A 92,584-nucleotide genomic window follows, 5' to 3' on the forward strand; every position below is an offset into this window, starting at 1 on the left:
CCAACGACAACTAGTTGAACATCGTGCTTCAAAAAATCGGCCAAAGCAGGCAACAAGTAATGCACACCTTTTTGCTGGGTCAACCGACAAACCATACCGAACATGGCTACATCTTTTTCAGGCAAATTTAGCCGCAGTTGTAATGCTTGTTTACACGCTTTCTTGCCTTGCGTCATACTTTGTTGGTCAGCGCAGTAATTAACTGGCAAGTAAGTATCCGTTTCCGGGTTCCAAGCACTGTAATCACAACCGTTCAAAATACCAACTAAGTCCTGCGCGCGTTGCTGAAACTCCCAAGCCATTCCATGACTGCCAAGCTCTGTTTTGAGTTCCTCTGCGTACGTAGGGCTGACCGCGTTTATCTTATCGGCATTCATTACACCAGCTTTAAGCATAGTAATATGCGTTGCACTCACCGCAGCATCGGGAACGTTTCGACAATGAAACTCTGGCAAGCACTGCACGTCTTCATAACTAAATACGCCTTTAAAAACCGCATTATGTATAGAAATGACACTTTTAGTATGAGCAAAAAACGGATCATTGCCATACCTGTGCTTGAGCAAAAATGGAACAAGACCAGTGTGCCAATCGTTCGCGTGTATGATATCTGGCTGAAAAGCAAGCTTCGGCAACATGTCTAAACACGCTGCACTAAAAAACGCAAAGCGCTCACCGTTATCGGTATACGCTTGGTTGTTCTCCGCATACATCGATGGTCGATTGAAATACGGCTGACAATCAATCAGATAAACAGGATTTTGACCTAGCATGAGCCGCAGAACTCGATACTCCGTATGCGGCCATGATGTTAGTTCTGTTTCTAATACAACTTCTGCGTCAACGAGTTTATCAATACTGCTGTACGCAGGGATGGTAATTCTTACGTCTTGCTGTAGGTTTTGAAGGGCTTCCGGTAGTGCCTTGGCAACGTCTGCCAAGCCACCACTTTTAATGAGACCTTCGACCTCAGAAGCTACAAACAGAATAGATAAGTTGTTAGTAGCCAACTCGAGCTCCTTTCGGAATAACAACAATGCCCTCCTCAGACACGTGGAAGTGTTTTTTATCTTCTTGAAGATTCACACCAATCTGAGTACCAGGGGCAATATCGGCATCCTTATCGACAATCACACGACGTAAAACACAGCCTTCGCCAATTTTCACGTCACCAAGAAGGATACATTCGCTGATATCGCAAGCAGATGCAATATTACTGCGGAACCCAAGCACCGACTTTTCTATTCTTGAGCCTCTGACGTAACTGCCATTACATACCAAACTGTCGATGATCTGAACACGGCCATTATCAGAGTCTGTAAATGTCGCTGGCGGCAATGGAGGATAATAAGTATGCAGCGGCCATTTACGGTTATATAGTGAAAACGGTGCGTCTTTTTCTAGCAGATCCATGTGCGCTTCCCAGTACGCATCAATGGTTCCCACGTCACGCCAGTACACCTCTTCTCTTTCACCGCTGATTTTGTTAGTACTGAAGTCATACACGAACACGTCACCTCGAGGGAACATCTTAGGAATAATGTCCTTCCCAAAATCATGTGATGAAGCTTCATTATCCGCATCTTCAACCAACTCAGAGAATAACACCTGAGCCTCAAAAACGTAGTTACCCATTGAAACTAAAGCGTAATCAGGATCGCCAGGAATTGACTTCGGGTTTGCTGGTTTCTCTTCAAAGCCTATCATGCGACCTTCACTGTCCACTTCGATAACCCCAAATTGCGACGCCTCTTTTAGTGGCATACGCAATGCAGATACCGTCAGAGAAGCCTGCTTTTCTGAATGGAAGTTCAGCATTTGTTTGATATCCATCTTATAGATATGGTCAGAGCCAAAAATACAAACTTGCTCTGGTTCCTCTAATTCCATAAAACGGAGATTTTGATAGATCGCGTCTGCCGTTCCTTCGTACCAACGCTTACCAGTGCGCATTTGAGCAGGAATAGGATCGATAAAGCGGTCAGTGATGCCATTAATGTTCCAGCCCTTTTTTAAATGATGGAACAAAGATTGAGATTTAAATTGGGTGAGGACGTAAATGCGCATTAAATCCGCATTTACAAAATTGTTTAGAGCAAAATCGATCAATCGATAGCTACCACCAAACGGTACCGAAGGTTTACTACGAGATTCTGTTAAAGGTCTCAAACGAGAGCCTTCACCGCCAGCAAGAATCATTCCCAAAACACCAGCCATTTGTTGTTCTCCATATCGTTATAGCTTGGATTTGGTACTCGCTTGAATGAGTCATACTCGGGGAGTCAAGCGAATACATTTAGTAACCGTATCAGGAGTTTCTTTGAACTCTTACAACACGATAAAAAAGCTACGGCACTTCCAGTATGCAACGTCCACTCTTTTCTTATTTTTCGACGCAAAATGCACACAGTTGCACTAATTCTTGTAATAAATTATCTAAGCAGGTTCTAAATTACAATTTTTAATACGCCATTCTGTGTTCCATACAGTTCTTGCTTACTCAAGACGATATCTAGATCACACACGCAAAAGCAAACGATTACATTATGAAAACAATTTACGAACGGATTCACTACACGACCGACTTTTTGAGCTTAATATATAACAAATATATGAACGCAAAATGAAAGTTACGACGAATGTTTTTTACATAAAAAATACGTTCGCTACTAATAAATCGTGACTCTGGTGTTTTCTAGCGACAATGGTGCTTGTTAAAGTGAGGAAAGGTCGATTATAGGAAGAATGCGCAGGGGAAAACTGTCGGCCCCTACGCAAAAAAGGCAGCGATATCGCTGCCTTTTTACATTACCTTAATGGTGCATTTTTATGCTTTCGCTTTTTTACGCTTATCTGTGACTTCCCACTTACCTTCAACAAAGAGCGCTGTCCAACCAGATGGTTTGCCGTTCTCTTCCGAACGAACGTAGTTCTCTTTTGTTTTGCGACTAAAGCGTACAACTGCAGGACGACCATCAGGATCTTCTTGCGGTGCGGTCGCTAGGTATTTGAACTTCTCAGGTAAACGCTCTTCAAAACGTGCCAGTTCAGCAACCAAAGGAGCACGTGTCTCGCGCGATTTCGGGAAGTTGCTTGCCGCCATAAATAGACCTGAAGCACCATCACGAAGTACGAAATACGCATCTGAGTTTTCACATGGTAACTCGGGGAAATGAACAGGATCTTCTTTCGGTGGCGCGACTTCGCCATTCTTCAGAATCTTACGAGTGTTCTTACACGTTTCACTCGTACAGTCCATGTATTTACCAAAGCGACCGTTCTTAAGCACCATATCTGAGCCACATTTGTCACATTCAACAACTGGACCATCATAGCCTTTGACTTTGAACTCACCGTATTCAACAAGGTAGCCTTCACAATTCGGGTTATTACCACAAACATGCATCTTACGCTTGTCATCAATCAGGTATGCATCCATCGCCGTTTCACAGATCGGACAACGCTTTTTAGCACGAAGCGCGGCCGTTTCAACGTCTTCTTCTAGAACGTTAATAATACCTTCTTCGTCACCCAAGTTGATGGTTGTCTTACAACGCTCTTTTGGTGGTAACGCGTAACCAGAACAGCCTAAGAACACACCTGTCGAAGCAGTACGGATACCCATTGGACGGCTACACGTCGGACACTCGATATCCGTCATGACGATGTGGTTTAACTTCATACCGCCTTCTGACTCATCCAGCTCCGCTTTTTCAAGATCGCCAGTAAAATCAGCAAAGAAGCTGTCTAACACAGCTTTCCAGTTCACTTCACCTTCAGCGATTTGGTCCAATTTCTGTTCCATACGCGCAGTAAAGTCGTAGTTCATCAAATCGTTAAAGCTGTCATCAAGGCGGTCAGTAACAATTTCACCCATTTTTTCAGCGTAGAAACGGCGCTGATCAACTTTCACGTAACCACGATCTTGAATCGTAGAAATGATCGATGCGTAAGTCGACGGACGACCAATGCCTCGTTTCTCCAGCTCTTTAACCAGTGCTGCTTCAGTGTAGCGCGCAGGTGGCTTTGTAAAGTGCTGTTTAGGGTCAAGTGACTCTAAGCTTAGCTTATCGCCAAGTTGTACCGCAGGAAGGATTGTATCCTCGTTTTTGCCCATTGGACGTTGTACACGAGTCCAGCCGTCAAATTTAAGGATACGGCCTTTCGCTTTAAGCGTGTATTCTGCCGCTTTTACACTGATGGTTGTTGAATCGTATTCTGCTGGCGTCATTTGACACGCGACAAACTGATTCCAAATCAAAGCGTAAAGTTTGTGCGCATCAGCATCGACACCTTGCAGGTCTTTCGCTTTAACACCCACATTTGAAGGACGGATCGCTTCGTGCGCTTCCTGTGCCCCTTCTTTACTGCCATACGTCAGCGGTTTCGCTGGTAAGTACTTATCACCAAACTCAGAACCAATAAAGTCACGTACAGCGTCCACAGCCTCGGCACTTAGGTTAGTCGAGTCCGTACGCATATAAGTGATGTAACCGGCCTCATAGAGGCGCTGAGCTAGCATCATGGTCTTTTTCACGCCGTAGCCAAGACGTGTACTCGCTGCCTGTTGAAGCGTAGAGGTGATGTAAGGTGCTGAAGGCTTGCTCTTCGTCGGGCGATCTTCACGCTTACATACTTCGTAACTTGCATTCTCAAGCACAGACATCGCTGCTTTGGTTTCTGCCTCATTAACTGGCTTAAACGCAGAACCATCTTTCTGAGCAACAAGTAGTTTAAAGTCCGCTTTGTCTTTCGTTTTCGTATTCGCATGAATATCCCAGAACTCTTCTGGTACAAACGCGTTAATCTCACGCTCACGCTCAACTAATAGTTTCACCGCAACAGACTGCACGCGACCAGCAGATAAACCACGAGCCACTTTCTTCCAAAGTAAAGGTGAAACCATAAAACCAACGACACGGTCCATGAAGCGACGCGCTTGTTGGGCATTAACACCATCCATGTTCAGCTCACCAGGTGTCTGGAAAGCTTGTTGGATCGCGTTTTTCGTAATTTCGTTAAAAACTACACGTTTGTATCGCTCTTCATCGCCACCGATGATCTCACGAAGGTGCCATGCGATTGCTTCCCCTTCGCGGTCCAAGTCGGTTGCGAGATAAACGCAATCTGCGTCTTTGGCGAGTTTTTGTAGTTCGTTGACAACTTTTTCTTTGCCTGGAAGGATTTGGTAATTCGCTTCCCAGTCATGATATGGGTTAATCCCCATTTTTTTGATCAACGCTTTGCGGTCTTTCTCTTTTTTAACGCGCGCTTTCTCTTCCGGACTCATCCCTTTTGTTGAGATGGCTGCGGCTTTTTTCTCACCAGTGCTTTGACCGGCCGTAGGCAGATCACGCACATGACCAACACTAGACTTAACAATAAAGTCTTTACCAAGATACTTATTTATCGTCTTTGCCTTGGCTGGTGACTCCACTATAACGAGTGATTTACCCATAACTGACTCTAACGTCCTTCATAATAATGCGGGTAGAAACCCTCTTTAAAGGCCACCCGCATAATGTTCTATTTCATTGCTTCTTTTTTTACTATTGTGCGAGATGAAAAGAAGATCAACTGCTTTTTTGAAATTCAGATCCGATTGGTTGACAATTCATCGTCTTTATACTTCAAAGAGACAGGGTTCTGAAAGGTATTGAGCGGCATATCTAAACAGGCAAACTTAGCATCCGCTAATCCAATGCAATAAATTTTGTTACGCATCACAAAATAGTTTCGTTCAGTGGCTCTGTCATATCCTCCAACTAATCATACTTACACTCTAAAAATTGATCTGTTTAGGCTAAGTGAACGATTGACTGAATTAATCATGCAAACCCATTTTAGTTGTAGGTATACTCAGCGTTCTCAACTGAAATGAATGGTAGAAAAAGTATGTCTGATAGAACGTTTATCGAAGAGTTCGACCTTCTTTTGATCGCTAACCAAATCATCCAAGAACACGATGATTACATCGAAGGGATGCGAGCAACAAGCGTAGAAGAAAAAGAAGGTGTTTTAGTTTTTAAAGGTGAATACTTCCTTGATGACAAAGGTTTACCAACTTCAAATACGACTGCAGTATTCAATATGTTCAAATACTTAGCGCATCACCTTTCCAAGGAATTTACGCTGGTTAAATAGTAGCGGAAAACAAAAAAGCCAGAGTGTTATTCGCTCTGGCTTTCCTGTTTCAGGTCAGAATATTTAGCAGCTTAAAGCCTTAAGTTTGTCGAAGTAGTCAGGGAATGTTTTCGACGTACACTTTGGATCGTTAATCGTCACAGGCGTATCACTAAGTGCCACCAGAGAAAAACACATCGCCATTCGATGATCATCGTAAGTATCAATTGCAGCATGCTTTAACTGAGAGACAGGTTTGACAATGATGTAGTCTTCCCCTTCTTCCACTTCCGCACCAACTTTACGTAATTCCGTCGCCATAGCTGACAAACGGTCTGTTTCTTTTACACGCCAGTTATAAACGTTACGAATAGCAGTAGTGCCTTCGGCAAATAGCGCTGTTGTCGCGATGGTCATTGCAGCATCAGGGATATGGTTGTAATCCATATCGATGCCTTTCAATTGACCAACACGTGAAATTACGTAGTCATCACCCCATTCAATTTCTGCACCCATTTTTTCAAGCGCATCAGCAAATTGAATATCACCTTGAATGCTGTTTTTACCGATACCCGTCACTTTAACTTCTCCGCCTTTGATGGCTGCCGCCGCCAAGAAGTAAGAAGCAGAAGACGCGTCACCTTCAACCAAGAAATCACCTGGAGCGATGTATTGCTGACCGGCAGGAATCACAAACTCTTGATAGTCGTTGTTGATCACATCGACCCCAAACTGCTTCATGATATGCAGGGTGATATCGATATAAGGCTTAGAAACCAACTCGCCTTCGATGTTGATGCGAATTTCACCTTCAGCCAATGGCGCAGACATTAAGAAAGCGGTCAAGAACTGACTCGAAATAGATCCATCGATAGAAACTGTACCTGCTTTTAGGCCAGTACCGACTATTTTGAGAGGCGGAAAGTTCTCGTTTTCCATGTACTCAACGTTCGCACCAGCATCTTTCAGTGCCGTGACAAGGTGACCAATTGGACGCTCTTTCATACGAGGTTCGCCCGTCAGTACATACTCCCCTTCTCCAAGACAAAGAGCCGCAGCTAATGGTCGCATCGCAGTGCCAGCATTACCGAGAAATAATTCTACCGGCTCTGAGACAGAAAACGGACGCCCAAGGCCTTCAACGAGACATTCTGTTTTATCTTCGGAAAGTTGGTATTGAACGCCGAGTTTAGTCAGCGCATTCAGCATATGACGGATATCATCACTGTCGAGGAGATTAGTAAGGCGAGTTCTGCCTTTAGCAAGAGCAGCAAGTAAAAGAGCTCGATTAGAAACGCTTTTAGAGCCAGGAAGATTCACTTCCCCTTGAATTTTATTGATAGGTTGTAACGTTAGGCTTTCCATTAAAAGTTGATAATCCTTTGTGCCCTCAACATACGATTTTTTATGAGAGCTAAACAATTCTTCGTGAATTCAGACTACCCAAAAAAACACGACAAAACCAGAGCAAATCGGCGCTAATTTATGAATATACTCAAGTAGCCTAAAGATGCAGAATTAAAGGCATTGCCAGCGATGTAAATAAGAGCGAAAGAGGCGCGACGAAACAGCAAGCTATTTCGATTTTATTTGACGATAAGCCTGCCCTACTGTGCATGCCTGGTTAGGCTACCTTAGGTTAAAATAACGTAGGATTAATAAGCGATATCAACCCTGACTCCATCATCAAAATATAAGATACGAACTTCATCCCCTCGACTAAATAGCATATTTTTATCAACATCTTGGATAACATTAATCAGCTTGTCGCCCTTCACTTTAATGAGTAGCTCAACTAACTTATATTCAACCGTGTATTGGTAATTACTTTGATTTTGTGCAACCGCTGCACCTGCAAGTGCACCCACTGCCGTCGCAACTTCTCTTCCCGTACCGCCACCAAATTGATTGCCGACTAAACCGCCTATTGTGGCACCAAGTAGCGTTTTCCAACCATTATTTTTCGATTGAACGACCTCTTGCTGAGTAATATAACGGACAGAGTCAATCTTCCCATACACCACTTCATTTACCGGCTTGGCAACATTTCTTTCATATGCTGCGTTGGCGGCAAGTGGGAAAAACAGTATGATCCAAAGCCATACTTTCACAATATTTCTTGACCAGGTCATCATAAACTCCTCTGACTCTAATGTTGGTAACGACTTCTTATGGCTATTTATTTAACTGAACTCGATGATACGTTCAACTTTCCCTCACCGTATAAAGCACTCAGCGATCCCAATGGTTTGCTTGCTTTTGGCGGTGACTTAGATCCCATGAGAATCCTCAATGGTTACTATCAAGGCATTTTCCCTTGGTATGGTCCTGGAGAACCTATTCTATGGTGGAGCCCTTCCCCACGCGCTGTTTTTGATCCCTTAGCGTTTAAACCGTCTAAAAGTCTCAAAAAATTTCAGCGTAAACATAACTATAAAGTAACGCTCAATTTCGCGACAGAAGAAGTGATTAGACTATGTTCATCAACACGTCCTGCAGAGGAAACTTGGCTCAACGAGGACATGCAAGCGTCTTATATTGAGTTAGCTAAACTTGGTCACTGTCACTCTGTAGAAGTATGGCATGACAACGAGCTCATTGGGGGACTATATGGCATCTGCGTTGGTCAACTTTTTTGCGGAGAGTCGATGTTTAGCCTAAAAGATAACGCATCTAAAATTGCATTGTGGTACTTATGCAACCATTTGGCGTCAAAGCAAGGTCAATTAATCGATTGTCAGGTTATGAACTCGCACTTGGCATCACTTGGCGCATTTGAACTAGAGCGTAACGAGTTTATGCAAAAACTACTATCTTTAAGAGAAAAACAAACACTATTTGATACCTATAAGCCCCAAGTTTTGCAGGATTCAGTATGAGTACGGATATACAACATATTCGAATTGGATTAACGAATAATCACCCTTGCAGTTACTTGCCTGAACGGCAAGAGCGTGTGGCGGTGGCACTTGATGCAGGGCTGCATACTAAAGAAAACTATCAACTGCTGATGGCCAACGGCTTTCGTCGTAGCGGAGATACCATATATAAACCGCACTGTGAGCATTGTAATGCTTGTCAGCCAATTCGAGTCTCGATTCCGGACGTGACGCTATCAAAAAGCCAGAAGAGGCTGCTCAGTAAAGCACAGTTTTTACGCTGGGAAATGAAACCTGAAATGGATGAGGAATGGTTTGAGCTTTACAGTCGGTACATCTGCAAACGGCATAAAAACGGCACTATGTACCCACCAAAGCGTGATGAGTTTTCTCGGTTTGCCCAAACCAGCTGGTTGACCACTTCATTTTTACATATTTACGATGAGTCAAATCAATTACTCGCCATTGCGGTAACGGATGTAATGACTCAATGTTCGAGTGCGTTTTATACTTTTTTTGACCCTGACTACCCGTTATCTCTTGGCACTTTGGCAGTGCTCTATCAAATAAAATACTGCCAAGAAAACAAACAACAGTGGCTTTATTTGGGTTATCAGATTGATGAGTGTCCAGCAATGAACTACAAAACACGCTTTCAACGCCACCAAAGGCTAGTAAATCAGCGTTGGCGAGGGTAGAATACGCCTCAACTTTACATAATTACTATTTAGCGGCAGAATATAGCCCGCTAATATTGCCTAATTTCTAAAGAGGATTAAATGGCTAAAGAAGACGTAATCGAGATGCAAGGCACGGTCCTTGACACTCTACCAAACACTATGTTCCGTGTTGAACTTGAAAACGGTCACGTTGTGACTGCTCACATCTCTGGCAAGATGCGTAAGAACTACATCCGTATCCTAACGGGTGACAAAGTAACTGTAGAGATGACTCCATACGACCTGTCAAAAGGCCGCATCGTCTTCCGCGCTCGTTAATCTCTGATTTTCGGATGCAATAAAAAACGGAGCAGTTTGCTCCGTTTTTTATTGCATGATTTTTATTTCCGAGTAGGTTCAGACAAACAAAAAGCGCACGATAAAATCGTGCGCTTTTACTTCCCTACGGAGCAATTAATGCATCGCAGCCTCTTTCTCACTCAAATATTCAAATTTAAGTGTGTCGTTTACTAGCGTTACTTTCACAGTGCCGCCGTCGACTAGAGAGCCAAACAACAATTCATTAGCCAAAGGTTTCTTAAGTTGCTCTTGGATAACACGTCCCATTGGGCGAGCACCCATCGCCTTATCATAACCTTTATTCGCTAACCAATGGCGTGCATCTTGCGATACCTCCATTGATACGCCACGAGCATCAAGTTGCACCTGCAGTTCAACAATAAACTTATCAACAACTTGATGGATAACGCTTTCATCAAGGCTGTTAAACCAGATGATGTTATCAAGACGGTTACGGAACTCAGGAGTGAACACCTTCTTAATTTCCGCCATCACATCGTGACTGTTGTCTTGCTGAATCAAACCAATTGATTTCTTCTCAGTTTCAGCCACACCCGCGTTGGTTGTCATAACGAGGATGACATTACGGAAGTCTGCTTTACGACCGTTGTTGTCCGTTAGCGTACCATTATCCATCACTTGCAATAGCAAATTAAAGATATCTGGATGCGCTTTCTCAATCTCATCAAGCAATACTACTGAATGTGGGTGCTTGATAACAGCGTCTGTCAGCAAACCACCTTGGTCGTAACCGACATAACCAGGAGGCGCACCAATTAAGCGACTCACGGAGTGACGCTCACCATATTCCGACATATCAAAACGAAGTAGCTCGATCCCTAGAAGCTTAGATAGCTGCACCGTCACCTCTGTTTTACCCACCCCAGTAGGGCCAGCAAACAAGAATGAACCAACTGGTTTGTTATCCACGCCCAAACCTGCACGTGTCAGCTTGATCGCTTCGGATAATGCATCAATCGCATTATCTTGACCAAATACCAACATCTTCATCTTGCTATCTAGGTTCTTCAAGATGTCTTTATCTGAAGAAGAAACCGACTTCTCTGGGATTCGTGCCATCTTGGCAACCATCGCTTCGATATCGGCAACACCAACCGTTTTCTTACGGCGGCTTGCAGGAGCAAGACGACTGCGAGCGCCAGCTTCATCAATGACATCAATGGCTTTATCTGGTAAATGACGTTCATTGATGTATTTCGCCGAAAGTTCTACCGCGGCACGCAGTGCTTTATTGGTGTAACGTACTTCATGATGTGCTTCGTACTTCGGCTTCAAGCCCATCAAGATTTTAGTTGTGTCATCCAGAGAAGGTTCTACAACGTCAATCTTTTGGAAGCGACGGGACAACGCACGCTCTTTCTCGAAAATGTTGCTGTATTCTTGGTATGTAGTCGAGCCGATACAACGCAACTTACCGCTACTTAGTAGAGGTTTGATAAGGTTTGCGGCATCAACTTGACCACCAGAAGCCGCACCCGCACCGATGATTGTGTGTATCTCATCGATGAACAAAATTGCATCTTCTTCTTTTTCAAGCTGTTTCAAAATCGCCTTGAAGCGTTTTTCAAAATCACCACGGTACTTAGTACCAGCCAATAGAGAACCAATATCCAATGAGTAAATCACGCTGTTTTGAATAACTTCCGGGACCTGCCCTTCTACAATTCGCCAAGCAAGACCTTCTGCGATGGCTGTTTTACCTACCCCGGCTTCACCCACTAATAATGGGTTATTCTTGCGGCGGCGGCAAAGTACTTGAATAGTGCGCTCTAGCTCTTTATCGCGACCAATCAGTGGATCGATATTGCCATCTTTAGCGACCTGATTAAGGTTAGTCGCAAAGCTTTCCAAACGTTCTTCAGAATTCGGCTCTTCGACACTCTCTGAACTGAACGAATCTGATGATGGGTCTTCGCTTGCACCTGACGCTTTAGTAATACCATGGGAGATAAAGTTAACAATATCTAATCGGGAGATGTCGTTTTTCTTCAGTAGGTAGGCGGCATGCGACTCTTGCTCACTGAAGATCGCCACAAGCACGTTTGCACCTGTTACTTCGTTGCGGCCAGACGACTGTACATGAAAGACGGCGCGTTGTAGCACACGTTGAAAACTCAAAGTCGGCTGGGTTTCACGCGTCTCATCACTGTCTGGGATAAGAGGCGTAGTTTGATCGATGAATATATCGAGTTCGTTACGTAAAGCGTCAAGATCCGCTTTACAAGCTAAAAGGGCTTCCTTAGCTGCATCATTTTCCAATAATGCAAGTAGGAGGTGTTCGACAGTCATAAACTCGTGGCGTTTATCTCGCGCCCGAGCAAATGCACCGTTAAGGCTTGACTCTAGTTCTTTATTTAGCATAAGTACCTCCCGAAAAAACAACTTGGGTTGTTCGAGCAAGTCTTCTTTGTTTACGCTTGCTCCATAGTGCAAAGTAGCGGATGTTCATTTTCCCTTGCGTACATCGTAACTTGCGCTACTTTTGTTTCGGCAATTTCTGCACTGTATGTGCCACAGATTGCCTTTCCTTCATAGTGAATCTTGAGCATGATCTGAGTCGCTTTATCAATGTCATGTGAAAAGAATCGCTCAAGTACCTCTATGACGAAATCCATAGGTGTATAGTCATCATTATTTAGTACAACATTGTACAGCTTAGGTGGCTGAACTTTCGTACTTTCTCGCTCCAGAAGATCAGAGTCCGGAGTGACCCATTCAAAATTTTTACTCATGGCAATTCAAAGATATCGTATCAAAGGGTTGATGTTTTCGACCTATAAAAACAATCTACCACAAGCGTGCAGCGCGGTGTAGTGAGATATGGCACCGAATTCGATCTTTGATCGATAAAAGTTGCTACCTAATATAGAGACTAATGCAGGTCTTGAGGGGGCGCAAATAAAAGATGCTTGTCGATAAGTTACACATTTTTACTTATAAAATAACTTTCTTTTTACCCCCTCCGAGCTATTGCAAAACATCTCTCAGTCTTCTACCGAGATCACACTTCCTAACTGAGAATGGGGTAATTATCACGAAAACTTCATTTTTTATTCAGTTAGAGGATTCGTCTATCATAAGCAACACGAACAGTATGGTTTTTCCAGTGAATGCTACTTTGCAGGCTAATTGACCAAACTTCCGCGTATATACGAAAAACTGTTTGCAAATTTGTTAATCTCAAAAGTGATTTGTTTTCAATTATGTTTCTGTTTGTTGCTTAATGCTATTGACTGTCGGGATTCATTGACTACAGTGGAAAGTGTTGATGCATAAATCGTCATTTTGAATCCATTTGTTTTTAAGCAGCTTGGTGAATGTGATGTCTCATTGACTAGATGTTTGTTAGCGTTCGCTGACAATAGTAGTACCAGGTTAAAGGTATAACTTGGTTGTTGTAACAACTCAGTAAAAAATGCATGAGGGATGTAAAAGCATGGCTACAGGTACAGTAAAGTGGTTTAACAATGCCAAAGGATTTGGGTTTATTTGTTCAGATGAAGAAGAGGGAGATATCTTTGCCCACTACTCAACTATCCAGATGGACGGTTATCGTACACTGAAAGCAGGCCAACAAGTCTCATACGAGATTGAAAAAGGTCCCAAAGGCTGTCACGCGAGTAGCGTCGTGCCTCTTGAAGGTCAAGCCAAATAATTAGAGCGCTGTCGAAAAATAAAAATATTGCTCTCGAAACATCATTTTGATGTTCCGAAGAGAAAAATAAACCCGCCAAGATAGCGGGTTTCTTACTATTTGTAGCTTATGAAATGCAGATAGACCACATACAAAGTATTGATAAAATAAGAAACACGTCGAAAACGACGTGCTCTTTTCATCTATTTTACTTGTTAATGATCGCGTTAAAAGTTTCGCTTGGGCGCATCAACTTAGAAACCAATGCATCGTCTAGCAGGTAGTAACCGCCCAGCTCTCCTTTCACACCCTGTGCGTTGTTTAGCTCAGCGACGATTTTTTCTTCATGCTCTGACAACGCTTTCGCAATCGGTGCAAACTCAGCAGCGAGATCAGCATCGTCTGTTTGCTCGGCAAGTGCTTTCGCCCAGTAAAGTGCGAGGTAGAAATGACTACCGCGATTATCTAATTCGCCCACTTTACGTGATGGAGACTTGTTGGTATCTAAAAACTCACCAGTCGCTTTGTCTAGCGTATCCGCCAAAACTTGTGCTTTCGGGTTGTTTGCCACCACACTTAGATGTTCCAGGGATGCAGCTAGTGCTAAGAACTCACCTAAAGAATCCCAACGAAGGTGATTCTCTTTTTCTACTTGTTGAACATGCTTAGGAGCAGAACCACCAGCACCTGTTTCAAATAGACCACCGCCATTCATCAATGGAACGATAGATAGCATCTTAGCTGACGTGCCTAACTCTAGAATTGGGAACAGGTCTGTTAGGTAGTCACGAAGAACGTTACCCGTTACAGAGATAGTATCCAAACCCGCTTTCATACGCTCTAGCGAGTACTTACAAGCATCAACAGGAGATAGGATCTTAATCTCTAGACCGTCAGTATCGTGCTCTGGTAAGTAGGTATTTACTTTCTTAATGAGTTCAGCATCGTGCGCACGGTTTTCGTCTAGCCAGAATACGGCTGGAACACCTGTTGCACGTGCGCGAGTCACTGCTAGTTTAACCCAATCTTGGATTGGTGCGTCCTTCACCTGACACATACGGAAGATATCGCCTTCTTCAACCGCTTGCTCTAACAATACGTTACCCGCAGTATCAACAACGCGAACGGTACCCGCTGCATCTAGAATGAACGTCTTGTCGTGAGAACCATATTCTTCTGCCTTTTGAGCCATTAAGCCAACGTTAGGCACGCTACCCATAGTGGTCGGGTCAAATGCGCCGTGCTCTTTACAGAAATCAATCACCGCTTGGTAAATACCTGCGTAGCTACGATCTGGTATCATCGCTTTGGTGTCTTTTTGTTTACCATCTGGTCCCCACATTTGACCAGAAGAGCGAAGCATTGCTGGCATAGAAGCATCTACAATAATGTCGCTTGGTACATGTAAGTTTGTGATACCACGATCAGAGTCAACCATCGCAAGTTCTGGTTGAGTTTGGTAAACCGCTTGAATGGCCGCTTCAATTTCTGCTTTTTGCGCTTCAGGTAAAGACTCAATTTTTGAGTAAACATCACCGATGCCATTGTTTACATCAACGCCTAGCTCTTCAAACAGCTTGCCGTACTTATCGAAAACGTCTTTGTAGTAAACTTTTACTGCATGGCCGAAAATGACAGGGTCAGAAACTTTCATCATTGTCGCTTTCATATGAAGAGACAGCAGCACGTCTTGTGCTTTCGCTTCAGCAATCTCTTTCTCGAAAAATTCAACCAGCGCCTTCTTCTTCATCACTGAAGTGTCAATGACTTCTTTATCTAGTAATGGGAAAGCCGGCTTAAGCTCTTTAACTGTACCGTCATTACCGACGAACTCGATTTTGACCTCTGTTGCGCCAGAGATGGTTGTCGACTTTTCGCTCCCAAAGAAGTCGTTATCTGACATGCTCGCGACATGAGACTTAGACTCTGATGACCACGCACCCATTGAATGTGGATTTTTCTTCGCGTAGTTCTTAACCGAAGTTGGAGCACGACGGTCTGAGTTACCTTCACGAAGTACTGGGTTAACCGCACTACCTTTGATTTTGTCGTAAGCCGCTTTAATCGCTTTCTCTTCGTACGTGCTCGGTTCTTCTGGGTAGTTTGGTAAATCGTAACCTTTCGCCTGAAGCTCTTTAATCGCCGCTTTAAGCTGAGGAACTGAAGCTGAAATGTTAGGTAGCTTGATGATATTTGCTTCTGGAGTTTGAGCTAGTTCACCAAGCTCTGTCAACGCATCGCCAATGCGCTGTTCTTCTTTTAGATGCTCTGGGAAGTTAGCGATAATTCGACCTGCTAGTGAAATATCACGAGTATCTACATTGATGCCAGACGATGCTGTGAATGATTGAATGATTGGTAGTAATGAATAAGTTGCTAGCGCCGGCGCTTCATCAGTGATGGTGTAGATAATTGTAGGTTTTTCTGTAGGCATGAAATTTCCCTATTTTTTAATCAACTTGTTGGCTGATCAACTCAGCGTCTGAGTTGGTTTAATTGACGCATTGCTGCACGTTAGCAGTACATGTCTCCTCACTAACGCCACATGCGGTTCGCACTCTTTGTTGTAGTTTGAAGCTCTGGGCTCTGAATCCATGAGTGCACTGATATAATTAAACAAATAACACGAATTAGTCTATCATTCTGTGCGCGTTTGTTAGTTTTAGGCGCGCAAATCATATCCGATCATGAGAAAACTTAAAACTTTCAAACACAGTTCATTTACATTTTTGCAGGGTAGTTAACATGTCATCTCGTACAGGTCATGAAAAAGGTCGCGGTCGCAATCAATCCCAAACGGGCCGATTTAAACACTCAGGAGCTCGCAATAGCTCAAAGACTCGTACCCAAACAAACCGTCGCCCTGTTCGCTCAGCAAGAAACCAAAAGCCAAAAGTGGATCCAAAAGACCGTAAAGTCATTATATTCAACAAGCCTTACGATACGCTCAGTCAATTTACCGATGGCGATGGTCGCAAAACGTTAGCGGACTATATCCCAATCAAAGATGTCTATGCGGCTGGCCGATTGGACCGAGACAGCGAAGGTTTGATGGTACTCACTAACGATGGCATCTTGCAGGCGAAGCTAACGCAGCCAAAGTCAAAATCGCCGAAGACTTATTGGGTTCAAGTCGATGGCGCTCCTCAAGAGCAAGATCTTGAAAAATTGAGAAAGGGAGTAGAGCTAAAAGATGGCATGACCCTACCAGCCGAAGTTGAAGTGATTCCAGAACCACAAGTCTGGGATAGAACCCCTCCTGTTCGTTTTCGGGCAAATATCCCAACAACTTGGTTAGCCATTACCATTATTGAAGGAAGAAATCGCCAGGTGCGTCGCATGACTGCGCACATTGGCTTCCCAACGCTGCGTTTAGTTCGTTACTCGATGGGCGGCATTGTTCTTGACGATTTAAAGCCAGGGGAGTGGCGAGAAATAAAGCTCTAGGCTTAAACCTCAAAAAACATAATAGCAGGCAATCGCCTGCTTTTTTAGTTTTTGTCGTTACCAATAACGATTATTGTTGAGCAACCCACTTCTTGAATGCCTGACGTTCTTCGTCTGTCATTTCTAGGTAGGCAATCTTCGCTTTTGTTACGGGTGATTTTACTCTTTGCGCGCTTTTGCTGGTTACAATTTCAGCCGTCGCTGCTTGTAGCTCAGACAATTCGACTCTCTTGCCGTTTGCAAAGAAAACGCCATGAGCTTCATTGTACTCCGCTAGTTGCTCATCAAGGTTTGAATATGGGAACGCGCCTTTCTCACCTGGCATTTTATATTGCGAGTAATCAATAGACTTATCGTTGAAACTTACTTTCCAGTCCATTTTATCTTGCTCAAACAGCTTGTCTGCCTGACGTTTTTCTCTAAAAGGTGGCGCATCAATATAAAGCTCACCCGTGCCAGAACTAAAGCCAAGAATGTATGGTGCAGAGTAAACTTGAGTACGTTTATCACCACGCCCAATCGCTTTGTTTACTTTTACAACTACTTGGTTATAGCCATCAACAAGACCAAACGGTTCACTCAAATCATCCGCACTAACGCCATTTACAAATAACACTTGAACGCCTTGAGCGGTAGTTAGGGTTGCTGAAGTATCAGCTTTATTTGTTGTGTCTGCGTTCGCTGTTGTACCAAACAACCCAAGCACAAATGCTACTGTCCAAGCTTTTAGTCTCATATCCTAATAACCTTAAAATTCAATTAATTACATCAAAAGAGTTAAATATCGCTTACGATTCATCACAGTTTGAGGAAATCATTGCTGAAAAGCCAATCATTTCTACATCATTGACTGTAGATAACTGGTAAGCGCATTCAATTCTCAAAAATCTTCATGTACTCACTTGGTCAATGCTTTCAGGTGCCTAAGGAGATACAAGCTATTAATATAAAAAAGGCCGCAATAAATGCGACCTTTACTATATCTACTTAAGTTCTGCGATTAGAACGTGTAGTAAACACCAGCAACTACGATATCGCCTTCAGTTTTCATAGAAGCATCTTTGTTATCGTTTTCGCTTGCAGTGTATTCGATGAACGTTAGAACGTTACCAGTTACAGCGTAGTCAGCACCAAACGTGTAGTAAGATTGGTCGTGGTCGCCTTCGTACTCAGTGAAACCGAATGAAGTGTAAACGCGAGCTTCGTTCATTTGGTAAGCTGCTACTGCAGACCATGTATCTTGGTCAGCTTTGTTTAGCTCTTCAGCAACGTAGTTAACTGCAGCAGAGAAGTTGTCCATGTTGAAACGAACAGCTGCGCCCATTACTTGGTAGTCATCACCAGCAAGGTTACGGTTTTCTTGATCTTGGTAAGAAGCACCAACAGTGAACATTTCGTTGATTGCGTATTGTGCAGATAGACCGAATGCAGTATCGATTTTCTCGTCTTGATCTAAGTATGCATCAGCGATAACAGTTAGCTTATCGAAACTACCTTTAACAGAAACAGCGTGACCAGCACTTTCTTTTGATTTTACGAAGTCATCAACGTAGCCAAGACCTTCGTTAGTGTTGTCGATAGTGATTGCGTCCAGAGAATCACCAAAGTCACCAACTTCGCCAACAGCTACACCCCAGTTGTCACCGAAGTAAGCACCGAAGTAAAGATCATCTGTGCGTACACGTGCGTGTTCTCCGTCAATTTCACCAGTAAGTTTGTTGTCGTTATCGAAGAATTCACCGTTTTCTAGTTCAAATGAACCGAATACCTTAACGTCTTGGTTTAGTTTGTGTTCAGCATCGACTTGGACTTTAGCCCAAAGGTCAACGTCTACATCACGCTTAGTAGAAGTTTTACCGTTTTCTTTACGTTCAACAGTACTTACGTAAGTATCGATCTCACCTTTAAGGTTGAAAGAAGTTGTACCGTTGTCGTAGATGTTGCCTGCTGCTAGAGCAGACGTAGAGATGCCAGCTACTGCAAGAGCTACTAGAGTTTTTTTCATAATTAATCCACTGCCTTTTCTTAGTTCGGGATATCCTTGTCCGGTTCCCTTTTTTTATATGTTTGAGGTAGAGCGTTAACAAAACGTTATACAGCACCTCCTCAAAATCTGGAGCTAAGAGTGCAAAAGATTATTCTGGCTGTCAAATTTTCTAAATACCAATGTAAAAAAAACAAAATACCATTATAAAACAATAACTTGATAAGTTTACCTTTATTTATTCGACGAACATCTAACCAATCTCCATTATTATTTGTAATTTACAAAATTATTAACAAATGGTTTTTTAATCCAATAAGTAAATTTAAAAAAACAAAAAAAAGAATAAAAACCCACAAATCAGACCAAGTTGGAGTTTTATATTTTTCATATAATGAAATTAATTTCATTAAGATAAGGTTCAATATTTTTTTGTGAAGGAGATCTACATTCCTTATAAAAGCATTCCGTTTTGTGAACTACTGTACAACTAGTGATGTGTGCTACTATTCGCCTCCAACGCATTTGAGGCCCGTATGCTGACCAGTAACATTCAAAAATCGATTCGTAATAGCTATCAAAACCTTCAAGATCAACTTGATAACTTTGTGCCTAGAAGAGCACAAAACTACCTTGTTGCAGAGATTGCAAAAACGCTGTGCGGTCAGTATCACAAATCTAACCGAATACTCGTTGCAGAAGCAGGGACTGGAATTGGTAAATCGCTCTCCTATCTAATGGCGACCATTCCCGTGGCTGTACATAACAATAGAAAAGTGGTTATCTCAACGGCGACCGTCGCTCTGCAAGAGCAGCTCATAAACAAAGACCTCCCTCTTTTTCGTCGGATTACCGACCGAGAGTTTTCTTTTATTTTGGCAAAAGGCCGTCAACGCTATTGTTGTGCAGAAAAGCTCGCTACTGCTAGCGGTGCTGATGGTGGCCAGTTAGCCATGTTTGAAACCAAACCTAAGCAAAAAGATATAGAGCTGTTAGAAACAATGCATCGCTCTCTTGCGCAAGGTAAATGGGACGGTGACCGTGATTCTTGGCCTAAACCCATCGACGATAAGCTTTGGCAACTGATTGTCAGTGATAAACACAGTTGCAATAACAGTTTACCAGGCCACCGCGGCTGCCCATTCCAAAAAGCGCGCTCAGAGTTGGATAAAAACGATGTCATCATTGCTAACCACTCTCTCGTCATGGCAGACGCAGATTTAGGTGGCGGCGTGATTTTACCTGAGCCAGAAAATACGATATACGTCTTCGACGAGGCACATCACTTACCTCACGTCGCTCGTGACCATGCTTCAGCATCTGCGAGTTTAAAAGGTGCGGCAGCATGGCTTGAGAAGTTAAATCAGTCGATTAGTAAGTTTTCATCACTCGCAGACGAGAAACGCGTAGCTCGATTTCGCAACGACCTTCAAGACGCGGTTCAGAACTTGATACCGGCACTGACTCAATTGCCCAAACAGTTCGACCCAGCTCAATTTGAAGAGGGTATCTACCGCTTCGAACACGGTGAACTACCTGAGTGGCTAGAGAACCAATCCAAAGAACTAAAACAGTTCAGTAAAAAAGCAAATCAGAGCGTGGCAAAAATTGCCGACCTTATTGCGGAAAGAGTAAAAGACGGGGAGCTTGCGACAAGGTTGGCTGAACCAGCGCTTGCAGAGCTCGGTTTCTACATTCAAAGGTTAGAAAACCTAGCGCAAGTATGGCATTTAATGGCTGAACCAACTCGTGAAAAAGGTGCGCCTTTAGCTCGCTGGTTAGAAGCCCACCCCGATCGCGAGGGTGATTTCATTGTGAGTGTTTCGCCACTTGAAATTGGATGGCAACTCGACCAACAGATTTGGAGCAGATGTATTGGCGCCATTTTGGTTTCCGCAACGATGCGTGCATTAAACTCTTTCCATTACTTTTGCCATCAGGTTGGTATTGATGGAAAACCAGAATCAGGCACTCAGTTTTTAGCGCTTGCGTCACCATTCGATTACCAAAACCAGGCAGAATTGCTCATCCCTGCGATGAAATATGAACCACCAGCGCCTCAATTTACTGAATATCTTATCGAGATATTGCCTAAGTACTTGGAAGACAAGAAAGCCAACTTAGTATTATTCTCATCCTATTGGCAGATGAACCAAGTCGCGAAGGCACTCTCTTCGGAGTTCATAAAAAAAGGCTGGGCGTTGCAAGTTCAAGGTGAAAGCTCACGTCAAGAAATTCTAAAAAAACATAAAAAGTTAATAGCATCAAATAAAACCAGCGTCTTATTTGGTACTGGCAGTTTCTCTGAGGGGCTAGACTTACCTGGCGAATTACTTGAAAACTTGGTGATTACAAAAATTCCATTTGGCGTTCCAACCTCCCCTGTTGAGCAGGCTCATTCCGAATACATTGAGAAAAAAGGAGGAAACCCGTTTATGCAAATAACTGTACCAGACGCAAGCAAAAAGCTGATCCAGAGCGTAGGTCGCTTACTGCGTAAAGAGAGAGATTCTGGTAGAGTAACGATTCTTGATCGACGCCTAGTCACTAAGCGATACGGACAAGCCTTAATCGACTCACTACCTCCATTTAAACGTAAAATAGAATATTAGAAGAATCACCATTTATGGAAATGATTGAGCCAACCATGCTGTTGGTGTTGGCGCTTGTCGCTTTTGTCGCAGGATTTATTGATGCAGTTGCCGGTGGTGGTGGCATGCTTACCGTACCTGCTCTACTTTCGCTAGGCTTGCCGCCTCATATTGCACTAGGCACCAATAAACTTGCCGCTACCTTTGCTTCTTCTACTGCAGCATTTACGTACTACAAAAAACGTCTATTCAAACCTCAATGCTGGAGGCGTGCATTCGTGGCAACACTCGTCGGAGCGACATTAGGTACGCTATTTGTAGATGCGATTAGTACGGATTGGCTGGAAAAAGGATTGCCGCTTGTTATTTTGGCGGCAGCGTTGTATACCGTTTTTCATAAAACACCCCACTCTGCTCATCAAAGTCCAATACCCGAGCCTTGTCCAAAACTTCATAAAAAACAGTACATGCAAGGCTTATCCATAGGATTCTACGACGGACTCGCAGGGCCTGGAACTGGGGCTTTTTGGACAGTAAGTTCAATGGCGCTGTACCGGCTGAATATCTTGCTCGCTTCTGGCTTAGCAAAAGCAATGAACTTTACCAGTAACTTTACCTCTTTGATCACTTTTGCATTCCTCGGACATATCAACTGGGTGCTAGGCTTAACAATGGGAGTATGTTTAATGGCTGGTGCTTTTGTTGGCGCGCACTCCGCTATTAGATTTGGTTCTAAATTCATTCGTCCTGTATTTGTTACTGTCGTCAGCATACTAGCCATTAAATTGGCTTATGACGCATGGTTTGTAGGTTTGTCATGAACATTTCTCAACTCCAGGAAAATCTAGAACAAATGGCGAAGCAAGCCGCTGTTCTTGACCGTCAAAGAGGCGAACATCATGTTCCGCTTTTTGATGAGCGTTTATTTGGTTGCCGCTCTCGCTTACTTACTCCTTGCGTAAAAGAAGCAAAAGCCACGCTGGATGCGATTGTGCGTGAGCAAAATGAAGGTAAGCTCACCGCTTTGCGCGCTGAGTACCTCACTGAACGGTTAGTGGCGCAAATCGGTGCGATTCAACGCGAGATTTCTACCACTAAAATTCGTAAGAATGAAATCAAACATAGCAGCCATTTCCGTAAGCCTATCAACGTGCTTTATCAGGAGCTCGCTCAACACCAAGAGTGGGCAAGACGCTTGCGCGAGATGGTGTTAGAAAAAGAACGTGCTGTCGAAAGCGCTCCGAGTTTTATGCGTGCCGACGCTCAAAAAGTATTACTAGCAACCGAGCAACGTTTAGCGCGTTGTGAAGCAGCACTTCTTAAGCTAGAGAACCAAATTACACATAGGGAAAAACATCAATAATGGCTGACCAACCAACCTCGCCTTTAGATGACGCACCTGAAGAGATCAAACTGGCTGTCGATTTAATCTATTTGCTTGAGAGCAATGAGATAGATCCAGAAGTTGCGCTTAACGCTTTAAAGATCGTGCAAAACGACTTAGAAAACAAATTAAAAGCAAAGTAGCTCAGAGCGTTTCACTCCTTTCACCGAGACTCATTTTCAGTGCTCTTACACAATGATACTATTCATAAAAAGTACGCCCCAAAAGGATAAATAATGAAAGTAATCAGCTTTAACATCAATGGACTACGTGCGCGACTGCACCAACTCCAAGCGCTAATCGACAAACACCAACCTGATGTAATTGGTCTTCAGGAAATTAAAGTTCACGATGAAGCATTCCCGATTGAAGCTGTCGAAGCCATGGGCTACAAAGTGTATTTTCATGGTCAAAAAGCACATTACGGCGTAGCAATGCTTTGTAAGCAAGAGCCTCTACACGTACAAAAAGGGTTCCCGACGGATAACGAAGAACATCAAAAGCGCATGATCATGGCAACGTTTTTAAATGAAAACGGCGAAAAGGTCACTGTGCTAAACGGCTACTTCCCTCAAGGGGATAACATCAGCCACGAAACCAAATTCCCATACAAGCGCCAATTCTATAAAGATCTGATGACCTACCTAAACGATCATCACAATAACGACGAGCAATTGATTGTTATGGGTGACATCAACATCAGCCCTATTGATGCAGATATCGGTATCGGCGAGCCAAACCGTAAACGTTGGCTAAAAACAGGTAAATGTTCATTCCAACCTGAAGAGCGCGAATGGTTGAAAACCTTACTAGACTGGGGCTTTGTGGACACCTTCCGTAAGCTATACCCAGAGGTGAACGATCAATTTTCGTGGTTTGACTACCGTTCTCGCGGTTTTGATGATAACCGTGGCCTACGAATTGATGTCATTTTGGCAACCCCTTCTCTAGCGGAAAAGTGTATTGAATCTGGTATCGACTATGAGCTTCGTGGTATCGAGAAGCCTTCAGATCACGCACCAATCTGGTCGACATTTAAGTAATTTATTGCAAAGCTATAAGCGAGACTCAACGCTAAGCTTAGTCCAATAAGAAGGGAGACTCAGTCTCCCTTTTTCATACAAATTACTATTTAATCACTGATTCAGCGGCCAAACCGTTTGACCATCAATAGTTATCGGTGTTTGAGCAAATTCGTTCAGACAGTAGCCTGTATTACTACTTGCAAAGTAAGTGAGCGGCATCGGTGGTAGATTCAGCGCCACAACCTGCTGTTTCGCTTTTTCTGTGAACGAGAACCCCCACATATCGAGATAGTTAGTCATATCTCGCTGAGAGATGTAGCTCAGAGCAATAAGCAACCAGTCGTTGTTCGAGATGCTATTTGCTTCTTCCCGAGAGTAGTTGGCGAAACCAATGCTCAATCGTCTCTCATCCCAAAGCGCATCGTCCGATTTTAAGCGGTTAAACTCACGTTCAATCAGGTGCAAGCGCGCCAATAAATGCCAACCATTTTTAAGCACACCTTCATGCTGCGCCGCCATCATCATTTGAATGTAAACACGAGCGCCCCAACTCCAACTGGTTTGATTTTGCGCAGCCATGTATGCGTTTGGATCCGCTTGAGTTCGGCTAACTTGCAATAATTCAAACTGGCCTTTGAAATCCAAGCTTTGGCAAGTTGAAAATTTTCCCGTATTCTGGAAGAAACGAGACTTACTGTAATACGAGTAGTAATTGGTCGTTGAATGCCCTTCCCAGCCTGAAAATCGGAATCGACCTTTTTCTAAACCATGACCAAGCTCATGTAAATCACCGTGACCGAGTGGGCTGAATGACCAGTAAGCATCGTAAGGGTTACCCGAACAACCATAACCACACGTCGCTTGGTCAGCGTTCATGTGCTTCACCATATCAATATTGGCGATTTCCCAACCTTGGTTTTGGGCGTATTGAATAATTTCAGGCACTTCATCTATGCCCGGCCCTTGGAAACCTGCCAGCACATGCGGGTAGTTGTGAACATATTCTTCTGTTGCAAGCGCCATTTCCGAAGGGGTAGACCACATTTCATCGTTGACCGACTCCAACATTTTGTCGCGCTTTGAGTGTACTTCAAACCCAGGAGTGATCAGCTCAGCCCAATCGAATAAATTGGCTTCTAACTGTTGAATAAAAGCGTCGTTGTCCTTCTCACTTCTCCAAACTGGATGCTGTGCCACATGATTAAATTTCAGTTCAACCGGAACATCATTTTTGTCAAAGTGAACCTGTACTGGACCACCATAAGGAGAAGTCAGCGTGATGGTTTCACCCGGCTTCACTTCATAGCCGAATGAAGTCAGCAGTTTTGGTCGTGTGTATCCATCTTTGCTGAACTCATGAGTTGCACCACTTCTTAAAGTGTTGATGACAATCTTAGTCGCCACATCATTGCTGTCATTACGTTTAACCGTAAAGGTTTCCCCAGGAAGCGCATACACACCAGCCGAACGGAAGTTACGCTTTGATTCCATATTAATCGTTGCACTGATTCTCTTTATGTCAGGGCTAAACTCACTACGGCTGAAGTTCCCCATATTTGGTTGTTTTGGGTTTACGCTTCGGCTGTTGTATTGCACGTAATCGGCAAAGTACGACTTTAGGAATTCGGTCATTTGGGTTGATTGTTTGTCCATCGGGAAGACAACCGTTTGACGATAATGATCAGCCAGCAATACCATGAGTTTTTCGTATTGGTAGCCGTTTTGATTAAACAAATCTACTTTTTGTTCATCAAGCTTTTGCAACCAATGGCGAATGCTGTTTGCCCCTGCATAAAATTGACTGTCCATATTCGCAGTGTCAGGGCAGGATTTGTCATCACACTTTGACAAGTCAACGTTGAAATTTTGAGATTCAAAACGAGACAACAGCGCTTGTTGTGTGATGACAGAGTCCGGCACAACGTTCATCAACGATGAAGGTTCCCAGTCGACCAAGCCTAACTTACGCCAATAGTTATCTCCCACATAATCAACATGGAATTTTTCCAAAATGTCTTGGCCAAGATCAGTTAGTCCTCCATCCCAATGCAGGTATAGAACAGGAATTTGGGCTTGCTCAGCGTATTCCAAAGCTTCGAGTACTGGTTTGTTGGTATCTCCAGATTGCAGATGCTGTGACAAGATCAATAAGTTTGGAGTATTGGTTTGCAAGCAGCTAAGTAGCTTCGAACCATCGCATAGGTTGGCCTCGTTAAACGCCAGCTCTTGTGAAACATTGTCTTTCAGCCAATTCCGAGTCGCTTGCTCATCCGGAAAGTAATAAGACTGATCCATTTGCGCGATGACGACGTTTGAAGTAACTCCACCTGACAACCAAGTGACCAGGTTACTTAACCATTGCGTCATCGCCGCGTTGGAAGAGTCGGGAAAACGTTGTGCCGTTCTAAATGGGTTACTACCTAATAGTGCGTAACGTTGACCATTAGACTTATCCCCGGCAACGCCAATTGACAGAGCTTGATCTTTGTAACCGCTTGCCATGGCCTTATTGGTCATCAAGATGGTGTCGTTGAAGCCATACTGAGGTGCCAAGATCGCGGCATCATGGGTTGGATCCCAATAAAGACCTGAAAGGCTTTTCGCAATTGCAGATTTGATCGTATTCGACTGCATCTTGTGGGCTTCTACAACCTGACGACTTTCTCGAATGAAATCGCTCGGGTCAGAAACGAGCAGTGCATTACCAGTTTCCAGAGCTTGTTGAACTGGAGCTTGCGTTGGTTTTACTTGAGCATTAGGTTGTGATTCTCCCTCTCCCCCACCACATCCTGTGGCTAAGGCGGCAATGCCCAACGATAGAATTGTTTTTTTCATTTTTACTTACTAAACAATGAGTTTATCGAATGTTAATGTAAGTTAATGAATAATAAGAAAGAGTCTTTTACATCGGCTGGAAAAATAGGAATGAAGATAACAAAATTATCAAAAGCAATAGCACCCACTCCGGTGCTATTGCCTCTATTGATAATTAGCTTAAAGGACGCAGATAAGCTAAGAAACGCTTCTCTGCCACTTTGAAACACCACAAAATCATAAACGTCAGTGCCATGTAGAACAGCCCCGCCGTCAGGAAAGACTCAAATGGTGCATAGTAGCGCGAGTTAACTAGACGCGCAGCACCAGTTAAATCCATGATGGTAACGATGCCCGCGACTGCACTTCCGTGCAGCATAAATATGACCTCGTTGGAATAAGCTGGTAATGCTCGACGCAATGCACTCGGCAAGATAATACGTCTGTATGTCATAAACTTACTCATGCCATAGGCTTTCGCAGCTTCCACCTCACCTTTCGGCAAACCATTAATCGCACCACGAATAATTTCTGCGGTGTAAGCCGATGTATTAAGAATAAAAGCGACCAAAGCACAGAACCAAGCGTTCTCCCACAAGGTGTCTTTAACAGGGAAAAACTGATCCATACCGTAGTAAATCAAATACAGCTGAACCAATAGCGGCGTTCCACGGAAAAAGTAAATGAATCCCCAAGAAGGTAAGCTTAGAGCGTAATTGGTACTATTGCGTGCCACGGCTAATGGGATAGAGACACACAAGCCAATAACCAACGCTAATCCCACTAACCAAACTGTTGTCCAAAGCCCCTGAAGATAAGTTGGAAAGCTTTCAATAATCAAAGAAAAGTCCATAACTTACCTCGCATGAATACTGAACTTACGCTCAACAAGCTTGAGTAGCCCGGTCGAAACGCTGGTAAAAAATAGAAAGATGAGCGCGACAGCCATGTAAAAGGTGAACGGCATTTTGGTCGTACCTGCTGCCAATGAGCTCATTCTCACCATGTCATCCAGACCAATAATGGAAACTAACGCAGTGGTCTTAAGTAACACTAACCAGTTATTACCAAATCCAGGTAATGCATGACGAATCATCTGAGGAAGCAAGATTCTTCTAAACGATAAAGCAGAGCTCATCCCATAAGCTTTCGCCGCTTCTAATTCACCCTTGTCCACCGCCATGATCGCTCCACGAAAAGTCTCCGCCATGTAGGCGCCAAAGATAAAACCAATCGTGAGTACACCAGCTATAAATGGGCTGACATCAATATAATCAGGTAAGTAAGACGTCCATTCATGGTTTGGATCACTCGAGGCAAACCACTCGTTGAGCGTTTCGTTGATGGAGTAAAGGCTGTTATTTAAAAGTATTTGTCCACCAAAGAAAATTAGCATCATCAGAACCAAATCTGGAATGCCGCGAATGACGGTGGTGTAAAGAGTGGCAATCGCCCTTGCCCATTTGTAAGGCGCTAACTTAGCTAATGCGCCAAGCATGCCTAAGACCATGGCGAGAATGAGTGAAAGCACTGCAACTTCTATTGTTACTAAAGCTCCTTTCAAAATCGAAGCTTCGTACCCTTGTAAATCTAGCATAGGTGAGTTCCTAATCCCTAAACTCAAAAAATCGACCGTTGACTACTTCTAGGAACAAGCCAACGGTCGCTTAATTACGGTTTATTCACCGTACACATCGTAGTTAAAGTATTTACCAGCAATTTCTTGGTAAACACCTTTCTCACGTAGTGAAATAATTGCTGCGTCGAGTTTCTTCGTTAGATCTTTGTCTTGTTTACGAACAGCGATCCCCATACCTTCGCCAAACCATTTTGGATCGGTTAACGATGGTCCAACAAACTCATAAGCTTCGCCACCTGCTTTGTTGATCACACCCTCTTCTAGAGCAGAAGCATCACCTAAAACAGCAGCAATTCGACCATTTTCTAGATCAAGATACGCTTCATCAAAAGAGCCATAACGCACAATTTCAACATCATCGCCGTAGTTGTCAGTTAAGTACTTGTCATGTGTCGTCGCACGTTGCACGCCAATTTTGACATCTTTAAGATTATCAAAATCTAGACCCGCACCTTTCTTAGCGATAAATTTATTTGGAATTTGTGCGTACTTGCCAGTGAAATCGACTTTTTTCTTGCGCTCTTCAGTGATAGACATTGCTGCGATGATGGCATCGTACTTACGTGCAAGCAGAGAAGGAATAATACCATCCCAATCTTGAGCGACGATTTTGCACTTCACTTGCATCTCTTCACAGAGTGCATTTGCCATGTCTACGTCAAAGCCTTTTATTGAGCCATCAGTTTCTGTCCAGCTAAACGGAGGGTAAGCACCTTCGATACCAAAGCGAACTGTTTTCCATTCTTTCGCTTGGGCAACACCTGATACAGCCGTTGCAGCAATCGTTGCTGCTAATAACCACTTTTTCATTTCCATACTCCTGTGATTGCTATTTTATTTCGTTTTGTTTGTTGTGTTGGCTTAGGAGGCAATAGTCTGCCGCCTAACAAATATTAGTAAATGGATGAGATAAACTGCTGTAATCGTTCTGAATCCGGGTTTGTAAATAGCTTAGCTGGATTTCCCTGTTCTTCCACTAAGCCTTGATGTAAAAACATCACATGGTTTGATACGTCACGCGCAAACGCCATTTCGTGCGTGACCACCAGCATAGTTCGCCCTTCATCTGCCAAATCTCTCATTACCCCCAGAACTTCTCCTACAAGTTCTGGGTCAAGCGCAGAAGTTGGCTCGTCAAACAACATCACCTCTGGGTCAACTGCTAGCGCACGGGCAATAGCTGCACGTTGCTGCTGGCCGCCAGATAAGTGCCCAGGGTAATAATCTTTACGCTCATACAAGCCTACTTTCTTAAGCAAGACTTCTGCATTTTCAATCGCTTGAGCTTTTGGCACGCCTAAGACATGAACAGGCGCCTCAATCACGTTTTCTAGTACGGTTAGGTGAGACCAGAGGTTGAAACCTTGGAAAACCATTGCCAGGCGTGAGCGAATACGTTGGACTTGCTTTTCATTAGCAGGAACAGATTCACCTGCTCTGTTGTTCTTCATTTGGATTAATTCACCATTTACCCAAATTTCGCCCGCGGTAGGCGTTTCTAGCAAGTTGATACATCTGAGAAAGGTACTCTTACCTGAGCCGGAAGAGCCAATGATGGAGATAACATCTCCTTTGTGCGCGGCAAGTGAAATGCCTTTTAAAACTTCATTTTGTCCAAATGTTTTGTGCAGGTCTTTTATATCTAGCGCTGGTACATCATTCATGCGCCCTACTCCCTGTGTTTTTGTCACTGCAATTAAGGGACTCCGCCCTCTCTAATTCGGAACAAATTAGCACCGCCCTTTGAAACTTGCAACAAATTATTAACCTAAATAATTCGAATAGAAAGATACGATAGACAAATTAATATGCAATATATAGCAACATATTCTTCAAAAGTTGAATATTAAATATAAAAAAGCCCCTTTCAAAGGGGCTTAATAAATTTACAAAAGTGTTAATTGAAACCTATTCGAGGTCGCAATGAATTAATTAAAACGACTGACTACCAACGAGTTTGAAGTACGTAATGTCACTTCATTTTCTAAGCCTTCTTTTTCAGAAGTAATGATGCCATCTAGGTCTTCATCTAGTTCAGGCTCTGACGCTTCACCATTGGAGAAGAAGCTCATGAAAACTTTAGAATCAATATTACTATCTTCATTCACTACTAAAGCAGTGCGATTAAAATCGTCCGAAGCTGAAACCTTCAAACCGTTAACGGCCGATGTTGGGAAGTTGTAGTAATGCAATTCAGGAACAACAACAGAATCACTATCACTTGTTGTGAAAATGCGATGTGTGACTCTGTAGTCGCCTGAAGTTGCAAAGTAAGCGACACGAGTAAAGCCTTCAGTAGACGATGTTAAGCCCATGTCCAGATCAATCACGGACTCTGCACTTCCTTGCGTTGATACACTTGGTTTTGTGTTCGGCAGGTTATCAATATTTAAGTAAGCACTCGGATCAACGTCAATATCCCATCCGTCAGAGATCGTTTCGTTAAGTAGAGACTCCCAACCATTAACTTGATTCTCTGAGAACGCCATGTATACCCAAGTTTCTTTATTCGTTGCACTAGGGCGATTATATTCAACGGCCGTTTTATCCAGCTTCAACGCATCATATGCAAAGCCGTTAGTAACAAAGCCAATGTTAAGCGAGTCGTAAGTATAGTCAGAAGACGAATAAATGTTTGACGTATTATCCGCTCTAACTAAGGCTATCTCACCAGTTCCCCACGAACCAATACCATATTGGTAAAGCGCTTTGTCGCTTGAACCTGATTCATACTGAAACAATGCCGTTGGTTCACCTTTAAGCCCCATCAGTTCATCAGTAGGCAACATATCAGGGTTCGGAGACGTGAAAATATCGGTTTGCGAGACAAAGTTGTAATCTCCGCCACCTGATTCAGCGTTTCGGTAATCTAAGTTAGTAAACTTATTGCTTGCTAAGTTACCGCCAGTAAAGCATTTGTTCAAAGAGTCTCGGTTTAGTGCAAAAGTAGCATTACGTAGTTTCTTATCTTGCAAGAACTCTTTTGAAAACGTGTTTACGCGAGCTTCTTTGCCGTTAAATTCTATTGCTTGAAACGTTACAAAGCCGCCGTCAGGGATATCTTCAAGATAAAACTTAAAGTTATCAGTGGTAGGTTTGATAATGTCTCCGGATCTTTTGCCATCGGCATCAGAGTAGTAACCGATAACATAGTTGGTCACTTGCTCTTTTGACGCTGCACTATAGGTTAAAACCGTTTTATCGCCGTTCAGCTCAGTTTTGTGGTCATATACAGTACAACCTTTCGTAGTTGCTTCACTTTCAGTCATTGTTGCTGGTATAGCAAAATCAAAAGTAAACGCAGTTTTCGGCGCTGCACCACCGCCACCGCCGCCACCGCCGCCGCAACCGACCATTAACCCTGAGATGATTGCCACTAGTGGCAGTACTTTAAGCTGTTTCATGTCTTTTTCCTAAACTGAGCGGCAATGATTAGCCAAAAAATTGTCTTTGCTCTGTCCAAAGCAAGAATAAAGCCAGCTTTATATAATCATCGTGAATATTGACATTTAATCTGCATCTCGTGCAAAAGGACAAAAAGTTCTAATTTTATGCAACTTGTGTAATGAAATTACACAAGATCTCCGCATCTCATTCGCATGCCAGAAACTTTCTGTAGTTTTATTTCACAACCATTCTTAAAGTGATCTAAATCAATCACCCTAAATGGCTATCTTGCTAGACTCCTGCCAAAAGATGAGGCTTTTTTTGTGCCTCAACACAATAAGTTATTAGCTATGCTTAGGCACAGTGTCGACGTGTAACAAATCTAACAATAGCTAGCATAAGCGTGCCGCAGGATGCGGATTAACACAATTGAATGAAGAATTCATAACTTTTAAATATATGAGGAATCTATGTCAGACGCAGTTAACAAAACGCACTCTGATTCAGATATCGAGACCAAGAGCTACCGTGAGCTTCATCGTCCAGCATCTGAGTTCGCAAGCCGTTCAGACTACCTAGACCACGAACTACAAATTATGAAGCCACGTCGTTTTGGCTTGAACTTGCCAGGTCGTGACTTCCGCTTTGAGCTTGAAGACCTTGTTCCAGCGCTTGCTGGTACTATCGGTATTATCGCAATGTACTCTGCGGTAATGATGTCTTGGGCTGAAGGTCTTACTGCAGCATGGGACCACGTAAACTTAGGCAAGGACTTTGCTATCGAAGTTGCGCGTGTAGAAATGCTCATCCCTGCACTTCTTTTCTGTGTACTTGCCTCTGGTTTTATTAACCCTAAAGCCAACCTAGCAGGCAACCACGGCCCAATGATCCCTCTTATTGGTACCATCGCTCTTGCTGGTGCTCATCCTCTTGCATTAGCAATTCTCATTGGTGTGTTTGGTTTGATTTTGAGCCTCTTAAAAGGTGGGTCAAAACTGGTTAACCTCACCTCTGAAGGTACGGCTGGTGGCCTTCTTATTTTCCTAGGTTTAACCGGAACCATGAGCCAAATTAACTCTATTCAAGCTTGGGCTGTTGGTTTGCAATCCGATACGGTTGCCGCTGGTAGCATGGGTTACATCGGTCTAATTGTTCTTGCGGTTACCATTGGCTTATACGCGTTCCTTGCTAAAGTGAACAAACGCTGGCTAGCGATCCCTGTTTGTGCCTTCACTGGGCTTGCAATCGCACTTGCTCTTGGCGCAGGCTTCGATATTAAATTCGTAACCGAGACAGGCCTTCCAAACCTAAATCCAATCTACTGGTGGGGTTCAACAGAAGAAGGTTGGATGCTTGGTCTTCCTAATATGGAACACTTCATCGCTTCACTACCATTCGCCATTCTTGCGGTAGCAATGTGGTCACCTGACTTCTTGGGTCACCGTATCTTCCAAGAGATGAACTACCCACGTAAGAGTGAGAAAGTGCTGATGGACGTTGATGACACAATGACAATGTGTTCCGTTCGCCAAATGGTCGGTACTGCAGTGGGTGGCGGTAACATCACATCATCTTGGGGGACTTACATGATCCCTGCTGCAATCGCGAAACGCCCTATTCCTGCTGGCGCCATCTTACTAGGCTCTCTATGTATTATTGTTGCAATCCTTGGTTTTCCTATGGACGTTGCAGTATGGCCTCCAGTTATGCGCGTTGCTCTTCTCGTTGGTGTATCTCTACCACTGCTTGAAGCTGGCATGCAGATGGTGAAGGACTCGAAAGACTCACAAGCAGCAGGTATCTGTATCTTTGGTTCTGCCGTTGTTAACCCAGTTCTAGCTTGGGCACTAACTATGCTTTTAGATAACAACGGTTTAATTGGAGATAAAGAGCGCGCGTCTCGCCTATCATTTGTAGACAAGATTGTGATCCCAGTAAGCGTACTTGTTATCTGTTTAGTTGCTATGCTTGCAGTTGGTATGCTTGAAGGCCAGTATGGCATCCAAGCTTGGCTATAAGCTAGCAGTCCAGAAATTTGTGGGTAGCGCTCGTCGCTACCCCATTTTTATCGAGATTTTTGAGGATTTATTGATTTAGTTTAAGGTTTGCAAAAAAATTTTAGTTTAACCTCTAACTGTTGCTTAAAAAGAGAAACGTTAAAACTAGTGACAATATTTATAGTTTTGTAAATCGAATACGTAAATTTAAGACTATAAATATTGTTATTCATAAGAGTGTACTGTTCCCCTCTTTTATCTGGGGATAGCTGGCTCAACGGCGAAGCAGTACGTATTTTTTTCTACTAAAAAGGTAGGTATGTCATGGCAGAGCAATTTGCTAAAGCTTGGGAAGGTTTTGCTGCAGGCGACTGGCAAAACGAAGTAAACGTTCGTGATTTCATTCAGAAGAACTACACTCCGTACGAAGGCGACGAATCTTTCCTAGTTTCTGAAGGTACTGAAGCGACTAACAAGCTTTGGGCTAAGGTAATGGAAGGCATCAAACAAGAGAACGCGACTCACGCTCCTGTTGATTTTGATACTTCAGTTATCTCTACCATCACTGCTCACGATGCAGGCTACATCGAAAAAGACCTAGAAACTATCGTAGGTCTTCAAACTGACGCTCCTCTAAAACGTGCGATCATCCCTAACGGTGGTATCCGCATGGTTGAAGGTTCATGCAAAGCCTACGACCGCGAGCTAGACCCACAAGTTAAAAAAATCTACACAGAATACCGTAAAACTCACAACCAAGGCGTTTTCGATATCTACACTCCTCAAATCATGGCGTGTCGTAAATCTGGCGTACTGACTGGTCTTCCAGATGCATACGGTCGTGGTCGTATCATCGGTGACTACCGTCGTGTTGCTCTATACGGTATTGACTTCCTAATGAAGGATAAATTCGCGCAGTTCTCTTCTCTACAAGAGCGTTTTGAGAACGGCGAAGACCTACAAATGACAATGCAGCTTCGTGAAGAGATCGCAGAGCAACACCGTGCTCTAGGTCAAATCAAAGAAATGGCTGCAAAATACGGTTGTGATATTTCTCGTCCTGCTGAAACTGCGCAAGAAGCTATTCAGTGGACTTACTTCGGTTACCTAGCTGCTGTTAAATCTCAAAACGGTGCGGCTATGTCTCTAGGTCGTACTTCTACGTTCCTAGACATCTTCATCGAACGTGATATCGCGGCTGGTAAGCTAACTGAAGAACAAGCTCAGGAAATGATCGACCACTTCGTAATGAAACTACGTATGGTTCGTTTCCTACGTACTCCTGAGTACGATGACCTATTCTCTGGCGACCCTATCTGGGCAACTGAGTCTATGGGTGGTATGGGTCTTGACGGTCGTACGCTAGTTACTCGTACAAACTTCCGTTTCCTAAACTCACTATACACTATGGGTCCTTCTCCAGAGCCAAACATCACTGTTCTTTGGTCTGAGCAACTACCTGAAGGCTTCAAGAAGTTCTGTGCGAAAGTATCTATCGATACTTCTTCTATTCAGTACGAAAATGACGACTTAATGCGTCCAGACATGAACTCTGACGACTACGCGATCGCATGTTGTGTATCTCCAATGGTTGTTGGTAAGCAAATGCAGTTCTTCGGTGCTCGTGCGAACCTTGCGAAAACAATGCTTTACACCATCAACGGTGGTGTGGATGAGAAGCTAAAAATCCAAGTTGGCCCGCAAATGCCTAAGATCGAAGGCGATGTTCTTAACTACGATGAACTGTGGGAGAAAATGGACCACTTCATGGATTGGCTAGCGAAACAATATGTGACTGCACTAAACGCTATCCACTTCATGCACGATAAGTACAGCTACGAAGCGGCACTAATGGCTCTACACGACCGTGACGTTAAACGTACTATGGCTTGTGGTATTGCTGGTCTATCTGTTGCAGCTGACTCACTATCTGCAATTAAATACGCAAAAGTTAAGCCAATTCGTGACGAAGACGGTCTAGCAATCGACTTCGAAATCGAAGGCGATTACCCTAAATTCGGTAACAACGATCCACGCGTTGATGATATTGCATGTGAACTTGTTTCTGTATTTATGGGCAAAATCCGTAAGCTTAAGACTTACCGTGATGCAATCCCTACTCAGTCAATTCTTACTATCACTTCAAACGTGGTTTACGGTAAGAAAACTGGTAACACGCCTGACGGTCGTCGTGCTGGTGCTCCATTTGCTCCAGGTGCAAACCCAATGCACGGTCGTGACGAGAAAGGTGCTGTAGCATCACTAACTTCAGTTGCTAAACTGCCGTTTGCTGACGCACAAGATGGTATCTCTTACACATTCTCTATCGTACCTAACGCACTAGGTAAAGATGAGGGCTCACAACGCGCTAACCTTGCTGGTCTGATGGATGGTTACTTCCACCACGAAGCGGGTATCGAAGGTGGTCAACACCTCAACGTGAACGTTCTTAACCGTGAAACTCTAGAAGACGCAGTTAAGCACCCAGAGAAATACCCTCAGCTAACAATCCGTGTATCTGGTTACGCTGTTCGCTTCAACTCTCTAACTGCAGAGCAACAAGCTGACGTAATCGCGCGTACATTCACTGAGTCTCTATAAGACTATAGCGAAATAACGTTCTATTAATACAACAAAGGCTGATGCTAAGTAGCATCAGCCTTTTTTTATTTCTTGAATGAAAGTTGTGATATCGCGAAAGACTTTTGCCCGCATTCTTACGTATGATGCGAAAAAAGTTAGCAAATAAAGTCTATGAGATTTAGTAAATTAATTATTCTTACCCTTCTTTCTCCAGTTGCAATAGCATCCACTAAGTCTACGGTTTCTTTTACCATCGACAACGATGGTATTTTTGGCGTCGATCAAGACTATACGAATGGTGTTTTCCTTTCTTACGCGACAGACCAACTGACACAAGAAAGCCAATGGAAATGGCTGAGTCTAGCTAACTCAGAGCACGCCAATATCGATAAAATAGAGTTGGTTCTTGGCCACAAAATGTGGACTCCAAGCGACATTGAAGCCGATTATCCACTAATCAATGATCGCCCATATGCCGGTTACCTACACACCGAAATCAACTACCTTTCCCTAACGAGTGACAAAGCTGTACGGTACAATTTCACCATAGGAGCTACGGGTGAAAGTTCGCTATCAGAAAAGGCGCAAGAAATCGTTCACGGCATAACAGGATCGACGGACCCTCAAGGTTGGGATTACCAGATTGAAGATAAAGTTGCGTTCAGCCTTGGTTACCGCGTATTTAACAAATTGATGCGCAGCGAAGAACAAAAAACACAATGGGAGATCACCAACATTAACGACATCAATGCGGGTAACTTCCGTAGTGATGTCTCTCAAGGCGTCATGTTTCGTTGGGGTACAAACCTAGCGAATAGCATCGGAGCAGCCAATATCAGTGTCGAAAGCCCTTTCTCAGCAAGTATGATCGCTCAGAACACGTCGAGTTGGTTCTTGTTCACCGGGTTTGAAGGTCGTTACCGCTTTAATGACATGACTATCGAAGGAGATCGTCCTGGCATTCCTGAACCGTCAGCGCCATACGACGTCACACTGCAAAATTGGCAAGCAAGTGCCGTCGCGGGGGTATCTTGGTACAACCAAAATTACGGTGCAAGCATCACCTTTACGATTAAAACACCGGATTATGAAGAAGCCCAAACCGATGTTTATGGGACAGGCTCGTTCTCCGTGTTTGCCTTTTTCTAAAAACTGGATTATCCCAGTATCGAAGCCAATCTAGATACACGGCAAGTTCTCGGGGTAGGTATTAACCACCTCGTGTTCAAGCGTTTATGTAGATTGGCTCCATCTATTTTCTTTCTTCAAATAACCTTGCCTTTAGTACCGACAAAGCTGTTTTAACCCTGCTTTTTGTAATAAAATAACAGCTAGAATTTACTAGTAATGAGAGCAAAAGATGTCAACAGCTGGTCGTATTCACTCATTTGAGTCATGTGGTACCGTAGACGGACCTGGTATTCGATTTATCGTCTTCTTGCAAGGTTGTTTAATGCGCTGTAAGTATTGCCATAACCGCGATACTTGGGACACGCATGATGGCAAAGAAGTCACGGTTGAAGAAATCATTTCCGAAGCGAAAAGTTACCGCCACTTCATGAATGCATCAGGTGGTGGCGTTACTTGTTCTGGCGGCGAAGCGATGCTTCAACCGGAATTCGTACGTGATTTTTTCCGCGCTGCTAAAGCCGAAGGCATTCATACATGTCTAGATACTAACGGTTATGTTCGTAAGCACACTGATGTTATCGATGAAGTACTGGATGCAACAGACTTAGTCATGCTTGACATCAAACACATGAAAGACGAAGTGCACCAAGATCTCATCGGTGTATCCAACCGACGCACATTGGACTTTGCTCGTTACTTGCAAAAAATCGGAAAGAAAACATGGATTCGCTATGTCGTCGTGCCTGGTTACACAGATGACCCAGAAGCAGCACACATGCTTGGTGAATTTATTAAAGACATGGATAACATCGAAAAGGTCGAGTTACTTCCTTACCACAAATTAGGGGCTCATAAGTGGGAAGCGTTAGGCTTAGAATACCCACTCGAAGGCGTAAACCCGCCACCGAAAGAAACCATGGATGAAATTCAATCCATTCTTACTCAATACAACGATAACGTAAAATACTAAGTGAACCGCAAGACTAACCTCTTTAAAATACCAGCTTATTGCTGGTATTTTTTTGATTATATCTAAGCCTTATCAGTGAGTTTCTCTGCGGTCATTTAGGTATAAAAAGAACGATAGAAATGATTGCGTCATGTTCGCATAGGAAGGAAGTAACATGGATTTGTTTAACTTAGGCTCTCTTGTTGTCTCAATTTGGATAGTAGTAGTCTACTGCCTACCAGATTGGAAAAAAGTCGTTTGGCCCAAACTGGAAAAAGAAAAAGGATTTCAGCACCTCGTTTTTGCAACGCTCTTCTTTTTCAGTATTTTATGGGCCGCTCAAGCAGGTGTAAAAGAAGGATTACAGATTCATTTTCTTGCACTAACAACGCTGACGATGATGTATGGTTGGCGCATGGCATTTATACTCAGCATTCCCGCTATGTTGGTCAACCACCTACTACATGATGTGTCCTTGCTACTCTTACCCACGTCGTTAGTTCTATCTGCCCTAATTCCGATTTTCATTAGTTACTTAGTGTTTCTTCTGAGTTACCACTACTTGCCACGAAACATTTTTGTTTTCATCTTCGTTGCTGGATTTTTCAATGGCGCGATAACAGGAAGTCTGCACCTCATCATTAACTCTTTTTATCACCTATCAGTTGGTCACTACGATTGGGAAACCATTCAACATAACTACTTTGTTTTTGTGCCGTTGCTCGCCTTTCCAGAAGGTCTATTAAATGGTATGGCACTGGCGGTTTTAACCGTATTCAAGCCAGAGTGGCTGAGAGTATTTTCAGACCGAGACTACATATACAATCATTACCATAAATAAGTGTTTTCAAACTGGTCAAAAGTGACAGTTCTTGCCATTTTTTAGTATTAAATATGTGTTGAGATCATGTTTCACTCATGTCTTAAGCGTTAACCTAAGCACATTAAAAATGTATTAGATATCTAGTGAGGTCACCATGGAAATGTCAAACGCTCAACGTTTGATTCTATCAAACCAATACAACCTTATGTCTCAACTTGATCCAAGTAATGCGGCCAAATACAAACGCTTACAAACGATCGTTGAACGTGGTTATGAACTACAAATGCGAGAGTTGAACAAAGATTTCGGCTGCCTCTCAGAAGCAGAATGTCGTGAGATCATCGACGTTATGGAGATGTATCATGCGATGCAAGAATCTTACAACATGCTAGACGATGAAGACCGCAGCAACGTAGATCAGCGCCGCTTGAAGTTCTTGGGATTTGATATCGCTTCAGAAGCGCAACAAGTACATTACGTACGTTTTCTCATCGATTCTGAAGGTTTGTACCCTCAGTTTGACAAGGCAGATCATCACTTTAACAGCCAAATGCCGATGCTAGATAAATACCGCCGTATGCTGCAAACTTGGCGTAACTGCCCTCGTCAGTATCATTTATGTGAAAACGAACTAGCGCAAATCTTCAGCGCATAAAATGGTCGTCTAAGAATGAGGAGAGCGCCCACTCTCCTTGTTATTTACCCTGTCACAAACTTATCTAAGATTTTGCTCTCTTCCTACCTCTTTCACTTACCTTGCTCAATGTAGAACAACGAATCACTGAGACTCTTCTGTCTTTGCCAAATATTTGATTTCTATTGCACCTATTCACGACATAAATTCGTCCTTAATAAAAGAGTGATTCAAATGTCACTTTTACAATAAATTCATAATTGTTAAGCAAAATTGCAAATCCCCGACTAGGCTTAAGTAGAGAAAGGCTGTGATTGAAAAATTCATATCCACCGCTCACCGTTGTAACGAAAAAACCGTCCATAAAGCAAAGTCTTTGGTGTCGCCAATCTTACATTCTGTACGAACCAAATGTGATAACAGGACGTATATTCAAACAACAACGAGCATAACTGTTGGTGGAAAGCCTGAATCAACGTTCGTCGGTAGACTGACTATTAAAGGGGAAAGCGACATGAGTATTTTCGACCACTATCAATCAAGATATGAAGCTGCAAAAGATGAAGAGATGTCGTTACAGGAGTTTTTAGCCCTGTGTAAAGATGACAAAAGCGCTTATGCTAATGCAGCAGAACGCCTACTGATGGCGATTGGTGAACCAGAGATAATCGATACGGCAAAGGATCCGAGACTAAGCCGAATCTTCTCGAATCGTGTTATCTCTCGTTATGAAACCTTTAAAGACTTTTATGGCATGGAAGATGCCATAGAACAAATTGTGTCTTACCTAAAACATGCGGCGCAAGGCCTAGAAGAGCGTAAGCAGATTCTTTACTTACTCGGCCCTGTAGGTGGCGGTAAGTCTTCGCTTGCAGAAAAGCTTAAGGCTCTGATGGAACAGATGCCTATTTATGTTCTTACTGCTAACGGCGAACGCAGCCCAGTGAATGACCATCCATTCTGCCTATTCAAAGCCACAGAAGATGGCGATATTTTGAAAAAAGAATATGGCATCGAGCACCGTTATCTTCGCTCGATCATGTCTCCTTGGGCCGCTAAACGTCTTCACGAGTTTGGTGGTGATATCACCAAATTTAAAGTAGTGAAAGTACGCCCTTCTATCCTTGACCAAATCGGTATTGCCAAAACTGAACCAGGCGATGAAAACAACCAAGATATCTCATCATTGGTTGGTAAAGTCGATATTCGTAAGCTTGAACACTATTCGCAAGACGATCCAGACGCTTACAGCTACTCCGGTGCGCTGTGTAAAGCAAACCAAGGTTTAATGGAATTCGTTGAGATGTTCAAAGCACCAATCAAAGTGCTTCACCCGCTGTTAACAGCAACGCAAGAAGGCAACTTCAACGGTACAGAAGGCCTTTCTGCGATTCCATTCGACGGTATGATTCTGGCTCACTCAAACGAATCTGAGTGGCAGACCTTCCGTAACAACAAGAACAATGAAGCGTTCTTGGACCGTGTTTATATTGTGAAAGTACCTTACTGTCTACGTGTTTCAGAAGAAGTCAAAATCTACCAAAAACTTCTCGAAAACAGTGAGTTGTCTCAAGCCCCTTGTTCACCAAGCACGCTCGAGACTCTGGCACAATTCAGTATTCTTTCTCGACTTAAAGAGCCTGAAAACTCGTCCATCTTCTCTAAGATGCGCGTATACGACGGTGAAACGCTGAAAGATACGGATCCAAAGGCAAAAAGCTATCAAGAGTATCGTGATTATGCTGGTGTCGATGAAGGCATGAACGGTCTCTCAACACGTTTTGCCTTTAAGATTTTGTCACGCGTATTTAACTTCGACCAAACCGAAGTGGCAGCCAACCCTGTACATCTATTCTATGTGATTGAACAACAGGTTGAGCGCGAACAGTTCCCTGCTGAAACAGCAGAGAAATATCTCGAGTTCTTGAAAGGCTACCTAGTACCTCGATACGTTGAATTTATCGGTAAAGAGATTCAGACCGCTTATCTTGAGTCTTACTCTGAATACGGCCAAAACATCTTCGACCGATATGTCACCTATGCAGACTTCTGGATTCAAGACCAAGAGTACCGAGATCCAGAAACTGGTCAGCTATTTGATCGCTCTTCACTGAATGCTGAGCTAGAGAAGATCGAAAAAACAGCTGGTATTTCTAACCCGAAAGATTTCCGAAACGAAATCGTTAACTTTGTGCTTCGTGCGAAAGCGAATAACAATGGTCAAAACCCGGTTTGGACCAGCTACGAAAAACTGCGCACAGTAATCGAGAAGAAAATGTTCTCCAATACCGAAGAGCTACTTCCGGTTATCTCATTTAATGCGAAAACCTCTTCTGAAGATCAGAAGAAGCATGACGACTTTGTCGCTCGCATGATGGAAAAAGGCTATACCGAGAAACAGGTTCGCCTACTTTCTGAGTGGTACCTACGAGTACGTAAGTCATCCTAACCCAGTATTGAGTTAGGTCGCTTGTGAAACATGAAGAGGGCTATTTCATGGCGCAATTTATAGACCGAAGGCTCAATGGCAAGAACAAGAGCGCTGTTAATCGACAGCGCTTCTTGAAGCGCCACAAAGAGCAAATAAAAGAGTCGGTAGCAGACGCAGTGAATCGACGCTCGATTACGAATACGGAAACGGGCGAAGACGTCTCTATCCCTCACAAAGACATCAATGAGCCTATATTTCATCAAGGCAAAGGTGGTGTTCGAGAACGAGTTCATCCCGGTAACGACCAATTCATTACTGGTGATAAAATTGAGCGTCCCAAAGGTGGCGGTCAAGGTAGCGGCTCTGGAGAAGGGAACGCCAGTCCAGATGGAGAAGGCCAAGACGAATTTGTATTCCAAATATCAAAAGATGAGTACCTCGATATTTTGTTCGAAGATCTCGAGCTGCCTAATCTAGAAAAAAACCAAATTGCCAAAATCACAGAATGGAAAACGCACCGTGCAGGCTTTCAAACTGCCGGTATCCCTTCCAATATCGCCGTAGTACGCTCTCTGCAACAATCTCTTGCGCGCCGTACTGCAATGACTGCTGGTAAGAAACGACTTCTTAAAGAGTTAGAAGACGAACTTGCTCGCATCAAAAATATTGAACCTGCTCAGCAGTTTGAAGAGAACCGCTTGAAGGCTGAAATTGAAGAACTGCGCAAGAAAATCGAAAGCGTGCCGTTCATCGATACCTTCGACTTACGCTTCAAGAACTATGAGAAACGCCCGGTACCATCGAGCCAAGCGGTAATGTTCTGTCTAATGGACGTATCCGGTTCGATGGACCAGGCAACGAAAGACATCGCAAAACGCTTCTATGTTCTTTTGTACTTGTTCTTAACTCGTACCTACGAGAATGTCGAAGTCGTCTTTATCCGCCACCATACCCAAGCGAAGGAAGTGGACGAGCACGAATTTTTCTACTCACAAGAAACCGGGGGTACCATTGTATCTAGCGCGCTCAAGTTAATGGATGAAATAGTAAAAGAGCGATACCCGATTGGTCAGTGGAACATATATGCAGCTCAAGCATCCGACGGTGACAACTGGGCAGATGATTCGCCAAGGTGCCGGGATCTGTTAGTGAACAAATTACTTCCAAACTGTCAGTATTACTCTTACATAGAGATCACGCGGCGATCGCACCAAACTCTATGGCATGAGTACGAAAAACTCACTGAAGAGTTTCCTAATTTCGCAATGAAAAACATTCGCTCTGTGGAGGATATTTTCCCAGTCTTTCGTGAACTATTCCAAAAAGAAACGGCGTAAGGAGGCTAGCGATGAATACCGCAACGAGAAACCTCTCAGGAGAGGCGCCTAAGAAGCGTAACAGTAAAGCGTTGCCAGATGGACCAGATTGGACATTTGAGCTGTTAGAGCGATACCACAAAGAAATTAAGCGTGTCGCGGAGCATTATCGCCTAGACACTTACCCTAACCAAATAGAAGTGATTACTTCAGAACAGATGATGGATGCCTACTCAAGTATCGGCATGCCAATCAATTACAACCACTGGTCATTTGGTAAAAAATTCATTCAAACAGAGCAGAACTATAAACATGGTCAAATGGGGTTAGCCTACGAGATTGTGATTAACTCCGACCCTTGTATTGCTTATTTGATGGAAGAAAATACGGTAACAATGCAAGCACTCGTGATAGCGCACGCGTGTTACGGCCATAACTCTTTTTTCAAAGGTAACTACCTATTCCAAACGTGGACTGACGCCAGTTCTATTATCGACTATCTGCTGTTCGCCAAAAAGTACTTAGCCGAATGTGAAGAACGATATGGCGTAAAAGAAGTGGAAAAGCTGCTCGACTCTTGTCACGCGTTAATGAACTTTGGTGTAGACCGCTACAAGCGTCCAGAGAAAATCTCAATTACAGAGGAAAAAGCAAGACAAGAAGAACGCGAAGCATACCTACAATCTCAAGTTAATGAGCTTTGGCGCACCGTACCGACAGCCAAGACGAAAGAGGAAGACATTAAAGAGCGATTCCCAAGCGAGCCTCAGGAAAACTTGCTCTACTTCTTCGAAAAACATGCGCCGTTGCTAGAGCCGTGGCAGCGTGAAGTTGTTCGGATCGTCCGTAAGATCAGTCAGTATTTTTATCCGCAAAAACAAACGCAAGTCATGAATGAAGGCTGGGCAACGTTCTGGCACTACACCATACTCAACCATCTTTATGATGAGGGCTTGGTGTCTGAAAAGTTCATTCTAGAGTTCTTACATAGCCACACCAGTGTCGTGGCTCAGCCGCCTTATAACAGTCCTTACTTTAATGGCATTAACCCCTACGCGTTAGGCTTTGCCATGTTCCGAGATATTAAGCGTATCTGTGAAGAACCAACTGATGAGGACAAAGAGTGGTTTCCAGACTTGGCAGGAACCGACTGGTTAGATGCAGTGCATTTCGCGATGCATAATTTCAAAGATGAAAGCTTTATTAGCCAATACCTTTCTCCGAAATTAATGCGTGATTTCAAGCTGTTTGCGATAAACGATGATGATCATAAGAACTTTATTGAAGTCGCTGCGATACACGATGAGATGGGTTATAAACGCATTAGAGAAACCTTAGCTGCTCAGTATAACTTATCTAATCTTGAGCCAAACATTCAGGTGTTTAATGTCGATGTCCGTGGTGATCGCTCGCTTACGTTGCAGTACGTTCCTCACAACCGCATCCCACTTGATGATAGTTACGAAGAAGTTCTAAAGCACGTGTATCGATTATGGGGCTTTGATGTCATTCTCCAAGAAGTGAAAGACACCGGTCACCGAGAGGTGTTAGCGACCTGCCCTAAACGGAACCAATACGACACTAACATTTAACTAATACCGCGATACAAGTAAAACAAAAAGGCTCCTAATTCAGGAGCCTTGTTTATTCTTAAATCTATATGAGCATTTGTTACGCTTGCTTTGCAACAATCGCGCGCACGGCTTCTAGATCTTCGGGCGTATCAACGCCTGCTGCTGGTGCTTCTTTCGCTACCGCCACATGAATTTTTTCACCGTACCAAAGCACTCGCAGTTGCTCAAGACACTCAATCTGCTCTAATGCACTTGGTGCCCAGTTGACATACGTATTAATGAAACCAGCTCGATAAGCATAAATACCAATATGACGCATTAATGGGTTGGCAATGGTTTTGTCTTGTTTAGCAAAGTTATCGCGATCCCAGGGGATGGTTGCTCGACTAAAGTACATCGCATAGCCTTGCTCATCTGCGACAACTTTAACAGCGTTCGGGTTGAACACTTCCTCTTCCGAGTCTATTTCTACAGCTAACGTCGCCATCGGGGCTTCACACCCAGATAAGTTATCAGCAACCTGACGAATGATGGACGGCGGAATCAAAGGCTCATCCCCTTGCACATTAACAATAATGTGGTCTGACGGAATAGCCATCTTTTCAACAACTTCGGCAAGACGCTCCGTACCTGATTCGTGGTGGGGAGAGGTCATACAAACTTTACCACCAAATGACGAAACCGCTTTCGCAACACGCTCGTCATCAGTTGCAACGATGACATCTTCCGCACCCGCTTGTAGCGCTTGTTCATAAACCCACTGAACCATAGGCTTACCACCAATATCCGCTAGCGGTTTACCAGGCAAACGGCTCGATGCGTAGCGCGAAGGGATGACAACCGTAAAAGACATTAGCGTCCCTCATCCATGCTCATAGTGCGAGCTTCAGGCTCTAGCAGAACTGGAATACCCTCTTTGATCGGGTAAGCAAGGCGATCCAATTTGCAGATCAACTCTTGATTATCTTTATCGTACGTCAGCTTACCTTTGCAAACAGGGCAAGCTACAATCTCAAGTAGACGGTGATCCATAAGCCGCTTTAACCTCTTTTATTCTATTTAAAATTTGCTCTGCATCGTTTGATTCAAACTGGGCAGATACAGGCAGATACCACCAATTATCTTGCGCATAATGGCTGCACTTGACGGCATCTTTCTCGGTCATAACCACATTGGTCCCTTGTTGAGCCAATGCTTCTAATTCTTGTTGATCAAAGTCTTGATGGTCAGCAAAACCTTTTGTGACTTTAACATCTGCGTTCATCGAGTTTAGTGTATGAAAAAACCGCGGAGGATGCCCAATGCCCGCAAATGCGACGAGATCTTTCAACTCCGAGACATCCACATGTTGCTTAGTCTTAAGATTAATAGCTTTAGAGGGTGCTAAAGCCATTGCGATTTCGCCCGTATGCGCTTGACCGCCATTGGTGATGATAAAGTCGACTTCTTTAAGTCGCTCAATACCTTCACGTAAAGGACCTAATGGAATCAGGCTTTCATTCCCAAACCGGCGATTCCCATCCACAATCACTAACTCAATATCACGGCCTAACGCATAATGTTGTAATCCATCATCCGTAATTATGATATCCACATCCAAATCTAGCAGTGCTTTCACTGCATTTGAACGCACAGGATCTACCGCAACAGGTGCTCCTGTACGGCGATGAATCAACTTAGGTTCATCGCCACAATGCTTCGCTGGCGTATCTTCTTTTAGCACTAACGGATAGGCAGGAGCCTTTGCCCCATAACCACGAGAAACAACCCCCGGCTTAAAGCCCATTTGCTGTAGTTGCTCAACAAGCCACACAACAACTGGTGTTTTACCATTGCCACCAGCAGTGATATTGCCAACCACAACAACAGGTATTGGCGCATTATAAGCTTGCTTGCGGCCAGTTTGGTATTGCTTTCGCTTTGACTTGCTTATCGTTCCAAATAATAAACTCAGTGGCCACAAAAGCGGCCACAAGAGGTATTTTATTGGATGGTTTTCAAACCAGATTTTTTCAACCACCGCGCTTATTCACCAAACTGAATACGGTGCAATTGTGCATACGCACCATTTTTCTTAATAAGCTCAGCGTGGTTGCCACGTTCAATGATGGCACCATCATCAACCACAAGAATTTCATCGGCTTTCTCGATTGTGGATAAGCGGTGCGCTATTACAAGTACCGTTTTATCTTTTTGCAGCTCATCAAGTGCAGCTTGAATAGCTCGCTCGGATTCGGTATCCAAAGCCGAAGTTGCCTCATCAAGAATCAGCACTGGAGCATCACGCAATAGAGCTCGCGCAATCGCAACACGTTGGCGTTGACCACCAGACAAGCTAGCACCATTTTCACCAATCATGGTATCAAGTCCATCATCCATTTTGCTGATGAACTCCATCGCATGCGCGAGTGTTGCCGCTTTCTCGATATCACTGCGCTCATATTGGCCATCCGTTGCGTACGCAATATTGTTTGCTATCGTGTCATTAAACAAATGAACATTTTGCGATACTAGTGCAAATTGCTGGCGTAAATTCTTTAGCTCGTAATCACGAATATCATGCCCATCTAATGTGATAGATCCACTGTCAACATCATAGAAGCGGTTGAACAAGTTCGCGATGGTACTTTTACCTGAGCCAGAACGGCCAACTAGCGCCACCGTTTTTCCTCTTGGAATATCGAAGCTGACATTTTCCAATGCTGGTTTTTCTGCACCAGTGTAAGTAAAGCTTACGTTTTTAACTGAAACATCGCCATTTGCGCGTTCAACTGTCAACTTACCTTCGTTTTTCTCAGGCTCGAGGTCAATTAACGCGAAGAGCGTTTGGCTCGCGGCCATACCACGTTGGAACTGAGAAGTAACGTTAGTCAGCGCTTTAAGTGGGCGCATCAGACCAAACATTGCAGAGAAGACAACAGTAAATGTACCTGGAGTCAGTTGCTCTTTAATCGAATCAATACTTGCTAAATAAAGAACGGCAACAATTGCAAGTGATGCAATCATTTGGATGATAGGGTTAGCCGCCGCTTGAGCCGTCACCAACTTCATGCTTTGTTGACGCATTTGGTTGCTGACTTTTTCAAATCGTTTACGTTCGATGTCTTGGCCGCCATAGCTCAACACAACTTTATGGCCTTTCAGCATCTGCTCTGCTGATGCAGTTACGTTACCCATCATGGTCTGCATATTTTTGGATATTTTTCTAAAACGTTTAGAAACAACACCAATACCCCATGCTACAACGGGAGCAACAGCAAACAGCACTAGCGACAACTGCCAGCTGTTGTAAAACATCAAAACTAACAGACCAATGATACTTGCGCCTTCACGGACAATGCTCACCAACGCTTGGCTAGTTGCCGCTGACACTTGCTCTGAGTCGTAGGTTATACGCGACAATAAATTGCCCGTCTTTTCCTTATCAAAGTAAGACACTGGCATATGCATAAAGTGATTGAACACCATGCGACGGACTTGCATAACTACGTTGCCAGATACCCAGCTCAAACAGTAGGTGGAGACAAATCCACTTATGCCACGGATGAACATCATGGCAAAAATAATCAATGGAAGCGTGCGTAAAAAATCAGATTCAGCGTTCCCAAAACCTTCATCGAGTAGTGGTTTTAGCAGGGAAATCATATAGGTATCTGATATGGCATTAATAACTAATGCAATGACTGCAACGACAAGACCTGACTTATAAAGGCGAATAAATTGCCATAGACGCTTAAACGTCTGCCAAGTCGTTTCATCAGTATTTATCGACATAGAAGTGCTTTATTTTCTTACATTAAGACTCTCATTCTACTCCCTTACGCAGCATCTGCCTATACCAAGGCTCAAATGTATCGCTACGTTTGGTTTCTGAGCGCCAATTATCACGGTGAATAAAGAAGCTTACCTGACCACCCTCACCAGTATCAAGCCAAGTAATGCCAAGCTTTCGGTATGAAGCAACGACATTTTCCGCTGGCATTCCCCATCGATTGTTTTTTGCTAAAGAAGCAACCGCCACACTCGGGCTCACCGCCTCGATAAATCGAGGATTCGATGAACTTTTACTCCCGTGGTGAGGGACTAGCATCACATCGCTTTGTAACTTTCCGGGTTCTCTAAGCAAAATCCACTCGCTAATGGCCTCAATATCACCAGTAAAAAGCATACTAAAGTTAGAAATAGGGTCAGTAAGTCGTAATACACAGGAGTGCGGATTATACGCACGTTGAACAAGTGCAGGAGGCCAGAGCACTTCCATCTTTAATCCTTGCCATTTCCATTGGTCGCCTCTAGTGCAAGGTTCATATCCGATAAAGAATTGACTACTAAGTTTACGCTGTGGAGAAAAGGCATCTTCAATGAAAAAGCGGCCGCCTGCGTGATCATTATCGGAATGGCTTAGAATCAGTGTATCTATGCTTTCATAACCTCGTTGATGCAAAACCGGAGTGACGACCTGCTCTGCGATACTGCCACTTTGCCATGCTTTACCAGTGTCATACAGCAACACCTTGTCGTCTTTTTCTACAACCACTGCAAGGCCATGACCTACATCTAATACATCGATACGCCAATGCGGTTCATACTCCGCTGCAAACTTGATACTAATAACGATGCCGAGTAACAAATACCACGCGTACTGAGACATGAACCGTTGAAATATTAAGCAAACCACTATCACCATAACCAGCATTGTCATTTCCATGCTAATGGGTTGCCAAGAACCTACTGCGTACTGTATTGACGTGCTCAATGGCTGTAATGACCAGTCCACCAAATGCCACAGAGGCTTCGCTATCATTTCAAGAAACAAAGATGAGAACAGGGCTAGAAACATCAAAGGTACAACGATAAATCCGAACCAAGGAATAAATACCAAGTTGTAGGCTATTGAGGACAAACTAAAACCGGAGAAGAAATGGCCACTAACAGGTACGATTAAAGCGCTCAACATCAATTGAGTAAGCAATAACGCTTTTAATCGCGCTTTCCAACCTCCCCTTTGATGTCGAATCAAATTAATTGCGAACAATACCGCACAAACGGAGAGGTACGATAACCAAAAGCTCATACTGTAGGATGCAAAAGGTTGGACAAGCAGTTGTAGAGATACTGCAAGCAAAAGAACTCGCCAAGAAGTCCAGTGCACCAGAGTATACTTCAGGAGAACGTAAACAACGCATACCGACACTGCTCGCGTAGTAGGCAGAGAGAAATCCGCTAACCAAGCGTAGGCAACAGCGAAGATCAGCCCATATAAGCTAGGTAACAACTGGTATTGGGGTAATAGATAACGAACGGTACCGCCCACGACTAGCCCAAAAGTAAACGCCATACCAATATGTAAACCAGAAATGGAGACCAAATGCAGTAAACCACTGTCCCTGAGCGCTTGCCAATCTTCCTTAGACAACCAAGAACGGTCAGCAAAAACTAACGCACTTATTAACGAGAAATGATGAAGGGAAGACACATCATCAGCGACATCGGCAATAATGGATTGACGCAGAGATACATTAGAACGAACAATCCACTTAGCATCTTTGTTAACAACCGCTCGGGCGATAATATTTTTACCCATCGCGTGCTTTTCAGCATCAAAGCCAGCTTCGTTGCGTAGACCTGTAATCGGCTTTAACGAGATGGATGTCGTAAACTCACTGTTAACATCGAGTGGAAAAGGCGTAATAAGACGGATTTTAGGTTTAAGAAAAGGTAACAGAGTTTGAGAATTTACCGCTTCTATAGCGACAATACCTTCATAACCGTGACTTATTTGCGTAAAAGGGCTGTCAACTTTACCAATTATGGTAATATTCTCCCCTGCTTGAAAAAGGGCTTGTCTCTGAGACTCCAATACATTGCCGTGGACGATGACAACCATAAAGCCCGCAATTGCGCCTATGCTAATTAAGCCACGACGTAATTTGATTATTGAGCCAGTGGTTATTATTCCCAGCAGCAACCAACGCCAATCTGGTATTATCGGCCACCAAGCTGACGAGATTACGCTCGCTACAAATAACGCCAAGGTCCAACTTTTTTCTGAGAGAGTCATGCTGTCCTATGCCTAGAAAGCTGATAAAACGCTTCATGCCAGATCATGAATTGATCAAACGCCAAAAAGCATTGAAGGTCTTCGGCAATGTGTTGTACAACCCAAACTTGTGGTGCTTAAACCGCCGCTCGGCATCAGGGGCTTTTGCTGTCGGGTTATTTATGGCTTTTGTTCCGCTGCCGAGCCAAATGATCATGGCCGCTGGTTTGGCCATTATGTTGGGTGTCAATCTGCCCCTCTCCGTCGCTTTGGTATGGATCAGCAATCCTATCACTATGCCTGTGCTATTTTACTTTGCGTACAAGCTAGGTGCTCTAGTGATGCGTCTTCCCCCGCAACCTTTTCACTTTGAACTATCGTGGGAATTCATCATGCAGCAAATGAGCACCATTGGACCTCCATTTCTATTGGGCTGCGCAATTTGTGGGGTTGTATCCGCGATTATTGGCTACTTCGGAATTCGAGGGCTTTGGCGCTACTCGGTGGTACGGAGCTGGCAAAAACGCAAAATAAGATAAGACCTTACTGCGTAAAAATCAGCATTTGAGCTATCAGTTGAGGGGCATCTAACAGTTAGAATGAAACGCGATGTTACTCAAGTCGGATAAATACAAAAAAGGACCGAATTCGGTCCTTTTTGTTTTTCGCATATTGTAAAATAATCAGCTATTTAGAACTCAGTACAGCCGCCGGATTCAACCTTGCGGCACGAGAAGCAGGATACCACGTCGCAAGTAAACTAAGCACTATCGCCGTCACTGACACCAATGCGACATCTGGCCAGTGTAGTTGTGATGGTAAGAAGTCAACAAAGTAAATATCACCCGATAAAAACTGATGACCGATTAAGCTCTCTAGCCCTTTAATTAACGGAGTCAGGTTTAACGCTACTAAGACACCGATAACACTGCCGACGAGACTACCAAATACACCAGAGAATACACCTTGCCAAACAAAGATCCGTTTGATTAGGCTATCTTTTGCTCCCATTGTTCGCAAAATTGCAATTTCCGCCGCTCGGTCTTTCACTGCCATCATCAACGTAGACACAATATTAAAACATGCCACGCCAATCACCAGTACCATCACCAAGTACATAATGGTGCGCACGAGCTGAATATCGCGATACAAAAAACCAAACTTTTGCTGCCAGCTTTTCAAATACACGTAAACATCAACCATGCTACCAACCTCGCGAACAATAGAAGGCGCATTGAGAACATCGTCCGTTTTTAGTGAGATGCCAGTGACCCCTTCCCCTAACCTCGCGTATTGCTGAGCATCCGCTAATGGTACTAACGCTAGAGAGTGGTCGATTTGGCCATTCAACGTTAAGAACCCTGACACCTTCACGCGCACACGCTTAGGAGCCTGCACTTTATTTGCGCCGCCTGTTTGCGGAATCATCAACGTAACGTAATCCCCCACGGCGACATTTAGCTCGTTTGCTACACCTCGGCCTAAGATCACTTGCTGCTGACCGGCATAAAAGTTTTGCCAAGCTTCTTGGTCAATAAAATTCGATAAGCTCGACACCGCTTGCTCGAAAGTAGGCTCTACACCACGAACTTCTATCGCTTTTAGCTTACTGCCTTTTTCTGCCAAGCCCGTAAAACGAACGTACGGTGCTGCCGCAACAACATGTTCATGTTTTAGAGCTTGATTCATCGTTTTGGTGTAGTCATGAAGTGGTCCATTAACACCTTCTAACTCGCCGTGTGGGATCACAGACAACACACGCGATTGCAGCTCGCGCTCAAAGCCATTCATTGCAGACAAACCGATAATGATCACAGCAACGCCAACCGCAATACCAATGGTCGAAGAAAGCGATATGAAAGACACCATCTTGTTGCGCTTTTTCGCTCGACTGAAGCGACCACCAATCATCAAAGCTAAAGAGGTAAACAAAACTAGCCCTCCGCAGGTGCTGTATCAGTCACAAAACGATCTACGAGCAAACCATCTTGCATGTGCATTTGACGATCCATTTTTGCTGCCAGCTCTTTGTCATGCGTGACAACCAAAAATGCAATGTTTGACTCTTTATTGAGCTCGCGCATCAAATCATAGATAGACAGTGCCGTATTGTGATCTAAGTTCCCCGTAGGTTCATCAGCCAAGACCAGATCAGGTTTATTCACCAATGCACGCGCAATCGCAACACGCTGACGCTCACCGCCCGATAACTCGGAGGGTCTATGTTGCATCCGATGACTCAAACCAACTTTATCTAACAGCGCTTTAGCCGCCTGTTTTGCATCCGCTACTTTAGCACCGCCAATCATCAGTGGCATCGCCACATTTTCAAGCGCAGTAAAGTCAGCCAACAAGTGATGAAACTGGTATACAAAACCAAGGTGCTTGTTGCGTAATGCCGCCTGTTTGTTCGAGCTCAAAGCTGATAGGTTTTGCCCTAGAAAATCAACTTCACCATGAGTTGCGTCATCTAACGCACCTAAAATATGCAATAAGGTACTTTTTCCCGAACCAGAAGAGCCAACAATAGAAACCAACTCCCCTTTGTCGATATCGAAACTTACGCCTTTCAACACTTCCGTATCTAACGAACCCTCTCGGTAGACTTTACGAATATCACGACATTCTAATAGCTTATTCATAGCGAAGTGCCTCAGCAGGTTTAACAGAAGATGCTCGATAAGAAGGATAAAGCGTAGCAGCAAGGCTAAGAGCAATCGCCAATACCACCACTAAAAGAATTTGCAGTGAATCAATCAAGATGGGTAGATGACCACCAAAGCTGAATAGCGCCACACCAGCAGATTCAAGAATCGCATTTAGATTAAGTGACAAGATCACGCCCGCAGCGCCACCAACAATCGCGCCAATTACACCACTGCTTGCACCTTGCACCATGAAAATGGTCATCACTTGAGATTGAGTCATGCCTTGAGTTTTCAATATTGCGACTTCTGATTGCTTCTCCATTACCACCATGATTAAAGCGGAGATAATATTGAATGCAGCGACACCCACAATTAGACCTAGCATAAGTCCCATCATGTTCTTTTCCATTTTCACCGCTTGGAAAAGCTCACCACGCTGTTCGCGCCAATCACTCCATTCCCATCCATCAGGCATGGGTTGGTCAGCAAAATCCGTCACCATAAATGGGTCAGAGAAAAAGACACGCCAACCAGAAACCGTGTCTTTAGGGAAACGCATCAGCTTAGATGCATCCGTCATGTTCACAATCATTAATTGACCATCAACGTCCGATCCCGTATTGAAAATGCCTGAGACAGTAAAGTTTCGCTGGCTAGGAATACGGCCAAGTGGGGTAAACTGCGTTGCGTTGGTCACCATCAAGCGCACTTTATCCCCGATTGAGACCTTTAGTGAACGCGCCAAACTGTGACCCAAAAATACATTGTAGTCACCTGCTTGAAGTGACGATAATCGTCCGGCAATCAAATGGTTGCTAATCGGATCGCCTTTCTTAGGTTCAATACCGATGAGGTAACCAGCCGTCAGCTGTGCAGAACTCTGAATAACAGCCTCTCCTCTAACGATAGGCTCCGGCTGAGATTCACTCGACATCGCTTGAACAAATGGAGGGGCAGACTCGGTCATAGGCGTTTTTCCATCGTGTTGCGAAACAACGGCATGAGGTAGCACACCTAAAATGCGTTCTTTTAACTGCGATTCAAACCCGTTCATCACAGAAAGAACCGTCACCAACGCCATTACACCGATCGTAATACCCGCCGTCGACATATAAGAAACAAATCGGCTGAACCTATCTCCAGAGCGTCCCCGAAGATACCTTAAGCCAATAAACAATGAGATAGGATGATACATATAAGACAAACCAACTGGTTGTTTTGATATAAAGCTTTAGCGGATTATCTTACCTTACTCTTCTCATTAAGAAGACAAGAGAATCGCTAAATTTGTCAACGACATGCAATAAGTCTGTATTTAGGGCAAAAAGTTCAAGGACAAATCAGCTAAACTTGATAACTTCATTCAGTTAGCGATAATCAGTGCCCTATTTCTCTTTGTTTGTTGAGTGAACAGGGAGCGCTCACTGGCAAAAGGATCGACTATATGACAGAGCAAGAATACTTTACCGTCCATCATAACCTCACCATCAACGTCGAAACGTTGAGTGCGGACTTTGCTTTGCCAGATGAAGAAACATTTGCCTCCGAAATTCCAGCACCATTTATTGTCGCCAGTGAATTTAGTCACTTAGATATGTTGGCAGACAACGCGCGTCTAGAGCTGAAAAACAAAGAGTTAAAGCATGTGATCAACTTGCTTGATACGCAAAACGCGAAACTTAACCTCTTGTTGAGCTTTATGCTTTCACAACAAGATGACGCCTCCATTCGATATCAAACGACGCAGTTTGGTGCTAGTCAACTCAGTTTCCGCTCAGATACAGCGTTAACTACTCAACAACTCGTTCGTGTTAAACTGTTCCTCGATCACCCTGCTGCGGCGATTTACTGTTACGCTCAAGTAGAAGAATGTGATGCTTCAGAGCAAGATTTCATTATCACGCTTAGATACAAGATGCTCCGAGAATCTGATCAAGATTTACTGATAAAGGCGGCACTGTATCAACAACAAAAACTTTTACGTCAGCGCTCGATGGAGCGAGATAAAAAATAATTCCTATGACAAAAGCAACGATTCTTTCCGTCACCAACCCTTCAGAGCGTGGCGACAAAAAACAGCTAGGTAATTTGCCGGGCGCAGCTCTACCTCTAGCCATTGCAGAGCTAGCCAAGCAGCATTCGAGTCACTCGCTACTCGTTGTGCCTGACCCGCAAATCGCTTTAAAGCTTCAGGCAGAGATTGAGCAATTCACCGACCAAACGGTAAGCCTGTTCCCCGACTGGGAAACGCTGCCTTACGATAACTTTTCTCCGCATCAAGAAATCATCTCTGAACGTATCGCACGCCTATACCAACTGCCAAGTCAACGTGATGGCATAACCATCGTCCCGGTCAGTACAGTATTGCAACGCCAATCGCCACGTGATTTTCTGTTGCAACACACTTTAATGGTGAAAACTGGTGATCGGCTCTCGCTAGAGAAGTTACGTGTACAACTTGAAAATTCTGGCTACCGCCATGTAGATCAAGTATTTGGACCAGGTGAATATGCAAGTCGTGGGTCTATTCTGGATCTCTTTCCTATGGGCAGCAATGACCCGTACCGCATCGACTTCTTTGATGATGAAATAGATACCATTCGCACGTTTGATCCAGAGAACCAACGCTCTATCGACGATATTCAGCAAATCCAATTGCTGCCTGCACATGAGTTCCCAACCACTAAAGAAGCGATTGAAGATTTCCGTACACGTTGGCGCACCCAGTTCGACGCACGCCGCGAGCCTGAATCAATCTACATGCAAGTGACCAAAGGCACGTGGCCCGCTGGTATTGAGTATTGGCAGCCGCTGTTTTTTGACCATACCGAGACTTTATTTGAATATTTGCCAGAAGACTCTCAAGTCATCACATATGGTGATATCGAATCTGCGGTCGATACTTTCTTAACCGATGTCGAATATCGATACGACCAGAAAAAAGTTGATCCGTTGCGTCCTCTTTTGACTCCTGAACAGCTTTGGTTGAAAAAAGACGAACTTTTCAGTCAACTAAAACAGCTCCCTATCGCTCAATTGAGCCTAGATAAAGTGGTTAAGCGTGCCGGTCGTCAAAACCTACCAGTACAATCGTTAGCCGAGCTTGGCGTTCAACAACAAAATAAAGAGCCGCTCTCGCGCCTTCGTCAGTTTAGTGAGCAATTCAGCGGCAAAATCGTTTTCTCGGTAGAGTCAGAAGGTCGTCGTGAAGCACTAACGGAGCTGTTGCAAGGCATCAAAGTTCGGCCAGTCGTACATGGCTCACTTTACCAAGCTCTAGACTCGGGTGATCGATTCAGCTTGATCTTAGGCGCAGCAGAGCATGGTTTCATTCACGAAGAGCTGAACTTCGCTCTGATCTGTGAAAGTGATCTACTCGGTGACCGTGTTATCCAGCGACGCCGCAAAGATAAAAAAGCCGTCAACAGTGACACCGTTATTCGCCATCTTGCGGAACTAAAACCCGGTCAACCTGTGGTTCATATTGATCACGGTATTGGCCGCTACATCGGTTTACAAACACTTGAAGCCGGTGGCATGAAAACGGAATACGTCACCCTTGAGTATCAAAACGATGCCAAGCTCTACGTGCCAGTTTCATCACTGAATCTTATCAGCCGTTATTCTGGCGGCGCTGAAGAGAGTGCGCCACTGCATAAATTAGGTGGTGAAGCGTGGGCAAAAGCACGTCGTAAAGCGGCAGAAAAAGTGCGTGATGTCGCGGCAGAATTGCTGGATGTGTATGCTAAACGAGAATTAAAACCTGGCTTTAAATTTGAGCTAGATCGTGGGCAATACGCAACATTTAAAGCAACATTCCCGTTTGAAGAAACAGATGACCAAGCGATGGCCATCAATGCCGTCTTGTCAGACATGTGCCAAGCAAAAGCGATGGATCGCCTAGTGTGTGGTGACGTGGGCTTTGGTAAAACGGAAGTCGCTATGCGCGCAGCATTTGTCGCAACGGATAACAGTAAACAGGTCGCTGTACTCGTACCAACAACCTTGCTTGCTCAGCAGCATTTCGAAAACTTCCGTGACCGTTTTGCCAACTTACCAATCCGAGTTGAAGTACTGTCTCGTTTTAAATCTGCCAAAGAACAAAAAGTCATTCTGCAAGACGTTGCCGATGGTAAAGTAGATATTGTCGTTGGTACGCATAAGCTGCTTTCGAGCGACATTAAATTCAAAGATTTAGGTTTGTTGATCGTTGATGAGGAACACCGCTTCGGGGTTCGTCAAAAAGAAAAGGTCAAAGCAATGCGTGCGGATGTGGACATTCTTACCCTCACCGCAACACCAATTCCACGCACACTGAATATGGCAATGAGTGGCATGCGAGACCTGTCGATCATCGCGACACCTCCTGCACGCCGTTTAGCCATTAAAACCTTTGTTCGACAAAAAGAAGAGCCAGTGGTCCGTGAAGCGGTACTGCGTGAAATTATGCGTGGTGGTCAGGTTTACTTCCTGCACAATCAGGTTGAAACCATTGAAAAAACGGCAGAAGACTTACAGAAGCTCATCCCAGAGGCACGCATTACCGTGGCTCATGGTCAAATGCGCGAGCGCGAACTTGAGCAAATCATGAATGACTTCTACCATCAGCGCTTTAATGTGTTGGTGTGTACAACCATCATCGAAACCGGTATCGACGTACCAACGGCAAATACCATAATCATGGATCGTGCGGACAATCTTGGCTTGGCGCAGTTGCATCAATTGCGTGGCCGTGTTGGACGTTCGCACCATCAGGCCTATGCTTACTTATTAACGCCACATCCAAAAGCCATGACCAAAGATGCCATCAAGCGTCTTGATGCGATTGCTTCACTGGAAGACTTAGGTGCTGGCTTTACGTTAGCAACCCACGATTTAGAAATCCGTGGTGCTGGTGAGCTGCTTGGTGATGAGCAAAGTGGGCAAATTCAATCCGTTGGTTTTACACTTTATATGGAAATGCTGGAACAAGCAGTGCAAGCATTAAAAGAAGGCAAGGAGCCATCTTTGGATGAGCTGCTTCGTGAGCAAACTGAAGTGGAAATGCGAATCCCAGCGCTCTTACCAGATGATTACATTCCAGATGTAAACACACGACTGTCGATGTACAAACGCATTGCGAGTGTCACAAGCAGTGATGAACTATCAGAGCTAAAAGTGGAACTGATTGATCGCTTTGGTCTGCTTCCAGACGCAACAAAGAACTTACTTGCCGTCTCAGAATTGAAAATCTCGGCTGGTAGTTTAAAAGCGAAAAAGATAGAAGCCCATGATAAAGGTGGATTTATCGAGTTTTACCCTGATGCTGACATAAATCCAGCGTATTTAGTTAAACTGCTGCAATCACAGCCGCAAAAATTTGCAATGGAAGGTCCAACTAAGTTCAAGTTTAGCGTACCATTGGTGGACCGACGTAAACGCATTCAGTTTGTTCAAGACTTACTGAATGATTTTAAACAGAATTTATTACCAACGAGCTAATAGTCGAATGAGAATACTGATCCCGTTATTGCTTCTATGTGTCTCAATGCCCTCTTGGGCACAGCGCCAATTTGATATTGAAGTGATCATTTTCAAGCGAGCAGTCGACGCTGAAAGCACAACAGAATCTTGGCCGAATCAACTGCCAAAAATCGATATGGAAAATGTCGGTAGCCTAGAGAGTGAATCCTACCGCCGCTCTAAAGGCGTGACACTTTTGCCAAGTTCTTCTTTCCGTCTCAACGCGCAAGAAGCGGCACTAAATAATCATGCCGGCTTTAAAGTGCTTAAACACGTAGCCTGGCGTCAAGGTGACCGAGGTAAATCTAGCGCCCCAATTTTCCGCATCGTTGGCGGGCGAGATTTCTCTGATTCTTATCAAGCAGATGGCCGCCCAATCAATGGCAATAGTAATCAAACATTTTCCAGCGACGGTTACAGTGAAGAGACGGTCAATGGTCCTTTATATGAACTAGATGGTCGATTCCAAATATACGTACAGCATTACCTCTTCGCCGAAACAACACTAGATCTGCGCGAACCAAGTGTTAGAGAGGTGCGTTTTGAACCAACCTCAACTGAGCAATTGGCGGATGACTTAGGTGAAGTAGATGGTAACGTCCAAGTCGGTAACTTGGCAGAAATATCGCCGACAGTAACCGAAGAGAAATTCCTGAAGAGTTATCGAATGGATCAAAAACGTCGTATGCGTAGCAGCGAGACTCATTACCTAGATAACCCGTTGATGGGTATGATCATTCAAGTTCGTCGGGTTCGATAAGCACGAGCGGTTCGACAAAGCGCAGCAAAGCTGCGCTTTGTTTTTATCTGCTATACCTCAGTTATTCCTAACCAACGCAGAGCAAGGAAAATAGCTGCGTTCAAGTATAAATAGACAGCTTTCAATTTACTTACACTCAACATGGAAGTCGTATTAGTTCATGAGTCCAGACTTTGAAATCATTGCGCCCCGCTTAGCGCTCAAGCTCATCCCTGCTGAAGAAGCACATTCACTACAACGATTACTTGCAGAATCCCCTTCGCTGCACCAATGGCTTGACTGGTGTGATAAAAACGTCACATTGAAAACCGCGCAGGACTTTCTGTTGGCAACCCGTCTTAACTGGGTCAAAACTGAGGCTTTTGGTTTCGGTATCTATGAGCGGCAAAGTAACACTTTGGTTGGAATGGCAGCGGTTAATGAGTTATATCATACGTTTAATATGGCGAGTATTGGTTACTGGGTTGCCGACCGCTATCAACGGCAAGGCTATGCCCAAGAAGCCGTTAAAGCCTTAGCAGAATTCTGCTTCGCAAAGCTAAGTTTAACTCGACTAGAGATTGTTTGTGACCCCGACAACGAAGCTAGCCAAGCCTTAATTGAGTCCGTCGGTGCACAAAAAGAAGCCATCGCCAGAAACCGGTTTATTTTTCAGGGTAAGCCTAAAGATGGCGTTGTGTTCTCACTTTTACCGACAGATCTAACATAAACAAAAAGCCACCGACTTGCGGTGGCTTCTGCATTTTTTAAGATACAACACATCCACACAGAGTGGATTTAAAACCTTAGTGCAGCTTAAGGTTTGGACGCAGCACGCGATTAATGCGGCCGACGAGCATCATCAGACCGGTTTTGAATACACCATGCAACGCCATTAGGTGCATGCGATACAATGAGATGTAAACGACACGAGCAATACGGCCTTCTACCATCATCGACCCTTTAGTTAGGTTCCCCATCAGACTACCAACGGTTGAGAAGCGACTTAGAGACACTAATGAACCGTGATCTTTATATACATAGTCTTTCAACTCGCGCCCGTTGATCTTCGCGACGATGTTACTAAATGCCTGGCTTGCCATTTGGTGTGCAGCTTGAGCGCGTGGCGGCACGAACGAACCGTCAGACTGGGTGCATTGTGCTAAGTCACCAATAACAAAGATGTCATCATCTCGTGTTGTCTGTAGTGTGTTTTTCACTACAAGCTGATTGATACGGTTCGTTTCTAAGCCAGCGATATCTTTAATAAAGTCTGGAGCTTTGATACCTGCAGCCCAAACCATGATTTGAGCTGGGATTTTCTCACCATCTTTTGTAGTAAGGCCATCTTTTTCAGCTTTAGTCACCATAGTGGCGGTGCGCACGTTTACGCCCAACTTCACCAACTCTTGATGAGCAGCAGAAGAAATACGTGGAGGTAACGCTGGTAAAATACGCTCACCTGCTTCAATCAGATTGACGTTCAACTTGCTAGAATCAAGATCACCGAAGCCATAAGTGCGCAGCTCTTTAACAGCATTATGTAACTCAGCTGATAGTTCAACGCCAGTTGCACCAGCACCAACAATCGCAATATCGACCGTACCGTTACCGTTTTTCGCGTGCAGCTTTAGGAACTCGTTGTTCATTTCTGTACGGAAACGGTGTGCTTGCTCAGGGCTGTCTAGGAAAATACAGTTTTCACGAACGCCAGGCGTGTTGAAGTCGTTTGATGTCGAGCCAATCGCCATCACTAGAATGTCGTATTCTAGCTCACGGCTTGGCATAAGAAGTTCACCGTGTTCGTCTTTAAGCTCACTTAAGATGATAACTTTACGTTCACGGTCGATGTCTTGAAGGCTACCCATTTGGAAGTCGAAGCTGTGGTTTTTTGCATGAGCTCGGTAGCTCAGTGCATCTACTCCTTCGTCCAAAGAACCTGTAGCAACCTCATGCAATAATGGCTTCCACAAGTGGCTCGCTTTTCGATCGACTAGCGTAATTTGCGCACGGTTTTTGCGACCTAGAGTTCGACCAAGCTTAGTTGCCAACTCAAGACCACCTGCACCGCCGCCTACAACGATAATGCGTGTCACAATGATTTTCCTCTACAAAAATGAATATATGGGGTTCAGCTCGATGCATGACTCACAAACATTTGCGGCATCCATCCAACCGATGAATTCTTGGTTCTTAGAGGTGTCTCAATTACTTGGATTAAAAAACTGCCACTCACTTTGATTCTTTATCTATCAATGACTTGTCAGGGTTTGGCACGTTTATCTGGTACGCATACGACGCCAGAATTTTTGGGCAAGTTTATTACTCGCTCTCAATTTTTTTTGATATTTATCAAATTATTTTAGTCCGGTTCATTATATAGAGACCAACTTTGAAGGCAACCAAAATCCGTGTAACGAGTACGGATTGACTACTTTTCGACTACTCTACAACAAGGTGTTCGTGCTACATAGGAGGGAAGTAAGAAAACGGTAAGGAGAACACAATATTCAAAGCGTTAAACCAAGAAAATGTGCCTTTCAAAGAGACAGTGGCTCGGCATACTCAAGAGAAGGAATCGCAGCAAAGCAGCCGATAAAAACGCCGCTTTACTGTCTACACTCAACATTAATAAGTATTTTTAAATGCCTTTATCGCTTGTAAATGATGAGAGATTTTTTTGAACTTATGAGACTGAGTTTCATCCCAAATGATTTGATAGTGTTTTTCTAGCTCAGCTGCCGTTTTCGAGTTGTCATGCACTTCATCATCTTTAGAGAGAATCACTAAGCAGTGAGCTTGATTTTTCGCTCGGAACTGATCAACACATTTTGTTGCGATATCTTCGTACTCTTCTGGGCGATCGATTCGACCAGCCATCGTTTTTTCTGGGTGCAAGTTCGGGTTGAACATCACTTGCTTGATACCGCATAGAAAACCAATTCGCTCAGACCAGTAACCACCTAAACCAACCCCACAGATTAACGGGTTTGGGTCATCAGATTGATCGATAACTTTAGACACTTCTTTTAACAAGTGTTGCATGTCGTGCTTTGGGTGAAGGGTGCTGTAATTGATAAAACGAACGTCGTCGTCGATAAATTGCAGTTGAAGAACTTTTTCGTGGTTACCCGGGCTTGTACTGTCAAAGCCGTGTAAGTAAATAATCATGTGTACCTCTCCCTGTGTGTATCTGGTACTTTTATTAAAACTACCACTATTTCCTTACTGTTAAAGGGGAAAATATCACGAGTTCTCAAAACAGTGATCTTCCATACACAATGAGCCTTTCAACTCATACGCACTGTTTAAGTATTGTTCAGTTCCCCACAATTTATAGGCAAGTAGATACCAGAGCATCGCCATCACCAAGGTTCTTGGTTGCCAAGCGTGTACACCTCTCAGCCAAAGAGACACATCTTCGATACCTCGAATTTGGCAATACTGCTTTACCGCTTCTTCCACAGGCGCATTCGCGACCTGAATAGTTAAGGTCAAATCTAGCCTAGGGTCAGCAATCCCGGCATACTCCCAATCAATGACTTTCACCCCACTCTCCCCTCGCACTAGGTTGTAACACCCCAGATCGAAGTGACATAGGGCAAGCGGAACAGGTGCAACGTTCGGTTCCGTACGCCACTTCATGTACAAAGCCTCAAACTCCGTACCCACATACTGACCATCAAGCTCAAGCCAATAATGATCGATGCGAGAAATATATGAAAATGGAACCAAAGGAATTGCGCTTATCGGATATTGATGAATCTTCGCCGCAATGGATAATAAATTGCTTAGTGCTAAGCCTGACTCCGTCAGAGCCTCTCCTTCTATCCATTCCACCAGCAACCCTTGCTCATGAATAAAAACTGGCTTGGGGCCAATTTCCAATGAAGAGACTGCATTCAGCACTTGATATTCACTGTGACGAGAAATTGAAAAAGCCTTGCAGACATGACTGGTCGGTCGCCAGATGTATGCAAGGCCTTGAGAAGATTCCAACCGCCAACAGCGGTTGGTTAGCCCCCCGGTAACAGTTTGTACTTTTACCGGAGGCTCCGTAAAGAAGCCATCGAGAGCATTAAGACTCGGATCTAACTGTTTTGCTTGTTGCCAAGAAAACCATGCCATTGATGACTTCTCCACCCTGTTCGATTAAAGACCGAATAGGCTCTTAGATTGCGCTTTACGAATTTCAGTTTCATCCGCCCACTCAATCAAACCTGTTTCTAGGTCCATTAGGCGCATGGTCATCTTGTAGTATACATCTTTATCGCTACCTGCATTTTTCACAATGCTAGATAGGTTGCCGTAAAGCATGTATTGAGCACCAACCATTTTACCAAATTGGATAGCTGTGCTTTGGTTAACAAGCTCATCCGTGTTTTGGAAGTTAAGTTGTTCACGCACAGACTCAACACGATCCATATCAACAAAACGGAACTTACCTGAGTTCAACATCTTAGTAGAGATCGTGTCAGTAATGGATTCAGTGTCAATATGTTCACTGGTTTTGTTCTTAATTCGCTCAACAAAAACGATAGGACGTTGGTCACGAGTAATTGCTGCTACAGAGCCCGACATCATCATGCTATCCACCATTTCAGCCGCGATTTTTTGTAAATCTGTTGAGCCAAAATCGATAGTCGTGGTTTCTGTTGCTTGCGCATCGCCGTAAGAGACTTTGTTAGAACAGCCACCTAAAATGACGGCAAGACCTAAAAGAGCAATAATACTTTTTTTCATGAGAGTTCCTTAGTTTTTCAATACCAGCGCATCGTTAGCGCGGCAGCTTCGGCAGAGCCGTTAAGATTAATCGTCTTGTGCTTCTCTAATTTGCACACGGAATTTTGTGCCATTTGGATTCACAGTAACTTCAGATAACGTGACTTGCTCAAATCCTCGCACAATCATTTTTCGCCACGGACCAGGTTTGGTATTCACTTCTAAACCATTGTTGTCATACCAATAAAATCGGTAAAGAATGTGCTGATCACCTTTGTAATTGCTACTCAGCAGCACGACTCCTCGTGGGCGATCATCAACGTAAGTGGTGGTGATGTTGTCAACTAATAAGCGACTACCTAAAACGTTATCATTAAAAAATACTTTTTGCGTTTGGCCATCAATTCGAATACCAGCCGTGTTTTCGGCGCATCCAACTAAACCAATAGCCATTGCTAAACAAACAAGCCATGCTTTCATTACAGTCTCCCTAGCTGTTTATGCCACACGGTTGAGTGTGCTCCCTGACGAGATACCCATACCAATGTAGTCTGCTGTGCAGGCACTTCAAACTGATAGGTTTGATCACCCAAGTTTAAACTTTGTGTTCCCGGTTTCACGATTTTTGAAGCCGTTTTCACTTGCGCTGGCAATGTTTGCCAACTTCTTGTATCTGGCTGTTCGGTCAATGTGTTCCATACATTGAAAAGTATGTTGCCCACATCATCGCCTTTTTTCGCCGCCTCTTTTCGGATTCGCTCTTTTGCCCAAACACGAAGAGCTTGACGGATCACTATTGTAGTAAGACGTTCATTAAGATCGTTTTGCGCCATCGTATTAACATCAGTCAGCGTACTGGAAGGCAATACCTGACCATTTAAAACAACATCGCTAAAACGTTGAGCACCTCGGTTCTGATAATAAGGAAGCGCCAACGAATAAATCGCGCCATTATCGCGACTGTCGTAAATCGGTAAATCAATACGCCACCCTTTCATCGCCTCAACAACACCCTGCTCATCAATAACGATGACTCGCCCTTGTGACTGAGTTAATCCAGAAGGTGCTTTGCCATACCGCTTCTCTAGCATGCGCAAGTCTTCACGCATGCCCAGCTTCTTAGCAGCGTATAAGGTACTTTCCACAACTTGCTTGTTGTCTGGCATTACAGCGAGTGCTCGTCGGTAATCAACATAAGCACTGTTTAAGTCTCGCGACGCTTCATATAACAAGCCAGAAAGATAGAACAGATAACCATTTTGTACCGCGCTTAGTTTTTTACCAGCATCAGGGTAGTTCGCTAACACACTGCCTAAATTGGCAGACATGCCTTGCTTGTTAAGGTCTTTCTCTGCTGCTTTTAGCTCTTTTTCACGCGCCTTTCTTGCTGCTTCCTGAACTTGATTAGCTCGACGCACTTCAACTAGTGCCCCTTCTAAATCGTTTTTCTGTAAGTAATTTAGTCCTAGATACAGGTGCAAAAAGCCAAGTTCGTAATCGGCGGGATGATAGTCTTGGAGATTGTCGTTCACTGCGAGAGAGCCGACGCTCGTTGCCGTGTCTGACACAGATATCGTCGCACGATCTTGTTGAACACGTACAGCACGATCGCTGCTTTCTAGCGCATTTAAACTTGTTGGGTAATCTTCAGCAAGAAAAGAGATACGACCTTTTTCAAAATTGCCAAGTATCTCGCCACCCACTTCACTTGATTGAAGTTGTTTTGCTTTGGCATATTCCCCTGCAACAACGGCTTGATAAACTTCTTGATTCTGGTTGCTGTAATGGCTAAACAGATTGCCCGCAGATAAATTCGCGCAGCCAGAGGCCATTAAAGCCCAGCTCATCAGCCCTAACAGCTTTACACCTAGTTTCACATTTATCTCCACAAATGTGTCATTCGACAGGAAAAAGAAGTGGGTGAATCGCCACCCACTTTTAAAAGCTTAGCTCAATACCATTGGACCTAGAGGGCGGCCGCCTAGTAGGTGCATGTGAATATGGTAAACCTCTTGGCCACCATGTGGATTACAATTAACGATTAGGCGATAGCCGTCTTCAGCAATACCTTCTTCTTTCGCTAACTTTCTAGCAACAGTGAACAAACGCCCCATCATTGCTTCATCTTCAGCTTCTACATCATTCGTTGTTGGGATCAGTTTATTCGGAATAATGAGAATATGGCTTGGTGTGCGAGGGTTAATGTCGCGAAACGCAGTCACCAAATCATCTTGATAAAGGATATCGGCAGGGATTTCCTTGCGAATAATTTTACTAAAGATCGTTTCTTCCGCCATGAGGACTCCATTTTATAAACGTAATTAGACCCCAATTAGTATGCGCCAACCAAAAGCGGAGCTCAATAAAAACAGTGTTCACTTAACATTATTAATCAAATGCTAATTAACGAGGCTTTTTTTGTCGTGTGCGTCATAAAATGCGCGTCACAAACTGAATACAATCCAATGAATTTTGTTACTTTTTTAAGACAATTATTATTTTTATACCCAAGTAAACTCAAAAATGCTTGGGTAGCTTGTCTATTTTTGGGAGAGGAAACTCACTTATGCGAGGTTCAGTTATTAAAAGGATGTATGCCGGCTTTGCACTGATCATCATCCTATTTGCCGTCACAATTGCCATTATGATGGGAGGAATGAGTGATATTCACGGAAAATTTGGCACGGTATCTAAATCATCCCTACCGTTGGTATCGTTATCTAATCAAACCAGTGTTGAGCTGCTTTCTGCCGACAAATCATTTAAAGACTTCCTGACAACAGAGAATAAACAACGCATGGATGAAATGCGTCAGGAATTTGCTAGATCTCAACAGCGCTTCGAATCCACATTGGCTCAACTGAAAACCGCAAGCCAAATCTACCCTTCTCTTGCCGAACCGTTTTCACAGTTAAAAACGTTAGAGCAGAGCTATTTTACAGAAGCTCTAGAGGCCATGGACAACTACGAAGCAATGTTCGCGGCTCAAGAAGAAGTGCAAAAATCCTCACGCCGCTTCCAAAAACTGAATACCGAACTTTCGGTTGGTCTTAAAGAATATGTGGCAGATCAAACCAGCATTTCTGTCAAAGTCATGGCAAAGAGCTACTTTATCAAGTTAAAAGATGCCGAAGTAATTACCTCTGATGCCCTCGCCAGTTCCAACCCTGAGTTTGTTACGCAAGCCGTAGCTAAAAACCGCAAAGCAGTAACGCACTTGAATTACGCATTCCGCGGGTTGGTGACTCAGCTTCCTGAGCTAGAAAAAGCATTTGGCGAATCTGTAGAGCAATTTACTCGTGACGTCGGTATGCGTGGCGGTGTGCTAGACCAACATAATAATTACCTCAATGCTCGCGCCGCTTTGTATAACAATATCGCCAACCTAGCAAATAAAGTGGATTCAACCATGGCGATTCTTGAGCAATTTACGACAACCGCAACAGATAAGCTCAATGAATCATTGGCAGATGCAGGTGACATATATTCGGCCGGTGTAACGAAAGCCATCATCATTGGCGTCATTGTCGTTTTACTCGCGACAGCGATTGGCTACCACATCGCACAAAGCGTTCGCGAGCCGTTGACTCGTATTCTAAAAGTGTTAGAAGGCCTGACTGAAGGTGATATGACACAGCGTATCGATATTCGCTATAACAACGAATTCAGCCGTGTGAGTGGACACATTAACTCACTCGCCGACAACCTTCACGAGATCTTGGTGAAACTCAACGAAGCGTCAGAAAACCTATCGTCAACCGCGACAACCAACGAACGCACCTCTTCGCAAGCACAAATTAAATTGAGCTCTCAACGCGAACAAACGGCAAACGTCGCTACCGCGATGACAGAAATGTCTCATTCAGTGCAGGAAGTCGCGCAAAGTGCGCAAGGCTCGCTAGAAATGGTGCAACGCGTCGAATCTGCCTCTGAAGAAGGCAGAAATGTTATGAGCAGTAACATCTCAACCATTAATCAACTAGAAACACGTTTGAACGAATCGGTCTCCGCAGTTTCTGAGCTACAAAAGATGAGTGGTCAAATTGGGTCTATCCTTGATGTGATCCGCAACATTGCGGAGCAAACCAACCTACTGGCATTGAACGCGGCAATTGAAGCGGCTCGCGCTGGTGAACAAGGTCGCGGCTTCGCGGTAGTGGCAGATGAAGTACGAGTACTCGCATCAAGAACGACTCAATCAACCACTGAAATTGAATCCATGATCAGTAATCTGCAATCTAGCTCACAATCGGCAAACCAAGTCATACAAAGCTGTATGAGCGATATGGAGATGTCGGTTGAGCAAGCGTCAAAAGCGAACAGCTCAATGGAAGAGATCCAGGCGCTAATCATTGAGATCAGCCAAATGAGTACGCACATTTCACAAGCAGCAGCAGAGCAAAGTGAAACATCAACAGACATTGCTCGCAGCATCGAAGATATCAACAGCATCGCCGATGAAAGTTTCCAAGCCATGTCGAGTATCGCACAAACCAGTGAATCACTGACCCACTTGGCTCATCAGCAAAATGAATTGGTCCACCGCTTTAAGTTATAAATACTTTATAATTAAGAGCATTAATTAGTGCAATCAACTGTATAAGGGCGACTTTTTGTTAAGTCGCCCTTGTTTTTTGTCGGCCATGTCTACATATGATTAATAAGGCCAGCTCATCCCCTTGCACAACTCTTTTCGAGCGGCCTCATAAAAAGGAAAATCTATGGCTGTTCATGTTGGTATTATCGACCAAGACCCAGTGAGATTGGTCACTCCTCTATTAGATAATCGTACGCTAAGCACACATATCGTCTTCATCGGAGACAAGAGCCAGTTAGATATATTTGACCGACTGAGTGCCGTTTTAGCTCAACGAGAAATTACTTCTGAATTTTTTGAAATTCCATCCGCTGTTAATACATCTCTGATCAAACAAGCAATTCAAAAACTGGCAAAAGACCTTCATGAACGCGGCGAAGATGTAAAATTGAACGCGAGCTGTGGTCTTCGTCATCGCTTGTTGTCGGTGTACGAAGTTTTCCGTACCTATCGCTGGCCAATTTTTGTGGTTGAGCCTAGTAGCGATAAGCTTTGTTGGTTATACCCTGATGGCAAAGAAGATACCCAAGTCGAAGATCACATTACGATTGCAGATTACCTCACTATCTTTGGTGCACGCGGCGAGTTTCACCACGTTGATTTACCACCTCTTCTTGATAAAAAATTGTATGAACTTGGTGAACGATGGGCCTCAAATGCGCTTGAGCTTGGGCCAGGTCTAGCAACACTTAACTACCTTGCAACCACATGCCGCAAAGAACAAAAGCTTGATGTCGAGCTCTCCGAAAAACAGCAGGGCTACCGTGAGCTCAACATGTTGCTTTCAGATTTAGTAGAAGCAGAAATCGCCACCTATGAGAATGGCGTTTTAACGTTTGCAGATGAAGATGCTCGACGCTTTTCAAACGGTGAGTGGTTAGAAACTTTGGTTCACAGCACCGTGAAGCAAATCCAAGACACCATGCCGACGATCCAAGATCGATCGTTAAATGTTCAGGTTTATCGTAAACTTGGTGAAAGTGAAGTACGCAATGAGTTAGATGTCGCAACAGTTGTAAACAACAAGCTGCACATCATCGAGTGCAAAACCAAAGGCATGAGAGATGACGGCGACGATACTTTATATAAGTTAGAATCGCTTCGCGATCTATTAGGTGGCTTGCAAGCGCGCGCAATGTTGGTGAGCTTCCGTCCTCTTCGTCACAATGACATTACTCGTGCTGAAGACTTAGGGCTAGCCCTGATTGGCCCTGATGAGCTTAAAGATTTAAGAACGCACTTAACGGCTTGGTTTAAAGACGCGGGCGGTTCAGACGAGATATAGTGCCATTAAGAAAAGCTAAAATTCACAACGATAAAAAGCAGCATTAATGCTGCTTTTTTTATACCTAAATTTTAGCTGTACGCATTTCTATAAGTAGAAAAAAACCAGAGGTTAGCCTCTGGTTTTTTCTGTTTGTTTAAATGCCAACTATAGAGGCTTAAAGCATTTTACGCGCTGCTTCTACAACCACTTTAATTGAACGCGCTTCCGTTTCTTTCAGAGTTGAATGATCTGGAATCTCTTTTTGTGTACGGTTGATGATAACACCAGCCACACAACCCGCTTTTAAACCAGAGCTCGCACACATTGTTAGCAGTGTTGCAGACTCCATCTCGAAGTTAAGTACGCCCATGTCTTGCCATTCTTGCATAGAGCCTTGGAAACGCTTAACAACACGACCAGAGAACGTATCGTAACGTTCTTGACCAGGGTAGAACGTGTCGCTTGATGCAGTCACACCCATGTGAACTGTAGCGCCAGACTCTTCTACCGCTGCTTTCATTGCGGTTGCTACTTCAAAGTCAGCAACTGCTGGGAATTCCATAGGAGCAAAGTGTAGGCTCGCACCGTCAAGACGAACTGACCCCGTCGTTACGATCATGTCACCCACGTTTACATGTGGTTGAATTGCACCCGTTGTACCAACACGTAGGAAAGTACGAACACCAAGCTGTGCCAATTCCTCAACTGCGATAGAGGTAGAAGGACCACCAATACCTGTAGAACAAACCACAACAGGTTTACCGTCTAGCTCTGCACGGTATAGCGTGTATTCACGATGGCTTGCTAGAAATACTGGATTTTCCATTTGTTCTGCGATTTTTTGAACACGCGCTGGGTCACCAGGAATGATCGCTAGAGTCGCACCATTAAGATCAGCTTCAGTAACACCTAAATGGAATACAGCTTGAGACATAAGTCGCTCCTTATTGTGGCTTATTTTATGAACAATAAGCTCATTAATCAGTTATTGGGTACAGATGCACTGTAGCGAACCTTTCACCAACATAGAGTGATCACAATCACAATGACAAAATGTAATGAAAATGAAATTTCAAACAAAACTGGTATTGATCACACTTTAAGGGGCGTTAGATCATTTTGTTGCATAGCAATGCGTGATTTCAAGGACGAGAAAAACGTCTGATCGCATCAGGTGAATACGGTTAAAAAAAGCCCGGTACACGAATGCCTCGGGCTATTAATGAGTGGGATTAATGGTTAGGTCAGTTATTTGATCTGCTTGGACTCAAAACGAAGTAATCTCAACGCATTCAATGTCACCAGTGCTGTTGCACCACTGTCGGCTAATACAGCAACCCACAACCCAGTAACACCAAGTAAACTTGTCACTAAGAATACACCTTTCAAACCTAGCGCTAACGCGACATTCTGACGAATGTTACTTAGCGTCGCACGCGACAGTTCTATCATGGCAGGTAGCTCAATCAAACGGTTGTGTGTTAACGCCGCATCAGCAGTCTCGAGCGCAACATCCGTACCGCCTCCCATCGCAATGCCGATACTCGAAGCTTTCATGGCTGGAGCATCATTGATACCGTCTCCCACCATAGCAACGGTATGTTGTTGTGATAGCTTCTCGACGTAATGCACCTTGTCTGCAGGTAACAAACTCGCTTTATAATCCAAGCCTATTCTATTTGCCATTGCTTCTGCACTTCTCGGGTTGTCACCCGTTAGCATCACCGACGTGACCCCAAGTTCCTTCAACATTGCGATGGCTTGCTGGGCATCTGAGCGCAATGTATCTTGCCATGCGATCACGCCAATGACCTCGTCATCGAAACGCACAATGACAACCGTTTTACCTTGTTGTTCCAACGTAACCACTTGCTCTTTGGCTTCTTGAGAAAGTGGAAAGTCTGCCTTTGAAGGCGTGACCACTTGGACCATTTTTCCATCGACGTAACCTGTGACACCAGAGCCTACTTGCGCGGTTTTATCCAACGCTTCAGGAATAGTAAGCCCCTGCTCTTGCACTTTGGTAACTAAAGAAACCGCTAGAGGATGACTTGAACCAACCTCGATTGACGCAGTTAGGCTAAGTAACTTGTCTTCATCCATATCAAAAGCAAAGACATCAGTCACTTCTGGTTTACCTTGCGTCAGTGTCCCAGTTTTATCAAATGCGACAGACTCAACCTTGCCAAGCAACTCAAGCGCCGCACCACCTTTGATCAATGCGCCCCGCTTAGCAGCTGCCGCCAAGCCAGAAGTGATCGCCGCAGGCGTTGAAATGACTAATGCACATGGACAAGCAATCAACAGCAGGGCGAGTCCTCGATAGATCCACGTTTCCCACGGTTGGGCAAATAGTAATGGCGGCGTAACGATAACCATCAGAGACACCAGCATCATTAGCGGCGTATACCAACGGCTAAATTTATCAAGAAAGCGTTCTAATGGTGCCTTACGAGATTCGGCTTCTTCAATCAAATGAAGAATTCGGTCTATCGCATTCTCGCCCTGACGGGAAGTCACCTGTAAGCGAACCACTTTATCGACAACCACAGCCCCGGCCATCACTTTGCCACCGGTTTGATGTTCAACGGGAACAGATTCACCCGTTAACGCACTTTCGTCAAAACTCGCAAGCGCATCTTGCAAAACACCGTCGGCAGGCAAACGACCTCCAGGTGCGACTTCTATGATATCCCCTGGTTTAAGCTGAGCAGCTGGTACTTCTTTACGCTCTCCATCAATAATTAAAATTGAATTTTCTGGGACTAAGTCCATTAACGCCTGGACACCGCTTCGCGCGCGAGATGATGCATATGCTTCTAACTTTTCACCAATAAGGAAAAGCAATAACACCATTGCGGCTTCGGCGGTTTCACCTAAATATAAAGCGCCGAGCGCCGCTACACTCATTAACGTTTCAATCGCAAAAGGCGTACCGCTACGCGCCAACTTAAATGCTTTGAGCGCGATTGGGTATAAACCAAGTAAACACGTCAAAGTGAATAACCAAGCGCTTATTTGAGGGTCGATCTTAGAAATTACTGCCGCAGTAGCCATTGCACCAGCAATCGAGAGAATTTGGATGTTGTCTCTTATGACGCCAAGCCAGCCTTTCTTTGTAGTGCTTGGTTTTGGAGCATCAAGTGAAGAGAGCGGGAAACCCGTTTTTTGGGCTGTCTGCTCTATCGTAGCTATCAGCTCTAGACCATCAAAATCGACGACCAGTTTTTCTGTTGCAAACAAAACCTTGGCTTGGCTGACGCCTTGTAAAGACGTAATGGCTTTCTCAAGCTTTTGCGCACAAGATGGGCAATCCATACCTGACACAAGCCAAGCGTTCCGAACGGAGGAATTACTCTCCCTTGTGGGATCGTCTTCCTCGCCTGTGTCAACGCTGCAGCCTCCTCCACTACAGCAAGAGCTTTCAGAAACATCAACACTGGCCTGAGAGATATTGAGCGAAGATTTTACTGGCGCACAGCATGACTCGCTTGCACCAAGCGGCACCGCAGTTTTGATTTTGCTAGATTGGCAACCTTGATGTTTTGTACACATAATTTTTTCCTTATTGGTATCGGTGATTTACCTATTGCTAAGGATAAACCTTAGAGTAAGCTCCAAGGTCAAGATAAATTTGTACAGTTCGGCGATAGAAAATAAAAAAGACGCCGAAGCGTCTTTCCAAACCAGTTTAAAAGCAATATTCCGTAAAGTTTAAACAGAGAGGTTAAACGGGATGCTTAAAGCACTCATTTAATGTCATTCCTATGGCACGCAGCACGTCTCTTCTTGTGATAACACCAACCAACTTACCTTTGCCATCCACCACTGGATACATTTTCGGCTTTCCAACTTTCATCATGTCAGCCAGTTCAATTACTGACATTTCTGGAGAAACAGATAAGACATCATCATGCATACACTCTTGTACCGTATGTGTATCTTGGCAGTGATAACTTGCTTTCACCAACTTATCTAATAAGTCTTGCTCCGATAAAAACCCAACCACTTTTTCATTTTCATCAATGACAGGGCCACCTAGTGTGACACTTTGCATTACTTTGTTTAAAGCTGCCGAAAGTGACATATCTTTCGTGAAAGTCACCGCTTGCAACGTCATGTAATCTTTTACTTTTAATGAATGCATTCTTATCTCCTTAAGGGCATTTTATTGCGGCCTTTAGATAAGTGTCGCCTAATTTCCTGATTTTACTAAATGGAAAGGAGTAATTTTATTTATAGGCACAGCCTATTGAACTAAAACAAAATTAACTCACCGAACAACATTCACTGTATTTCGTTAAACGCAAGATTCAGCCAGGCTGATTTTTCTAGGCAATAAATACAACAAAGCCAGTCAAATTGACTGGCTTTGTTATTAAGTAATTGTTGCGTTAGCTATGTTGGCGGCGCATGTTGTCTAAAATAATGCCAGTCGCCATCGCGACATTCAGTGATTCGGCACCGCCAAACGCCGGAATCGTGATTTTATCTGTCACGAATTTTGCTGCGGCTTCGCGCACACCATGAGATTCGCTGCCCATCAACAAAATACCTTCAGCAGCGAAATCCGTTTTATGAACGCTCTCTCCTTCCAAAAACGCGCCATATACTGGCAATTTGGCGTGTTCCAAGTAACTTGGCAAATCCACCAAACTCACTTGTACGCGGCCAAAGCTGCCCATGGTCGCACTGATCGTTTTAGGATTATAAGGATCAGCACAATCTGTACTCGCAATAATGTGCTTGATGCCATACCAGTCTGCAACACGAATAATCGTACCTAGATTACCAGGGTCGGATACACCATCTAGCGCAATCATCAAGCCTTTCGCTTGAGGCTCTTTTACACTCGGAATTTCAACCACAGCAATGGCCGCATTATTGCTCACAAGCGTGCTCGCTTTGGTCAATTCATCAAGCGATGCTTCAACACAATCAAAACGATTTAGCGTACCAGCATTTTGTTCGAGAAATGCCGCTGTTGCAAAAACCTGCTTCACCTTCAATGAACTACTTGCTAGCTCTAGTACGTTCTTTTCACCCTGAACTAGGAATAAGCCATGCGCTTTACGCTGTTTCTTTTGACCTAAAGCACGAAGCAGTTTTAATTGGTTTTTTGAAATCATTAAAGTATCCCAGGTGAAAATGGTTATTCGGCGAGCGTACCCTAAACAATCTTCACGACAGTTCGGTATCAAGCGGATGAGATTATAAATTATACCTAAATAACCTCAAGAAGCTTGATCATCAGAAGACGTTGAACACCAAGCGTAGCCAAAATAAAAGGAGGCTCAAAAACGAAAAAAGCCCTGCGATAACGCAGGGCTTTCAAAGGGTGGGACCCCAGCCACATCCCGGCACACAAGTCACACGCTGCGGCTGCTTCCTTCCGGACCTGACCGAGTTCACGAGCTATTGTTGCGAGAGGACCAGAGCCCCATAATTCTTTTCGAGAGGTCTTGCCTCAATCGATGGGGCGATTATTCAGTATCAGCTCTCATAATGCAAGAGCAAAAACCTTGAATTTCATCATTTCATTACCGTTTGAACAAAACTCGATCAATTCATTCCTTTATGATGAAACCGTGCAGTCACGATAAGAGGAGTCGTGCCGTGAGGACTGCTTACTCATGTACATGTCTTCATCAGCCAAATGCATCGCTTGCTCTAAGCTCATGTGCCGTTCCCTTTTTGCAGAGAAACCAATAGAGATACTTATAGACTCCAAATCACTACATAATTTGCCTTTCACATCGATTCTACTGAGCTCTCTCATTGCTCTAGTTAACTCGGCTTGCGTAGGATAACCCAGTAATATGAACTCATCCCCTCCAATTCGATAACATCTTCCCGACCAGACATAATGAATTTTTAGCGCCAGTAGTTGTAAAACTTCGTCCCCAGCGCGATGACCATAAGTGTCATTGATTCGTTTGAAATGATTAATGTCTAAGTAAAGTATGGATAGATCTTTGTTTACTCCTTTTCGATACTTTACTTGCAACGCACGACGATTCCTTAACCCTGTTAAGTTGTCAGTGTTCGATTGACGGTAAAGATAAAGCGAAACACAAATAGCAAACAATAATACAAAGATAAACACAGCTTGTGTTTGCGTCGCTAATCGAATCTCATATTCAAGTGCGGTACGCCAATCTGGGCGTACATCGTACTGAGCAATGATCTTATCAACTTCTAACATCGCTATCGCTCGACTGAAGAAAGGCGCAAGCATGGCTCCTTTTTCATTCGCGACCAATCCAACAGAGAGTTGTGACTCATAAAACTCGCCAATAGCGGTATCCTGCTCTATCGGAACCAATTCACTGAGACGTAAAAAATGATTGAGCATCGCCGTATCCATCGGAATGTAATCGACTTCTTCATTTAGTAGCCCCTGAATGAGCTCTTGTTGGGTACGATAACGTTTGAGTTCTTTTAGCGGTAACAGTTGCGTCATCATTTGATCGAAAAAGTCATCCTTAACTACGCCAATCCGCTCAGATATCAACTGTGAAACATGAGAGTATGTGCTCGGTTTGTAACCTAAACGCTTGACCATCACCGATGCTGGCGCGTAATGGGGCTTTGGAAAGTAGCTAAATGCGCGCCGCTCACGGCTGACCGTTAACGGCGCCAAAATTTCGAAATTACCTTGGATAAACTCATGGTACATAGAACCCCAGCTTTCACCAGGCTCACTAATGATCAAGCAGTTTAAAGCCAAGATCTCACAGCTTCTCAGGACTACATCAGCCGTCATCCCTTCGACACTACCATCTGCGTTGTATACAACATATGGAAAGATAGATTCGAGCTTAATCCGTATTGGTTCATTAAAATCAAGGGGTAATAAACGAATAGAATCACGCAACGCTGCTCGCCTTAATTCAAATTGATACTGGGAAATTTCTTCGCGAAGCTGCTTTTGCACCGCTTCCCCGTGAATAAACGTAGCGAACGTGTCCAACTCTTCAAGATGATGATCTTTTTTACTGATGATGGATACGGGCTTTATCGAAATCTGATCATTGAGCATCTTGGCGTCAAACCCCTCCATCAGCATCGGCTTGAGCTGGTTAATGGCATCGACAACGCCATCCACAGCACCTGAACGTAGCAGTGTTACTGCTTGTTCGTGACCTTGATAAGAGATCTGTTCTAGCTCAGGGTAGTGTTGTTTAAGTAATTGGGCATAAACTGTATCTTTGGGGACGCCAACACGCGAAATGTCACTCAACGTCGAATCTTTTAAACCAAAGAGGTAGGTATATTCGATATTTGTTGGGCGGGAATAACTAAAACGTTGAGCACGTTCTTGTGTGTAAGTGATATTCGCAGCAAAGTCCGCTTCCCCATTCGCTACTGAATTTAGAATGGCATCAAAGCTGGAGTAGTTCACGTATTGAACGGTAAAGCCAAACTCCTTTGAAGCAGCATTGAAAAGAACACGAGTGACGACATCATCCGCTTCAGTCGCGACTTTATAATGAGCAATTAAAGGGGCTTCGGCTTTTACATTCAAACTCAAGAGGCAACATGCAAAAAGCAACAGTGTTCGAGCAAAAGTTGTCATGACAAACTTATCTTAAATCAACCACTTATATTGTGGTTATTATTATTGGAAGTGTAGTAAATATGAAATGAAGAACATATACTAATCTCCATTTTGTTCCACAACCAATTCGATACTCTGCCGCACATGTCACTTTTTACCTGACTAAAAACTCATAATTCAGCCTGTTCATCGCTACTACGTAAAATATAGTCAGTCATCCAAGCCGTCCCTAACAAACAGATCCAAACCACGAAAACAGGGTTTGGCACATCCGTGGTCGGGCTGACGACTAAAGCGGCAAAACCCACAGTCGGCAATGTCCAGCATAATAATTTGCTCCAACGAATGGTATGTTGAAGCTTCGCAAGTGCTTCCATTGACGCTAACATTCCCGTCAAACTTAACGCCATAAGAACGGCGTACGGTAGGCCTGCAATCCACAATGGGAGCAACAAAAACAACGGCCACCAGCTGTGTTTATTGGATGGCGTCCAATGCGCAGCCGACCACCACATCGCCATAACCGCAATGGTTTGAACCACTGTAACCCAAGCAGAACCATCCAGCTTACCGCCTTGCTGTGTGACCATAAGACCAACTTGCAGTGTAAGTACAATAAGACCAGCGGTGAGCAACACACCTAAAGAGCTTCTACGAGAAAATACCACCATTAAAAGTGGGAAAAGGATCAAAACACCAACCGACAAAGCAATTGGCTGCATTGAGAGTGTCGCACCAAAAGCCATCATCGCGCCCAGCAATACTAAGCCAGCGAACCCACCTTGTGGCAGAACCCACAGCGCGGGGATCATAAGTGCAAGAACGGGAATGTCACCCTCGCTCAAACTCATCGCCCGAACACAGACAACAGCGAGTAAGGTCGTAACGAAAAATTGAAGTGTCGATAAAATCATAGCGCCTCCTGGCTTCCCCACCTACTTGGTAACTCAACGGCAAAAACTGGGATTGAAAGTCGTTGAGAGGGTCTAGATTCAAGCTTAGCTTGCGTTTGCTTCATGCTGTTTAAGGCTCATCAACCAACGACACTAAAGAACAGAAAATGTAATTCTTCAAAGTGAGTCGCTGGCAACACAAGGGTTAAGAACCGTTAGCAATATACAAGTCCAATGGTTTACCATTCCTTAGTAACCCAAAATAGACACTTTTGAGTATGGACCAATTTTTAGCGCAAATCTTTGCTGTAATTCACCAAATTCCAAAAGGAAAAGTCTCCACCTATGGGGAAATTGCCAAAATGGCCGGTTATCCGGGCTATGCGAGACATGTTGGTAAAGCACTGGGCAACTTACCAGAAGGCAGTAAACTCCCCTGGTTTAGAGTGGTAAATAGCCAAGGAAAAATATCTTTAAAAGGCAGAGACTTAGAGCGACAAAAAAAGAAATTAGAAGCAGAAGGGATTGAAGTATCGGAAGTTGGCAAAACTTCACTTAAAAAATACAAATGGCAGCCTTAAGCTGCCATTTTTTGTTCTCAGTACGTCGTATTAACGTGTTCCAACTAGACGAATATCTAATTGGTGAGTTTGTGCTTCATCTGTAATAACACCGTTATGTGTGTCGCTGATAAAACGCAGCTTTCCATCTACCTCAATGCGAGCACGAACGCTGTAACGATGGTTTGGTTTGATTTCATTGCTGTCGTAACTCAACTCAAAAGAAAGAGGAACTTGCTTACCTTCTGTTTCGAATGTCTGTTTCGCCAACACTTTTGCTGGCGCATCCGCCAAGGACACATCTTCTAACGCAATAGTAACCACTGCGTTTGGTGGCAAGGCAATCCGCTCGCGATAAGCCACTGTACCTGTAATCGTCTTCATTGACGCTTCTGTAGATTCCATTTCTGTATTTTGAGAAGTTTGGCAACCCACTAACGCAGCCCCAAAGAGTAGAGAAGTAACAAGTAGTAGTGTTTTTTTCATATATTCCTCGAAAAGAGCATTAAACCGAGGCAATTATAGGTGTGGAATATAAAACTGTCTGCTTCCTGTCACTTTATTTGACAATAGTTTGACTGAGTTAGAATTTATCAAACAATTGATTTTGTTTCATAATTGGAACAATACTATTTCTAAGTTACTCAATAGTTCTTAACTATGCCACTTCACAAGAGTGAGGCTGTTGAGGTAACTTGGAATGAAAGACAACGGTGAGGAGACACAATGAGTAAACCACTACGAGAATTGCTCAGCCTACTACAACTCGAAAAATTAGAAGAAGGCTTGTTTCGTGGCCAAAGTGAAAACCTAGGTTTGCCTCAAGTTTATGGCGGTCAAGTAATTGGGCAAGCGCTTTCTGCTGCGCGCTACACCGTTGAAGAAACACGCACGGTACACTCCTTCCATAGCTATTTTTTGTACCCTGGCGATCCAGAAAAACCTATTATTTATGATGTAGAAAATCTGAGAGATGGCCGTAGCTTTAGCACTAGACGCGTAAAAGCAATTCAAAATGGACGCCCTATTTTTTACCTAACCGCATCCTACCATGGCGATCAACCTGGGTTTGATCATCAAAAAGAAATGCCAGATATCCCTGGTCCAGAAAACTTTGCCTCAGAGAGTGAGCTCGCAAGCCATATTGCAGAATTTCTACCCAAACGCTTACGCAAAACATTTTGCGGGGAAAAGCCAATCGAAACTCGCCCCGTTACGGTTATCAACCCTTTGAAGCCCAAAAAAGCAGAACCCAAACAGTACCTTTGGATTCGTGCTAATGGTGAAATGCCAGAGAATCAGCTAATTCACCAGTACCTTCTGGCCTACGCATCCGATTGGGGATTCCTTGTGACAGCAATGCATCCACATGAAGTCTCATTAATGACGCCTAACTTTCAAGTGGCCACCATTGACCACTCTATCTGGTTCCATCGTCCGTTTAAGATGGATGAATGGCTTCTATATGCGATAGAGAGCCCAACGGCGAGCAATACTCGTGGGTTGGTCCGTGGCGAAATATACAACCAGCAAGGTCACTTAGTGGCGACCGCCGTGCAAGAAGGGGTGATGCGCTACACGAAATAGCTCGTGTTCGCCAGACGAAAAAAGGAGTGCTGTTCCGCACTCCTTTTTTAAGGGGTATCAAACGATGATTAATTTGGTTGATACTTCATGTTAATAACCGACCATTCGTAAAGTGATTTCGGGTAACCATATTCGCCTTTCCCGTAAATGACATTTGGGTCGGCATAGAATCCACCTTTATTCGTTGCTAAAAATTCACGAACCCCACGACGGTAAGTAATCACAGGTGCTACTAACTCATACTCTACCTTTTCCATCTTCGAGTCATCAATTATTAAGAACCGAGTCATACGAATCGTGCTGCCGTTGGTGCAGTACCCTGGGTCATCATAGTCAATTGCTTCAAAAGGCTTGAGATCATCTTCGAACAGCTCTGATGTACATCCATCAAATCGAGCTAAGTGTACCCACGCTCCTTTTATTAGAGTTTGGTCATCGTTACCCACCGGCTTGAATGCAAGTAGTGCAATCTTACCTTTGCCGTATAATTTCAATTCTTCGTCCGTTGGCTCTCGCACTGAACGAACGTTCATCAAACCAAACTCACTTTCTTCTAAGTTAGAAAACTCACGTGCATTTAGCGTGCTAAACAATACTGTTTGTTCAGTTTCAAGCAATGTATATTGATCCGCAACACCTTCATCTGCAAAGCTTAGATACAGCTGGACTTTCTTACTTTCCAACGCTTTGTAATCTCGAGATTCTCCTTCCGAAACGTCGAGAGAAATCCAACGTCTTTTTACTGGTGGGAGGTCAAGTAACGTCAGCTCTTCCTTATCAACATCTAATGAAGCGACTCCTTTAATTGTTGAGCTGGATATTTGATAGCTGCGGTTTCCTATTGGTGTACCAAAGTCTAGCTTAACCTTTTTAAATGGTTCAAATTCCACCTTCATTGTAGAAGCACTTAAACCAGGGTGATTCGCTTTGTTAATAGTGCCATTTACGACGATTGTTTTAGCTTTGTAGTTGCGCCCAGTAAGAGTAACCTCTAATTGGTACGTGCCTGCATGCAGGATTTTCAAACGCCCTGTATCAGGAGAAACTAGCTCGACCACAGGGTCTTTTTGGTTAATAAGACGGTAACTTGCCTTCGCAGTCCCACCACTCATCACTGGTGAGATAACACTACCAGCGGAGAATTCTACCGTTGGGTAAGTAACCGATACAGGGTTTGTGCCTTGTTTAATCGTGACCGAGAAACTACTTTCACCCGGATCCACTTTGTCGTCCCCCGCATCCGAAACAATAATTTTTGTGCTACCCGCGTTAAGAATTTGCATGGCACCCGTTTGGCTGTTTAAGGAAACCACATCTGTTGCAGCGTTGTCTGCAAATCGGTACGTAACTTCTCCAACCGTACCAGAGATTTTCGGCGCAACAAATGTTTGGCCAACCTTCCAAATCTCTTCCACATCGGATTGAACTTCAATTCGGCTCGGCGCACTCAAAATTGTCACATAGACTTTTTGATCAGGACCAACAGTATAATTCGCGCTCTCTTTTCTGCGCACAGTTAGCGTCGCTTTACCCGCTTTATACACATGGAGACGTCCTTCACTAAAACCACCGACAACATCTGGTGCGGTGTTATCTACAATCTCAATTTGCTCGTCAGCACTCAAACCAAAATCACGGTGAAGATCAAAACTGTATTTGTTGCTGTACACAACGTCATAATCGTGCGTTGCCATCGGTTGGCCTTCAGCCTTTGCAACTTTAATGACGACATTAAATTGAATAGGTTGGTAGAACTCCCCACCATCGTCTTCAAACTTAAGGCCGTACTCACCCGCAGTCACTACCTCCAACTTGCCGTCAGTCATTCGTAAGCCATTAGGTAAGCTGCTAACTAGATTTACGTTACCTTTTTGCCCTTTAAACGCCAGAGGGATTGAAAGATTTGGTTGATAGGTAAGCGGCATTTCAATGTCTTTTATAACGGGATGAGGCGCGCGATTAACTTCAAGATCAAAACGAGTTTTGCTTGCAGGATAATTACGCATATCATGCTCGTAAATTTCCACTTCAGCAGCACCAACACCTTTGATCAGTAATGCTTCACCATTTTCTGTTTTAGCAACAACGTCTTCACCACGAATGATTCTCAGCTCATAGTCACCGTAGGCGTTCGTCACCTTAGGGAAAATTCGTCCACCTTCCTCATAAGTTGTGACGATATCCGCTGCGCTGATTTCTTGACGCTTGCCTTGTTTTACATCCACAAAAAATTGCGCTGTTTGCTGTTTATCCAGAAACGCGTCGCTGTAAGTTGCTGTCGCTTCAACCGTTAATTGCCCAACATTATGAACAAGAAGCAAACCCGTTTCAGGGTCTAGCAACTCGGCCACCTTGCTGTCTGGTACGCTATTTATAATTTTGTAAGAAATACGTTGCGTTTGAGCTTTATCTAAACGCACTGGTTCTAACGTCAACCCTTCTCGATACTCGTCTTCAAGCAAAGCGAACTGTAATTGCCCCGGAGCTACTGCATGCAGTTTAACCGTAGCGCGAACTTGTTTCGGCAAGTAAAAGTCGTTACCTGAATCAGTAATCAGCACCGATGCCTGACCAACTGAACCTAATGAATATACCGAACCGTTCTCATCAACACGAATCAAGTTATGACCACTTTCTACCTCATAACTCAGTTCGCCTTTTTGGCCACGGACGATCAACGCTTTTCCTTCTGACTCAATCGCATTGAAATTCAGATCACTCACTGAAAGTTCAGTATTGATGCCTCGCTCTACAGTGACAGAAAATCTTGCTTCAGAAGATTCATAAGCAGAGCTACTATCTGTAGCAAGAATCGTCGCCGTTCCTGGGCGCAGAATTTGTAGTATTCCTGAGTCATTAATTTTCACGACATTTGGCGGATTAGAGTCAATGACTTGGTAAGATACCGACCCATGTACATTGCTCAGTTTTGCTTCAGTAACCGTTCCCACTCCTTCAAACTTCAACACCGTGTCTTCCACTTTTAATTGCGGACGGTTCTGCTTTGTTACCGTAGTTGGTGTCTTCGTATTGTTCGGCTTAGAGTCTCCCCCACCGCCACAGCCAGCGAGTAAAGCTGCGAGAAAAAGCAAATAGTAATTTCTGTTCATTTTTAGTAATACTTTGTTACATACAAGATGGGGCGATAATAATACGATGTTTTATTAATCACTATCCCCATTTTTGAGTACTTTATTACTTAAGTAATTGCTACTGTATTAATCCTAAAAACAAATACTCAAAAATAGCGACCAAATTACATGAAAACACAAAAAGCAAACGTTTAAATCAAACTCTTCCATTAATTTAGTAAAAATTAATATTCAATAAAATAAAACATGAAAAAGAAAGAGAAAAAATTGCGTTATTTTTTCTTTCATTATGATGTATAGGATTAATGGACTGTAAAAACAAATGGTTAATGAAAAATAGAAGAGAGAATAAATATCGTTTATATTTATAAAAATCTGGTAGGAAATAGTTTTAAAAGCATAATAAAACTACCTTTTAACATTTAAAATACTAAAAGGTAGAATTAACATTAGATAGAATTCTTATAGGGCGAGTTATTTTAGGATTGGTAACTCTGTTGTGTATTTAATGGACTCCATAGCAAATGTTGAAGTCACATTAGATAGCCCTTTTACGCTATTAACTAACCGCTTATAGAATTCGTCAAAACACTTCATATCTTTGACTAGTACTTTCATCATGTAGTCATACTCGCCAGCCATACGATAAAACTCCATTACCTCAGGAAAGTCACTCACAGTTGTAACAAAATGGTGATACCAACCTTCGGAATGATCAATCGTTTTTAACTGAACAAATGCAATGAAAGATAGCTCGAGCTTTTCTGCACTTAACAACGCCACGCGTTTTTCGATGTAGCCCTCTTCTTCCAACCTTTTCAAGCGCTTCCAGCATGGTGTTGTAGTAAGATTGACTCGCTCAGCCACGTCATTTAATGACAAGGTGCTGTCGGTTTGTAGTAAAGCAAGCAGCTGCTTATCTATTCGATCTAAACTCATTTCTATAAAACCCATAAAATGTAGAAAATTTTTCTACAAAAACCTTTATTAAGAGTAACAATAGCAAAGTTTTTCTCGAAAATTATAGATAAATTATCCCTATCTAATACTTATCTATCGATTTCCCCAAGGAGAGACGCCATGTGTACTGACCACAATTGGATCAACAATGCAGTGCGTAAAATTGAAGCAGACTTCCAACGTTCTGCTGATACTCATTTATTTAAACTTGAACTGCCTTCTCTTGATGGTATCGATATCTACCTAAAAGATGAGAGCACGCATCCAACAGGCTCTCTGAAACACCGATTGGCGCGCTCATTATTTCTTTACGCTATTTGTAATGGATGGATTGGTCCTGAAACCACTGTAATCGAGGCGTCCTCAGGCAGCACTGCCGTTTCGGAAGCGTATTTTGCGCGTTTACTTGGCTTACCGTTCATTGCCGTCATGCCGAAAACCACTGCACGTAAAAAGATCGAACAAATTGAATTTTACGGTGGTAAAGCGCACCTTGTTGAACGATCAGATCAGATTTATGACGAGTCTCGACGCTTGGCTCAAGAGTTAAATGGTCACTACATGGATCAGTTTACTTATGCTGAACGTGCGACTGACTGGCGCGGTAACAACAACATCGCGAACTCTATCTTTAGCCAAATGGAGTTAGAAGATCACCCGATTCCTAGCTGGGTAGTGATGAGTCCTGGAACAGGTGGCACATCAGCAACCATTGGCCGTTTTATTCGTTACCAAAAATACGACACTAAGCTTTGCGTGGTAGACCCTGAAAACTCAGTGTTTTACGATGCTTTCCAGTCAGGAAATCACTCATTGAAAGGCGATACTGGCAGCAAAATTGAAGGTATCGGGCGACCACGTGTCGAACCAAGCTTTATTGCTGGTGTCATTGATGAAATGCGCAAAATTCCAGACGCAGCCAGTGTGGCAACCGCCCATTGGGTATCTCAGCTGATTGGGCGTAAAGTCGGCGCATCAACAGGCACCAATCTTTACGGTGTGCTGCAATTGGCTTGTGAGATGAAACAACGCGGTGAGAAGGGTTCTATCGTGACGCTTCTATGTGATTCTGGAGAGCGTTACCTAGATACGTATTATGACTTAACATGGGTAAAAGAGAACATCGGCGATATTCAACCTTACTTAGCTCAACTCGAAGTCATTCAAGCAAAAGGTTGCGTTGAGCCAGCTTGTTGCGGCTCAACTAACGCTTAACGTGCAAACTGGACTTTAAAAAACAGCCCAACTTCATGCGGGCTGTTTTTATCGCTGGGTTTTACTTTTTCTGGCGCGCTTCAAACGCAGCCAATTGTTCTGGCGTTGCCGCTGGTTGATGATTTTGTTTCCATTCATCGTAAGTCATGCCGTAAACACGTTCGCGAGCGTCATCAATATCTAAATCCAAACCGAGATTTTCAGCCTCAGATTTATACCATTTGCTAAAGCAGTTGCGACAGAAGCCCGCAAGGATCATCAGGTCGATGTTTTGTACGTCTTTGTTGGCATCTAAATGCGCCAATAAACGGCGAAATGTCGCCGCGTCTAACTTATCTTGTTCTTCTTGAGTCAAGTTTTTGTATTTGAATTCAGCCACTTTCCTTTCCTTCTCTCTTATTTAACTAGCTTTCGTCACCATATCTAGTTAGTCGGTAGTCATGAGTAAGAAGTATGCTTTAGCGCAACAATTCCCATTCTAAAATCACTACCTTTGATAAAAGCTGATATGATAATTACCATCCATCCTATTAATTAAATTAACATTTAAACAAATCATTACAACGGTCTTTTACCAAGGTTATCGTCTAGTTATGAAAAACGCCATTCTATTATTGTCTGCCTTGACCATTAGCGTGCCAACTTTAGCTGCTCAAGAACAAGCTCATCAATCTTATTTTTATCTGGGTACTGGTAACGTTGGTTTTGATACACCGTACTTCGGCTCGGATAGAGACAATGAGTGGTCAACACCACATATCACAGTGGGCTGGGGTTACCATGTAAACCAATACCTCGCGTTTGAAGGGGTTCTGCGCTATTCACAAAATGAACTTAAGAACGATGCTCTAAAAACTGACTTAGATCTTCACTATTACCAAGCAGGTATGTCTGCTGTTGTAACAAGTGATAACTTAGGCGATACGCCGCTGTCACTGTTTGGTCGCGTAACTGCGCTTGGCACTCAAGCTGAAATGTATGTTCCAAACGAACAAAAAGTCACAGATGATTCAGGCGCGCTATTCAACATCGGTGCTGGTGTCCATTGGGATATGAGCAAAGATATCTGGTTACGCGCAGAGTACATTTATAATGTCGCGGATATGGGTTTTGAAGATTTTTACGACAGCTACGAAGGTGTACAAATCAGCCTAGGGAAACGCTTCTAATCGAACGCTTCCGAGCTAACTTTAAACCGATAAAGAGAAGCCGAGGTTATTACCTCGGCTTTTATGTTTTAACGTTTGATTTAAGGGTGCGCTATACGGCCCTTCGTATCATGGCTAATTGCTTTGTTTAACTCTGCTTCTACATGACCTGGTGCTTGTGTTTTCGCCGAAATCAATCGGTACATTGCCGGGATAACAAACAAGGTCACCAATGTCGCAAACCCCATCCCGAAAAAGATTACCGTACCCACGGCAATACGGCTCTCATAACCCGCCCCTGTCGATACTATCAACGGAATTGCGCCAGCAAGTGTGGTAAACGCAGTCATCAAGATTGGACGTAGACGTCGCGCAGCTGCATCAATGATCGCTTTTTCAAACCCAACGCCACGATCACGTAGCTGATTGGCAAATTCTACGATCAAAATACCGTTTTTCGTCACCATACCAATCAACATGATCATGCCAATCTGGCTATAAATGTTCATACCTTGGCCCATAATAACCAAACCAAGGAAGCCACCAAATACACCCATCGGCACCGTAAACATGACCACTAACGGGTTTACGAAGCTTTCAAACTGAGCCGCCAACACGAGATACGCCACTAGTAGTGCCAATGCAAACACAACAGCAACACTCGCTTGGTTCTCTTTAAAGTCTTTCGACTCCCCCGAATAACTCACCGAAATGTCACCCGGTAAGTTGTCGATGGCTTCCTGGTCTAGGTAACTCAGCGCATCTCCTAATGTATAACCTTCCGACAGGTTGGCAGTAATAGTGATGGACTTCTGTTTGTTGTAGTGAGAAAGACGAATAGAGGCCGCCACTTCTTCAATTTTTGTGACCGCATCTAACGTCACTAGCTGACCGCTATTCGTGCGCAGATAAATCTGACTTAAATCTGCAGCATTATTAAAGCTATTTTCATCACCGCGAAGATACACATCGTACTCTTCGCCACGCTCAACATAAGTCGTTTCGCTTTTACCACCGAGCATGATTTCTAGGGTGTCAGAAATGTCTTTAACACTGACTCCTAGCTCTGCGGCACGCTGTCGGTCAACTGTAACCAATAACTCAGGCGTTTTTTCCGAGTAATCTATCTCTGCTCCTTCCATCATTGGTGATTCTTCTGCTTTGTTCTTTAGCATTTCAGCCCAAACAACGAGCTCATCGTAATCAGAGCCGCCTAATACGAACTGAACTGGCTCACTCGAACCACCTTGGAAACCTGGCATAAATGGGAACACTCGAACATCTGGGATACCCGCCAATTCTTTCCGTACTTTGTTAAGGGCTTGCTGAGCCGTGATATCACGTTCGTTCCAATCTTCTAGAATCATGATCACAAAGCCTGTCTGGTCTCCTGCCTGGCCACCAAACGCTGGCGTTTGGATACTGAATGACTTCAGATAACCTTGCCCTAGTAATGGCATCAATCGGTCTTCGACAATATCCATATTGGCTGACATACGATTGTACGACGTAGCATCTGCACCGCGCACAAACGCGAATATCACACCGCGATCTTCTTGTGGGGTCAGCTGAGCCGGTACCTGATTCATCAAGAAATAGCTACCGCCCAAACAAGCTAGAATCACCAGCGGAGCAGCCCAACGTACTTTCAATGCACCTTTCAATAATGCGCGATAGCCACTCTCAAGCTTGCTAAACAAGCGATCAACCGCTTCATTGAATCGATTTGGTTTTACATTCGCTTTCAAAATCTGACTACCTAATACAGGAGTCAGCGTCAGGGCAATCAAAGAGGAGAATATGACCGACATAGCCAGCAATACAGAAAACTCTGTAAATAGTAGACCTACCATGCCATCCATAAAGGAGATCGGTAAGAACACCATCACCAGCACTAATGTTGTTGCTATAACAGCAAAACCAACCTCTCTTGTGCCTTTATATGCGGCGAGTAATGGCGATTCACCGCGTTCAATATGGTGGAAGATATTCTCTACAACCACAATTGCGTCATCCACCACCAAACCAATCGATAATATCAACGCCATCAAGGTGATCAAGTTGATAGAAAACCCAAAGTAGTACGCGGCAATGAACGAAGAAATCAGAGAAACAGGTACCGTAACCGCAGGAATTAAGGTTGCACGAGCTTGGCCGATGAAAATGTACAACACCAAAATCACCAAGCCGCCCGTGATAAATAGCGTGCTGTACACCTCTTCGATTGAACGCTCGATAAATACTGTCGCGTCGTAATCTATCGCAAGACGTGTACCTTCTGGTAAGAACTTCTGGATGTTATCGACTTCAGACCTAACCAGCTTCGCAACCTCTAACGGGTTTGCGTCTGACTGCGGTACCACACCAAGACTGATGTTTACTACACCATCACTTTTGAAGGTTGAGTTTTCGTTTTCTGCACCAATGAAGACATCTGCTACATCTTTTAAATAGATAGGTGTATTGTCGCTTGCGCGTTTAATGACAAGATATTGAAAATCTTCAGGCGTGTTATAAGTACGAGCCGTACGCACGGACATTACCGTTGAGTCGTTGCGAACTTCACCACCTGGGCTTTCTAGGTTCTCACTTCGCAAAGCTGATGTAATGTCCGAAGCTGTAACTGAACGTCCAGCCATTAGTTCTGGCTTAAGCTTCACGTACATTACCTTGTACAAACCACCGGAGAGATCAATGGAGCTAACCCCAGAGATCAGGCTAAAGCGGTCCATCAATACACGTTCGGCATAATCGGTTAATTGAGTACGGTCCATCTCTGCAGAACTGAGATTGATATAGAGCGACGCCTCTCCCGAGCCATTGTTCTTATAAACAATAGGGTCATCCGCTTCATCAGGTAGCGAGCGCTGAGCACGAGCCACAGCATCACGCACGTCGCTCACACCTGTGTTGAGATCGTAACCTAATTCAAACGTGATCGTGATACGCGACATGCTGTTACGAGTAGTGGAGCTAATTTCATCAACTCCACTGATCCCAGAAAGCTGGTCTTCCAAAACGGAGGTAATTTGGCTTTCAATAATAGTCGCCGATGCACCCTCATAACGCGTACTGATAGAAACGACTGGGCTTTCTATATCAGGCATTTCACGAACGGCTAATTTGGTGAATGACACAAAGCCAAACACACACAACAGCATGCTCAGAACCAACGCCGCGACAGGGCGTTTAACTGAAACGTCGGACAGTAACATTAGTTTTCTTCCTCATCCGATTCACTGTCATTGCGTGTCACATCCGTGGTGTTCGCTTTTAGTGGCGCGACAATTTCTTTCACTTCGACACCATCACGCATGTTAACAATGCCTTGAACCACAATCTTGTCACCAATATCAACACCAGATTCGATCACCACCTCGTTACCAACACGAGCACCTAGCGACACTTCTTGACGAGTAGCTTTGTTGTTTTCATCAATTACATATACAAAACGTTTAGTTCCGGAGTATTCAAGCGCTTGAACAGGAATGATTGGCGCCTTAATAGCAGGAAATGCTAGTGAAGCGTTCATCAACATGCCCGGCTTCAATTGATTTTCTGGGTTATCAAACTCAATACGCACGCGAAGATTCAGTGTTTCGGCGCTGATACGCGTATCAATACCTGTGACTTGACCAGTAAAGATCTGGCTACCCCATGCACTGGTTTTAGCGATGACTTCCATACCAATAGAAAGCATCGATAAATAGCGCTCCGGTACTTGTAAATCCAGTTCCATGACGGAAAGATCATCCAACGTCAAAAGTTCAGTACCCGCACTGACCATTTTGCCGCGGCTAAAATCGATAAAACCAACAGTGCCAGAAAATGGAGCAGTAATATGGAGATCAGCTAAATTGGCTTGAGCAGCATCTAGCCTCGCTTGTGCTATTTCAACACTGGCTTTTTGTGCATCGATTTCAGTTTGAGTAATCGCATTCCGCTTAACCAAACGTTGGAACTCTTTTAACTTACGCTGTTCATCTTTTAGATACGCCTTTGCCTCAATCAAAGCGGCTTGAGCCTTATCGTCATCTAACTTAATTAATAACTGGTCTTGCTGAACATTTTGATTCGCTTTAACAGCGATTTGATTCACTTTGCCGGCGACTTCCGATGCGACAACCACAGACTCCGCTGCCTTTAATTTGCCGATAAGAGTTAAGGATTGATTGATCTCGTGCGTTTCTACTTGTTCAGTCACAACGGTAACCGCTGAGCCTCCTCGCATCGCAGCGCAAACCGATGGAGAACTCAGTAATATAGAAAGCGTTAAAACAGATAACGATAACGTGGCTTTCATGCTCATGATATTGACTTCTAAACGAATAAACTTATGTCATTAAACTGCTTACAGTTTATCAGTAGATACGGTGTTTAACGTCAAGTAGTGTAAATTCAAGTAAAAAGCGCGCTTCTCTTCTGTTCAAAGGACAAACAAAACGCTGACTTTCTACCATCTTTGCCCAAAAAGACAGCATTCAACGTAAAAACGTAAGAAAAACGCTTTACAGCCTGAGCGAGTTTGCTATGATTCGCTCCGCACTTGGGAGATGAGTTGGGAAAACATCTTACTAAGTATAAAAATCCTCTGGAGGGGTTCCCGAGTGGCCAAAGGGAGCAGACTGTAAATCTGCCGGCACTGCCTTCGATGGTTCGAATCCGTCC

74 protein-coding genes, 1 tRNA gene and 1 other RNA gene (1 of these 76 running past the window's edge) are annotated in these 92,584 nt (G+C 43.9%); 32 read left to right on the plus strand and 44 right to left on the minus strand.

The window, feature by feature from the left end; all coding sequences use genetic code 11:
* The 3 genes from glgA to topA all read right to left on the minus strand — a co-directional run.
* Nucleotides 1–1,010: the 5' portion of a glycogen synthase GlgA gene (gene glgA / locus R7Z49_RS13380; protein WP_318111739.1), read on the minus strand. 448 nt of this gene lie to the left of the window's left edge; only the first 1,010 of its 1,458 coding nucleotides appear in the window; the start codon lies at nt 1,008–1,010; its stop codon lies beyond the left edge, outside the window.
* Nucleotides 1,000–2,217 (minus strand): glucose-1-phosphate adenylyltransferase, encoded by a 1,218-nt coding sequence (glgC, locus tag R7Z49_RS13385; protein ID WP_005390714.1) that lies wholly within the window; start codon nt 2,215–2,217, stop codon nt 1,000–1,002. Before glgC ends, glgA begins: the two co-directional genes overlap by 11 nt.
* 610 nt (nt 2,218–2,827) lie before the next feature.
* Complete coding sequence (gene topA, locus R7Z49_RS13390) at nt 2,828–5,458, minus strand: type I DNA topoisomerase (protein ID WP_182032615.1); 2,631 nt, start codon at nt 5,456–5,458, stop codon at nt 2,828–2,830.
* A 437-nt stretch (nt 5,459–5,895) separates the two neighbouring features.
* On the opposite strand from topA, the gene R7Z49_RS13395 reads away from it, so the two are divergent.
* Nucleotides 5,896–6,144: a YciN family protein gene (locus tag R7Z49_RS13395; protein ID WP_005387884.1), complete on the plus strand. Its 249-nt coding sequence runs from the start codon at nt 5,896–5,898 to the stop codon at nt 6,142–6,144.
* Nucleotides 6,145–6,207: 63 nt separating this feature from the next.
* Here R7Z49_RS13395 and aroA read toward each other — a convergent pair whose 3' ends face one another.
* Entirely contained in the window at nt 6,208–7,488 is a 1,281-nt protein-coding gene (gene aroA / locus R7Z49_RS13400; RefSeq protein WP_046874732.1) for a 3-phosphoshikimate 1-carboxyvinyltransferase, read from the minus strand.
* Between the two features lie 290 nt (nt 7,489–7,778).
* Entirely contained in the window at nt 7,779–8,255 is a 477-nt protein-coding gene (locus R7Z49_RS13405; protein WP_005390705.1) for a glycine zipper 2TM domain-containing protein, read from the minus strand.
* Nucleotides 8,256–8,294: 39 nt separating this feature from the next.
* Here R7Z49_RS13405 and aat point away from each other — a divergent pair, with 39 nt between their 5' ends.
* From aat to infA, 3 genes are all read left to right on the plus strand, one after another.
* On the plus strand, nt 8,295–9,002 hold the full coding sequence (aat, locus tag R7Z49_RS13410) for a leucyl/phenylalanyl-tRNA--protein transferase (protein ID WP_005390703.1): 708 nt from the start codon (nt 8,295–8,297) through the stop codon (nt 9,000–9,002).
* Complete coding sequence (locus R7Z49_RS13415) at nt 8,999–9,700, plus strand: arginyltransferase (RefSeq protein WP_134646945.1); 702 nt, start codon at nt 8,999–9,001, stop codon at nt 9,698–9,700. Before aat ends, R7Z49_RS13415 begins: the two co-directional genes overlap by 4 nt.
* A gap of 81 nt (nt 9,701–9,781) precedes the next feature.
* Entirely contained in the window at nt 9,782–10,000 is a 219-nt protein-coding gene (gene infA / locus R7Z49_RS13420; protein ID WP_001040192.1) for a translation initiation factor IF-1, read from the plus strand.
* A 135-nt stretch (nt 10,001–10,135) separates the two neighbouring features.
* Here infA and clpA read toward each other — a convergent pair whose 3' ends face one another.
* Nucleotides 10,136–12,403: an ATP-dependent Clp protease ATP-binding subunit ClpA gene (gene clpA, locus R7Z49_RS13425; RefSeq protein ID WP_318075762.1), complete on the minus strand. Its 2,268-nt coding sequence runs from the start codon at nt 12,401–12,403 to the stop codon at nt 10,136–10,138.
* 50 nt (nt 12,404–12,453) lie between these two features.
* Entirely contained in the window at nt 12,454–12,774 is a 321-nt protein-coding gene (gene clpS, locus R7Z49_RS13430) for an ATP-dependent Clp protease adapter ClpS (protein ID WP_031780157.1), read from the minus strand.
* 704 nt (nt 12,775–13,478) lie between these two features.
* Between clpS and cspD the strand changes: the two genes are divergently transcribed.
* Nucleotides 13,479–13,697, plus strand: a complete 219-nt coding sequence (gene cspD, locus R7Z49_RS13435; RefSeq protein WP_005378407.1) for a cold shock domain-containing protein CspD — start codon at nt 13,479–13,481, stop codon at nt 13,695–13,697.
* 187 nt (nt 13,698–13,884) lie between these two features.
* Here the strand turns inward: cspD and R7Z49_RS13440 are convergent, their stop codons facing one another.
* On the minus strand, nt 13,885–16,110 hold the full coding sequence (locus tag R7Z49_RS13440; protein ID WP_053807162.1) for an NADP-dependent isocitrate dehydrogenase: 2,226 nt from the start codon (nt 16,108–16,110) through the stop codon (nt 13,885–13,887).
* Between the two features lie 311 nt (nt 16,111–16,421).
* On the opposite strand from R7Z49_RS13440, the gene R7Z49_RS13445 reads away from it, so the two are divergent.
* Complete coding sequence (locus R7Z49_RS13445; protein WP_318075761.1) at nt 16,422–17,123, plus strand: pseudouridine synthase; 702 nt, start codon at nt 16,422–16,424, stop codon at nt 17,121–17,123.
* 70 nt (nt 17,124–17,193) lie between these two features.
* Here the strand turns inward: R7Z49_RS13445 and R7Z49_RS13450 are convergent, their stop codons facing one another.
* Together R7Z49_RS13450 and R7Z49_RS13455 are read right to left on the minus strand one after the other, a co-directional pair.
* Nucleotides 17,194–17,859, minus strand: a complete 666-nt coding sequence (locus tag R7Z49_RS13450) for a DUF2057 domain-containing protein (protein WP_318075760.1) — start codon at nt 17,857–17,859, stop codon at nt 17,194–17,196.
* Between the two features lie 264 nt (nt 17,860–18,123).
* The gene (locus R7Z49_RS13455; protein WP_005390692.1) at nt 18,124–19,128 is read right to left on the minus strand and encodes a porin; all 1,005 of its coding nucleotides are present in this window, start codon (nt 19,126–19,128) and stop codon (nt 18,124–18,126) included.
* 515 nt (nt 19,129–19,643) lie between these two features.
* Here R7Z49_RS13455 and dinG point away from each other — a divergent pair.
* From dinG to xthA, 5 genes are all read left to right on the plus strand, one after another.
* Nucleotides 19,644–21,719 (plus strand): ATP-dependent DNA helicase DinG, encoded by a 2,076-nt coding sequence (gene dinG, locus R7Z49_RS13460; protein ID WP_213880051.1) that lies wholly within the window; start codon nt 19,644–19,646, stop codon nt 21,717–21,719.
* Nucleotides 21,720–21,733: 14 nt separating this feature from the next.
* On the plus strand, nt 21,734–22,519 hold the full coding sequence (locus tag R7Z49_RS13465) for a sulfite exporter TauE/SafE family protein (protein ID WP_005387866.1): 786 nt from the start codon (nt 21,734–21,736) through the stop codon (nt 22,517–22,519).
* A complete protein-coding gene (locus R7Z49_RS13470) occupies nt 22,516–23,061 on the plus strand; it encodes a primosomal replication protein (RefSeq protein ID WP_005378431.1) in 546 nt (181 codons plus the stop codon). Before R7Z49_RS13465 ends, R7Z49_RS13470 begins: the two co-directional genes overlap by 4 nt.
* Nucleotides 23,061–23,225, plus strand: coding sequence for a pleiotropic regulatory protein RsmS (gene rsmS / locus R7Z49_RS13475; protein WP_005378432.1), 165 nt, complete (start codon nt 23,061–23,063; stop codon nt 23,223–23,225). The genes R7Z49_RS13470 and rsmS overlap by 1 nt, the downstream gene beginning before the upstream one ends.
* Before the next feature lie 93 nt (nt 23,226–23,318).
* Complete coding sequence (gene xthA, locus R7Z49_RS13480; RefSeq protein ID WP_005378433.1) at nt 23,319–24,125, plus strand: exodeoxyribonuclease III; 807 nt, start codon at nt 23,319–23,321, stop codon at nt 24,123–24,125.
* A gap of 93 nt (nt 24,126–24,218) precedes the next feature.
* Here the strand turns inward: xthA and R7Z49_RS13485 are convergent, their stop codons facing one another.
* The 6 genes from R7Z49_RS13485 to R7Z49_RS13510 all read right to left on the minus strand — a co-directional run bounded on the left by R7Z49_RS13485 (nt 24,219) and on the right by R7Z49_RS13510 (nt 31,964).
* The gene (locus tag R7Z49_RS13485; RefSeq protein WP_318111742.1) at nt 24,219–26,942 is read right to left on the minus strand and encodes an ImpA family metalloprotease; all 2,724 of its coding nucleotides are present in this window, start codon (nt 26,940–26,942) and stop codon (nt 24,219–24,221) included.
* Between the two features lie 154 nt (nt 26,943–27,096).
* Nucleotides 27,097–27,774, minus strand: a complete 678-nt coding sequence (locus tag R7Z49_RS13490) for an ABC transporter permease (protein ID WP_005378435.1) — start codon at nt 27,772–27,774, stop codon at nt 27,097–27,099.
* Nucleotides 27,775–27,777: 3 nt separating this feature from the next.
* Nucleotides 27,778–28,518: an ABC transporter permease gene (locus tag R7Z49_RS13495; RefSeq protein WP_005378436.1), complete on the minus strand. Its 741-nt coding sequence runs from the start codon at nt 28,516–28,518 to the stop codon at nt 27,778–27,780.
* A gap of 81 nt (nt 28,519–28,599) precedes the next feature.
* Entirely contained in the window at nt 28,600–29,370 is a 771-nt protein-coding gene (locus R7Z49_RS13500) for an ABC transporter substrate-binding protein (protein ID WP_005378437.1), read from the minus strand.
* An 83-nt stretch (nt 29,371–29,453) separates the two neighbouring features.
* Entirely contained in the window at nt 29,454–30,224 is a 771-nt protein-coding gene (locus tag R7Z49_RS13505; RefSeq protein WP_005378438.1) for an ABC transporter ATP-binding protein, read from the minus strand.
* A 264-nt stretch (nt 30,225–30,488) separates the two neighbouring features.
* The gene (locus R7Z49_RS13510; protein ID WP_017820023.1) at nt 30,489–31,964 is read right to left on the minus strand and encodes a hypothetical protein; all 1,476 of its coding nucleotides are present in this window, start codon (nt 31,962–31,964) and stop codon (nt 30,489–30,491) included.
* 453 nt (nt 31,965–32,417) lie between these two features.
* Between R7Z49_RS13510 and R7Z49_RS13515 the strand changes: the two genes are divergently transcribed.
* The 9 genes from R7Z49_RS13515 to R7Z49_RS13555 all read left to right on the plus strand — a co-directional run bounded on the left by R7Z49_RS13515 (nt 32,418) and on the right by R7Z49_RS13555 (nt 45,403).
* Nucleotides 32,418–33,965: a DUF3360 family protein gene (locus R7Z49_RS13515; RefSeq protein WP_005378441.1), complete on the plus strand. Its 1,548-nt coding sequence runs from the start codon at nt 32,418–32,420 to the stop codon at nt 33,963–33,965.
* 303 nt (nt 33,966–34,268) lie between these two features.
* Nucleotides 34,269–36,545, plus strand: coding sequence for a formate C-acetyltransferase (pflB, locus tag R7Z49_RS13520; RefSeq protein ID WP_005378442.1), 2,277 nt, complete (start codon nt 34,269–34,271; stop codon nt 36,543–36,545).
* Nucleotides 36,546–36,698: 153 nt separating this feature from the next.
* Entirely contained in the window at nt 36,699–37,676 is a 978-nt protein-coding gene (locus R7Z49_RS13525) for a lipid A deacylase LpxR family protein (protein ID WP_005387855.1), read from the plus strand.
* Between the two features lie 211 nt (nt 37,677–37,887).
* Complete coding sequence (pflA, locus tag R7Z49_RS13530) at nt 37,888–38,628, plus strand: pyruvate formate lyase 1-activating protein (protein WP_238958900.1); 741 nt, start codon at nt 37,888–37,890, stop codon at nt 38,626–38,628.
* Nucleotides 38,629–38,782: 154 nt separating this feature from the next.
* Nucleotides 38,783–39,448: an energy-coupling factor ABC transporter permease gene (locus tag R7Z49_RS13535; RefSeq protein WP_104978939.1), complete on the plus strand. Its 666-nt coding sequence runs from the start codon at nt 38,783–38,785 to the stop codon at nt 39,446–39,448.
* Between the two features lie 136 nt (nt 39,449–39,584).
* Entirely contained in the window at nt 39,585–40,085 is a 501-nt protein-coding gene (locus tag R7Z49_RS13540) for a YfbU family protein (protein ID WP_005378446.1), read from the plus strand.
* A 493-nt stretch (nt 40,086–40,578) separates the two neighbouring features.
* Nucleotides 40,579–42,513, plus strand: a complete 1,935-nt coding sequence (locus R7Z49_RS13545) for a PrkA family serine protein kinase (protein ID WP_005378447.1) — start codon at nt 40,579–40,581, stop codon at nt 42,511–42,513.
* A 47-nt stretch (nt 42,514–42,560) separates the two neighbouring features.
* A complete protein-coding gene (locus R7Z49_RS13550) occupies nt 42,561–43,832 on the plus strand; it encodes a YeaH/YhbH family protein (protein ID WP_005378448.1) in 1,272 nt (423 codons plus the stop codon).
* Between the two features lie 11 nt (nt 43,833–43,843).
* Entirely contained in the window at nt 43,844–45,403 is a 1,560-nt protein-coding gene (locus tag R7Z49_RS13555) for a SpoVR family protein (protein ID WP_318111743.1), read from the plus strand.
* Between the two features lie 79 nt (nt 45,404–45,482).
* Here R7Z49_RS13555 and kdsB read toward each other — a convergent pair whose 3' ends face one another.
* Genes kdsB through R7Z49_RS13580 form a run of 5 tightly spaced genes read right to left on the minus strand, consistent with a single transcriptional unit; the run spans nt 45,483 to nt 51,446 of the window.
* Entirely contained in the window at nt 45,483–46,238 is a 756-nt protein-coding gene (gene kdsB, locus R7Z49_RS13560) for a 3-deoxy-manno-octulosonate cytidylyltransferase (protein ID WP_053349434.1), read from the minus strand.
* Complete coding sequence (locus R7Z49_RS13565; RefSeq protein WP_005378451.1) at nt 46,238–46,417, minus strand: Trm112 family protein; 180 nt, start codon at nt 46,415–46,417, stop codon at nt 46,238–46,240. The genes kdsB and R7Z49_RS13565 overlap by 1 nt, the downstream gene beginning before the upstream one ends.
* A complete protein-coding gene (lpxK, locus tag R7Z49_RS13570) occupies nt 46,398–47,405 on the minus strand; it encodes a tetraacyldisaccharide 4'-kinase (protein ID WP_186584397.1) in 1,008 nt (335 codons plus the stop codon). Before lpxK ends, R7Z49_RS13565 begins: the two co-directional genes overlap by 20 nt.
* A gap of 5 nt (nt 47,406–47,410) precedes the next feature.
* Entirely contained in the window at nt 47,411–49,159 is a 1,749-nt protein-coding gene (gene msbA / locus R7Z49_RS13575; protein ID WP_186584398.1) for a lipid A ABC transporter ATP-binding protein/permease MsbA, read from the minus strand.
* Between the two features lie 31 nt (nt 49,160–49,190).
* Entirely contained in the window at nt 49,191–51,446 is a 2,256-nt protein-coding gene (locus R7Z49_RS13580) for a DNA internalization-related competence protein ComEC/Rec2 (protein WP_318111744.1), read from the minus strand.
* Between the two features lie 8 nt (nt 51,447–51,454).
* On the opposite strand from R7Z49_RS13580, the gene R7Z49_RS13585 reads away from it, so the two are divergent.
* Nucleotides 51,455–51,964, plus strand: coding sequence for a DUF2062 domain-containing protein (locus R7Z49_RS13585; RefSeq protein ID WP_005387834.1), 510 nt, complete (start codon nt 51,455–51,457; stop codon nt 51,962–51,964).
* A 148-nt stretch (nt 51,965–52,112) separates the two neighbouring features.
* On the opposite strand, the gene lolE is transcribed toward R7Z49_RS13585, so the two are convergent.
* From lolE to lolC, 3 genes are read right to left on the minus strand one after another with little or no spacing between them, the layout of a single operon-like run.
* Nucleotides 52,113–53,357 carry a lipoprotein-releasing ABC transporter permease subunit LolE gene (gene lolE / locus R7Z49_RS13590; RefSeq protein WP_025766930.1) on the minus strand — a complete coding sequence of 415 codons (1,245 nt, stop codon included), beginning with the start codon at nt 53,355–53,357 and terminating at the stop codon, nt 52,113–52,115.
* A 2-nt stretch (nt 53,358–53,359) separates the two neighbouring features.
* Nucleotides 53,360–54,067: a lipoprotein-releasing ABC transporter ATP-binding protein LolD gene (gene lolD / locus R7Z49_RS13595; protein ID WP_104975985.1), complete on the minus strand. Its 708-nt coding sequence runs from the start codon at nt 54,065–54,067 to the stop codon at nt 53,360–53,362.
* On the minus strand, nt 54,060–55,268 hold the full coding sequence (gene lolC / locus R7Z49_RS13600; RefSeq protein ID WP_031778997.1) for a lipoprotein-releasing ABC transporter permease subunit LolC: 1,209 nt from the start codon (nt 55,266–55,268) through the stop codon (nt 54,060–54,062). Before lolC ends, lolD begins: the two co-directional genes overlap by 8 nt.
* Nucleotides 55,269–55,517: 249 nt before the next feature.
* Here lolC and R7Z49_RS13605 point away from each other — a divergent pair, with 249 nt between their 5' ends.
* From R7Z49_RS13605 to R7Z49_RS13620, 4 genes are all read left to right on the plus strand, one after another.
* Nucleotides 55,518–56,087: a hypothetical protein gene (locus tag R7Z49_RS13605; protein ID WP_017634743.1), complete on the plus strand. Its 570-nt coding sequence runs from the start codon at nt 55,518–55,520 to the stop codon at nt 56,085–56,087.
* A gap of 5 nt (nt 56,088–56,092) precedes the next feature.
* Nucleotides 56,093–59,554, plus strand: a complete 3,462-nt coding sequence (gene mfd, locus R7Z49_RS13610) for a transcription-repair coupling factor (RefSeq protein WP_258489991.1) — start codon at nt 56,093–56,095, stop codon at nt 59,552–59,554.
* A gap of 7 nt (nt 59,555–59,561) precedes the next feature.
* Nucleotides 59,562–60,335, plus strand: coding sequence for a peptidoglycan binding protein CsiV (locus tag R7Z49_RS13615; RefSeq protein ID WP_005387825.1), 774 nt, complete (start codon nt 59,562–59,564; stop codon nt 60,333–60,335).
* Between the two features lie 160 nt (nt 60,336–60,495).
* Complete coding sequence (locus tag R7Z49_RS13620) at nt 60,496–61,044, plus strand: GNAT family N-acetyltransferase (RefSeq protein ID WP_005387823.1); 549 nt, start codon at nt 60,496–60,498, stop codon at nt 61,042–61,044.
* A 76-nt stretch (nt 61,045–61,120) separates the two neighbouring features.
* On the opposite strand, the gene R7Z49_RS13625 is transcribed toward R7Z49_RS13620, so the two are convergent.
* The 7 genes from R7Z49_RS13625 to hinT form a co-directional block, all read right to left on the minus strand.
* Nucleotides 61,121–62,410, minus strand: coding sequence for an NAD(P)/FAD-dependent oxidoreductase (locus R7Z49_RS13625; RefSeq protein WP_005378463.1), 1,290 nt, complete (start codon nt 62,408–62,410; stop codon nt 61,121–61,123).
* A gap of 532 nt (nt 62,411–62,942) precedes the next feature.
* A complete protein-coding gene (ycfP, locus tag R7Z49_RS13630) occupies nt 62,943–63,485 on the minus strand; it encodes an alpha/beta hydrolase YcfP (protein WP_005378464.1) in 543 nt (180 codons plus the stop codon).
* A 75-nt stretch (nt 63,486–63,560) separates the two neighbouring features.
* Entirely contained in the window at nt 63,561–64,442 is an 882-nt protein-coding gene (gene thiK / locus R7Z49_RS13635) for a thiamine kinase (RefSeq protein ID WP_186584402.1), read from the minus strand.
* A 24-nt stretch (nt 64,443–64,466) separates the two neighbouring features.
* A complete protein-coding gene (gene lpoB, locus R7Z49_RS13640; protein WP_005378467.1) occupies nt 64,467–65,057 on the minus strand; it encodes a penicillin-binding protein activator LpoB in 591 nt (196 codons plus the stop codon).
* A gap of 66 nt (nt 65,058–65,123) precedes the next feature.
* Nucleotides 65,124–65,516 (minus strand): YcfL family protein, encoded by a 393-nt coding sequence (locus R7Z49_RS13645; RefSeq protein WP_064353738.1) that lies wholly within the window; start codon nt 65,514–65,516, stop codon nt 65,124–65,126.
* On the minus strand, nt 65,516–66,913 hold the full coding sequence (locus R7Z49_RS13650) for a hypothetical protein (RefSeq protein ID WP_318111746.1): 1,398 nt from the start codon (nt 66,911–66,913) through the stop codon (nt 65,516–65,518). Before R7Z49_RS13650 ends, R7Z49_RS13645 begins: the two co-directional genes overlap by 1 nt.
* Before the next feature lie 69 nt (nt 66,914–66,982).
* Nucleotides 66,983–67,333: a purine nucleoside phosphoramidase gene (gene hinT, locus R7Z49_RS13655; protein ID WP_005378473.1), complete on the minus strand. Its 351-nt coding sequence runs from the start codon at nt 67,331–67,333 to the stop codon at nt 66,983–66,985.
* Between the two features lie 269 nt (nt 67,334–67,602).
* Between hinT and R7Z49_RS13660 the strand changes: the two genes are divergently transcribed.
* Complete coding sequence (locus R7Z49_RS13660; RefSeq protein WP_086046599.1) at nt 67,603–69,594, plus strand: methyl-accepting chemotaxis protein; 1,992 nt, start codon at nt 67,603–67,605, stop codon at nt 69,592–69,594.
* 163 nt (nt 69,595–69,757) lie between these two features.
* Nucleotides 69,758–70,918 (plus strand): DUF1887 family protein, encoded by a 1,161-nt coding sequence (locus R7Z49_RS13665; RefSeq protein ID WP_064353735.1) that lies wholly within the window; start codon nt 69,758–69,760, stop codon nt 70,916–70,918.
* 157 nt (nt 70,919–71,075) lie between these two features.
* Here the strand turns inward: R7Z49_RS13665 and udp are convergent, their stop codons facing one another.
* The 7 genes from udp to R7Z49_RS13700 form a co-directional block, all read right to left on the minus strand.
* Nucleotides 71,076–71,834 carry a uridine phosphorylase gene (gene udp, locus R7Z49_RS13670; RefSeq protein WP_005378479.1) on the minus strand — a complete coding sequence of 253 codons (759 nt, stop codon included), beginning with the start codon at nt 71,832–71,834 and terminating at the stop codon, nt 71,076–71,078.
* A gap of 314 nt (nt 71,835–72,148) precedes the next feature.
* On the minus strand, nt 72,149–74,455 hold the full coding sequence (locus tag R7Z49_RS13675; RefSeq protein WP_186584403.1) for a zinc/cadmium/mercury/lead-transporting ATPase: 2,307 nt from the start codon (nt 74,453–74,455) through the stop codon (nt 72,149–72,151).
* A 172-nt stretch (nt 74,456–74,627) separates the two neighbouring features.
* A complete protein-coding gene (locus R7Z49_RS13680) occupies nt 74,628–75,047 on the minus strand; it encodes a CBS domain-containing protein (RefSeq protein ID WP_005378483.1) in 420 nt (139 codons plus the stop codon).
* 247 nt (nt 75,048–75,294) lie between these two features.
* Nucleotides 75,295–76,029 (minus strand): RNA methyltransferase, encoded by a 735-nt coding sequence (locus R7Z49_RS13685; protein WP_005378485.1) that lies wholly within the window; start codon nt 76,027–76,029, stop codon nt 75,295–75,297.
* Nucleotides 76,030–76,241: 212 nt separating this feature from the next.
* An RNA gene (ffs, locus tag R7Z49_RS13690) (signal recognition particle sRNA small type) lies at nt 76,242–76,338 on the minus strand.
* A 137-nt stretch (nt 76,339–76,475) separates the two neighbouring features.
* Nucleotides 76,476–78,479 (minus strand): GGDEF domain-containing protein, encoded by a 2,004-nt coding sequence (locus R7Z49_RS13695; protein WP_017634751.1) that lies wholly within the window; start codon nt 78,477–78,479, stop codon nt 76,476–76,478.
* Nucleotides 78,480–78,631: 152 nt separating this feature from the next.
* Nucleotides 78,632–79,375, minus strand: coding sequence for a hypothetical protein (locus R7Z49_RS13700; RefSeq protein WP_005389942.1), 744 nt, complete (start codon nt 79,373–79,375; stop codon nt 78,632–78,634).
* Nucleotides 79,376–79,632: 257 nt separating this feature from the next.
* Here R7Z49_RS13700 and R7Z49_RS13705 point away from each other — a divergent pair, with 257 nt between their 5' ends.
* A complete protein-coding gene (locus R7Z49_RS13705) occupies nt 79,633–79,935 on the plus strand; it encodes a DNA base-flipping protein (RefSeq protein WP_005378570.1) in 303 nt (100 codons plus the stop codon).
* Between the two features lie 30 nt (nt 79,936–79,965).
* Here R7Z49_RS13705 and R7Z49_RS13710 read toward each other — a convergent pair whose 3' ends face one another.
* The gene (locus R7Z49_RS13710) at nt 79,966–80,400 is read right to left on the minus strand and encodes a YbaY family lipoprotein (RefSeq protein ID WP_005378572.1); all 435 of its coding nucleotides are present in this window, start codon (nt 80,398–80,400) and stop codon (nt 79,966–79,968) included.
* A gap of 240 nt (nt 80,401–80,640) precedes the next feature.
* Here R7Z49_RS13710 and tesB point away from each other — a divergent pair, with 240 nt between their 5' ends.
* Nucleotides 80,641–81,501, plus strand: coding sequence for an acyl-CoA thioesterase II (gene tesB / locus R7Z49_RS13715; protein WP_005378575.1), 861 nt, complete (start codon nt 80,641–80,643; stop codon nt 81,499–81,501).
* 68 nt (nt 81,502–81,569) lie between these two features.
* Here the strand turns inward: tesB and R7Z49_RS13720 are convergent, their stop codons facing one another.
* Together R7Z49_RS13720 and R7Z49_RS13725 are read right to left on the minus strand one after the other, a co-directional pair.
* The gene (locus R7Z49_RS13720) at nt 81,570–84,611 is read right to left on the minus strand and encodes a cadherin repeat domain-containing protein (protein ID WP_186584404.1); all 3,042 of its coding nucleotides are present in this window, start codon (nt 84,609–84,611) and stop codon (nt 81,570–81,572) included.
* 456 nt (nt 84,612–85,067) lie between these two features.
* Complete coding sequence (locus R7Z49_RS13725) at nt 85,068–85,532, minus strand: Lrp/AsnC family transcriptional regulator (RefSeq protein WP_025998626.1); 465 nt, start codon at nt 85,530–85,532, stop codon at nt 85,068–85,070.
* Between the two features lie 141 nt (nt 85,533–85,673).
* Here R7Z49_RS13725 and R7Z49_RS13730 point away from each other — a divergent pair, with 141 nt between their 5' ends.
* Entirely contained in the window at nt 85,674–86,768 is a 1,095-nt protein-coding gene (locus R7Z49_RS13730; protein ID WP_005389952.1) for a PLP-dependent cysteine synthase family protein, read from the plus strand.
* A gap of 61 nt (nt 86,769–86,829) precedes the next feature.
* Here the strand turns inward: R7Z49_RS13730 and R7Z49_RS13735 are convergent, their stop codons facing one another.
* Nucleotides 86,830–87,147 carry a DUF1244 domain-containing protein gene (locus R7Z49_RS13735; protein ID WP_005378586.1) on the minus strand — a complete coding sequence of 106 codons (318 nt, stop codon included), beginning with the start codon at nt 87,145–87,147 and terminating at the stop codon, nt 86,830–86,832.
* A gap of 214 nt (nt 87,148–87,361) precedes the next feature.
* Here R7Z49_RS13735 and R7Z49_RS13740 point away from each other — a divergent pair, with 214 nt between their 5' ends.
* Nucleotides 87,362–87,937: a porin family protein gene (locus R7Z49_RS13740; protein ID WP_005378589.1), complete on the plus strand. Its 576-nt coding sequence runs from the start codon at nt 87,362–87,364 to the stop codon at nt 87,935–87,937.
* A gap of 80 nt (nt 87,938–88,017) precedes the next feature.
* Here the strand turns inward: R7Z49_RS13740 and vmeF are convergent, their stop codons facing one another.
* Together vmeF and R7Z49_RS13750 are read right to left on the minus strand one after the other, a co-directional pair.
* Nucleotides 88,018–91,131 (minus strand): multidrug efflux RND transporter permease subunit VmeF, encoded by a 3,114-nt coding sequence (gene vmeF, locus R7Z49_RS13745; protein WP_042522140.1) that lies wholly within the window; start codon nt 91,129–91,131, stop codon nt 88,018–88,020.
* A complete protein-coding gene (locus R7Z49_RS13750; RefSeq protein ID WP_042522142.1) occupies nt 91,131–92,225 on the minus strand; it encodes an efflux RND transporter periplasmic adaptor subunit in 1,095 nt (364 codons plus the stop codon). The genes vmeF and R7Z49_RS13750 overlap by 1 nt, the downstream gene beginning before the upstream one ends.
* A gap of 292 nt (nt 92,226–92,517) precedes the next feature.
* Between R7Z49_RS13750 and R7Z49_RS13755 the strand changes: the two genes are divergently transcribed.
* Nucleotides 92,518–92,584 (plus strand) — tRNA-Tyr (locus R7Z49_RS13755).

Origin of the sequence: Vibrio sp. 1562, from assembly GCF_033340155.1 — a bacterium.
Classification (GTDB): domain Bacteria; phylum Pseudomonadota; class Gammaproteobacteria; order Enterobacterales; family Vibrionaceae; genus Vibrio; species Vibrio alginolyticus.

What these genes read in the sequence shown, in the direction of transcription:
- glgC (WP_005390714.1), bottom strand. Translation starts at nt 2,217, where the DNA reads ATGGCTGGTGTTTTGGGAATGATTCTTGCTGGCGGTGAAGGCTCTCGT.
- topA (WP_182032615.1), bottom strand. Translation starts at nt 5,458, where the DNA reads ATGGGTAAATCACTCGTTATAGTGGAGTCACCAGCCAAGGCAAAGACG.
- R7Z49_RS13395 (WP_005387884.1), top strand. Translation starts at nt 5,896, where the DNA reads ATGTCTGATAGAACGTTTATCGAAGAGTTCGACCTTCTTTTGATCGCT.
- aroA (WP_046874732.1), bottom strand. Translation starts at nt 7,488, where the DNA reads ATGGAAAGCCTAACGTTACAACCTATCAATAAAATTCAAGGGGAAGTG.
- R7Z49_RS13405 (WP_005390705.1), bottom strand. Translation starts at nt 8,255, where the DNA reads ATGACCTGGTCAAGAAATATTGTGAAAGTATGGCTTTGGATCATACTG.
- aat (WP_005390703.1), top strand. Translation starts at nt 8,295, where the DNA reads ATGGCTATTTATTTAACTGAACTCGATGATACGTTCAACTTTCCCTCA.
- R7Z49_RS13415 (WP_134646945.1), top strand. Translation starts at nt 8,999, where the DNA reads ATGAGTACGGATATACAACATATTCGAATTGGATTAACGAATAATCAC.
- infA (WP_001040192.1), top strand. Translation starts at nt 9,782, where the DNA reads ATGGCTAAAGAAGACGTAATCGAGATGCAAGGCACGGTCCTTGACACT.
- clpA (WP_318075762.1), bottom strand. Translation starts at nt 12,403, where the DNA reads ATGCTAAATAAAGAACTAGAGTCAAGCCTTAACGGTGCATTTGCTCGG.
- clpS (WP_031780157.1), bottom strand. Translation starts at nt 12,774, where the DNA reads ATGAGTAAAAATTTTGAATGGGTCACTCCGGACTCTGATCTTCTGGAG.
- cspD (WP_005378407.1), top strand. Translation starts at nt 13,479, where the DNA reads ATGGCTACAGGTACAGTAAAGTGGTTTAACAATGCCAAAGGATTTGGG.
- R7Z49_RS13440 (WP_053807162.1), bottom strand. Translation starts at nt 16,110, where the DNA reads ATGCCTACAGAAAAACCTACAATTATCTACACCATCACTGATGAAGCG.
- R7Z49_RS13445 (WP_318075761.1), top strand. Translation starts at nt 16,422, where the DNA reads ATGTCATCTCGTACAGGTCATGAAAAAGGTCGCGGTCGCAATCAATCC.
- R7Z49_RS13450 (WP_318075760.1), bottom strand. Translation starts at nt 17,859, where the DNA reads ATGAGACTAAAAGCTTGGACAGTAGCATTTGTGCTTGGGTTGTTTGGT.
- R7Z49_RS13455 (WP_005390692.1), bottom strand. Translation starts at nt 19,128, where the DNA reads ATGAAAAAAACTCTAGTAGCTCTTGCAGTAGCTGGCATCTCTACGTCT.
- dinG (WP_213880051.1), top strand. Translation starts at nt 19,644, where the DNA reads ATGCTGACCAGTAACATTCAAAAATCGATTCGTAATAGCTATCAAAAC.
- R7Z49_RS13465 (WP_005387866.1), top strand. Translation starts at nt 21,734, where the DNA reads ATGGAAATGATTGAGCCAACCATGCTGTTGGTGTTGGCGCTTGTCGCT.
- R7Z49_RS13470 (WP_005378431.1), top strand. Translation starts at nt 22,516, where the DNA reads ATGAACATTTCTCAACTCCAGGAAAATCTAGAACAAATGGCGAAGCAA.
- rsmS (WP_005378432.1), top strand. Translation starts at nt 23,061, where the DNA reads ATGGCTGACCAACCAACCTCGCCTTTAGATGACGCACCTGAAGAGATC.
- xthA (WP_005378433.1), top strand. Translation starts at nt 23,319, where the DNA reads ATGAAAGTAATCAGCTTTAACATCAATGGACTACGTGCGCGACTGCAC.
- R7Z49_RS13485 (WP_318111742.1), bottom strand. Translation starts at nt 26,942, where the DNA reads ATGAAAAAAACAATTCTATCGTTGGGCATTGCCGCCTTAGCCACAGGA.
- R7Z49_RS13490 (WP_005378435.1), bottom strand. Translation starts at nt 27,774, where the DNA reads ATGGACTTTTCTTTGATTATTGAAAGCTTTCCAACTTATCTTCAGGGG.
- R7Z49_RS13495 (WP_005378436.1), bottom strand. Translation starts at nt 28,518, where the DNA reads ATGCTAGATTTACAAGGGTACGAAGCTTCGATTTTGAAAGGAGCTTTA.
- R7Z49_RS13500 (WP_005378437.1), bottom strand. Translation starts at nt 29,370, where the DNA reads ATGAAAAAGTGGTTATTAGCAGCAACGATTGCTGCAACGGCTGTATCA.
- R7Z49_RS13505 (WP_005378438.1), bottom strand. Translation starts at nt 30,224, where the DNA reads ATGAATGATGTACCAGCGCTAGATATAAAAGACCTGCACAAAACATTT.
- R7Z49_RS13510 (WP_017820023.1), bottom strand. Translation starts at nt 31,964, where the DNA reads ATGAAACAGCTTAAAGTACTGCCACTAGTGGCAATCATCTCAGGGTTA.
- R7Z49_RS13515 (WP_005378441.1), top strand. Translation starts at nt 32,418, where the DNA reads ATGTCAGACGCAGTTAACAAAACGCACTCTGATTCAGATATCGAGACC.
- pflB (WP_005378442.1), top strand. Translation starts at nt 34,269, where the DNA reads ATGGCAGAGCAATTTGCTAAAGCTTGGGAAGGTTTTGCTGCAGGCGAC.
- R7Z49_RS13525 (WP_005387855.1), top strand. Translation starts at nt 36,699, where the DNA reads ATGAGATTTAGTAAATTAATTATTCTTACCCTTCTTTCTCCAGTTGCA.
- pflA (WP_238958900.1), top strand. Translation starts at nt 37,888, where the DNA reads ATGTCAACAGCTGGTCGTATTCACTCATTTGAGTCATGTGGTACCGTA.
- R7Z49_RS13535 (WP_104978939.1), top strand. Translation starts at nt 38,783, where the DNA reads ATGGATTTGTTTAACTTAGGCTCTCTTGTTGTCTCAATTTGGATAGTA.
- R7Z49_RS13540 (WP_005378446.1), top strand. Translation starts at nt 39,585, where the DNA reads ATGGAAATGTCAAACGCTCAACGTTTGATTCTATCAAACCAATACAAC.
- R7Z49_RS13545 (WP_005378447.1), top strand. Translation starts at nt 40,579, where the DNA reads ATGAGTATTTTCGACCACTATCAATCAAGATATGAAGCTGCAAAAGAT.
- R7Z49_RS13550 (WP_005378448.1), top strand. Translation starts at nt 42,561, where the DNA reads ATGGCGCAATTTATAGACCGAAGGCTCAATGGCAAGAACAAGAGCGCT.
- R7Z49_RS13555 (WP_318111743.1), top strand. Translation starts at nt 43,844, where the DNA reads ATGAATACCGCAACGAGAAACCTCTCAGGAGAGGCGCCTAAGAAGCGT.
- kdsB (WP_053349434.1), bottom strand. Translation starts at nt 46,238, where the DNA reads ATGTCTTTTACGGTTGTCATCCCTTCGCGCTACGCATCGAGCCGTTTG.
- R7Z49_RS13565 (WP_005378451.1), bottom strand. Translation starts at nt 46,417, where the DNA reads ATGGATCACCGTCTACTTGAGATTGTAGCTTGCCCTGTTTGCAAAGGT.
- msbA (WP_186584398.1), bottom strand. Translation starts at nt 49,159, where the DNA reads ATGTCGATAAATACTGATGAAACGACTTGGCAGACGTTTAAGCGTCTA.
- R7Z49_RS13580 (WP_318111744.1), bottom strand. Translation starts at nt 51,446, where the DNA reads ATGACTCTCTCAGAAAAAAGTTGGACCTTGGCGTTATTTGTAGCGAGC.
- R7Z49_RS13585 (WP_005387834.1), top strand. Translation starts at nt 51,455, where the DNA reads ATGCCTAGAAAGCTGATAAAACGCTTCATGCCAGATCATGAATTGATC.
- lolD (WP_104975985.1), bottom strand. Translation starts at nt 54,067, where the DNA reads ATGAATAAGCTATTAGAATGTCGTGATATTCGTAAAGTCTACCGAGAG.
- lolC (WP_031778997.1), bottom strand. Translation starts at nt 55,268, where the DNA reads ATGTATCATCCTATCTCATTGTTTATTGGCTTAAGGTATCTTCGGGGA.
- R7Z49_RS13605 (WP_017634743.1), top strand. Translation starts at nt 55,518, where the DNA reads ATGACAGAGCAAGAATACTTTACCGTCCATCATAACCTCACCATCAAC.
- mfd (WP_258489991.1), top strand. Translation starts at nt 56,093, where the DNA reads ATGACAAAAGCAACGATTCTTTCCGTCACCAACCCTTCAGAGCGTGGC.
- R7Z49_RS13615 (WP_005387825.1), top strand. Translation starts at nt 59,562, where the DNA reads ATGAGAATACTGATCCCGTTATTGCTTCTATGTGTCTCAATGCCCTCT.
- R7Z49_RS13620 (WP_005387823.1), top strand. Translation starts at nt 60,496, where the DNA reads ATGAGTCCAGACTTTGAAATCATTGCGCCCCGCTTAGCGCTCAAGCTC.
- ycfP (WP_005378464.1), bottom strand. Translation starts at nt 63,485, where the DNA reads ATGATTATTTACTTACACGGCTTTGACAGTACAAGCCCGGGTAACCAC.
- thiK (WP_186584402.1), bottom strand. Translation starts at nt 64,442, where the DNA reads ATGGCATGGTTTTCTTGGCAACAAGCAAAACAGTTAGATCCGAGTCTT.
- lpoB (WP_005378467.1), bottom strand. Translation starts at nt 65,057, where the DNA reads ATGAAAAAAAGTATTATTGCTCTTTTAGGTCTTGCCGTCATTTTAGGT.
- R7Z49_RS13645 (WP_064353738.1), bottom strand. Translation starts at nt 65,516, where the DNA reads ATGAAAGCATGGCTTGTTTGTTTAGCAATGGCTATTGGTTTAGTTGGA.
- hinT (WP_005378473.1), bottom strand. Translation starts at nt 67,333, where the DNA reads ATGGCGGAAGAAACGATCTTTAGTAAAATTATTCGCAAGGAAATCCCT.
- R7Z49_RS13660 (WP_086046599.1), top strand. Translation starts at nt 67,603, where the DNA reads ATGCGAGGTTCAGTTATTAAAAGGATGTATGCCGGCTTTGCACTGATC.
- R7Z49_RS13665 (WP_064353735.1), top strand. Translation starts at nt 69,758, where the DNA reads ATGGCTGTTCATGTTGGTATTATCGACCAAGACCCAGTGAGATTGGTC.
- udp (WP_005378479.1), bottom strand. Translation starts at nt 71,834, where the DNA reads ATGTCTCAAGCTGTATTCCATTTAGGTGTTACTGAAGCTGATCTTAAT.
- R7Z49_RS13675 (WP_186584403.1), bottom strand. Translation starts at nt 74,455, where the DNA reads ATGTGTACAAAACATCAAGGTTGCCAATCTAGCAAAATCAAAACTGCG.
- R7Z49_RS13680 (WP_005378483.1), bottom strand. Translation starts at nt 75,047, where the DNA reads ATGCATTCATTAAAAGTAAAAGATTACATGACGTTGCAAGCGGTGACT.
- R7Z49_RS13685 (WP_005378485.1), bottom strand. Translation starts at nt 76,029, where the DNA reads ATGATTTCAAAAAACCAATTAAAACTGCTTCGTGCTTTAGGTCAAAAG.
- R7Z49_RS13695 (WP_017634751.1), bottom strand. Translation starts at nt 78,479, where the DNA reads ATGACAACTTTTGCTCGAACACTGTTGCTTTTTGCATGTTGCCTCTTG.
- R7Z49_RS13700 (WP_005389942.1), bottom strand. Translation starts at nt 79,375, where the DNA reads ATGATTTTATCGACACTTCAATTTTTCGTTACGACCTTACTCGCTGTT.
- R7Z49_RS13705 (WP_005378570.1), top strand. Translation starts at nt 79,633, where the DNA reads ATGGACCAATTTTTAGCGCAAATCTTTGCTGTAATTCACCAAATTCCA.
- R7Z49_RS13710 (WP_005378572.1), bottom strand. Translation starts at nt 80,400, where the DNA reads ATGAAAAAAACACTACTACTTGTTACTTCTCTACTCTTTGGGGCTGCG.
- tesB (WP_005378575.1), top strand. Translation starts at nt 80,641, where the DNA reads ATGAGTAAACCACTACGAGAATTGCTCAGCCTACTACAACTCGAAAAA.
- R7Z49_RS13720 (WP_186584404.1), bottom strand. Translation starts at nt 84,611, where the DNA reads ATGAACAGAAATTACTATTTGCTTTTTCTCGCAGCTTTACTCGCTGGC.
- R7Z49_RS13725 (WP_025998626.1), bottom strand. Translation starts at nt 85,532, where the DNA reads ATGAGTTTAGATCGAATAGATAAGCAGCTGCTTGCTTTACTACAAACC.
- R7Z49_RS13730 (WP_005389952.1), top strand. Translation starts at nt 85,674, where the DNA reads ATGTGTACTGACCACAATTGGATCAACAATGCAGTGCGTAAAATTGAA.
- R7Z49_RS13740 (WP_005378589.1), top strand. Translation starts at nt 87,362, where the DNA reads ATGAAAAACGCCATTCTATTATTGTCTGCCTTGACCATTAGCGTGCCA.
- vmeF (WP_042522140.1), bottom strand. Translation starts at nt 91,131, where the DNA reads ATGTTACTGTCCGACGTTTCAGTTAAACGCCCTGTCGCGGCGTTGGTT.
- R7Z49_RS13750 (WP_042522142.1), bottom strand. Translation starts at nt 92,225, where the DNA reads ATGAGCATGAAAGCCACGTTATCGTTATCTGTTTTAACGCTTTCTATA.